The sequence below is a fragment of the Chryseobacterium sp. D764 genome, assembly GCF_019317325.1.
Taxonomy (GTDB): domain Bacteria; phylum Bacteroidota; class Bacteroidia; order Flavobacteriales; family Weeksellaceae; genus Chryseobacterium.
On sequence record NZ_CP079219.1, the window covers coordinates 4,825,415 to 4,921,682 of the forward strand.

The 96,268-nt window shown below is 36.2% G+C and carries 97 protein-coding genes and 1 riboswitch; of the genes, 48 read left to right on the forward strand and 49 right to left on the reverse strand.

What is annotated here, in order from left to right:
• Positions 1-66: 66 nt before the first annotated feature.
• The 3 genes from priA to KYG33_RS21925 all read left to right on the forward strand — a co-directional run bounded on the left by priA (position 67) and on the right by KYG33_RS21925 (position 6,157).
• Positions 67-2,514 carry a primosomal protein N' gene (gene priA / locus KYG33_RS21915; RefSeq protein WP_219072421.1) on the forward strand — a complete coding sequence of 816 codons (2,448 nt, stop codon included), beginning with the start codon at positions 67-69 and terminating at the stop codon, positions 2,512-2,514.
• A 161-nt stretch (positions 2,515-2,675) separates the two neighbouring features.
• Positions 2,676-4,145, forward strand: coding sequence for a D-alanyl-D-alanine carboxypeptidase/D-alanyl-D-alanine-endopeptidase (gene dacB, locus KYG33_RS21920; RefSeq protein WP_077415204.1), 1,470 nt, complete (start codon positions 2,676-2,678; stop codon positions 4,143-4,145).
• Positions 4,146-4,228: 83 nt separating this feature from the next.
• On the forward strand, positions 4,229-6,157 hold the full coding sequence (locus tag KYG33_RS21925; RefSeq protein WP_077415202.1) for a M1 family aminopeptidase: 1,929 nt from the start codon (positions 4,229-4,231) through the stop codon (positions 6,155-6,157).
• A 66-nt stretch (positions 6,158-6,223) separates the two neighbouring features.
• On the opposite strand, the gene KYG33_RS21930 is transcribed toward KYG33_RS21925, so the two are convergent.
• Positions 6,224-7,102 (reverse strand): cupin-like domain-containing protein, encoded by an 879-nt coding sequence (locus KYG33_RS21930; protein ID WP_077415200.1) that lies wholly within the window; start codon positions 7,100-7,102, stop codon positions 6,224-6,226.
• A 158-nt stretch (positions 7,103-7,260) separates the two neighbouring features.
• Here KYG33_RS21930 and kbl point away from each other — a divergent pair, with 158 nt between their 5' ends.
• The 4 genes from kbl (at position 7,261) to gldG (ending at position 11,643) form a co-directional block, all read left to right on the forward strand.
• On the forward strand, positions 7,261-8,457 hold the full coding sequence (kbl, locus tag KYG33_RS21935; protein ID WP_077415198.1) for a glycine C-acetyltransferase: 1,197 nt from the start codon (positions 7,261-7,263) through the stop codon (positions 8,455-8,457).
• A gap of 171 nt (positions 8,458-8,628) precedes the next feature.
• Entirely contained in the window at positions 8,629-9,180 is a 552-nt protein-coding gene (locus tag KYG33_RS21940) for a CopD family protein (RefSeq protein WP_077415194.1), read from the forward strand.
• A 59-nt stretch (positions 9,181-9,239) separates the two neighbouring features.
• A complete protein-coding gene (locus tag KYG33_RS21945; RefSeq protein ID WP_047376920.1) occupies positions 9,240-9,968 on the forward strand; it encodes an ABC transporter permease in 729 nt (242 codons plus the stop codon).
• 4 nt (positions 9,969-9,972) lie between these two features.
• The gene (gldG, locus tag KYG33_RS21950; protein ID WP_180565511.1) at positions 9,973-11,643 is read left to right on the forward strand and encodes a gliding motility-associated ABC transporter substrate-binding protein GldG; all 1,671 of its coding nucleotides are present in this window, start codon (positions 9,973-9,975) and stop codon (positions 11,641-11,643) included.
• A 131-nt stretch (positions 11,644-11,774) separates the two neighbouring features.
• On the opposite strand, the gene KYG33_RS21955 is transcribed toward gldG, so the two are convergent.
• The 3 genes from KYG33_RS21955 to KYG33_RS21965 form a co-directional block, all read right to left on the reverse strand.
• Positions 11,775-13,007, reverse strand: coding sequence for a serine hydrolase domain-containing protein (locus tag KYG33_RS21955; protein ID WP_219072422.1), 1,233 nt, complete (start codon positions 13,005-13,007; stop codon positions 11,775-11,777).
• Between the two features lie 250 nt (positions 13,008-13,257).
• Entirely contained in the window at positions 13,258-13,887 is a 630-nt protein-coding gene (locus KYG33_RS21960) for a hypothetical protein (protein WP_180565513.1), read from the reverse strand.
• A 120-nt stretch (positions 13,888-14,007) separates the two neighbouring features.
• Entirely contained in the window at positions 14,008-14,436 is a 429-nt protein-coding gene (locus tag KYG33_RS21965) for a DUF4268 domain-containing protein (RefSeq protein ID WP_077415186.1), read from the reverse strand.
• Positions 14,437-14,612: 176 nt separating this feature from the next.
• Here KYG33_RS21965 and KYG33_RS21970 point away from each other — a divergent pair, with 176 nt between their 5' ends.
• On the forward strand, positions 14,613-15,020 hold the full coding sequence (locus KYG33_RS21970; RefSeq protein WP_077415878.1) for an RrF2 family transcriptional regulator: 408 nt from the start codon (positions 14,613-14,615) through the stop codon (positions 15,018-15,020).
• A gap of 31 nt (positions 15,021-15,051) precedes the next feature.
• Here KYG33_RS21970 and KYG33_RS21975 read toward each other — a convergent pair whose 3' ends face one another.
• Positions 15,052-15,300, reverse strand: coding sequence for a hypothetical protein (locus tag KYG33_RS21975; RefSeq protein ID WP_219072423.1), 249 nt, complete (start codon positions 15,298-15,300; stop codon positions 15,052-15,054).
• Between KYG33_RS21975 and KYG33_RS21980 the strand changes: the two genes are divergently transcribed.
• Positions 15,288-16,175 carry a sulfite exporter TauE/SafE family protein gene (locus tag KYG33_RS21980; protein WP_219072424.1) on the forward strand — a complete coding sequence of 296 codons (888 nt, stop codon included), beginning with the start codon at positions 15,288-15,290 and terminating at the stop codon, positions 16,173-16,175. The two genes, KYG33_RS21975 and KYG33_RS21980, sit on opposite strands and share 13 nt — an antisense overlap.
• A gap of 88 nt (positions 16,176-16,263) precedes the next feature.
• A complete protein-coding gene (locus KYG33_RS21985) occupies positions 16,264-16,554 on the forward strand; it encodes a putative quinol monooxygenase (protein ID WP_047376912.1) in 291 nt (96 codons plus the stop codon).
• Between the two features lie 131 nt (positions 16,555-16,685).
• On the opposite strand, the gene KYG33_RS21990 is transcribed toward KYG33_RS21985, so the two are convergent.
• Together KYG33_RS21990 and KYG33_RS21995 are read right to left on the reverse strand one after the other, a co-directional pair.
• Entirely contained in the window at positions 16,686-17,978 is a 1,293-nt protein-coding gene (locus KYG33_RS21990) for a T9SS type A sorting domain-containing protein (RefSeq protein ID WP_077415182.1), read from the reverse strand.
• A gap of 194 nt (positions 17,979-18,172) precedes the next feature.
• Positions 18,173-18,979: a T9SS-dependent choice-of-anchor J family protein gene (locus KYG33_RS21995; protein WP_077415180.1), complete on the reverse strand. Its 807-nt coding sequence runs from the start codon at positions 18,977-18,979 to the stop codon at positions 18,173-18,175.
• 95 nt (positions 18,980-19,074) lie between these two features.
• On the opposite strand from KYG33_RS21995, the gene KYG33_RS22000 reads away from it, so the two are divergent.
• The 9 genes from KYG33_RS22000 (at position 19,075) to KYG33_RS22040 (ending at position 28,652) form a co-directional block, all read left to right on the forward strand.
• Complete coding sequence (locus tag KYG33_RS22000; RefSeq protein WP_077415179.1) at positions 19,075-21,180, forward strand: TonB-dependent receptor plug domain-containing protein; 2,106 nt, start codon at positions 19,075-19,077, stop codon at positions 21,178-21,180.
• Positions 21,181-21,196: 16 nt separating this feature from the next.
• Positions 21,197-22,312 (forward strand): HmuY family protein, encoded by a 1,116-nt coding sequence (locus tag KYG33_RS22005; RefSeq protein WP_077415177.1) that lies wholly within the window; start codon positions 21,197-21,199, stop codon positions 22,310-22,312.
• Between the two features lie 22 nt (positions 22,313-22,334).
• Positions 22,335-23,213, forward strand: a complete 879-nt coding sequence (locus KYG33_RS22010) for a hemin ABC transporter substrate-binding protein (RefSeq protein WP_077415175.1) — start codon at positions 22,335-22,337, stop codon at positions 23,211-23,213.
• Entirely contained in the window at positions 23,197-24,237 is a 1,041-nt protein-coding gene (locus KYG33_RS22015; RefSeq protein ID WP_077415173.1) for a FecCD family ABC transporter permease, read from the forward strand. The genes KYG33_RS22010 and KYG33_RS22015 overlap by 17 nt, the downstream gene beginning before the upstream one ends.
• Positions 24,237-25,010 carry a heme ABC transporter ATP-binding protein gene (locus tag KYG33_RS22020; RefSeq protein ID WP_180565515.1) on the forward strand — a complete coding sequence of 258 codons (774 nt, stop codon included), beginning with the start codon at positions 24,237-24,239 and terminating at the stop codon, positions 25,008-25,010. The genes KYG33_RS22015 and KYG33_RS22020 overlap by 1 nt, the downstream gene beginning before the upstream one ends.
• 2 nt (positions 25,011-25,012) lie before the next feature.
• Positions 25,013-25,663, forward strand: a complete 651-nt coding sequence (locus KYG33_RS22025) for a class I SAM-dependent methyltransferase (RefSeq protein ID WP_077415169.1) — start codon at positions 25,013-25,015, stop codon at positions 25,661-25,663.
• Between the two features lie 4 nt (positions 25,664-25,667).
• The gene (locus tag KYG33_RS22030; RefSeq protein WP_180565516.1) at positions 25,668-26,696 is read left to right on the forward strand and encodes a hemin-degrading factor; all 1,029 of its coding nucleotides are present in this window, start codon (positions 25,668-25,670) and stop codon (positions 26,694-26,696) included.
• Positions 26,697-26,864: 168 nt separating this feature from the next.
• A complete protein-coding gene (locus KYG33_RS22035; protein WP_219072425.1) occupies positions 26,865-27,737 on the forward strand; it encodes a ChaN family lipoprotein in 873 nt (290 codons plus the stop codon).
• Between the two features lie 279 nt (positions 27,738-28,016).
• Positions 28,017-28,652, forward strand: a complete 636-nt coding sequence (locus tag KYG33_RS22040; RefSeq protein WP_219072426.1) for a peptide deformylase — start codon at positions 28,017-28,019, stop codon at positions 28,650-28,652.
• A gap of 59 nt (positions 28,653-28,711) precedes the next feature.
• Here KYG33_RS22040 and KYG33_RS22045 read toward each other — a convergent pair whose 3' ends face one another.
• The 4 genes from KYG33_RS22045 to KYG33_RS22060 form a co-directional block, all read right to left on the reverse strand.
• Positions 28,712-29,146, reverse strand: coding sequence for a hypothetical protein (locus KYG33_RS22045; protein ID WP_219072427.1), 435 nt, complete (start codon positions 29,144-29,146; stop codon positions 28,712-28,714).
• A gap of 170 nt (positions 29,147-29,316) precedes the next feature.
• Positions 29,317-29,742, reverse strand: a complete 426-nt coding sequence (locus KYG33_RS22050; RefSeq protein ID WP_077415159.1) for an organic hydroperoxide resistance protein — start codon at positions 29,740-29,742, stop codon at positions 29,317-29,319.
• The gene (locus KYG33_RS22055; RefSeq protein ID WP_077415157.1) at positions 29,743-30,177 is read right to left on the reverse strand and encodes a MarR family winged helix-turn-helix transcriptional regulator; all 435 of its coding nucleotides are present in this window, start codon (positions 30,175-30,177) and stop codon (positions 29,743-29,745) included.
• A 31-nt stretch (positions 30,178-30,208) separates the two neighbouring features.
• Positions 30,209-30,841: an NAD(P)H-dependent oxidoreductase gene (locus KYG33_RS22060; protein WP_047383317.1), complete on the reverse strand. Its 633-nt coding sequence runs from the start codon at positions 30,839-30,841 to the stop codon at positions 30,209-30,211.
• 260 nt (positions 30,842-31,101) lie between these two features.
• Here KYG33_RS22060 and KYG33_RS22065 point away from each other — a divergent pair, with 260 nt between their 5' ends.
• Entirely contained in the window at positions 31,102-31,854 is a 753-nt protein-coding gene (locus KYG33_RS22065; protein ID WP_219072428.1) for an SDR family oxidoreductase, read from the forward strand.
• Between the two features lie 28 nt (positions 31,855-31,882).
• Here the strand turns inward: KYG33_RS22065 and KYG33_RS22070 are convergent, their stop codons facing one another.
• The 14 genes from KYG33_RS22070 to KYG33_RS22135 form a co-directional block, all read right to left on the reverse strand.
• Positions 31,883-32,158 (reverse strand): hypothetical protein, encoded by a 276-nt coding sequence (locus KYG33_RS22070; protein WP_219072429.1) that lies wholly within the window; start codon positions 32,156-32,158, stop codon positions 31,883-31,885.
• A gap of 105 nt (positions 32,159-32,263) precedes the next feature.
• Positions 32,264-33,223 carry a protein-glutamine glutaminase gene (locus KYG33_RS22075; RefSeq protein ID WP_139348487.1) on the reverse strand — a complete coding sequence of 320 codons (960 nt, stop codon included), beginning with the start codon at positions 33,221-33,223 and terminating at the stop codon, positions 32,264-32,266.
• Between the two features lie 373 nt (positions 33,224-33,596).
• Positions 33,597-34,325: a lipoyl(octanoyl) transferase LipB gene (lipB, locus tag KYG33_RS22080; protein WP_077415149.1), complete on the reverse strand. Its 729-nt coding sequence runs from the start codon at positions 34,323-34,325 to the stop codon at positions 33,597-33,599.
• A 31-nt stretch (positions 34,326-34,356) separates the two neighbouring features.
• Positions 34,357-35,091, reverse strand: a complete 735-nt coding sequence (trpA, locus tag KYG33_RS22085) for a tryptophan synthase subunit alpha (protein ID WP_180565520.1) — start codon at positions 35,089-35,091, stop codon at positions 34,357-34,359.
• A gap of 52 nt (positions 35,092-35,143) precedes the next feature.
• A complete protein-coding gene (trpB, locus tag KYG33_RS22090) occupies positions 35,144-36,322 on the reverse strand; it encodes a tryptophan synthase subunit beta (RefSeq protein ID WP_219072430.1) in 1,179 nt (392 codons plus the stop codon).
• Between the two features lie 4 nt (positions 36,323-36,326).
• Positions 36,327-36,872, reverse strand: coding sequence for a GNAT family N-acetyltransferase (locus tag KYG33_RS22095; RefSeq protein ID WP_077415143.1), 546 nt, complete (start codon positions 36,870-36,872; stop codon positions 36,327-36,329).
• Positions 36,869-37,381: a hypothetical protein gene (locus tag KYG33_RS22100; protein WP_077415141.1), complete on the reverse strand. Its 513-nt coding sequence runs from the start codon at positions 37,379-37,381 to the stop codon at positions 36,869-36,871. Before KYG33_RS22100 ends, KYG33_RS22095 begins: the two co-directional genes overlap by 4 nt.
• A gap of 25 nt (positions 37,382-37,406) precedes the next feature.
• Positions 37,407-38,087 carry a phosphoribosylanthranilate isomerase gene (locus KYG33_RS22105; RefSeq protein ID WP_219072431.1) on the reverse strand — a complete coding sequence of 227 codons (681 nt, stop codon included), beginning with the start codon at positions 38,085-38,087 and terminating at the stop codon, positions 37,407-37,409.
• 20 nt (positions 38,088-38,107) lie between these two features.
• Entirely contained in the window at positions 38,108-38,881 is a 774-nt protein-coding gene (trpC, locus tag KYG33_RS22110) for an indole-3-glycerol phosphate synthase TrpC (RefSeq protein WP_077415139.1), read from the reverse strand.
• A 183-nt stretch (positions 38,882-39,064) separates the two neighbouring features.
• A complete protein-coding gene (gene trpD / locus KYG33_RS22115) occupies positions 39,065-40,051 on the reverse strand; it encodes an anthranilate phosphoribosyltransferase (protein WP_077415137.1) in 987 nt (328 codons plus the stop codon).
• A gap of 41 nt (positions 40,052-40,092) precedes the next feature.
• A complete protein-coding gene (locus KYG33_RS22120; protein ID WP_077415135.1) occupies positions 40,093-40,695 on the reverse strand; it encodes an anthranilate synthase component II in 603 nt (200 codons plus the stop codon).
• Positions 40,696-40,782: 87 nt separating this feature from the next.
• A complete protein-coding gene (locus KYG33_RS22125) occupies positions 40,783-42,207 on the reverse strand; it encodes an anthranilate synthase component I family protein (RefSeq protein WP_180565522.1) in 1,425 nt (474 codons plus the stop codon).
• Positions 42,208-42,462: 255 nt separating this feature from the next.
• Positions 42,463-43,104 carry a hypothetical protein gene (locus tag KYG33_RS22130; protein WP_077415131.1) on the reverse strand — a complete coding sequence of 214 codons (642 nt, stop codon included), beginning with the start codon at positions 43,102-43,104 and terminating at the stop codon, positions 42,463-42,465.
• Between the two features lie 264 nt (positions 43,105-43,368).
• Positions 43,369-43,821 carry a cupin domain-containing protein gene (locus KYG33_RS22135; protein ID WP_219072432.1) on the reverse strand — a complete coding sequence of 151 codons (453 nt, stop codon included), beginning with the start codon at positions 43,819-43,821 and terminating at the stop codon, positions 43,369-43,371.
• 204 nt (positions 43,822-44,025) lie between these two features.
• Here KYG33_RS22135 and KYG33_RS22140 point away from each other — a divergent pair, with 204 nt between their 5' ends.
• From KYG33_RS22140 to lysS, 4 genes are all read left to right on the forward strand, one after another.
• Complete coding sequence (locus tag KYG33_RS22140; RefSeq protein ID WP_047383346.1) at positions 44,026-44,244, forward strand: hypothetical protein; 219 nt, start codon at positions 44,026-44,028, stop codon at positions 44,242-44,244.
• A complete protein-coding gene (locus tag KYG33_RS22145; protein ID WP_077415127.1) occupies positions 44,244-44,618 on the forward strand; it encodes a c-type cytochrome in 375 nt (124 codons plus the stop codon). Before KYG33_RS22140 ends, KYG33_RS22145 begins: the two co-directional genes overlap by 1 nt.
• 3 nt (positions 44,619-44,621) lie before the next feature.
• Positions 44,622-45,551 carry a 23S rRNA (adenine(1618)-N(6))-methyltransferase RlmF gene (rlmF, locus tag KYG33_RS22150; RefSeq protein WP_219072433.1) on the forward strand — a complete coding sequence of 310 codons (930 nt, stop codon included), beginning with the start codon at positions 44,622-44,624 and terminating at the stop codon, positions 45,549-45,551.
• A 231-nt stretch (positions 45,552-45,782) separates the two neighbouring features.
• On the forward strand, positions 45,783-47,480 hold the full coding sequence (lysS, locus tag KYG33_RS22155; protein WP_077415123.1) for a lysine--tRNA ligase: 1,698 nt from the start codon (positions 45,783-45,785) through the stop codon (positions 47,478-47,480).
• Positions 47,481-47,516: 36 nt separating this feature from the next.
• On the opposite strand, the gene KYG33_RS22160 is transcribed toward lysS, so the two are convergent.
• The 3 genes from KYG33_RS22160 to KYG33_RS22170 are packed head-to-tail and all read right to left on the reverse strand — an operon-like array spanning position 47,517 to position 50,384.
• Entirely contained in the window at positions 47,517-48,032 is a 516-nt protein-coding gene (locus KYG33_RS22160; RefSeq protein ID WP_219072434.1) for a ClbS/DfsB family four-helix bundle protein, read from the reverse strand.
• 7 nt (positions 48,033-48,039) lie between these two features.
• On the reverse strand, positions 48,040-49,044 hold the full coding sequence (locus KYG33_RS22165; protein ID WP_047383360.1) for a cytochrome d ubiquinol oxidase subunit II: 1,005 nt from the start codon (positions 49,042-49,044) through the stop codon (positions 48,040-48,042).
• Positions 49,041-50,384 carry a cytochrome ubiquinol oxidase subunit I gene (locus KYG33_RS22170; protein ID WP_077415116.1) on the reverse strand — a complete coding sequence of 448 codons (1,344 nt, stop codon included), beginning with the start codon at positions 50,382-50,384 and terminating at the stop codon, positions 49,041-49,043. The genes KYG33_RS22165 and KYG33_RS22170 overlap by 4 nt, the downstream gene beginning before the upstream one ends.
• A gap of 233 nt (positions 50,385-50,617) precedes the next feature.
• On the opposite strand from KYG33_RS22170, the gene gyrB reads away from it, so the two are divergent.
• The 6 genes from gyrB (at position 50,618) to KYG33_RS22200 (ending at position 59,083) form a co-directional block, all read left to right on the forward strand.
• Positions 50,618-52,552 carry a DNA topoisomerase (ATP-hydrolyzing) subunit B gene (gene gyrB, locus KYG33_RS22175; RefSeq protein WP_077415114.1) on the forward strand — a complete coding sequence of 645 codons (1,935 nt, stop codon included), beginning with the start codon at positions 50,618-50,620 and terminating at the stop codon, positions 52,550-52,552.
• Positions 52,553-52,634: 82 nt separating this feature from the next.
• Positions 52,635-53,057, forward strand: coding sequence for a DUF5684 domain-containing protein (locus tag KYG33_RS22180; RefSeq protein ID WP_077415112.1), 423 nt, complete (start codon positions 52,635-52,637; stop codon positions 53,055-53,057).
• A gap of 374 nt (positions 53,058-53,431) precedes the next feature.
• Positions 53,432-55,324, forward strand: coding sequence for a DUF3857 domain-containing protein (locus KYG33_RS22185; protein WP_219072435.1), 1,893 nt, complete (start codon positions 53,432-53,434; stop codon positions 55,322-55,324).
• Positions 55,325-55,326: 2 nt separating this feature from the next.
• A complete protein-coding gene (locus KYG33_RS22190; protein WP_077415108.1) occupies positions 55,327-57,261 on the forward strand; it encodes a DUF3857 domain-containing protein in 1,935 nt (644 codons plus the stop codon).
• A 102-nt stretch (positions 57,262-57,363) separates the two neighbouring features.
• A complete protein-coding gene (locus KYG33_RS22195) occupies positions 57,364-58,188 on the forward strand; it encodes an RsiV family protein (protein WP_077415106.1) in 825 nt (274 codons plus the stop codon).
• A 4-nt stretch (positions 58,189-58,192) separates the two neighbouring features.
• A complete protein-coding gene (locus KYG33_RS22200; protein WP_410493587.1) occupies positions 58,193-59,083 on the forward strand; it encodes a diacylglycerol/lipid kinase family protein in 891 nt (296 codons plus the stop codon).
• Positions 59,084-59,279: 196 nt separating this feature from the next.
• Here KYG33_RS22200 and KYG33_RS22205 read toward each other — a convergent pair whose 3' ends face one another.
• Entirely contained in the window at positions 59,280-60,560 is a 1,281-nt protein-coding gene (locus KYG33_RS22205) for a dicarboxylate/amino acid:cation symporter (protein ID WP_077415104.1), read from the reverse strand.
• A 180-nt stretch (positions 60,561-60,740) separates the two neighbouring features.
• Complete coding sequence (gene ggt, locus KYG33_RS22210; protein WP_219072436.1) at positions 60,741-62,429, reverse strand: gamma-glutamyltransferase; 1,689 nt, start codon at positions 62,427-62,429, stop codon at positions 60,741-60,743.
• A gap of 216 nt (positions 62,430-62,645) precedes the next feature.
• On the opposite strand from ggt, the gene KYG33_RS22215 reads away from it, so the two are divergent.
• Positions 62,646-63,611: an NAD-dependent epimerase/dehydratase family protein gene (locus tag KYG33_RS22215; protein ID WP_219072437.1), complete on the forward strand. Its 966-nt coding sequence runs from the start codon at positions 62,646-62,648 to the stop codon at positions 63,609-63,611.
• Between the two features lie 84 nt (positions 63,612-63,695).
• Positions 63,696-64,448 (forward strand): polysaccharide deacetylase, encoded by a 753-nt coding sequence (locus KYG33_RS22220; RefSeq protein WP_077415098.1) that lies wholly within the window; start codon positions 63,696-63,698, stop codon positions 64,446-64,448.
• 160 nt (positions 64,449-64,608) lie between these two features.
• Here KYG33_RS22220 and KYG33_RS22225 read toward each other — a convergent pair whose 3' ends face one another.
• A complete protein-coding gene (locus tag KYG33_RS22225; RefSeq protein WP_077415096.1) occupies positions 64,609-65,814 on the reverse strand; it encodes a metallophosphoesterase in 1,206 nt (401 codons plus the stop codon).
• Positions 65,815-65,883: 69 nt separating this feature from the next.
• Positions 65,884-66,951 (reverse strand): 3-oxoacyl-ACP synthase III family protein, encoded by a 1,068-nt coding sequence (locus KYG33_RS22230; RefSeq protein ID WP_219072438.1) that lies wholly within the window; start codon positions 66,949-66,951, stop codon positions 65,884-65,886.
• A gap of 101 nt (positions 66,952-67,052) precedes the next feature.
• On the opposite strand from KYG33_RS22230, the gene KYG33_RS22235 reads away from it, so the two are divergent.
• The 8 genes from KYG33_RS22235 (at position 67,053) to KYG33_RS22270 (ending at position 73,341) form a co-directional block, all read left to right on the forward strand.
• Complete coding sequence (locus KYG33_RS22235; RefSeq protein WP_077415092.1) at positions 67,053-67,622, forward strand: hypothetical protein; 570 nt, start codon at positions 67,053-67,055, stop codon at positions 67,620-67,622.
• A 72-nt stretch (positions 67,623-67,694) separates the two neighbouring features.
• On the forward strand, positions 67,695-68,357 hold the full coding sequence (gene ubiE, locus KYG33_RS22240; protein ID WP_129036908.1) for a bifunctional demethylmenaquinone methyltransferase/2-methoxy-6-polyprenyl-1,4-benzoquinol methylase UbiE: 663 nt from the start codon (positions 67,695-67,697) through the stop codon (positions 68,355-68,357).
• Between the two features lie 3 nt (positions 68,358-68,360).
• On the forward strand, positions 68,361-69,143 hold the full coding sequence (locus tag KYG33_RS22245) for a porin family protein (RefSeq protein ID WP_047423525.1): 783 nt from the start codon (positions 68,361-68,363) through the stop codon (positions 69,141-69,143).
• A 47-nt stretch (positions 69,144-69,190) separates the two neighbouring features.
• Positions 69,191-69,583 carry a hypothetical protein gene (locus KYG33_RS22250; protein WP_228408711.1) on the forward strand — a complete coding sequence of 131 codons (393 nt, stop codon included), beginning with the start codon at positions 69,191-69,193 and terminating at the stop codon, positions 69,581-69,583.
• Positions 69,583-69,870 (forward strand): cell division protein ZapA, encoded by a 288-nt coding sequence (locus tag KYG33_RS22255; RefSeq protein WP_077415090.1) that lies wholly within the window; start codon positions 69,583-69,585, stop codon positions 69,868-69,870. The genes KYG33_RS22250 and KYG33_RS22255 overlap by 1 nt, the downstream gene beginning before the upstream one ends.
• Positions 69,871-70,104: 234 nt before the next feature.
• Positions 70,105-71,670 (forward strand): ribonuclease Y, encoded by a 1,566-nt coding sequence (rny, locus tag KYG33_RS22260; protein ID WP_047376862.1) that lies wholly within the window; start codon positions 70,105-70,107, stop codon positions 71,668-71,670.
• A gap of 73 nt (positions 71,671-71,743) precedes the next feature.
• Positions 71,744-72,985 (forward strand): MFS transporter, encoded by a 1,242-nt coding sequence (locus KYG33_RS22265; protein WP_077415088.1) that lies wholly within the window; start codon positions 71,744-71,746, stop codon positions 72,983-72,985.
• Positions 72,986-73,161: 176 nt separating this feature from the next.
• Positions 73,162-73,341, forward strand: coding sequence for a hypothetical protein (locus KYG33_RS22270; RefSeq protein ID WP_228408709.1), 180 nt, complete (start codon positions 73,162-73,164; stop codon positions 73,339-73,341).
• Positions 73,342-73,421: 80 nt separating this feature from the next.
• Here the strand turns inward: KYG33_RS22270 and KYG33_RS22275 are convergent, their stop codons facing one another.
• From KYG33_RS22275 to KYG33_RS22300, 6 genes are all read right to left on the reverse strand, one after another.
• Positions 73,422-74,357 carry a YeiH family protein gene (locus KYG33_RS22275; RefSeq protein WP_077415086.1) on the reverse strand — a complete coding sequence of 312 codons (936 nt, stop codon included), beginning with the start codon at positions 74,355-74,357 and terminating at the stop codon, positions 73,422-73,424.
• A 334-nt stretch (positions 74,358-74,691) separates the two neighbouring features.
• On the reverse strand, positions 74,692-75,567 hold the full coding sequence (locus KYG33_RS22280; RefSeq protein WP_077415084.1) for a LysR family transcriptional regulator: 876 nt from the start codon (positions 75,565-75,567) through the stop codon (positions 74,692-74,694).
• A 132-nt stretch (positions 75,568-75,699) separates the two neighbouring features.
• Entirely contained in the window at positions 75,700-77,007 is a 1,308-nt protein-coding gene (locus tag KYG33_RS22285; protein ID WP_219072439.1) for a voltage-gated chloride channel family protein, read from the reverse strand.
• 31 nt (positions 77,008-77,038) lie between these two features.
• Positions 77,039-77,106, reverse strand: a riboswitch (Fluoride riboswitch).
• Positions 77,107-77,216: 110 nt separating this feature from the next.
• Positions 77,217-78,050 (reverse strand): GLPGLI family protein, encoded by an 834-nt coding sequence (locus tag KYG33_RS22290; protein WP_077415082.1) that lies wholly within the window; start codon positions 78,048-78,050, stop codon positions 77,217-77,219.
• An 18-nt stretch (positions 78,051-78,068) separates the two neighbouring features.
• Entirely contained in the window at positions 78,069-78,944 is an 876-nt protein-coding gene (locus KYG33_RS22295) for a sugar phosphate isomerase/epimerase family protein (RefSeq protein WP_219072440.1), read from the reverse strand.
• Positions 78,944-79,411 (reverse strand): acyl-CoA thioesterase, encoded by a 468-nt coding sequence (locus tag KYG33_RS22300; RefSeq protein ID WP_077415078.1) that lies wholly within the window; start codon positions 79,409-79,411, stop codon positions 78,944-78,946. The genes KYG33_RS22295 and KYG33_RS22300 overlap by 1 nt, the downstream gene beginning before the upstream one ends.
• Before the next feature lie 121 nt (positions 79,412-79,532).
• Here KYG33_RS22300 and KYG33_RS22305 point away from each other — a divergent pair, with 121 nt between their 5' ends.
• The 4 genes from KYG33_RS22305 (at position 79,533) to KYG33_RS22320 (ending at position 81,425) form a co-directional block, all read left to right on the forward strand.
• Complete coding sequence (locus tag KYG33_RS22305) at positions 79,533-79,886, forward strand: arsenate reductase family protein (protein ID WP_180565536.1); 354 nt, start codon at positions 79,533-79,535, stop codon at positions 79,884-79,886.
• Positions 79,887-80,052: 166 nt separating this feature from the next.
• Positions 80,053-80,241, forward strand: coding sequence for a hypothetical protein (locus KYG33_RS22310; RefSeq protein WP_180565537.1), 189 nt, complete (start codon positions 80,053-80,055; stop codon positions 80,239-80,241).
• Between the two features lie 84 nt (positions 80,242-80,325).
• A complete protein-coding gene (locus KYG33_RS22315; protein ID WP_077415070.1) occupies positions 80,326-80,892 on the forward strand; it encodes a Crp/Fnr family transcriptional regulator in 567 nt (188 codons plus the stop codon).
• Between the two features lie 53 nt (positions 80,893-80,945).
• A complete protein-coding gene (locus KYG33_RS22320; protein ID WP_180565538.1) occupies positions 80,946-81,425 on the forward strand; it encodes a hypothetical protein in 480 nt (159 codons plus the stop codon).
• Positions 81,426-81,492: 67 nt separating this feature from the next.
• Here KYG33_RS22320 and gcvT read toward each other — a convergent pair whose 3' ends face one another.
• Genes gcvT through idi form a run of 3 tightly spaced genes read right to left on the reverse strand, consistent with a single transcriptional unit; the run spans position 81,493 to position 83,560 of the window.
• Positions 81,493-82,569, reverse strand: a complete 1,077-nt coding sequence (gene gcvT / locus KYG33_RS22325) for a glycine cleavage system aminomethyltransferase GcvT (RefSeq protein WP_047383418.1) — start codon at positions 82,567-82,569, stop codon at positions 81,493-81,495.
• An 8-nt stretch (positions 82,570-82,577) separates the two neighbouring features.
• Positions 82,578-83,051 carry a hypothetical protein gene (locus KYG33_RS22330; RefSeq protein WP_219072441.1) on the reverse strand — a complete coding sequence of 158 codons (474 nt, stop codon included), beginning with the start codon at positions 83,049-83,051 and terminating at the stop codon, positions 82,578-82,580.
• Positions 83,051-83,560, reverse strand: coding sequence for an isopentenyl-diphosphate Delta-isomerase (gene idi / locus KYG33_RS22335; protein ID WP_077415064.1), 510 nt, complete (start codon positions 83,558-83,560; stop codon positions 83,051-83,053). The genes KYG33_RS22330 and idi overlap by 1 nt, the downstream gene beginning before the upstream one ends.
• Before the next feature lie 318 nt (positions 83,561-83,878).
• On the opposite strand from idi, the gene KYG33_RS22340 reads away from it, so the two are divergent.
• Complete coding sequence (locus KYG33_RS22340; RefSeq protein WP_077415062.1) at positions 83,879-84,289, forward strand: phosphoheptose isomerase; 411 nt, start codon at positions 83,879-83,881, stop codon at positions 84,287-84,289.
• An 86-nt stretch (positions 84,290-84,375) separates the two neighbouring features.
• On the forward strand, positions 84,376-85,335 hold the full coding sequence (locus KYG33_RS22345) for a D-2-hydroxyacid dehydrogenase (RefSeq protein ID WP_077415060.1): 960 nt from the start codon (positions 84,376-84,378) through the stop codon (positions 85,333-85,335).
• Between the two features lie 75 nt (positions 85,336-85,410).
• Here the strand turns inward: KYG33_RS22345 and mscL are convergent, their stop codons facing one another.
• Positions 85,411-85,788 carry a large conductance mechanosensitive channel protein MscL gene (gene mscL, locus KYG33_RS22350; RefSeq protein WP_077415058.1) on the reverse strand — a complete coding sequence of 126 codons (378 nt, stop codon included), beginning with the start codon at positions 85,786-85,788 and terminating at the stop codon, positions 85,411-85,413.
• Between the two features lie 245 nt (positions 85,789-86,033).
• Here mscL and KYG33_RS22355 point away from each other — a divergent pair, with 245 nt between their 5' ends.
• Positions 86,034-87,551 (forward strand): NAD(P)H-hydrate dehydratase, encoded by a 1,518-nt coding sequence (locus KYG33_RS22355; protein ID WP_219072442.1) that lies wholly within the window; start codon positions 86,034-86,036, stop codon positions 87,549-87,551.
• Between the two features lie 120 nt (positions 87,552-87,671).
• Here the strand turns inward: KYG33_RS22355 and lgt are convergent, their stop codons facing one another.
• Complete coding sequence (gene lgt, locus KYG33_RS22360; protein ID WP_257469013.1) at positions 87,672-88,475, reverse strand: prolipoprotein diacylglyceryl transferase; 804 nt, start codon at positions 88,473-88,475, stop codon at positions 87,672-87,674.
• Between the two features lie 503 nt (positions 88,476-88,978).
• On the reverse strand, positions 88,979-89,230 hold the full coding sequence (gene yidD, locus KYG33_RS22365) for a membrane protein insertion efficiency factor YidD (protein ID WP_047423501.1): 252 nt from the start codon (positions 89,228-89,230) through the stop codon (positions 88,979-88,981).
• A 101-nt stretch (positions 89,231-89,331) separates the two neighbouring features.
• On the opposite strand from yidD, the gene KYG33_RS22370 reads away from it, so the two are divergent.
• Positions 89,332-90,609, forward strand: coding sequence for a replication-associated recombination protein A (locus tag KYG33_RS22370; RefSeq protein ID WP_077415054.1), 1,278 nt, complete (start codon positions 89,332-89,334; stop codon positions 90,607-90,609).
• 48 nt (positions 90,610-90,657) lie between these two features.
• On the opposite strand, the gene KYG33_RS22375 is transcribed toward KYG33_RS22370, so the two are convergent.
• From KYG33_RS22375 to KYG33_RS22395, 5 genes are all read right to left on the reverse strand, one after another.
• Complete coding sequence (locus KYG33_RS22375; RefSeq protein ID WP_077415052.1) at positions 90,658-91,095, reverse strand: hypothetical protein; 438 nt, start codon at positions 91,093-91,095, stop codon at positions 90,658-90,660.
• A gap of 115 nt (positions 91,096-91,210) precedes the next feature.
• Positions 91,211-93,442, reverse strand: a complete 2,232-nt coding sequence (locus KYG33_RS22380; RefSeq protein WP_219072443.1) for a DUF2339 domain-containing protein — start codon at positions 93,440-93,442, stop codon at positions 91,211-91,213.
• Between the two features lie 111 nt (positions 93,443-93,553).
• Complete coding sequence (locus KYG33_RS22385) at positions 93,554-94,264, reverse strand: hypothetical protein (protein ID WP_077415048.1); 711 nt, start codon at positions 94,262-94,264, stop codon at positions 93,554-93,556.
• Positions 94,265-94,628: 364 nt separating this feature from the next.
• The gene (gene pheA, locus KYG33_RS22390) at positions 94,629-95,477 is read right to left on the reverse strand and encodes a prephenate dehydratase (RefSeq protein WP_180565543.1); all 849 of its coding nucleotides are present in this window, start codon (positions 95,475-95,477) and stop codon (positions 94,629-94,631) included.
• Positions 95,478-95,718: 241 nt separating this feature from the next.
• On the reverse strand, positions 95,719-96,132 hold the full coding sequence (locus KYG33_RS22395; protein WP_077415044.1) for an acyl-CoA thioesterase: 414 nt from the start codon (positions 96,130-96,132) through the stop codon (positions 95,719-95,721).
• Positions 96,133-96,268: the final 136 nt, after the last annotated feature.

Genomic DNA, 96,268 nt, shown 5'->3' on the forward strand with positions numbered 1-96,268 from the left:
CAAAGAATTTCTGCAAAGTTGCAGTTCTCTGAAGAAAAATCTAATTTTACACTTTAAATATTTCCCTTGCAATACGCTCAAATTGTTTTACCACTGAACCTCAAAGGATCTTTCACGTATAAAGTTCCCGAAGAAATGATGTCCGAAATTCAGTCCGGAATGCGTGTTCTGGTACCGTTTGGAGGAAAGAAAATCTATACAGGACTTGTATTTGAGCTTCATAATAACGCACCGGAAAACTTTGTAGCAAAGGAAGTCATCAGCATGCTGGATGATAAACCGATTATGCCTCAAGAGCAAATTGATTTCTGGAATTGGCTATCGGAATATTACATGTGCAGTCTGGGAGAAATCTACAGGTTTTCATTCCCTTCTTCATTAAAACTGGAGAGTGAAACCTATTTAAAATTAAAACCTGGAGTCGTTGTAGATTTTGAAAATCTTGATGTCAACGAAATGTACCTGATTCAGGCACTGGAAGTTCGGCAGCTGATCAATCTGACGGATATTGAGGCTTTTATTCCTAAAAAAGATATCATCAAGACTGTCAATTCATTGATTGATCTTCAGTATATTGAGATTGACGAGAAAATTGCTGAAAAATATAAAGCCAAAGAAGTAGCTTACGTAAGAATTAAGGATGAGGTTTTGGCCAATCAGAACCTTACGGATATACTTTTAAAACTAAACAGAGCCCAAAAGCAGAAAGATCTGTTCCTTCTTATTTTAGAAAAACAGACAGAAAATCCTGATGCTCCTATCAAAAAATCTGAGCTGTTTGAGGATGGTTATTTCGGAAGTTCACACTTTAAGCCTTTAGCAGATAAAGGTCTGGTGGAGGAATACTACATGCAGAAAGACAGAATTGAAAGCTATGAAGGAGAGATTGAAGAACTGGAAGAGCTTTCAGAACAGCAGAAAATTGCTAAATCTGAGATTGATGAAGCATTTGAAGAAGGGAAAAATGTCCTGCTTCATGGGGTAACTTCATCCGGGAAAACACATATTTATTTAGAAAAAATTGAAGAATGTATCAAAGAAGGAAAGAATGTTTTGTTTTTACTTCCTGAAATTTCCCTGACCAAACAAATTACCCAGAGATTAGAAAAAAAATACGGCCGGCAACTAGGATTTTATCACCAGAAACTGACCGATTTTGAAAGGGTTGAAGTCTGGAGAAGAATCAGGCAGAATGATATCCGTATTCTGATCGGAACCCGGAATGCTTTGTTTTTACCTTATCAGAACCTGGGACTTATTGTGGTAGATGAAGAGCATGATTCTGCCTACAGACCAAGAGAAGTGACCCCTTATTTTAACGCTAAAGATGCATCGTTGGTATTGGGTGGATTTTATAATGCGGGAGTGATCCTGGGATCTGCAACACCTTCTGTTGAAAGCTACTACAGAGCCAGAAAAGATAAAATGAAATATATTTTCCTGAATGAAAGATTCGGGAATGTAAATCTGCCGGAATATGAACTGATCAATTTCAAAGAAGCCCTGGAATCTAAAAAAGTTTCCGGAAATTTCTCTCTGAAACTCGTTGAAGAGATTAAGAAAACGGTGGATGAAAAAAAGCAGGCGATTGTTCTGCACAACCGTCGTGGCTATTCCAATGTAATAGAATGTGAGAGCTGTGGGTATGTCAACTACTGTTCCAATTGTGATGTGGTAATGACCTATCACAAGGCAGCGAATGAAATGAAATGCCATTACTGCGGACAAAGAGCTTCCAAGCCAAGAACCTGCCCGAAATGCAATTCCGAAAAGCTGAACGAAAGAGGAGTAGGGGTAGAGCAGATTCATGAAGAGGTTTCCAAACTGTTCCCTGAAAACGAAGTGGACAGAATGGATGTAGATTCTATGCGTAAGAAATTTGCCTACGAAAAGCTGTATGAAAAGATTGAAGACGGAGAAACAGATATCATCGTAGGAACTCAAATGATTTCTAAAGGACTTGATTTTGATCATATAGAACTCGTTACAATTCCAAAAGCGGATTCCTTATTATATGTACAGGATTTCAGAGCAGAAGAAAGAGCTTATCAATTGATCACACAGGTTTCAGGAAGAGCCGGAAGAGTTTCCGGAAAGGGAAGAATCCTTATTCAGACTTTCAATCCTGAACATTCTGTATTCCAGCTGATCAAGATGAACAATCCTGCAAAGATCTATAAATATATCCTTACTGAGCGCCAGAAATTCCATTATCCGCCGTTTACTAAGCTGATTATGATTGAAATGAAACACAGAAAGGAGGATAAAGTGGACCGAGCTTCTCAGTTTCTGGGTTCTATTCTCAGAAAATACCTTCCTGAAGATTGTGTTTTAGGCCCTGAAAGAGCTCAGATTGCAAGGCTTAATAATCTGTACCAGTTCCAGATTATGCTTAAGCTTCCCCGTGGGAAAAACTATGAGAAATTCAAAAGCCTGGTTTTGATAAGTTTAAAAGAATTTGATGAAATCACTGCATATCAAAGCATTAAAAAAGATGTTTTTGTAGATTTTTAACAATTTTTAACAAACTTTACACTCTTTTATAATGGGTCAGTGGTCCGTTATATAACAATAATTTCTACTTTTGGACGTTGATTAAGTGTTTGGCTCTTTTATTGAATGATTTAACCTTTCATTTTTTATAGAGTCAAAACTATAGAACAAAAAGAAGATAGATGGTAAATTTCAGAAAATATATTTCAAGTGCGGCGGTGTTGGCTTCTGGTCTTTTCCTGGCTCAATCTACCGTTTCTACCGTTCTTTATTCTCAGAATTATGACAGTCAGAAAAGCAGTCTAAACCTGCCTTCACCCGTTAGTACGATGGTGGAGAAAACTGTGTTGTCAGCAAAAGAACTTGTAGATATTAATGTGAACACAATGATGGCGGATCCTGTGCTGAAAAATGCAAGCTGGGGATTCGTAGTGTACGATCCGAAAACGAAGAAGGTAATTTCTTCGTACAATGAAAATACTCCTTTAGTACCTGCTTCTACTACAAAGCTGCTTACGACGGAAACAGCATTAAACCTGCTGGGTGAAAACTACCGTTGGATGACTCAGCTTGAATATTCAGGAACTATAGATGAAAATGGAGTTTTAAATGGAAATCTTTATGTGATAGGAAGCGGTGACCCTTCTTTGGGAACAAACAAAGCGGGTGCATCATCTTACAGAGATATTATTTCAGATTTCGTAGGCGGAGTTTCAAGAGAGGGAATCAAAAAGGTAAATGGTGATATTATCATTCAGACAGCGCTTTTCAAAGGTAATATTTCAATGCTTCCGGAAAATGTTGTATGGTTGGAAAACAATAATTATTATCTGCCTGCAGGAAGTACCCGTGATATCAACCCAGCTAACGAAAAACTGATCGTTAAAAAAGGAGGTTTCTCAACGGAAAAGAAATTTTTCTATGTTTCTCCTTACGCTCATCAGATGGTGTATGCTGATAAATATGAAGGAAATGGAGTTTTAACAACCAAACTTCCCGATGCTCCTGCATACCTTGCGAACTCTTTCAGAACAACATTGGTAAAAAGCGGAATTCCTGTTACCGGAAAAGTAAGTCCAAAAATGACAGATACAGCTCCGGAAGGAAGAAAAATGCTTTCAGCTTATAAATCCCCAACTTTAGGTGATATTATTTATTATACCAATCAACACAGTGATAATTCATTGGCTGAAGCGTTGCTAAGAACTGTTGGTTATCAGAAAATGGGTGACCAGACCTCAGAATCAGGAAGAATTGTGGTGACTAATCACCTGAAAGATGCCGGTTTTGATATGGTTGGTCTTAATTATATGGATGGAAGCGGACTTTCAAGAAGCAATAATGTAACTCCTATTTCCCAAGCGAAGTTTCTTACTTCTTTGATGGATCAGAAATATTACAGATCCTATCTTACTTCTTTACCGATCGGAGGACAATCCGGTACTTTAAAAAGAATGTTCATTGGAGAAGGTAACGGACAGGTTTTTGCGAAAACAGGAACGTTGAATAAAGTAAAAACATTAGCAGGTTATCTGAAGACGAATTCCGGGAAAACATTGGTGTTCTCTTTAATGGTGAATAACTATTCCGGATCGGTAGATATGGTGAAAAAGAGAATGGAGAAAATTCTTGAACCTGCACTGGATCTTTAAATATTTTTTATTTTATATATTATAACAGCCTTTTAATCATTGATTAAAAGGTTTTTTTTATATTTGATTAAATTTTTCTAAACATGACAAAATTGTACCTTTTGGTGTTGGGATTTTTAATTTCCCAGCAATTCTATAGCCAGAAGCATGAGCAAAACATCGATATGAAAGGATTGATCGAAAAAGAGAAAAAATCCTTTACGCAAAAAATGAATATCGGGAATACAAATCCCAATACTCTGAATTACGATTTACAGTATCAAAGAATGGATGTTACTCTTAATCCGGCTTCCAATACTATTTCCGGATCGGTAACTTCTCATTTTAAGCCTACTCAGAATATAGGCAGTATTTATTTTGATCTGACAACTTCTTTAACGGTTTCTCAGGTTAAATATCATGGGAACAACCTTACTTTTCAACAACTTCCTTCCAACGAAGTGAAAATTGATTTTCAAGCTCCGCTCACTGCCAATACACTGGATTCTCTGACGATTCACTATTCAGGTACGCCGCCTAGTGCCAATGGAGCCTTCACAACAGCTACTCAGGGCGGAGTTCCGGTACTTTCTACGTTAAACGAACCTTATGGTGCACAAGACTGGTTTCCAACAAAACAAAGTTTGAATGATAAAATTGAAAGATTTGATTTCAAAATTACAACGCCATCCAATTACAGCGTTGCTGCCAATGGAAAACTAATGTCCGAAACTTTTCCTACAGGATCTACGAAGCTTACTTTCTGGAGAACAATGTATCCTACACCCGCTTATCTGATTGCACTTTCCATTACTAATTTTGTCAAGCTTACTGATACCATCGGAAACCCTCCGTTTCCTTTTGTCAACTATATTTATCCTTCCACCAATTCAAATCAAACCAGTCTGAATAATATTGAATGGACGAAACAAGTGATGAATACTTTTGAAACCTATTTTGGTTCTTATCCTTTCCGAAATGAAAAATACGGACATATGGAATTTATGTATGGAGGAGGAATGGAGCATCAGACAATGTCTTCTATGGGAGGTTGGAGCAAGCAGCTTATTGCCCATGAGCTTACTCACCAATGGTTTGGAGATAAGGTAACTTGTGGTGCATGGAATGATATCTGGCTGAATGAAGGTTTTGCTACTTTTGGAGAACATCTTGCCAATGAAAAACTACTGATGACCAATACAGAGTTTCTGAATTATCTGCAAGGTCAATCCAGTTATATTACAGCAAGTACAACAGGAACGGTGTATGTACCGGATACCGGACTTTCAAGTATCAACAGAATATTTGACAGCAGACTGTCTTATTCCAAAGGAGGATATGTATTGAGAATGTTGAAGTGGATTTTAGGTGATGCTGTTTTTTATCAGGCGCTTAAAGATTATCACGCAAGACCGAATCTGGCTTACAGCTATGCGCGTACTGCAGATTTTAATGCTTCTTTGCTTCAGTCTACCGGGACAGATTTTACAGGATTTTTCAATGACTGGGTGTATGGGGAAGGATATCCTACGTATACTATAAAATGGATGCAGGGCGGTAATCAGGCTTTATTTAAAGTTTCTCAGACACAAAGCAGCTCTGCCGTAAGCTTTTTTGAAATGCCTTTACCTATAAAAGTAACCGGAACTTCAGGGCAGACTGCGTATCTGGTTCTTAACAATACTACAAATAACCAAAGTTTTTTAGAATCTGTAACATTCCCTATTGCTAGTGTTCAGTTCAATTATGAGTACCAGATTCTGGAGAAAAACTCTACTGTTACCCAGGATAATACTTTAAGTGTTTCTTCTGTTGAGAAGGAAGGTTTTGGTCTATATCCAAATCCTGCAAAAAATGAAATTAATCTGAAAGGAATAAACAGAGCTTCAGATTTTACGATTCATGCTGTAGATGGAAAACTGGTAGGAAAAGGAACGTATCAGCCAGGTAAAGCGATTGGAATTTCAGAACTGATTCCAGGAACTTACTTCATTACGATTGATGAAAAGAGCATCAAATTCATTAAACATTAAAATTAAAAACTGTAAAATATCAATAAGTATTTTACTTGTCATTAACGATAAAATAACAGGAAGCTTTCAGATTTGAAAGCTTCTTTGTTTTCTGGCCGCTTTAGCTCCTCTTTTTCGGGCTGTCTTTATTTTGTACTCAAACCATTTTTCTTTGAATAATTTACGCATGAAATTATCAAAATGTCTGGTGATGACTAAATTTTTAAATCCTCTCCATTTTTCGAGAGGGCTTGATGGAAGCGCTCTTACTGAGATAGAATATCCCTCCGTATCATACTGGATATAGTGCCACCATCCGGAAGGAATATAAAGTGTCTCTCCGGGATGAATGACTGCTTCATAACCACTTAAATAACGTAGAGCCGGATATTTTCTGTAATCTGGATTTTTAATCTGAGCCAGGCTGTGAAAATTGTAGGGGAGTTTATACATTAAATCGGACTGTTCCCACGGGAAGAGCCAGATTCTTTTGGTTCCCTGAAACTGGGTAATGAAGACATGTGACATATCAATATCAATGTGGTTTCTGGTTACAGAACCTTCACCTCCAAAAAACATAAAAGGCAGCCATTTCAGTATTTTACCACTCGTAACATCATTGTAGATAAGATCATTTTTAAGTTCGGGTTTTATTTTCAATAAATTAAATAAAAAAAGGCGGTGTTCAGTAGGAGCAGACTGTATAAGATTCAGATATTCTGAAAATGTGCTTTGGGCTATAGGATCACTTGCCACTCTATCAAGGGAATCAAGTTCACTACCGTAAATGTTTACCTTATGATCTCCTGCAATTTCTTTGAAATAGTCATAATTCCACTTTTTGAAGGCAGGGCTTTCCGGATGTATAAAATCTTCAATAATAATTGGAATTCTCGGCTTCATATGGTTATTAATAAAGGTTTCTGAATTGATTGTCTTTATTTTTTGTACCGGCTTTAATCTCATGCTCTCAAATTTTAAACAAATATAAATATTATCCTACTAAATTTATAGACTAATAATGTTAAAACTTAAACCTGAATTGATTTTTTAGAATTAAACATATAAAAGGTTTTATTTTACTGCCTTTTTAGTAAATTAGCACATCTAAAAAATTACCAAAAATGATCTCTGAAAAATACCTTCAACATTTACAGAACGAACTTCAGAATATTGAGAATGACGGACTTTACAAAAGAGAAAGAATAATCACCTCTCAGCAAAGTGCAGAAATAGAAGCTAACGGAAAAAAGCTTTTGAACTTCTGCGCGAATAATTATCTGGGATTATCCAACAACCCGGAAGTAATGAAAGCGTCTCAGGAAATGATTCAATCTCATGGATATGGGATGTCATCAGTGCGTTTTATCTGCGGAACACAGGATATTCACAAGGATTTGGAGAAAAAAATCGCTGACTTTTTAGGTCTTGAAGATACCATCCTTTATGCAGCAGCATTTGATGCAAACGGTGGTGTTTTTGAACCATTGTTTACGGAAGAAGATGCTATTATTTCAGATGAATTGAATCATGCCTCTATCATTGATGGTGTTCGTCTTTGTAAAGCAGCGAGATACAGATATAAAAACAATAATATGGCGGATCTTGAAGCTCAGTTAATTGCTGCTTCTGAAAAGAACCACCGTTTCAAAATTATCGTAACAGACGGAGTATTCTCAATGGACGGTATTGTTGCAGACCTAAAAGGAGTGTGCGACCTTGCTGATAAATATGATGCTTTGGTAATGGTAGATGACTCTCACGCAACAGGTTTCATCGGAAAAACAGGCCGTGGAACTCACGAAGCTAATGAAGTAATGGGTAGAGTAGATATCATCACTTCTACTTTAGGAAAAGCTTTAGGAGGTGCTTTAGGAGGTTTTACTTCCGGTAAAAAAGAAATCATTGATATGCTGAGACAGCGTTCAAGACCTTATTTATTCTCCAACTCTTTAGCGCCTGGAATCGTAGGAGCTGCTCTGAAAGTATTGGATATGATTTCTGATAACACTTCCCTTCGTGATCAGGTAATGGAAAATGCAGAATATTTCAGAACGGAAATGAAAGCGAAAGGTTTTGATATTCCGGACGGAGATGCTGCGATTGTTCCGGTAATGCTTTACGATGCACCTCTTTCTCAGAAAATGGCTGAAAAGCTTATGGATGAAGGTATTTACGTAATCGGATTCTTCTATCCGGTAGTACCGAAAGGAAAAGCGAGAATCAGAGTACAGTTATCTGCTGCTCATACTAAAGAACATTTAGATAAAGCGATTGCTGCTTTTGAAAAAGTTGGGAAAGAATTAGGCGTGATTTCTTAATCATTGAGTTGATTAAAACAATGAAAATATAATGTTCGGCTCGGGCAGCTTTGCTGCCCCGAGCCGAACTATTTTTTATAGAAACCCGTTTTACTTATATTTTCCTGATCAAAAGAAATTTATTTTTAACAATTATATAATAAGCTTATCTTTGCTGTTAATTTTTTCTGAATGCTTTATACAATAATCAAAGCGCTGCACATTATCTTCATGGTAAGCTACTTTGCGGGAATTTTTTATCTCGTGAGGATTTTCGTTTACTATAAGGATACTGATGAATTTCCTGAAGAGAAAAAGAAAATTCTGAGAGAGCAGTACACCTTTATGGCCAGAAGACTGTGGAATATTATTACCGTACCTGCGGGGGTAATCATGACAGTATGTGGATTGGTCATGATTTTTTTAAATACCGGTTTGATGAAAATGGGATGGTTTCACTTAAAACTGACCTTCCTGATCGGGCTTGCCATTTACCATTACTGGTGCTGGAAAAAAGTCCTTCATTTAAAGGAATTACATGGAAATACACTGCCAATTGCCAATATAAAACTGAGACAGGCCAATGAAATTGCTACCTTCATTCTGTTTCTAGTCGTATTTACGGTGATTTTAAAATCAATGGTGATCGAATACTGGTGGCAATTAATTGCAGGATTTTTCGTTCTTGTATTTCTGATCATGATGACAGTGAAACTGGTTAATAAAAATAAAAAAAACAAATAATTGTGGAGTAGGGCGCATGTCTGAGTACATTCATCCTTTTTACATCTTACAAAAAAACTATGATTGCAATTTTAAAGAAAGAACTTTGGAGTTACTTTGGAAACTGGAGTGCATGGGTGATCATTGCCGCTTTCAGTTTGATAGCAACTCTTTTCCTGTTCTTTTTCGACAACGATTCTAATATTTTTGAGATCGGAATGGCCTCGCTTCAGAGCTATTTCGTATTGGTTCCATGGCTGCTGATGTTTATCATTCCGGCCCTTTCTATGAAAACTTTTGCGGAAGAACAGCAAACAGGAACATTAAACTGGCTTTTTTCACAGCCGTTAAAAGTTTCTGAACTCGTAACCGGAAAATTCCTTTCCGTATGGATTGTTGGGATTCTATGCCTTATTCCTTCATTGATTTACCTTTATACAGTATATGTGCTGGGAGTTCCTGCAGGAAATATAGACCTTGGAATGACCTTTGGGAGTTACCTTGGATTGATTATTTTAATTGCGGCATTTGCTGCAGTGGGAATTTTGGCTTCTTCATTATCTCAGAATCAGATTATGGCTTATCTGTTGGGTGTTTTCATGTGCTTTATTATGTATTTCGGAATCGAGCAATTAGCAAGTTATAAACTTTTGGGAGGAGCAGACTTTATCCTTCAGAATATTGGTTTTTATCAGCATTTCTTAGGTTTTACAAGAGGGCTTATTGATTTTAAAGATATAGCGTATTTTGTTCTTGTTATTGGTGCTTCATTAGTATTGTCCAATCATTTTATAAACAAAAAGAAGTAGAGTTATGAAGAAGATCAATGCTAAATCTCCACTGGGAATTTTCTTATTTGCAATTGTTCCATTGGTAATTATCCTGACCTATTCGGGCATAAGATTAGACTTAACAAAAGAAAAAAGATATACCCTTTCTGATAGCACAATCAAAGTACTGGAGTCCGTAAAAAAAACTCTGACTGTTGAAGTGTATCTGGAAGGTGATTTTCCGGCAAGTTTCAAACAGCTGCAAAGTGAAACGAAATTCATGCTGGAAGAATTCAGAAAAATTAATCCGAAGATTGATTTTAAATTCATCGATCCGATTAAAACAAAAATGTCTCAGGACACTTTGATGGCGATGGGGATGCAGCCGTCTATTCTTCCGGATGTAAAAGACGGGAAGATTTCACAGATCACGCTTTTCCCATATGCTGTGATCAAGCATGGAAATGATGGCGTTTCTATACCATTGGTGGTACAACAGGCAGGAATTGATGCCGATCAGCAGTTGACAAGATCTATTGAAGGATTGGAATATAACCTTGTTTCCAACATTAAAAATATTGCAGCAGCAAAAAGAAAGAAAATTGGGATTTTGGTTAATCAGGATGAATTGAGTCCGGACGAATTCCAGGGATTTGTACAGCTGGCAATGGAAAACTATGATGCAGGGCCTATTATTCCTAAAAATCAAACTGAACTTTCGTTGGAAGATATCCCGTTATTGAAGCAGATGAGTGCTTTGGTGATTGCAAAACCGAGAAAAGCATTTACAGATAATGAAAAAGTAATTCTTGATCAGTACATTATGAACGGAGGGAAAACCCTTTGGATGATTGATGCCGTAAATGCTGAAATGGATACCTTAACAAGATCCAAAAAAGTAATGCCTTTCCCTGTAGATATCAACATGACAGACTTCTTTTTCAATTATGGGCTGAGAATTAATCCTGCTTTGGTAAAAGACGTTAAGAAGTTTGCCCTGTTAAGATTAGTGACAGGAGAAGTGAGTGGAAATCCTCAATATACAAGCTTACCCTGGCCATATTTTCCGCTTGGAATAGCCGAAAACAATAATCCGGTTACAAAAAATATTAACCCTGTAAAATTTGAATTTCCAACTTCTATTGATACTTTAGGAGGAAGAAAGAATATCAAAACAAAAGTTCTTTTCGAATCCAGTGAAAGGACATTATTGAAACAGGTTCCAAACTATGTGGATCTGAAAGAGGTTGCAAGCGTAGACAGCCTTGGACAAATGGAAAAACCAAGTACACCGAAAATCTTTGCGGTAGCATTGGAAGGGAAATTTAATTCTGCTTATGCATCAAGAATTGAAAGAAAATCCTATCCCGGATTCAAAGCATCCAGCCCGGAAAACAAAATGATCGTTATTGCAGACGGTGATGTAGGAAGAAATAAGGTGATCAAAGGAAAACCGCTTCCACTAGGGGTAGATTTGCTTACGAACGAGCAATTTGGAAACGAACAGTTCCTTAGAAACGCCTTGGATTATCTGTTGGATGACAGTAACCTGATGGAGCTTAGAAACAGAAATATCGAAGAAAGACTTCTTGACAGACAACGAATTACTGAAGAGAAATCCACATGGCAGTGGCTGAATTTACTGCTTCCACTGGCGATTATCGGCCTTATCGGAGGATTGTTCTTCTGGTTGAGGAAAAAGAAATTTGGATAAAATATAAAAGTCCGGGAGAAAAAATCTTCCGGACTTTTTATTGTAATATGATTCAATCCTGTTTAGAATCAATTCAGTTTAATGAATTGTTCGCAGAATTGTTATTAATAATCGATTGTAACTCGGCTGGCTTATAGTTTCAATTGGTACTTCTCCAGTACATTCCAGATTCCATAAAAAGCATCATTCCCTTTCTTATCCGAGAAATTTGTATTAAAAATCATAATCCTTCCCAGATTATTTTTCGGATCAAAAAACAGCATAGACATTACTCCCGGATCACCTCCGGTATGGCCAATATATCCTGTATAACCAAAACCCATAAATATTCCCACATTATAAGATTCGCTGTAGGGATTTTTATCATTTCGTTCCGTGAAGTTGGAAGTCGTAAGCTGCTGGGTAAAATATTCTTTATAGCTTTTCTGAGTCAGAATGGTTCCCTTTCCATTGTAGCCTTTGATAAGTTCGGTTAAATATTTACTCAGGTCGTTGATGCTTGTAATAAACCCACCATCAGGATATGTTGCAGATAGATAATAGGGAAGTGGAGTCTGGGGATTTTCATACAGCCTGGAGAATTTAGAAAACTTTACTTCTTCAAATGACCAGCCTGAACCTTTCATATGTAAAGGTTTCAGGATGTATTCTTTTGTGAAATTATTGAAGGCTTGTCCGGTAGCTTTTTCAATAATAAAGGCTGCCAAAGCAGTTCCTACATTGGAATATTCATAGATTGATCCCGGTTTGTTGGCAGAGAAACTGTTTGTATTCCATTTTCCGTTTTCTGCCAGTACATTTTCTAAAAAACCAGACATTGAAATTATTGAATCTGCAGGGTTGAATACCTGTTCATCATCAAAATTGAGCTTTACTCCATTCAGGTTCTGATCAGGTTTCAGAAAGTAATTTCTAGATAAATAAAATTCGTTGTCAAGAATAGAAGAGGTATGGGTTGCTAGCTGTCGAATGGTAATCGGAGTTTGTGGGAAATGAGGATTAACCACTTTAAAGGGTAAATATTTTTGAACAGGATCATCCAGATTCAATTTTCCGAGTTCCTGAGCTTTAAGAAGGGCAATTCCAACGAATGTTTTGGAAACAGATGCAATATTCTGTATCGTATTTTCAGTATACAATCTCTTTTCTTTCACATCTGAAAAGCCAAATCCCTTTTGGTATAAAGTCGATTTTTCATTTACAACAGAAACCGCAAACCCGTTGAATAAGCCTTGCTGGTATATTGCATTGACATCCGAATCCAGAGAATCTCTAACATCATAATTAGCATGACGAACCTCCTTCACCGAATGACATGATATCAACATCACTGAAATTACCATTGATAATAAAATCCTTCCCATATGTTTTTTAATAATAAGACACCTGGTGAAATAGTTTTGTTACAGATTGAGTAGGTTAAAAATAGAAAGACTGTCTCAAATCCTGAAACAGTCTCTATTTATTTTTCTAAAGATTAATCTTCAATGCAGGAAAATCTGTTTTAAATCCTGCAGTTTTGTAAGCTGGACTTCAGTTATTTTCCGGGCGGTAAAAAAGTTGAGGTCACATCTATATTCAATAATGTTTGAGATTGGTGATAAAAACTATAGATTATTGCTGATAGGTTTCTTTTGGAAGTAAAGCAGCAGTTCTGTAATAACTGATATCAGTAGAGATCTGTGCCTGAAGATCCTGGAAGGTATCATAATCATACTGGACCCAGTTTTCTTCATTGTCGGGATCAGGAGTCTTGTCTACAGCCAGTTCAAGCTTTCCGTCTTCCTGATAGCTGCATTCTATAGCAGCATATTTTTCACCGCTTTCGTCCTGTGTATACCAGCATTTTACGGTTCTTTCGAGCTGTGGTTCATAAGTTTCGTTATCGATGACCTGAGAACAGATAAAGTTTTCAGGGTCGTCCGCTTTGAAAACAGTTTTAGAAATTAAGGGCAGCTCGTCCACTGATAAGGAATACAATTTATTGGTAGAAATAATAAATCCGTCGCCTGTCTCTTTTTTTTCAATATCAAAAAAGTCAGATTTTTCCCTGAGATAATCTACTACCTTTGCTTCGTCTTCTTCGTCACTTAGAAAATAATTGATATTGTAAACACTGTCCTCGTTGATGAATTCGATTTCTTTTAGAAAATCAGAATCTTCCTCATAATAATACAGATGATATTCGTTTAGCTTCACAGCTTTACTTTTGGAGATAATTTCTCCAAAAATGTTTTTGTACACTTTTCTCATTTTTAATCATATTATTTAGTTTCATCTATTAGTTTAAGTGGGTATCACAAAGATAAGTTTTCTTTTTTATCTAAGCTTGAAGTGTGAAACAGTATTTATTTCGTAAGTATTTCATATATCCTTTATAAAATCCTCATATTCATAGTAAAACCTTTCGAAACCGTCCATTTTGTCCACAAAAAACTCAAAAATTTCTTGCCATGTATTTTTATTAAAAATGGAAACACCATGTTTTTCTATCCATATCCTGCTGATAATCTTACCGTTTTCAAGGGTGAAGTATTCTTCTTTTTGAAAATCTCCAATGAAATCTTTTAAAATATCTTCCAATGACCAGATCTTTTCGTAATAGGCGTTTCGGAAAATTTCGTCTTTCATTTCTATATCCAGAGAAACTTCTGCTTTTTTATTATCGGCAGAAAATTTAAATGCCATATCCTTGATTTTAGTATCATAAAGAATCCATTTTCTGGGAAATGATCTTCCAAAAGCTGTCCAAAATTCCTTTTTTAACTGCTGTGCTTCTTGTTTACTGAACATACAGCAAACATAATGATTTAATAGGAGAAAGGCAAAAATGTGGTACTGAAACCGTAAAATTACGGATAAGCCGGATACGCAAAAATACGTAATGGAATACCTCAAATTTACAAATTTACCTGTCCACCTTTATCTGCTCTTTTCAAATGTTAAACAATTTTCTTATTTTTGCTGTAATGCTTTCAAAAAAATCTCAATATGCGTTTAAGGCGCTTTCATATCTTGTAGAAAAAAGAAATGAAGGCCCGATTCTTATTTCCGAAATTGCGGAACACAAAAAAATTCCTTTAAAGTTTTTGGAAAATATTCTGCTTGAATTAAAAAAGGCGGAAATTCTTGACAGTAAAAAAGGAAAGGGTGGAGGATATTTTCTGAAGGAAAAACCTGAAAATGTGAAACTGGCCAAAATTATCCGTCTTGTAAACGGTCCTATTGCCATGCTTCCTTGTGTAAGTCTGAATTTTTATCAAAAATGTGACGACTGCAATGAAGATCACTGCGGACTTCATGATGTACTGATAGAAGTTCGGGATGCTTCACTGAATATTCTTGAGAAAAAAACTTTAATGGATCTGGTCGACTGACCTGATCCTTTTTTTTGAATTATTAGTCTACTTATTTTGTAGAATAAATATTTTTATCAGATATTTGCAATACTTCAAATGAATAAATTATGGTTTCAAAAGAAGAAACATACCCATTACAAACGTTTACCTCTTCCAGCGTGACAGTATCTTCAACTGTTGCATCTGCTTTATCCGGAAAACAAATCTTATGCAGGCAGATATCAGATGTTTTTGTTATCGAAGCTGCAGGTAATGAGGTAATATGTACTAAAACAACTCTGTGATATGGTGATTTCAAGAAAAATTCAGGTAAGGCTTAATGTCCTTCTTGTGACGGCTGTCATTGTATCTATTGCTGCTTTTTCAATGTATGAGCTGGGATATCTGGAAGAGCTGCAGACCATTCTGGCAAAAGATAACTACATTTTTTACTGGATGCTTCTGGTAGGCGTTTTTGCAGAAATTGTTGCAGGATCAATGGGAATGGGCTATGGAGTGATCTGTACCACCACACTTATGCTTCTGAATATTCCGCCTCATATTGTGAGTGCAAGTATCCATTCGGCAGAAAGTTTTACAACGGCAGCGGGAAGTCTCAGCCATATCAGATTGAAGAATGTCAGTAAGAGTTTAGTGAAGAAGCTTGCAGTGCCGGCAGTTATCGGGGCAGTTATTGGTGCGGTAAGCCTTACTTACCTTGGAGAATATTATGCGAAGATCACCAAAACACTGATTGCTTTTTATACTTTATATCTCGGAATTCAGATTTTATCGAATGCTTTTAAAGAAAAACAGAGCAAAGCATTGAAAAGAAAAACCAATCTTACCAGACTGGGAGTGATAGGAGGTTTTATAGATTCTTTTGCCGGTGGTGGGTGGGGACCTCTGGTAACCGGAACTTTGATTAAAAATGCTTTTACCCCAAGATTTGCAGTAGGAAGTTCTACCGTAGCCAAATTTATCCTTACCATAACGGCTGCTGTTACCTTTTTCTTTACTCTGGGAATCCAGCACTGGAATATCATTCTCGGCCTTTTGATTGGCGGAATTATTACGGCTCCTTTTTCAGCGATGCTTACTGCAAAGCTTCCTGTGAAGAAAATGTTTGTGATTATCGGAACATTGGTGATTGTGATGAGTTCTATAACTATTTATAAATCAGTTTTTAATTAAAAATTATGCATTGTATTGAAAAATAAAGAGCTTAAAAAGATATTCGGTTTTGAAAATATTTTACTTTTACATCACTAAATATTAGAACATGAATTTACATATCATTGCACTTTTTAAGTTTAATGAAAATTATCTGATGGATGCCGTAGAGCTGTTTCAGAACCTTGTGAAAGAAACAAGAAAAGAAGAAGGCTGCCTGCAGTATGACCTTATTGAAGATAAAGATAATAAAGGAACTTTCTTCCTGATTGAGCTTTGGGAAAGTGTAGAGCACCACAACAGACACAACGGTCAGGATCACCTTCTGGATTTCCGTAAAGATGCTTCCAAGATCATGGAGAGCTCAGCAGAAGTGTATAAAGGATTTAAGATATATTAATATCGAGGATTGAAAGATTTAAGAATAAAGACTTAAAGATTTTTTCGGTTTCCTTAAAAAATAAAAGGCGGTCTCAATAGCTTGAAACCGCCTTTTTATTAGAAAAAATAGAAAGTATTAAAATAAAATATTTATTTTACGATAAGCTTTTTCGTTTCCGAATGACCTCCGTAAGTAATTTTTACAAGGTAATTCCCTGATGTAAGTGTAGAAAGATTCAGATCCTGTTTGTAGAATCCTGCCTGATTCGTAAGTTCAGCAGAATATACCTTTTTACCGGTAAGATCATAGACTTCTACATTTCCTTTGTTGCTTGCTTTTTCTTTAACATCAAAAAGAACCGTTATTTTTTTATCAGCTGGTGCAGGGTTAGGATAAATACCAAAAGAAGCCTTTTTCCCAACTTCTGTAATACCTAATGTTTCAGTAATCTTCTTGTATTTAAAATACATATTTCCTGTACTTGCTCCACCGTTTGTAGTAAAGTACATTCTATAGTAATCATTTCCCTTTTTGACGTAGTAGACAACATCATTTTTAACGGTTCCTATCCCTTTCCAAGAATGTCCTACAGTAGTAATAGCTGATGAGAAACTTGCTGTGGCAGGAATTGTATAGGCTGTTGTGGCCTGAGTTTCCGGCTGTACCATTGCTACTTTAATGTTTGGGCTCTGGATTGCTCCGGAAAGTGGATACATCTGTACCCCCATATAGAATGTATAATATTTAGTAAATATGAAATCCCATGCAGTTCTTGATGGTTCCAGACTAGGAACTTTTGCTCCTGTATCAAATGAGAAATAATTAAAATAAGAATCATCCGTTCCATTAGCGATTGTTCTTGTTTCTGTAGCTCCCCATGCAGTACCGTTCCATTTTGAATATTTAAAAGTATATCCTGCAAAGGCATCTTCAATGGCAAATTTGATGTATGTTCCTGAAGGGTATTTTAACACAAAAATAGCTTTCCCCTGGATATGGTGATTTATCGGGTTGTAAACTCCCCATCCTGTTGAAGGGATATTGGGGTTTGGAGATGTCACAGGTCCCTGTTCAAAAGCTCCCTGGCTCCAGTCAGTGGTCTGATCCGGGTTATAAAGAGGGTCTCCCCATGAAGATTCATTGCTGATGCTGATGTTATCCCAGTCTGCTAGATTTGTTGAAGCAGTGAATACTTCGATATCTTTTGCATCATTTATTCTTGATCCAAATGCATAGTTTGAATTTCTATAAAAAGCAACATCCCAGGTATTGGCAGGTTGAGAAACCATATTACCATCTGCAAGGTTTACAAAAACTCTGTTTTGATATCCGCTTCCCATTGTCATATTTACCTGTGAGTATCCAAATGCATCAGTTTGTGCCAAAACAGTCTGCTGAACAGACATTGCCAATACTGAAGCCAATAATAGTTTTGTTTTCATAACTTATTTTTTAAATCCTTATTTAGAATGATTCTACAAAATTATATAATTATTTTTAATGAGTCTAAATAAAAACATGATTTTTATCGTGTTTTTATTTTAATCATACTTTTGATAAGTAAAAAATAAGAATAAAAAAGCCGGAAGGAATAGTCCCGCCGGCTTTGAAAAGGTAGATAATAGTCTAATAAACCTTATTTCTTGATAAATTTTGATTGGATAAGTTTTCCTTCTGCAGTTTCAATATTCATGTAATATACTCCTGTCTGAAGTGTACTGATATCAAATATTTGTCCGTTTGGTTTTCCTTCGGCTGCTTTCTGTCCTGCAGCAGAATAGATACTGATATTTTTAAGATCTTTTTTTGATTTAAATTCCAATGCTGTCTGATCAGAATTTAATGCAAATCGGAGATTTTCTGTCACTTTATTATTGTCATTTACTCCTAAAGAAGCTGTTGTGTTATAAACGACATTATCAACCTGGATCGCAACGTGTGTTGCTGTAGGAGTAAATTTAAATACAATATATGAACCTGTAGATGCCGGAATATTTACACTGATATTCTGAACTGTACCAATAACTGATACATTGATAGGGCTTCCGACAGGAACAAATGTTGACATATCCGCAGGATTGGATGCTACTCCAATCTGAATACTTCCCGGACCAGGAGATGGAGACACTAAAGTAGTATCAAAAGTCAATGTTTTATTTCCGGTTGGAGTTTCAATTTGTGGTGAAATCAGATATGAAGACCCTGTCGCATTATTTCCTGCGTAGGATTGAACGAACCTGTTTGAATCACCTGCTACAATCATTCTCGGAGGTACGGGAGGAAATTCTCCGGTTATTGGAGCAACAATGGCAGCCCATCCAAACTGAGGGAAAGTAGTATTACCTGCAGTAAAGTTATTGAAATTTTCATTGATGTTAGATACCTGAGCATTTGCTGTTAAGGCTGTAAACATCAGAGTTCCTAAAAGTAATTTTAATTTCATGAGATTATTTTTATTTAGAATTATTCCACAAAAATATATATTTATTTTTAATGAGTCTAAATAAAGTTTTATATTTGTCGAAAATTTGTACCCTTATGAAGAAGAAAGTGCTTTCCGTTCTATCATTATCTGTAGCCTTATGGATGAATGCACAAGAAAAGGATTCTCTTAATCAAAAGAAAATTGAAGAAGTTGTTATTACAGGACAGTATATGCAGCAGTCCATTAACAAATCAATATATAAGGTTGAGGTTATTGATGCAGAACAGATTAAAAACATGGCGGCGACTAATGTTGCCGAGGTTTTAAATCAAAGTCTTAACATACAGATCACTCCGGATACCCGTTCAGGAAATTCCACTGCCAATATCATGGGACTTAATGGTGATTATGTAAAAATCCTTATAGACAATATTCCGGTAGTAGGAGATACAGGATTGGGAAGTAATATTGATCTTACAAAAATTACCTTAAGCAATATCGAAAGAATTGAAATTGTAAAAGGAAGTATGGGCGTTGAATATGGAAATGGAGCTGTTGCCGGGGTAATCAACATTATCACCAAGAAAACCAGTACAAAAAAAGTAAGTGTAAGAGGTTCAGTACAGGAAGAAACCGTAAGAGATAATTACGATCTTAAGAAAAGAGGGAACGGAAGACATATTCAAAACCTGAATATAGATTATAACATCAGCAATGAATGGTTTGCAAGTATCAATTTCAACCATAACCAGTTTATGGGATATGAAGGAGAAAGCAAAGGTTACAAATATTTCGGACAGGACAATCAGAGAGGATATGAATGGAATCCGAAAGACCAGTATGATGCTTCTGCATTGCTAAGATATACGAAAAATAAAACAACATTCTTCTACAAGCTGTCCTATCTTAATGAGAAATTCAACTTCTACAACCCGGAAGTAAGCCGAAACCCGCTTAATGACGGTGTAGGTGGAGTTTCTTATGAAAGTAGAGACAGAAGGTACAATACAGACCGCTGGGTACACCAGTTTAACATTCAAACTAATCTGGGGCATATCCGGTACATGGGAGACTTCTCCTATCAGAATCAGGACAGAAAGTATTACGACTACAATTACGACATTCCAAACAGAGCGATAAAGAGCCGTCAGGACGAAAAATCCTATTATAAGACAGATGTCATCTACTCAAGAGGGATGTTCAGTAACTTCCTGGATAGCAAAGTTTTTGATTTTCAGTTAGGATATGAATTAGACTATACTAATGGTTATGCTGCACTGATTGCAGGAGATTTCTTTGGAGAAGCCGTAAAAAGAAAAATATTTACCTATTCCAACTTCCTTTCTGCAGAATGGAATGTTTCAGACAAACTTTCATTAAGACCGGGAGTAAGACTTTCCCTTAGTGAAAACTTTAACAATCAATACAACTATTCCTTATCAGCAAGATATAAAACTTCTGAGAATTCAAATCTTAGAGCGATCGTAGGATCAGCAAACCGTTTTCCTAAATATGACGAACTGTACACCTATTTTGTAAATCTTAACCATGATGTACAGGGAAATCCGGATTTAAATCCTGAAAAAGGATTCTCAGCAGGACTTTTCTGGAATCAGAATTTTTCAGTGAATAATGGCTGGAAAATAGCTTACGGAGTAGATGCATTATATCTGGATGTACGTGACAGGATTGAAATGGTGGTGGTAAAACAACCTTCTACCTACAAATACATGAATCTTAATACCTATAAAAATCTATTATTCTCAGCCAATGTAGATTTTAGAAAAGATCAGTTTGCTTTGTCTTTAAGAGGATCAGTAAACGGAACATCGGTATCAATGAATGAATTAACATCCTCTTCTCCTACAGACTTCCAGTATTTAGTACAGGCAGGAGCTTCGGCAACTTACAAACTGAAAAATACCGATACCAATTTTGCCCTTTATTACAAATTTACAGGTCCGGACAGAATCTATGTGTCTGACGGGGCAAGTGGTTTCCGCCTGGGAAAAGTAGACAGTTTTCATATGATGGATTTCATCGTAAGCCAGCCTTTCTGGAATAAGCATTTCGAAATTTCTGCGGGGGTGAAAAATATATTTGATGTGACGAGGTTAAACTCTACTGCAATTGCGGGTTCAGCCCATACAGCAGCGAACGGTTTTGTTAATTTATACTACGGCAGAAGCTATTTTGCCCGATTAATGTTTCAATTTTAAATAATAAGTTACTGTTATGAAGTATTTAAAAATATTTTCTATTCTTTCCGTCATGGTGGCCACTCAGTCTTGCCTTTCTGCAGATGAAGATCCGGTTCCGGTTCCACCTATGACTGGGTCAGAAGTTAACGTAAAAGTGGGTGGTCCTACAGAACCTAATCAGGTTTGGATTGATCTGAGTGATTACACCAATCCGGCTATCAACAGCAGAACAGATTGGGATCTTGGTTTTTATACAGGAGATGAATTTCGTGTGATTATGAACGGATCTCTTGCTATGACAGTTATTAAAATACCTGATGCTACAGATATCAGTAAAGTAAAAGATGCTGATGCAGCAAGCTTGAAAGAAATTGCTCAGGTAGGAACATTTGATGCTGCCAATATGAAATATATTGACAATCCGAATGGAGATTTCCTAAATCAGACTTCCGGAATTGATGCCATCAAAGAAAATGACGCTGATAATCCTGTTTATCTAATCAATATGGGAAGAGAAATACCTTCCGCAGCCAATATTGGGGCCGGTTCCGTTTCATTATCCGGTGATCCGAGAGGATGGAAAAAAATTCAGATTCTGAGAGCTCAAAATGGATACAAGATTCGGTATGCCGATTTGAATGCAACAGGAACAGATATTAAAGAATATATCATTACAAAAGATACTGAATACAATTTCACATTCTTTAACCTGAAAACGGGTACACCGGTAAAGATTCAGCCTAAGAAAAAAAGATGGGATTTAGCATTCACAACGTTTACCAATGAGGTATTCATGGGACCTACAACCAGTGCGGGAAGCTACTTCTATGCAGATTTTGTAACTACCAATACCTTAAATGGAGTAGGCGCTTATCAGGTAAGTGTTACAGGAAGTCTGGATCAGGCTTATACTGCATTTAAACTGAAAGATGTTGAGCCCGCCAAATTTGTATTTAATGATCACAGAGCCATTGGTGATAAGTGGAGAACAACCACGGGGACGGCATCGAATCCGGTTCCATTTGTATATTCAGACCGTTTCTTTGTATTGAAAGATGCTGAAGGGTTCTACTTTAAACTGAGGTTTAACAAAATGAAAGACGAAAACGGAAACCGGGGGTACACCAATTTTGAATTTGAACCTTTATAAAATAATCAAATAATAGTATATCATGAAAAAATTCATTCTTGCAGCTTCTGTACTTGTAGCAGTGTATTCTTGCAAAAAGGCAGAAGGATCACCAAAAGAAAGTACAACGGAAGCTACTTCTGAAGCACCAAAGACCAACAATAAAATAGTAACATTAAGTGGAGGAATTACTGAAATAGTATCTGCCCTGGGCCACGAAAAAGAAATCGTAGGAACGGATGTTACAAGTACTTATCCTGCATCTTTAAAAGCTACAGCTAAAGATTTAGGCCACATGAGATCAATGACTATTGAGCCGATCATGGCAGTCTCTCCAACATTAATTTTAGCTTCTGATAAAGATATCAACCCGGAATTGATGGGGAAAATAAAATCTTCAGGAATTAAAACTGAAGTATTCAAACAGGAATATACGGTAGAAGGAACTAAAAAGTTGATTGAATCTGTAGCAAAAGCTATCGGAAATACAGACTACCAGAAACTGAATGACAAGATTGATGCAGATCTTAAACAGGTACAGCCTATTGCTAAAAAGCCAAAAGTATTGTTCATCTATGCCAGAGGAAATATGCTGATGGTGAGTGGTAAAAATACACCAATGGCTTCATTAATTACCCTTGCAGGCGGTGAAAATGCCGTAACTGATTTTGAAGATTTCAAACCATTGACCCCGGAAGCTGTTGTAAAAGCCAATCCTGATGTACTGTTCTTCTTTGAAACAGGTTTACAGGGAGCTGGAGGAAATGAAGGCGCTCTTAAAATGCCGGGTGTTTCCCAAACGAATGCAGGGAAGAATAAAAAAATCATCGCAATGGACGGAGGTTTAGTATCAGGTTTCGGGCCGAGATTAGGAGAAGCAGCAGTAGGATTAAACAAACTTTTAATTGAAAACACAAAGTAAACTATACTTTTATCTTATTATAAGTGCAGTACTGCTTACTATTATAGCAGTACTGTCACTTAATACAGGAGTTTATGATTTTGGAGGAAACTCTCCGTTCATGGCACTGTGGCAATTTATAAAAGGAGATTCCAATTTATCATTGAGTGATAAATATGTAATCTGGGACGTAAGAGCAGCCAGAATTATCATGGCAATTTTAGTAGGAAGTATGTTGTCGGTTTCAGGAACAAGTCTTCAGGGACTTTTCAAGAATCCTTTGGCAACGGGAGATTTAATAGGACTTACATCGGGAGCAACTTTGCTGGCAGCAATTGCGATTGTTTTAGGAGGACATTTCAAAGAATATCTTCCTGAGGCTGTACAATTTTCACTGGTAGGAATCGCGGCGTTTATCGGTTCTTTTTTATCAATGATGTTGGTCTACAGAATTTCAACAAGCGGAGGAAAAACAAATGTGGTCATGATGCTGCTTACGGGAGTCGCAATAACGGCTATCGGTTTTTCAGTAACCGGATTTCTGATCTACATCTCAAAAGATGAGCAGCTTAGAGATCTTACCTTTTGGAATTTAGGAAGTTTGGCAGCAGCAACATGGACTAAGAATATCATTCTGGCCATTGTTATGATCATTGCCTATATCATTTTATTGCCGAAAGGTAAAGCTTTGAATGCAATGATGCTGGGAGAAAAAGATGCACACCATCTGGGAATCAATGTGGAAAGGCTGAAAAAACAGATTATTATTATTGTAGCTTTAATGGTAGGGAGCTGTGTGGCATTCTCAGGAACTATAGGTTTTGTAGGTCTTATTGTACCTTATATTTTAAGACTCTTATTCAAATCCAATTATGCTTTTATTTTGCCATTATCGGCAATGTGCGGAAGCATTTTAATGTTGACAGCAGATACCTTCAGCAGAAGTATTGTAGCACCGTCAGAACTGCCGATCGGTATTTTAACAGCCTTAATGGGAGGACCTATTTTTATCGCTATTTTGGTTAAATTTAAAAAGTCACTGTAATGATCAAGGCACACCAGATTAATTATAAACATAAAGATTTCCGAATTCTGGACGGGGTAGATGTCTCTCTGGAGTATGGTGAATTTTTGGCTATTGTAGGACCTAACGGAGCAGGAAAGTCAAGTCTTCTGAGCGTATTGGCAGATGAAGTGAAATCCGGAAATAATAAGGTTTTATTTAAGGATAAACCCATCAGAGAATGGAATATCAAAGAGCTTTCAAAACATAAAGCAAAGTTCTCACAGCACAACAGCAATGATATTCCGCTTGAGGTAAAAGATGTGATCATGATGGGAAGATATCCGTATTTTGATGCTCAGCCCGGAAAAGAAGATCTGGAAGCCATGAACAATATGATGTACGAAACTGATATTTTTCATCTTAAAGAAAGAGAATACAATACACTTTCAGGAGGAGAAAAGCAGCGTGTACATCTTTCAAGAGTAATGGCACAGCTTGAAAATGAAATTGCCCACAAACTGGTTTTTCTGGATGAACCTTTGAACAATTTGGATATAAAACATCAGTATAAGGCGTTGGAAATTATCAAAAATTTTACAAAAAAAGCCAATAGTGCCATTGTTGTTTTGCATGATCTCAACCTTGCGGCACAATTTGCAGACAAAATTTTATTAATGAAATCAGGACAGGTTTCCGCCTATGGAACTCCACAGGAAGTTTTTACAGCAGAAAATATCAGCAATGCCTATAATTTTCCCTGTACCATTTGCGAACACCCAATTACCAATAACCCTATGATCATTTTTGGATAACCATGGAAAAAGAAGAACTCAAAATCCTTGCACAGAATCTTGCCAATCCTCAGGGGGAAAAAGGCATCGAGATTGGTGAAATGATGAATGCCACTAACATCAGTATGACGTTAGAAAGTATCAAAACACTGGTGGTAGATGATGATCAGCAAATCCTCGAAATAGGACACGGGAATGCCGCACACCTGAAAAGTATAATAAGTCTTGCCAAAAATCTCAGATATACCGGGATTGATATTTCTGAAACCATGCATAATGAAGCCAAAAGGCTCAATAAAGAATTTGAAAGCCAGGCAGATTTTGTTTTGTATGAAGGCAGTAAACTCCCTTTCCAGGACAGAGCTTTTGATAAAATATTTACAGTCAATACAGTCTATTTCTGGGAAAATCCGGTAGAATTTTTAAATGAGATATACAGGGTTTTAAAAGATGACGGAACATTCGTTCTTACATTCGGACAAAGAGAATTCATGGAAAAACTGCCGTTTACGGAATATGACTTCATCCTGTACAACAACAGTGAAATGGAAGAACTGATCTCCAAAAGTCATTTTAAAAGAATGAAAACTTCTGAAAAAGAAGAAGAAATAAAAAGTAAAACAGGAAACGAAACAATACAAAGAATTTATACAATTTTAACCATAAAAAAGTAAAGTAATGAGCACATTAGTTAATGATTTAAAGGAAAAATGGGAAGCTCTGAAAGCAGAAAATCCACATATCAGAATAAGAAATGCAGCAGCACAATTAGAAGTAAGTGAAGCCGAATTATTGGCAACAAGCATTGGAGAAGGAGTTACTGTCCTGAACCCGGATTTCCAGGGAATCCTTACAGAAGCTGAGCAGTTAGGAAAAGTAATGGCTCTTACCCGTAACGATGAGTGTGTTCATGAAAGAAAAGGAACGTATCTAAACGGAGATTTCAGCAGCCCTCATGCACAGCTTTTTGTAGGTGAAGATATCGACCTTAGAATTTTCCTTAACCACTGGAAATTTGCTTTTGCAGTACTGGAAGGAGATAAGAAAAGCTTTCAGTTTTTCGGGAAAGACGGCTTGGCACTTCACAAGATTTATTTGACTAAAAATAGCAATGAAGCTGGTTTCGATGCGATTGTAGAAAAATTCAAAGCAGAAGATCAGAATCAGGTATTGGCTTTTGAAGCTGTAGCTCCAAAACAGCCAGAAAAAGCAGATTCTGAAATTGATGTAGAAGGATTCAAAAAAGCTTGGACAGAATTGAAAGACACACATGATTTTTTCATGATGACAAGAAAATATGGAGTAAGCAGAACACAGGCATTAAGATTAGCTCCGGAAGGATTTGCTAAGAAAATCGATAACGCAAAAGTGGTAAACATCCTTGAAGATGCTTCTGAAAAAAATACACCGATCATGGTTTTCGTTGGAAACAGAGGAATTATTCAGATTCACACAGGAAATGTGAAGAAAACACTTTGGCACCAGCAATGGTTCAACGTAATGGATCCTGATTTCAATTTACACCTTGATGTAACGAAAATTGCAGAAGCTTGGATCGTTAAAAAACCAACGGAGGACGGAGAAGTAACAGCTATCGAAGTATTCAACAATGAAGGAGACTTTATTGTTCAGTTCTTTGGAAAAAGGAAACCTGGAATTCCTGAGCTTCAGGAGTGGAAGGACCTTGTAGCAGCATTAGAAAAGTAATAATTAGATGATTTGAATGAGACCGTTTTGTTTTTGAAATTCAAAGCGGTCTTTTTTATTTCAGGTTTTGGCGAAAAATAATTTTAAGATTTAAATAAAGAAGATGTGCTGTTACAGTGCAATAACTGCCAAAATATTTGTGTAATTTGTGGTTAAATATAAAATAAAATGAAAAATATTTTCATAGCGATATTGCTTGCCGGTTTCTGTTCATTGAAGGCCCAGGACTTTAAAGCTTACCAGTTTTATGATAAGAAAGGAAAGGAAATAAAGACTGACAAACTGGTGAAAGAACTGGCGGATTATGATGTGGTCTTTTTTGGAGAAAATCATAACAGTTCTATCAATCATTGGCTTCAGCTTAAAATTACAGAAGCCTTGTTTGCAAAAAAGAACGGTCAGCTTATTTTAGGCGCAGAAATGTTTGAACGAGATAATCAGGCACAGCTGAATCAGTATTTAAACGGGAAATTTGATGCTAAGACATTGAAAGACTCTGCCCGTTTATGGAACAATTATGCAACAGATTATAAACCTCTGGTTGATTTTGCTAAAGATAAAAAACTGAATTTTATTGCTACCAATATCCCAAGGAAATATGCCTCTCAAACCGCGAAGGAAGGTCTTGAATCCCTGAATAAATTAAGCGGAAAAGAGAAAACATACATTGCTCAGCTGCCTATCAAAGTTACGCTGGACACCCCAGGATATCCAGAAATGAAAAAGATGATGGGAGATCATGCAGAAGGAACAAAAGTGATGAATTTTATTTCAGCCCAGGCAACGAAAGATGCTACAATGGCAGAATCTATTCTGAAAAATTATCAGGCCGGAAAAACATTTATCCATTACAACGGAAACTATCACAGCAAAGAATTTGGCGGAATCTATTGGTATATCAAACAGAAAAATCCTAATTTGAAAATGGCAGTAATCTCTGTTTTTGAATCAGGAGATCCTGAACTGAAAGTGCCGGCCAAAGACTATATCCCGACAGATTTCAATCTGATTATTCCGGGAGATATGACTAAGACTTTTTAATTATGCTCTCGCAAAAGTGTCATTCTGACGAAGAGTCTTATAGCTAATTAAATATATTAGATTATTCACTACATTTCTGAATTGTATTCGCAGACCTTCAGTCTGTGCTCAGAAAGACAAAAATAAAATCTTAAATTACAGATATTCAATAGGAACGGGCTTTAGCCCGTTTATTTTTTATAACAAAACTTCCATTGGCTTTAGCCAAAACGTAAAATTAATTATTGAATAATCATTTTTATTCCACAATTTTTACCTTTGTACAACATTCCAAAAAACATGAAAAAAATATCCATTCTGCTGATCTTTTTTATCGGACTGATCAATGCCCAAAAACTCACTTCCAATGAAATTTCGTTAATTAATCAAGGTGATACAAATACTGCATTGCCCATCTATCAGACTACCGATACCAATCAACATAAAACACTATTGAGTATTTCTTCAGAGATTGATCCCCTTGATCCGAATACAGCTATTCTGGTAAAAAGAATGAAAGAATCTCTTCTTTCTACGGATGGCGGAGTAGGAATTGCAGCGCCTCAGGTGGGAATCAACAGAAAAGTTATCTGGGTACAACGTTTTGACAAAGAAGGAACTCCTTTGGAATATTTTATTAATCCTGTCATTGTTTGGCATTCCGATCTGCAGAATCTTGGGCCTGAAGGAGATTTGTCTATTCCCGATTTCAGAGATCAGTTCTACAGAAGTAAAGTGATTCAGCTGGAATATATTGATTTGAAAGGACAGAAATATTCAGAAATTGTAGAAGGTTTTACAGCGGTAATTTTCCAACATGAGATCGACCATCTTTTCGGAATTCTGATTTCCGATAAAAAAGAAAAAGAAAAAAATGATTCTTATAAAAAGGTAGATGCCTATCAGAAAAGTGATGTAAATAAAGACAGGAGGTGATGATGAGTTATGAGTTATGAGTTATGAATTATGAATTATGTCAGTGCGCTATAATTTGTTTATCTATATTTCAAAATAAAATCTTCTCCATCTTCATAATCTGAGGGATCAACGTGTGAAATCACTCCAATATCAGATTGTAAAATACTTTTGAGCTGGTCGAAATACATTTTTTCAGTTTCCTTGGTACCATTTAAGGTCAGGCTCATAATAAGTTTGTCGTCATCAGTAATATCTGCACCTACCATGATTTTGTTGGGATTATCATGATATTTATTCCAATAAAAAGTCTGGGTGATGGAAGGCGTTTCAATGAAATAACCAATCATTTCATCTTCCGTTTTAAAAATATAATTCCTGTCGTGTCTTGGATAAGTATAATCAAGATTTAATTTTTCGTAGCCGGGAAGAAATGTATTCAATACCAAATTGATTGTCTTTCTTGATTTTTGTCCTGCATACACCTGACAAACGATATCTATAATAATGTCCATGATACAAAATTAATCTATTTTTAAGAGAGTAATAGCCGAATCAGTCTTTTAAAATAAACGCAATCATCTGTGTCCATCTGAGAAATCTGGGGTTAAAAATATAAAATAGAAATGAGCTGTTTCCATGGAAACAGCTCATTTCGTTATAACTATGCTTAAAAAAAATTGGATTAATCGTTGTTGGTTACTGATAGTTTCACCTCCATATTATTTCTGGTTGCATTAGAATAAGGGCAGATCTGGTGTGCCTTTTCTGTCAGAGCCTGTGCTTCCTCAATAGAAACTCCGGGAATGTTGACGTCAAGCTCTGCTGCCAGACCGAAACCTCCGTTCTCAAGTTGGCCAATGCTCACTTGTGCAGTAACAGTTGTTTCTCCGGTTTTCACTTTAGAAAGGCTGATTACTCTGTTCAGAGCGCTGTCGAAACATGCAGAATATCCAGCTGCAAAAAGCATTTCAGGATTGGCAAAATCATCATTGGCTCCTCCCAGATTTTTTGGCATTCTTACTTCAAGATCCAAAACTCCGTTTTCACTTTTTACATGTCCGTTTCTGCCTCCTTGAGCAGTTACCTGAGTTGTATATAATGTTTTCATTTATTTTTCTATTTTGTTTAATATTTTTAGGACTGTGTCTTTAAGATGCAGCAGTTCTTCCGGCTGTATACCCAGTTTTTCCTGAATTTTTCCCGGAATTTCACATGCCTTTTTCTGAAGCTGTTTGCCAGCCTCATCTAAAAATACTTCAACCACTCTTTCGTCCTCTTTTTTTCTTTTTCTGCTGATAAATCCTTTAGACTCCAGTCTTTTAAGAAGAGGTGTTAAAGTTCCACTATCCAGATACAGTTTTTCTCCGATATGCGTTACCGTAAGTCCGTCACCTTCCCATAATACCATCATTACAAGGTATTGCGGATACGTCATGTCAAGCTCATCGAGGAAAGGACGGTAAAGTCCTGTAATCTCCTTGGCAATAACATACAGCGGGAAGCAAATCTGGTTTTCTAGTTTAGGTGTTTTCGGATTTTCCATAAGTTTTGGTACGAAAGATTCGATGAAGGTATTACTTTTTTATGATAAATTCATCCATTGGAATTCTGACTTTTTTCATAGAAGAAAGCCAGTCATTAGCTTCATCACGGTATCCAAGATATAAAAGAGTTACACTTTTTAATCCCAGTTCTTTTAATCCCAGTACTTCATCCACTACAGCATTGTTGAATCCTTCTGCCGGAGTACTGTCGATTTTAAGTTCTGCCGCCTGTGCAAGAGCAATTCCTAAGGCAATATAAGTCTGGCGGGCAGTATGTGCAAAATGCTCTTCAGGAGTCTGTGCTCCGTACATTTTCTTGATTGTATCAGTATAGCTTCCGAAACGTCCTCTCGGAAGATCTCTTACATCCGTATGATAATCGTAAACTTTGTCAATTTTTTCATTAGAATAGCTGTCCCATGCTGCAAATACCAAAACGTGAGAAGAATCTCTCATTACTTCAGGGTTTAAAGCTCCGGCTACCATTTTCTCTTTCAACTCCTGGTTTTCTACTACAATAATTCGGAAGGGCTGCAATCCGGATGAAGTAGGAGCCAGTCTTGCTGATTCTAAAATAGTAGTAAGGTCTTCCTGTGAAATTTTTTTGTTCGGGTCATAAGCTTTTACAGCATGTCTCCAGTTTAGGTTTTCTATTAATGACATTTTTTCTTTGTTTTAAATTAAACTACTTGGCGATTATTAAACTTCCTGATTTTTTTATATTGAAGTAAAACAACACTGCAAATATACAAGCAATTAAATTGTATGCAATTTAATTTTGAAAGATTTTATTGATGACAATTATTGATGAACTAAAATAAGCAGAAAATAAGCGATTTGCTTTTAATCCATTTCCGCATGATTCGGATTTTTTCAAAGCCTTTGTATTCCAATCTTTGCAATAGAAATTTAAACTAAAAACAATGCAGAGATTTAAAAACAAAACCGCTTTGATTACAGGTGGAACCAATGGGATGGGTTTGGCTACTGCTCAAAAATTCATCGAAGAAGGAGGAACAGTCATTATCACAGGGAGAAGTGAAGAGACCGTCAATATCGCTTTAGAAAAACTGGGGGAAAAGGCTTTTGGAATCGTATCCAACGCAGGAAATATAAAAGACCTGATGAACCTTCGGCAGGAAGTCAGAAAATATACAGAACATATTGATCTGGTCTTTGCCAATGCAGGATATGGAAAATTTGCGCCTGTAGAATATGTGGATGAAAATCAGTTTGATGAACTTTTTAATCTCCTGGTAAAAGGTCCTTTTTTTACAGTGCAGCAGCTATTGCCATTGATGAATAGCGGAAGCTCCGTTATTTTTAATACTTCTGTGGCGACAGATATTGCGATGCATAATTTTTCCGTGTATTCTTCGGCCAAATCAGCAGTGCAGTCTTTCATTAAGACATTTGCGGTAGAGCTTACTGAACGGGGTATCCGTGTCAACGGGGTGAGTCCCGGACATATTAAAACAAACATTTTTAATAATACAGGCTTAACCGGAGAACAGATTGAAAGTGCCATTGAAGATATTATTCCTACCATACCTTTTAAAAGACAGGGCGAACCGTCAGAAATAGCTAATGTGGTTCTGTTTCTTGCTTCAGAGGAAGCCTCCTATATTCATGGAGCTGAAGTAAAAGTGGATGCCGGAATTTCTGTGATCAGATAATGGCATACAATTTCAGAGAGCGTAAAGATTATTTAACCTCTTTAATTTCTTTGATAATATTGGTCTTATTTTCAATACCAATATTATAGGTCTTACTTTCTTTAAAGCTCAGTGTAGCTTTTTCTATAAGACTCCTGTAATCCGGTGACTTCTTTGATATATAAAAAACCTGCGCACTGATTCCAATGGCAACGCGTACCACTTCATTAGGTTTGTCCGGATCTTCAGTAATATTTGTGATGGCGGAATTGTTATACCATGTTAATTTTTGTGAACTGGAATTACCGGAACAGGATGTAATCATAATAAAAAGTAATAGTAAATAGGACCAGGCTTTCATAGCAAAAAGTATTAAGTAAAAAGCTCCTGCAATGTATCAAAATAAATGCAGGAGCCCTATATAAATTAGTTAAAATCCACAGCTTCCTACGCTAGGTGCAGGAGAAGGAGAACATCCTGAAAGGGATGAGAAGATATTCAATACACAATTGGTATTTACATAATTGTTATCATACAGTAAAGATCCTGCCGGGCTTCTGTAGTATACATTTCCTGCTGTATTGGCATATGAAGATACAGAAGCAGATCCACAGCTTGTATTGGTACATGCAGCTCTCCATGCAGCATCAGTTACAGGTCCGCTGGAGAATAATGATGGATCAATGATTCTTTTTTCAACAATTCCGGAAGCATTTTTAAAGCTTACCAATATCGCTACGTGATATACCCATGATACGCAGCATGTTCCTGTAGAAGCTCTAAGGTTACCATATACAAACTGTTTTTCACAGTCATATCCTGCATTCAATAGTATTTGTCTCATTTTGTGAGCTCTTGCGTAGCATCCGTCAACAGGATATCTGAAGGTGATGCACGGAGAAGAAGCTGTAGAAGTTCCGCAAGCCTGGTTTTTAATCTGAGCAAACAGACTGTTTAAAGTGGCAAGGTTAGGAATGACACTTACAGCCTTTCTGCTTTCTTCTTTTACATCTTTAGTAAAGATAGATTTGAAATAACGGATATCTTCATCTGTTGCTTTGTCTACTTTTGCGATTTCGCTGGTATTGGTTTTAAGGAAAATCTGAACAGGAGTTTCATTTTCAACTGCCTGTCTGATCATGGAAATATAACCTGCATTTTCTTTACTGTCCTTTATGTAGTAGGGCTGGGCAGTAATCATAAATGAGATTTTAAATTTCCCATCTTCTTTTTCAATCCCTACCGGAACAGTTTTGCCGAAATCTTTCATTGCAATTTCGTTTGACTCTTTGGCAACAAGATTCGGGTCCTGGTTGGCATTTGAATCTGAACAGGCGTTGAATGACAGCATCGTTACGAAAACCATCATGGATAACAGAAATTTTTTCATAGTTTTTATATTTTGGTGGTTAATTTTCTGTGAACTTTCTAATGATAATAGTTCACTATTTTGTGATATTAAAAATAATAAAATTTAAAATATATACAAGATTTTTTTTCAAAAAAACGCATTATCCTGTTATATTTTTGATTTTATGATATTGAAAATGGCAAAAAACTAATGATTATGGTGGTAATTGAGGGAAATAGTTCTTTTTGATTAAGTCTGGATTTCTACAGAATGACACAATTGAAATGGAGTTTTATCCACAGTTTGTCATTCTGTAGGAATCTAAATGTTCTGATAATATGATATTATTTAAACTAAAAAACCAGTTTCAACATTTGAAACTGGTTTTTTATTATATCTTAAGCTGTCTTGATTATTTGTAGATCAATTCTGCTTGGAAAACGTCTGCAAAATGTTTTCTGATTTTTGCTTTCAGTTCTTCCACTTCTTCGGATGTCAGCTCTCTTTCAAGTTCTCTTTTCAGAGAAGTCACCTGCTTATCTTTGATTCCACACGGAATGATATATTCAAAATAACGCATATCCGTATTTACATTTAAGGCAAAACCATGAAGGGTAACCCATCGGGAAGCTTTCACCCCCATAGCACACATCTTTCTGGCGTAAGGTTTCCCTACATCCAGCCATACTCCTGTTTCTCCCGGAGAACGTTCACCCTTAATGCCATATTCGGCAATAGTTCTGATGATCACTTCTTCCAGATTTCTCATATATAAATGAATGTCTGTGAAAAAGTTTTCAAGATCCAGGATAGGATAGCCTACAACCTGTCCATAGCCGTGATACGTAATATCTCCACCGCGGTTTACCTTTACGAAAGTAGCATCAATCTCTTTCAGTTTATCAATGCCGGCAAGCATATTTTCTTCATGTCCGCTTTTTCCCAAAGTATAAACATGAGGATGCTCTACAAAAAGAAGATGATTGGAAGTAGTACTATGTTGTTCTGCAGGAAGATCCCTGTTTTTTATTTTGGTATCAATAATATTTTTCATCAGCTGTTCCTGATAATCCCAGGCTGGCTGATATTCTTTGACCCCTAAATCTTCAAATTCTACTGATTTATTTTGATTTGTATTCATTTCAATTTTTGATATACAAATTTAGTGAATTTTACCCTTTGATTGAATGGATAAAATCTATGGCACTTTTCTTCCAGTCTTTATCCTGAAGCAAAATATTCACAAAGGCTGTTCCTATGATACCGCCATCTGCTTTTTCCGTTACATTTTCAAAATCCTCTTTCGTTTTGATTCCGAATCCAATCATCACAGGATTTTTAAGCGGGAGGGATGCTACTCTGGAAAGGTAGTTCTCATTTTTTAAAACGGCATTTTCATTTCCTGTTGTGGAGGAAGAGCTTACTGCATACAGAAAACCTGAACTTAAAGAATCCAGATAGATCATCCTTTCATCAGAAGTCTCCGGCGTTACCAGAAAGGTAAAATTAAGGTTATATTGTTGTAAAATCTGCTGATAATTTTTCTCAAACTCGATTGGAGGAAGATCCGGAAGAATCAATCCTGAAACACCACTTTCGGAGCATGCCGCACAGAATCTCTCAAATCCGAAACTCAATACAGGGTTGATATAACCCATCAGAATAATCGGAATTCTGATTTTGTTTTTGATCGCTTTTAATTGAGACAACAGTTTTTCAATCGTCATTCCGTTTTGTAAAGCCAGTTCATGAGCCTTCTGAATCACCGGTCCGTCTGCTACAGGATCAGAATATGGCATTCCGATTTCGATCATATCTGCTCCGGAATCCTGAATCAGTTTTATAATATCAGCGGTATCTTCCAATTGTGGAATTCCTGCGGTGAAGTATATATTTAGTTTTTTCATTTTTTATGGTATTAAAGTATAATGTAATGAATGTCAGCCGGGGAAATACATTCTACAGGTTTTTCAGATACGTTTCCATGTCCTTATCTCCACGGCCGCTCAGACAAATAACGACAACATCATTTTCATTAAATTTCTTCTTGTCCAGAACAGCAAGCGCATGGGAGCTTTCCAATGCCGGAATAATTCCTTCCAGTCTGGTCAGTTCAAAAGCACATTTTAAAGCTTCATCATCATTAATGCTAAAGAATTCAGCACGTTTTTCTTTAAATAAATGGGCATGAAAAGGCCCTATTCCCGGATAATCCAGTCCTGCAGAGATAGAGTGGGGTTCTATCACCTGGCCGTCTTCCGTCTGCATCACAAGGCTTTTGCTTCCATGAAGTACACCAAGAGTTCCTAAAAATGTAGTAGCTGCAGATTTTCCTGAATCTACTCCCAATCCTCCCGCTTCTGCAGCAATGATTTTTACTTCTTTTTCTTCTGCAAAATGATAGAAAGTTCCTGCAGCATTGCTTCCTCCACCTACACAGGCAATCACATAATCAGGATTTTCTCTACCGATTTTTTCTTTAAGTTGTTCTTTAATCTCTTTTGAAATAATGCTTTGGAATCTTGCCACAAGGTCGGGGAAAGGATGAGGACCTACCACGCTTCCGATTACATAATGAGTTGTCTGAGGATTGTTGATCCAGTCTCTTAATGCTTCATTCACGGCATCTTTAAGGGTTTTTGATCCTGAAGTAGCTGGCACAACTTCCGCACCCAGCATTTTCATTCTTGCAACATTCGGGGCCTGTCTCTGGATGTCAATTTCTCCCATATAAACGATGCATTCCAAACCAAGTAAAGCACACGCTGTAGCAGTGGCAACACCATGCTGCCCGGCTCCGGTTTCAGCAATAATCCTGGTTTTTCCAAGACGTTTTGCCAATAGAACCTGTCCCAGAGCGTTATTGATCTTGTGAGCTCCGGTATGGTTGAGGTCTTCACGTTTTAAATAAATCTGAGTCTGGTATTTCTGACTTAGATTTTTAGCAAAATATAATGGTGTTGCACGGCCTACATAGTTTTTCAGCAAATCCTGATACTCAGTCTGAAAATCTTCAGATTCTATAATTTCAAGATAGTTTTTTTGTAATTCTTCTACATTAGGATAAAGCATTTCGGGGATAAAAGCACCTCCAAACTCTCCATAATATCCGTTTTTATCGGGGTTTTTATAATTCATTTTTTTATTCTTTACTAATTAAATAAGCATTATTCTGTGAGCTCAGCTGATTGAGCAGTTCTTTTGTTTCCTTTGAAACATTAAAAATCAAAATATCATCATCTTCAGAGTTTATCCATTCCGAACCGATACTTTCTTTGATCATTTTGGCTTTATCATGAAGAATTTCAATCGAACACTTTTCATAAAAAGGACGAAGATCCGAATGACAGAAACCAATAGTATCCAAATTTCTCTGAATGACATTTTCTTCGAAATGATGGACTAAAGCTGCTCCATATCCTTTCTTTTTATGTGCAGAAACGAGACCTACAGCTTCTCCAAAAGAATAGTCAATGCCCGTTATTTTTAAGGTGAAATCAAAATTTACACGCATCAATGCCAGTATATTCTCATCGCTATTCAGCATAAAATGAAATTCTGAATCTTTGAAAAAAGTCCGGAAATAGGCAGGTTTCATAGTATTCCAGGCAGAAATATCCCAAAGCTGCAAGATATGTTCTATCTCGCTTTCCGTTAAATCCTTAGTTTCTTTTATCTGATATTTCATGAATTCAAACTATTAATAAATGTAAGATGGTAATCGTGTTGTTGTTTGGTAATCAGTTTTTTATAATGTAATAATTCTATTTTATGCATCAAATCAATCAAAGTTGCTTTATCTATTTGTGACTGATACATGGTAATTGCAATTTCCAGATTGTCAATCAGATAATAAGAATCAGCATCTTCATACAGCAGAAATATTTTAGCATAAATCAATCCTAAGTCATATTTTATAACTGATCTTACATGGTTTTCCAGAAACTTATCTGAAATAATAACAAGATAATAGCTGTTCCATAAACTGATTCTTTCAAAAAAATACTGGATATCGGTTTCCTGAAAATCTTTAATAATATCAATGAACTCAGACAATAATCCACCAACTTCCCAATGCTCGATATTACTGTCATTCTCAGCAACAAAATGGTACAGAGACTGTATTTTTTCATTCCCGAACTTAGGAGGAAATAAGGTTTTATAAAATGTCTTTTTTAGCAAGTGTATGTTCATCATTGTGTTTTTTTAGTTGTTATATCTTTTACTGATATAGGTCTTTAAACTTTTTTATGCGGTCAATATCTTTATATCCTGGTTCAGTTTCAAATTTTGAATTGATATCTAAAGCATATGGTTTTTGTTGTAATGCTTCGATATTTCCAATGTTTTCCTCTGAAATACCTCCACTTAAAAAATAGGGCAGAGGAATAGTAAGGTCTTTCAATAAAGACCAGTCAAACTGTTTTCCCGTTCCGCCGAATGTTTTTCCATCTGTATCGAAAAGGTAATAGGAGATAGGTTGTAGAGTCGAGGTTGCTGGTTGCAGGTTAAAAGTTTGCAATATTTTATTTTTGGTATCTGAATCATTTTCTCCTATTCTTATCACTTTAATGATCTTAACTTCGGGATCCAGTTTTTGTCTTAATTCAGCAATGAAACGATCACTTTCGTCACCATGAAGCTGAACAAAATGTAATCCTGCTTTTTGAACAATTTTGAGAATGGTATCCGTGGCTTCATTCACAAAAACACCTGTTTTCCCGTGATGATCAATAGTAGAGATCTCTTCCAGGCTCAGATGATTCAACACATATCTTGGTGATTTTGCATAGAAGATAAAGCCAAGGAAATCTACGTTCATAGTGATCAGCTCCTGAATCTGGTTTAATTGTGTTAAACCACATACTTTGAGTTTTGGAGTGCTGGAAGGTTGCAGATTCATGATCAGGTATGGTTTATATATTAAATTTGTACTGAGAAATTTTCAAATGCTTTGGCAGGATTCGTATTTTTCATAAAATATTCTCCCATCAGGAAGCCGTCAAATCCTTTTTCTTTTAAAAACTGAAAATCTTCAAGATTGTAAATGCCGCTTTCCGCTACAGATAAAACTTCTTTGGGAAGCTGATTTTTCAACTGAACAGAATGTTGAAGATCCACTTTGAAATCCTTAAGGTTTCTGTTGTTGATCCCCACAAGATCAATTTTTGAATTAAAATGTTTCAGTTCATCTTCGGTATGAATTTCCAATAAAACTTCCATTTCCAGTTCGTGGGCAAGTGCTGTGAATTCATCTACCTGAGCAGGTGAAAGGCAAGACGCAATCAGTAAAATAACATCTGCTCCTATACTTTTGGCTTCATAGAACTGGTATTCATCAATCATAAAATCTTTTCGCAGGATCGGAATTTTAATATCATTTCTTACACTTAGAATATCATTTAAATTTCCTCCAAAAAAATCATGATCGGTCAGGATAGAAATTCCGCTGGCTCCAAAGCTTTCGTAAGCTGAAACCACTTCTAAAGGCTCTACACTATTGTTGATAATCCCTTTTGAAGGAGATTGTCTTTTAAATTCAGCGATAATCCCGTTTTTATTTTTGATGGATTCTTTCAGAGAATAGGTTTTTCTTCCAAAAAAGCCTGTATTTTTTAATCGATCAAGAGATATACGTGATTTTGCTCCCGCAATCTCCAATTTTTTTTGTTCAATAATTTTATCCAGTATAGTCATTTGATACAGAATTTAATAAGATGATAAAAATGATAAACCATTAAGGGATATTAAGATGATAAGATAAATTAAGTTCCATCAAAGATGGAGAATGAAGGATGTCGCTGAATAAATAGCTTTAGCTATGATCTTAACTATTCTTCATCACTTAAAAATTCTTAACGGTTAAAAAAAATAATAAGACTAATTAATTAAAAGATTAAAACTGTTCAGTGCTTTTCCGCTTTGCAGACTTTCCTGGGCTAAAAGAAGACAGTTGTCATACGTTCCAAACCTGTGCGTGTTGTAAAGAGCTACCGAAGCATTCGCCAGAATCACAGAATTTTGTTGTTCTGTACCTTTTCCCTCCAGGATATTCATAAATATTTTTGCTGTTTCCTGAATAGAACTTCCAGCCTTAATATCTTCCAGCGTTACCGGATTGAAACCTAAATCTTCTGCAGAATATATTTCCTCCCCGTTTTTTGTGATGATTTTACTGTCATCGGTAAGACTTATTTCATCATATCCGTCAAGGCCGTGTACCAGAATAAACTCACGTTCCTCTTTTTGAAGGAGATACTGATAAATTCTCGCTATTTCCAGGTTGTACACTCCAATCATTGAATATTTGGGTTTTGCAGGATTCACTAATGGTCCCAAAAGATTAAAGAATGTTCTTAATCCTAAAGATTTTCTCAATAATCCAACCGATTGCAGCGCGGGATGAAAATAAGGAGCATGTAAAAAGCAGATGTTGGCTCTTTCAAGGTCTTCATTCAATTGTTCCGAGTTGTTTTTGAACTGATATCCCAGTTCTTCCAGTACATTGGATGAACCTGTGGTAGTGGAAGCACCATAATTTCCATGTTTGGTTACCTTCTGTCCGGCTCCGGCCACCACAAAGCTGGCCAATGTTGATATATTGATGGTATCTTTTCCGTCACCTCCCGTTCCCACAATATCAATGGCATTACTTGCCTCTATGTCTGCAGGAGCAGCCATCTGAAGCAGAGCCTCTCTGAAACCTTCCACTTCTTTCAGGGTAATATTTCTCATCAGGAAAACACTGATAAAGGCGGTAACTTCTGCGGCATTGAACTTATTCTGGGCAATCTCAATCATAGTAGCTTTAGCTTCTGATTTTGAAAGCGTATTATGGTTGAACAGGTATTGCAGTATTTCTTTCATTTGTGGTGTTTTTATTGTTGTTGATGGAATTTCTAATGTTTTCACGGTAAAAGAAAGTTTTTAATGATGACTTCTCCTTCGGGTGTTAAAATACTCTCAGGGTGAAACTGTACTCCGTGTACATCATAGGTTTTGTGCTGTAAAGCCATGATCATTCCGTCTTTGTCTACGGCTGTGATCTCCAGCTCTTCCGGAAACCCTTCGGGATTTACTGCCCAGCTGTGGTATCTGCCCACTTCCAGTCCTGAACTTAAATTTTTGAAAAGTTTTGTATTCTCTTTTACCAGTTCAGTAGTCGTTGCCACCCCGTGGAAAATTTCAGTCAGGTTAATAAGATTTCCTCCGAAAGCTTCAGCGATAGCCTGTTGTCCGAGACATACTCCAAGAATACTTTTCGTAGGGGCATATTCCTTAATAAGGTCTAATAAAATACCTGCTTCTTCAGGAATTCCAGGTCCCGGTGAGAGGATGATCTTGTCATATTTTCCAATTTCTTCAAGGGTAATTTTATCATTTCTTACCACATCTACTTTTTGATTCAGAATTCTTTCAATAATCTGGACCAGGTTATAAGTGAAGCTGTCATAGTTGTCAAAAACGAGAACTTTAAGCAGAGTCTGCTGAGTGTTTATATTGTTGTTCATTTCTTTTTTGTTAGGTTGTTTTTTTGCTAGTTGCTAGTTGCTAGTTGCTAGTTGCTAGTTGCTAGTTGCTAGTTGATTGGAACTATTTTATTTTTCAACTATTTTTTCTGCTTTTTCAACTGCTTTTTTAAGGGCATTCAGCTTGTTATTGACTTCCTGCAGTTCATTTTCCGGAACTGATTTTGCTACAATACCGGCACCAGCCTGGTAAAAGAGTGTATTATTTTTACTTAAGAAAGTTCTGATCATAATGGCCTGATTGCAGGTACCGTTCAATCCGATAATTCCTATACAGCCGCCATAATATCCGCGGGAATCTTTTTCGTATTGATTAATAAGTTGAAGAGCTTTATGCTTCGGTGCACCACTCAGTGTTCCCTGAGGGAAAGTAGCGGAAACCATTTCAAGAGGATTGATATCATCAGCCACATCAGCAGTCACTTCACTTACCATATGAATAACGTGAGAGAACAGCTGAATTTCTTTAAGTTTGCTTACCGTTACATTTTTTCCGAGTTTTCCAAGGTCATTTCTTGCCAGGTCAACCAGCATGGTATGTTCTGCATTTTCTTTAGGATCAGCTTTTAAAACCTCGATAGCTTCAAGATCCGTTTCCAGATTTCCTGTTCTTTTAGATGTTCCGGCAATTGGGTGGATAATTGCTTTATTGTTTTTGATGATTAATTGACTTTCAGGGCTTGATCCGAATAATTTATAATTTCCGTAATCAAAATAGAAAAGGTATGGAGAAGGGTTGATGTTTCTTAAAGAACGGTATACATTGAATTCATCACCTTTGAATTTCTGTTCAAATCTTCTGCTCAGAACCAGCTGGAAGACATCTCCGCGCATGCAGTGCTTTTGGGCTGTTTTTACCAGTTCGATATAGTCTTCATCAGTAATATTGGAAGTTTCCTTATCTGTTTTTTCGAAAGGATACACCGGAGTATTCTGGTTTTTAATAAGATTTTCCAACAGATGAAATTCAGATTTTACCCCATCAATAGAGTTTTCAATAATATACATTTCATCATTGAAATGGTTGATAGCGATCACGTATTGATATAATCTGTATCTCAGCACAGGAATTTCAACTTCCTTACTTTGTGCTTTAAGATTGATGTTTTCGAAAAACTGTACCGCCTCAAAACTTGTATAGCCAAAAAGGCTCTGAGCGGTCTGTTCTATAGGGTCGTTGGTTTCTTCACATTTAAAAATTTTCCTGAATTCTTCAAATATATCGGTGATATTGCGTTCCATCATGAATTGCTTTACAGGAGCAGAAGCAGGAAGCTTGATTTCATATTCGTTGAGGTTTTTCACTTCAATTCCTGCAATGGCATTCACTGCGATGAAGGAAAAATTATTATCAATACTTTTTGAATCCGAGCTTTCGAGAAGAATCGTATCACGGAATTTATCCCTGATCTTAAGGTAAATATTCATGGGAGTATGAAGATCTCCCAGTGTTTTTTTCGAAACAGTTTTTATTTTAATTGTGTCAGTGAACATCTTGTTGTTTTTTTATTTTTTATAAAGTTGAGGAATAAAAAAAGGCTTCAACGGTATCCGTCAAAGCCTATATATTGTTTTTTGATTATTCTGCTGTATGATTAGCAACATGACAATACCTTCAGACCCGACGAAGAGTTTGAAAGCCACCACCAAATATTGTTGCTCATTTTAAACATGGGACAAATGTAGAAATTTTTTTAATACAAAAACTAAAAAATAGTAAAAATTAAAAAAACTTAATATAATAACCTCCTATTTAAGGTGCTTACGCTCAAGTTGCAATTCTTTGATTTTCTCTTTGTAGGTTTCATCATCATAGTATTTTACATACTCTTCCAATGCTGCGATATATTCTTCAATGAATTCTTTATTCGTTTTGTCTGCCTCATACTTGGTTTTTGCAGAATTGACGGGAGCTAACTTTTCGTATTGGATTAAAATTTTTCCTTCTCTGGACTGATCATAAAGGATGACTATGTTCTTTTCATATCCCGGAATGTATTTTACAGGAATATCCTTGTCACCCGGTATTCTGATTGAATTTCTGATAGGATAGATTGCTGCAGAAGTGGTAGAGAAAAAAGTAGTGGTGTATTTCCCGTCCTGTTTCTTTACAATAGCTTCATAATCGTGGATATACATGTCGTTCAGGGTAGAATTGGTTTCTACATCAGACGTGATGATAGCGGTACTTTCCACTCCGTATTTGTTTAAAAACCATGCATTTAAAAACTGACCTCCAAACCCATTTAATATAGCCAGAGGAAGGATCGGGATCAGGAACCGTGCTTTTTTTGTCAGATAGGAGAGAAGTCCAAAGAACACAAACAACAGAATCACAGTATAAAAACCGTGATGGCTGGTGAAAAACAGAATTTTTGAAATTAAAACCATGCATTAAATATAATTATTTTATTTAAACGTTGAGATCGTAAAGATGTTATTAAATTATTATAATATGTTTGCAAAGGCTTTTTATTCAGTAAGATGTACAGTCATCAGATAATTTAAATTGTTGTTAATTTAAAGAATTTAAACGCTGAGATCGCAAGGATGCTATTAGATTATTATTAATATGCTCGCAACGGCGTTTCACTTAGCAAGGTCTGCTGTTATTAGCTAAACGAAGTGCCCTTGCGAACATAGCGTTTAAAACAACTATTTTACCGGTTCAGACAAAAGGATATCAGGAGTCCCGCTGTAGAAAACAATCAGGGTTGCTCCTTTATCTCCGGTTTTTCCTCTGTGGGCAATGTTGACCATTTCAGGAAGAACCTGACCTTTTCTTATCCATTGTGTTTTGCCGTCTTCTTTTCTCTCGATCTGTATTTCTCCTTTTTCTACATAAGCTGCATTAATGACAGGGTGTTTATGCCAGTCCAGAGCTCTGTTGGGAGGAACTGCAATCTTCAGAACCGATATTTCGGGCTGTGTTGTGGGATAGGCCGGATATACAGTTCCATCCCAAGACTTTGTCGTTTTTAAAAGTGTTACTGATTCAATTTTATCAGTATATTCTGATTGCGGCTCGTTCGATGAATTATCACAGGAAATAAGCAGGGAAGAGAGTACAGCAAAGAAAGCGGCACCCATTAAATTTTTTTTAGTCATAAACTTTTCAATTAATAGATTGATTTTTGGTTCGGATTATCCGTAATACAAAAATAACAAGCCGACTTAAAATTCCCTAGTGTTTGAGTTATTTTTTTATTGATCTGATTATAATTAAACCTTTAAAAAATATTTATCAAAGAAAACATTTGTCATAAGTTTAAAACTTTATTTTTTATATTTTTGCTTCCAAATTAGAAAAAAATGAAAAAAGTATTAGCAATCGCATTTATCGGAGGTTTATTAGTAGCAAGCTGCAAAAAAAAGCCAGATCACTCTTTACAGGATAGCAACACGATGATGGAAGAGCCAGAAGCAACAACTGTTGTAGATTCTACAGCTAAAACTGCTGCTCCTGCTGCTGCAACTCCGGCTACCACTGCTCCTGAAGCTGCTAAAACAGATTCTACAGCGAAGAAATAATGAAAAAAATACTTTTGGCAGGAATATTGGGTCTTATGATCGTTTCCTGTTCTAAAAAAGAAAATACAGCAGAAGTGGCAGCTTCTTCTGAGACAGCTGCTGTTTCAGAACCGGTACCAGCTAATCTTTCAGGTGATCAGATCATGGAAACATTGGATTGCTCAGGATGCCACTCTGTGAATGAGAGAATGATAGGACCTTCTTATAAGGAAATTGCAGGAAAGTACTCTGAAAAGGATACAGAACTGCTGGCTTCCAAAATTATAGAAGGCGGAAGTGGAGTATGGGGAAGTGTGCCTATGGCTGCCCATCCACAGGTATCTAAAGAAGATGCCAAAAAAATGGTGGAATATATTTTAAGTCAGAAGAAATAAAATATGTCCGCTGAAAAATCCAGTCTGCATACAAGAAATCTACATCGTAATCCCTATGATTTTGATGCGCTTATTTCTTGTGTGCCAGAACTGAAACACTTTGTTTTCGTTAATGCTTATCAGACGGTAACTATTAATTTCAGCATTCCAAAAGCGGTGAAACTGCTCAACAAAGCCTTACTCTTACATTTTTACCATATTAAAGGCTGGGATATTCCGGACACTAATCTTTGTCCTCCCATTCCCGGACGTGCAGATTATGTACATTATATTGCCGATCTTTTAACTGAACAATTGGATAAAATTCCTACAGGAAGTTCTGTAAAAGGGCTTGATATAGGAACAGGAGCCAATCTTGTGTATCCTTTAATCAGTCATCAATCTTATGGCTGGGCCATGCTGGGAACAGATATCAATCAGGATTCTTTGATCAATGCCCGGCATATTTTAGATCAAAATCCGGAACTTTCATCTGCCATTCAGTTGAAAAGTCAGCCCGATGCTGATCATATCTTTAAAAATATTATTGGTCCTGAAGACAGGTTTACTTTTACCATGTGCAATCCTCCTTTTCATGATTCGGAAGAAGCTGCAATGAAAGGGAATATCAGGAAAACAAAGAATCTTAATAAATCAAAGAAAGTAAAACCTTTGCTAAACTTTGGTGGTCAGCAATCTGAGCTATGGTGTGAAGGAGGTGAATTGGCTTTTATCACGAAGATGATTCATGAAAGTGCATTGTTTTCATCACAGGTTCTTTGGTTCACGTGTCTGGTTTCCAAAAAAGACAATCTTAATAAACTCACCAACCTTTTAAAGAAAGTAAACGCTGTAGAGGTGAAAACCATTGATATGGCTCAAGGACAGAAAGTAAGCAGAATGCTTGCCTGGACGTTTATTCCTCAGAAGGAGAGGAGAACGTGGTTTGTATAAAAGTTTAAGGTTTCTGTTTTCATTGGTTATCATTGTCTTGATTTTCCATCAAAACTCACCATTCACTTGCGAAGCAAAATTCACTATTGACAGCATCCCGAATCTTATATCCCAATATCCCGAATCTCGTATCTCAACACCATTCCTCTTCACTTTTTAAAATTTCTTAAAAAAGCCATTGACGGTCAGGTCAAAAATGCCTAAATTTGTACGCTTTTAGAAAAATAAGAAATGCAATTATCAGAACAAGAAATCATTAGAAGAGAAAAGCTGAATAAGCTTACTGAAATGGGGATTAATGCGTTCCCTGCGGATGAGTATACCATTACAGATACTACAGAATCTATAAAACAGGACTTTTCTGAAAGTAAACAGGTAAAGATCGCTGGTAGATTGATGTCCCGCAGAATTCAGGGGAAGGCTTCTTTCGCAGAATTGCAGGATTCTAAAGGAAAAATCCAGGTTTACTTCAACAGAGACGAGATCTGTCCGGGTGAAGATAAAGAACTATATAATGAAGTATACAAGCACCTTTTGGATATCGGTGATATTATCGGTATCGAAGGAGAGTTGTTTACTACGCAGGTAGGAGAAATGACGGTTTTAGTAAAGAACTTTACACTTCTTACAAAGGCTTTGCGTCCTCTTCCTCAGGCTAAAACAGACGAAAATGGTGTTGTACACGACGGTTTTACAGATCCTGAATTAAGATACAGACAACGTTATGTAGATTTAACGGTAAATCCACAGGTTAAAGAAATTTTTGTGAAGAGAACAAAATTGTTCAATTCAATGAGAACATTCTTCAACGATGCAGGATACTTTGAAGTAGAAACCCCTATTTTACAGTCAATTCCTGGTGGAGCTGCAGCAAAACCGTTTATCACGCATCATAATGCATTAGATATTCCATTATATTTAAGAATTGCCAACGAATTGTATCTGAAAAGATTGATCGTAGGTGGTTTTGACGGAGTATATGAGTTCTCTAAAAACTTCAGAAATGAAGGGATGGACAGAACACATAACCCTGAGTTTACTGCTATGGAGATCTATGTAGCATACAAAGATTATAACTGGATGATGGATTTCACTGAGAAGTTATTGGAATTCTGCGCCACTCAGGTTAATGGAAATTCAGAATCTACTTTTGGTGAACACACCATCAATTGGAAAGCTCCTTATCCAAGAGTTTCCATGACAGAAGCGATTCTGAAATACACAGGATTTGATATTACAGGAAAAACAGAGAAGGAACTATACGATTTTGCCAAGTCTATCGGTATTGAAGTAAACGAGACGATGGGGAAAGGAAAATTAATTGATGAGATTTTCGGTGAGAAATGTGAAGGAAACTTCATTCAGCCGACTTTCATTACAGATTATCCGATCGAAATGTCTCCACTGACAAAGAAACACAGAAGCAAAGAAGGTTTAACAGAACGTTTTGAATTGATGGTATGTGGTAAAGAAATTGCCAATGCGTATTCAGAGCTTAATGATCCTATTGATCAGAGAGAGCGTTTTGAAGCACAGATGACTTTATCCGAAAGAGGAGATGATGAAGCAATGTTCATCGATCAGGACTTCTTAAGAGCATTGGAATATGGTATGCCACCAACTTCAGGGTTAGGAATCGGTATGGACAGATTAATCATGTTCTTAACAAATAACGCATCCATTCAGGAAGTATTATTCTTCCCTCAGATGAGACCTGAAAAAGCGGTTCCACAGATTGAGTTGGGAGAAGATGAAAAGGTAATCCTTGAAATCCTTAATTCTCAGGAAGAAGCAATGTCTTTAACTGAAGTAAAACAAAGAAGTCAGTTATCAGGTAAAAAATGGGATAAAGCTTCCAAAACTTTGACAAAGAACAATATTGTGAAAGTAGAGAAGATTGACGAAAATATTTTGATGAAATTGGCTTAAGATTTTTCAGGAAATATAAATATAAAAGGTACAGAGTTATTCTGTACCTTTTTCTTTTTTCCATTTCCGAAGCTGTGTCCTGAAATTTTTAAACGGAGCTACAGTATTGATATGAATCCACTTCCAGACGGGCCACTGAGCGGGTGTAGTTGCCCATTTTCTCTGTCCGGGGGTGAATAAGGTGTCATTGTCAAGATTTTCTATCCAATTAATAATTTTATTAACCTGATCTTGCAGAAGTTCTCTTTGTTTTTGTAAACTATGAGAACTATATTCATTATAAAAAGATTGATATAGTCCTCCTAGATTATTCCATTTATATTCAGGAGTAGGGGTTTTTACGTCTAATCCTTTTTGTTCATCAGCTTCCCATTGCAAAAGCAGGTGAGTCCAGCCCAATTGATAGGAAATATTTTGTGATGGAGTTTTGTCAACTCCGGGTTGCAGAAGGTCTTTTTCGTATTCTTTTATATCGTTAAATTCTTGATCATAGAGCAAATATCTTTTTTTGAGTTCCTCAATGAGTTCTGCTTTATCCTTATAAGTCTGCATATTTCAACTATTTTCTCAGCTTACTGAAAGAAGCCATCAGATAAAATAAAAACGGAAGAATAAATAAAGAGCCGAGCATCAAAGCCCATCCCAGTGCGGCAATGGTTTTTTCGGGAGCCATATGTTCCAATAATGAAAGATGCTGTCCGTTTCCTAATAAAATAATATTCGGATTATGCTGATACGTTGCAGCTACTAAAATCATGACCATTTGAAATCCTGCCAAAGCACGTACCGGAAGCAGTTTTTGTCGGTTCAGCGCTCTTAAAATAAGCAATAGGGCAATGGTAGCAAAAGCGATCGCCATAATTCCCAAAGGCTTGGAAAATACCCACATTAAAAGGGGAATATCTGAAATATACGCGGTCACAAATACCAATATTCCCGTAATCACCACAAAGATCATGGTCTGCTTGGACTTTCTTATCATCAGTAAAAGGTCCACTTTATCACGGGTTTCTCTTAATGAAAAGATAGAAGCAAGATAGGCACACAATGCAACAGTGAACAGGCCTACAGAAACTCCAAACCAGTTCAGCCAGCTGAAAATATATAAATCCACAAAAGTTACCGCATCAGGATTGATAGAGTGGGAAACCGTTGCAGCGGCAATTAAGCCTAAAAAGAAAGGCGTTAAAAGACTCGCATAGTAGAAAATCTGGGTATATAAAACCTGCCAGTTATCTTTCACGGCATCATAATGTCTGAAGGTGAATGCTGTCCCTCTTGCAATAATACCTACAAGCATCAATACCAAAGGAATATGAAGATAGGTAGACATCGTGGTATAGATTTCGGGGAATCCTACAAAAAGAATTACAATCGCGATGATCAGCCACATATGATTGGCTTCCCATACAGGAGCAATAGACTCATACATGATTTCATGGGTCTTATGTCTGGCTTTTTTATTGGTGAAAAGTTCTACAATACCAGCTCCGAAATCTGCCCCTCCCAGAATAATATAAAGACAGATGGAAAGCCAGAGAAAACCTATAACAACGTAGATCATGATTTTTTGTTTTTATCGTTAAACTGAGGGTCGGTAGGATCGTAAAGTTTCGGTACCATTTGAATCTGTCTTCTTAAAAGAAAGATAAGAATCATTGATAATGATATGAAAATTGCCGTAAAGAAATAGAATGAATACTGTATTCCAGGCATTGGGGTTACCGCATCTATTGTTTTCATGACCCCATAAATGATCCATGGCTGTCTTCCCACTTCTGTTACTGTCCATCCCGCTTCCAGCGCAATATATCCAAAAGGTGTTGCTATTAAGAAGGTCTTTAACAGCCAGTTTTTACTCAGCCATTCTTTTCTGAAGAAAAAAGAATATAAATAAATAACTCCAATACCAATCATGACCACTCCGAAAAAGATCATGATCTGAAAAGCATAATGAACAACTGCAATCGGAGGCCATTCATCTCTCGGAAAATCTTTAAGACCCTTTACTTCAGCATTGAAATCATTACTCACCAGGAAACTTAAAACCTTCGGGATTTTCACAGCGTATTTTACTTCTTCTTTTTCTTCATCAGGAATTCCCCCGATGATAAATGAAGCTCCTTTTTCAGTTTCAAAATGAGCTTCCATAGCAGCCAGTTTTATCGGTTGCCTTTCCGCTACTGATTTTGCCGCAACATCACCGCTTAAAGGTGCTCCGAATGCTCCGATAAGGGCGAAACCTACTGCAATTCTAAATGCTTTGGTATGAAATTCAATATTTCTTTTTCGCATGATCATAAAGGCATGAACTCCGGCTACGGCAAACCCTGTGGCACAAAATGCAGCAACAGTCATGTGAAGAGCCTGCGGAAACCATGCATCATTGAACATCGCTTTGATAGGATCTATATTAAGATACTGTCCATTAATATAATCAAAACCTGTTGGAGAATTCATCCATGAGTTGGCTGCCACTACCAGAATTCCGGAAGCAAGTCCGCTTACTCCTACAAGAAATCCGCAGAACCAGTGAAACCATTTGTTGAATTTTTCCCAGCCATATAAAAAGAACCCGATGGCGATAGCTTCTATGAAAAAGGCGGTTCCCTCAAGTGAAAAAGGCATTCCGAAAATAGGGCCGGCATGTTTCATAAAACCAGGCCATAAAAGCCCCAGCTCAAAAGAAAGCATTGTTCCTGAAACAGCTCCGGTAGCAAAAAGGATGGCTACTCCTTTACTCCATGCCTTTGTAAGACCTTTATAAACTTCATTATTGGTTTTTAGGTATTTCCAATGGGCAAAAGCCATAAGAAAAGGCATCACCATACCCACACAGGAGAATATGATATGAAAGCCCAGAGAAAGTGCCATCTGGGCACGGGCAGCAATAAAATCATCCATAATATCAACTTTTCAGTAAATAAATTTACGCATAAATTATTGATGTTGAGTATGATTTACAACAGTTGATATTTCAGGAATACCAATTAATTTTGATTCTTTTATGAATTGCTGTTCCTTATGTTTTCAATAAGAAAACTCTACATTTTTTTGACACTTTTTAACTTTCATACCTCGAAAAAAATCACGATATTTGTAAGTCTTTGCATAGAGCAAGATTTTTAATATTTAATATGAGTCAAAAACAATATACAGCTAGTAGTATTCAGGCATTGGAAGGAATGGAGCACGTTCGTATGCGTCCTTCAATGTACATTGGTGATGTAGGAACAAGAGGTCTTCACCATTTGGTTTATGAAGTAGTAGATAACTCTATTGACGAGGCATTGGCAGGATACTGCGACACAATCTTCGTTAGCATCAAGGAAGGAAACGGAATTGAAGTAAGTGATAACGGTAGAGGTATCCCGGTTGATTTCCACGAAAAAGAGCAGAAATCAGCCCTTGAAGTTGTAATGACAAAAATTGGAGCCGGAGGTAAGTTTGATAAAGACTCTTACAAAGTTTCAGGAGGTCTTCACGGAGTTGGGGTATCATGTGTGAATGCACTTTCCAATGAAATGGTTACTACTGTTTACAGAGACGGGAATGTTTATCAACAAATCTATTCTAAAGGAAAAGCACAGACTCAGGTTGAGGAGATCGGACATAGTGATAAAAGAGGAACAAAGCAGTTTTTCCAGCCGGATGATACCATTTTTACGGAACTGATTTACAACTATGATACATTAGCAAGCCGTTTAAGAGAACTTTCTTACCTTAATAAAGGAATTACAATTACACTTACTGATGAAAGAGAAAAACTGGAAGATGGTTCTTTCCGTTCAGAAATTTTTCATTCTCAGGGAGGATTGAAAGAATTTGTTGCTTATATCGATGGTAGCCGTGAATCTATTATGGAACATGTGATTTTCATGGAAGGCGAAAGAGATGATATTCCTGTTGAGGTGGCGATGCGTTATAATACGTCATTCAACGAAAATCTTCACTCTTATGTTAATAATATTAATACCCACGAAGGAGGTACTCACCTTGCAGGTTTCAGAAGAGCTTTAACAAGAACTTTAAAGAAATACGCAGATGAATTGGGACTTCCTGCAAAAGAAAAAGTAGAAATTACGGGTGATGACTTCCGTGAAGGATTAACAGCTGTAATTTCTGTAAAAGTAATGGAGCCTCAGTTTGAAGGGCAGACCAAAACAAAATTAGGAAACTCTGAAGTTTCTGGTGCTGTTGATAAGATTGTAGGGGAAATGCTTACAAACTTCCTGGAAGAAAATCCTAATGAAGCGAAGATAATCGTTCAAAAAGTTGTTTTAGCTGCCAAAGCAAGACAAGCTGCGAAAAAAGCCCGTGAAATGGTTCAGAGAAAATCTCCGATGGGAGGTTCTGGTCTTCCCGGAAAACTTTCTGACTGTTCATCCAAAGACCCGGCTGAATCTGAACTTTTCCTTGTAGAGGGAGATTCCGCAGGTGGAACAGCTAAACAGGGAAGAGACAGACACTTCCAGGCTATTCTTCCTTTAAGAGGTAAAATTTTGAACGTAGAGAAATCTATGCTTCATAAAGTATATGACAACGAGGAAATCAGAAATATCTATACCGCTCTTGGAGTATCTGTAGGTACTGAAGAAGATAGCAAAGCTTTGAATATGGCGAAGCTTAGATATCATAAAGTTGTGATTATGACCGATGCTGATATCGATGGTTCTCACATCTCTACTCTGATTCTTACTTTCTTCTTCAGATATATGAAGGAACTTATTGAGAACGGATATATTTATATTGCTCAACCGCCTTTATACCTGTTAAAGAGAGGTAATAAAAAAGTGTATGCATACAATGAAAAAGAACGTGAAGAGTTTACTTTAGAAATGTCTCCAGACGGAAAAGGGGTAGAAGTACAACGTTACAAAGGTCTTGGGGAAATGAACCCTGAACAGCTTTGGGAAACAACCCTGAATCCTGAACACAGAATTCTGAAACAGGTAACTATTGATAATGCAGTGGAAGCAGACAGTGTTTTCTCAATGTTAATGGGAGATGAGGTTCCGCCGAGAAGAGAGTTTATCGAGAAAAATGCGAAATATGCAAAAATTGATGCATAAACGTTTTTAAAAATATAATAAAAAAAGCTTCTAATTATTTAGAAGCTTTTTTTATATTTGGACAAACCAAAAAAACAATAATATGTTAACTCTTTTACAAACAGACCCTTATAATGGGGCAGATGCAGTGTCTGGTGCAGCCGCTGCAGGATTAGGACTCGGAACAATGTTCTTCGGTCTATTATGCTATATATTCTATGGATATTGCATGTACAAAATCTTTCAGAAGGCAGGAAGACAAGATGCCTGGGCCGCTTTTATCCCGATTTATAATTCAATAGTATTGCTGGAAATAGTGAAAAAACCAATATGGTGGATCATTCTTTTCTTTATTCCGTTGGTAAATATCTATGCATTTTGGGTTGTATATGACAGACTTGCTAAAGGTTTTGCCAAAGAAACTCCTCTGTACACTATTCTGATTCTCCTTTTCGGATTTATCTTTATTCCTGTACTGGGACTTGGAAGTGATCAGTATGATAGTAAACTGGTTCCAAATGATTAAAAAGAAAATGTAAAAACATAAAGACTTCAGAAATGAGGTCTTTTTTTTTATTGTAGAATTAATTGTACTTCTGTTTATTATTAATTCTACAGATTTTGAATTATATGAATCATAATTTATTTTAAATTTGAAACGCAGACAATATGGAGTTTACCACTTCATGGCACAGAATAAATATCTAGAATAAGTATAAATATTCTGTTTTAACTTTTCAGAATATAATAATGAAAAGTTGATAATGTGTTCATATCCTTATAAGTACATTTAAAAAAGTACTTTTTAAGTATTAGGTTAAGGCTTCACAATGTTGAAGCCTTTTATATTTTTTTTAACAGTTATTAAGATTTTCTTATTTTTGCTTAATTTTAATAACTATGATGAAAATATTAGTTCTTGGGGCGTTCTCTGTTGCCTCATTATATTTTGCACAAAGCTATCCTGCTTCTGCTATTCCTGAGAATTTAAAGAAAAATGCTAATGCTGTTATACGAAAAGATTTTACAACGGTTCAGATCAATAAAGTTGATCAGATAAAATATCAGCATAATACAGTTACTACGGTTTTAAACAAAGACGGTAATGATCAGGCTACAGCCTATATTCCTTATGATAAGCAAAGACGTATTTCAAATATAAAAGTAACCATTTATGATGAAGCCGGAAAAAAGATTAAAAGTGTTTCAAAGTCTGATTTTCAGGATATAGCAAACAATCCTCAGGGGATCTTTTATTCTGATAACAGAGTCTTGGTATATTCGTATACACCGGCTCAGTATCCTTATACCGTTGACTTTTCTTATGAAACTGATGACGAAAACACAGTTTTCATCCCTGATTTTGTGCCATTTACTTCTATCAAAACATCACTGGAAGAAGCACAGTTTAAAATCATTAATACTTCAGGAATTGAACTTCGCTCTAAGGTCTACCCATCAAAATACAATTATGCTTCTGTTATAGAAAGCGGCAGTGCAAATGATAAAACCTATTCATATAAAAACGTACCTGCTATAGACGATGCTTTTATGATACCGCAGCCTGTTAAAATCTTGCCTGCAGTAAACTTTGCATTGGCAAAATTCAGTTTGGCAGGAAAACAGGGGACTTTAAATAACTGGACAGATTTCGGAACCTGGATTTATAATGATCTTCTGATACCCGTTTCAGCTTCTACTCCTTCAATCAAGGCTGAAGTGGCATCTTTACAACTCCAGGGATCTGTGGAAGATAAGGTGAAGAAAATTTATCAGTACATGCAGAACAAAAGCAGATATATTGCTGTGGCTTTAGGAATAGGGGGCTGGCAGCCTATGATGCCGGATGAGGTTCAGAAAAAAGGTTATGGAGACTGTAAGGGACTTACGAATTATATGAAAGTTCTTCTGAATGAAGCAGGGATTCCTTCCAATTATTGTATCATTACTTCCGGCCGTTCTCAGGTTTCCTTTGATCCTGAATTTCCTTCTATGGGTGGTAACCACGTTATCCTGATGGTTCCGACTGAAAAAGGAAATATCTGGCTTGAAAACACTTCACAACAGATGGCTTTTAACCATTTGAGCTACAGTACAACGGATAGAAATGTACTGGCAGTAACCCCAAAAGGAATTGAATTGATCAATACGCCTGTGTATAAAGCCGAACAAAATAAGGAAAAACAGGTGTTGAAAATTAACCTTAACGAGGATAACAGTATTACTGGGGCAGGCAATTTTTTCTACACGGGAAATCAATATGATTATAATTTAAGGTTCGTAAATCTCAATCCAAAAGAGAAAAATGACGCGGTAAAAGCAAACTTTGACATTTTAAACTTTGAAAAAGTGGAAATGAAAAACTTTACCAATGACAGAGACAAGGCTGTTATTACATATGACCTTGATTTTAAGACCAATAATTTTTCTAAAAAAGCAGGAAACAGCCTTTTATTCAGATCTGTACCCATTTTTTCTGATGTTGTTTATAAGACAGATGAGAACCGTGAACTTCCTTTTGAAGTCAATATGTCCTTTGAAGATGAATATGAAATTGCTTTTATTCTTCCTATGGGCTATAAAATTGATGAAACTCCGGATAATTCAAACATCACTTCTGAATTTGGTTCCTATAAGCTAAGCTTTGTAAAAAATGATAATCAGATAAAAGTAACAAGAAAAATGCAGATCAATAAAGGTCTGTACCCAAAAGAAAAATACAATGACTACATCAATTTCAGAAAAAAAATTCTGAACATGGATAATTCAAAAATTTTAATAACAAAAATATAACCATGAAAAAACTAATAGTATTGGTCCTTTGCTCTGCCAATGCAATAATGATTAATGCTCAGAAGAAATACGAATTTCTGAATCCTCCGAAATTTAACGATGCAGATTTGTCTAAAGCTAAATCTTTATTAGATGAAAATGCTCCTGCTGAAATTTTGTATAAATCTGCTTATTTTATGGTGGATGCAAACACAGGAAATCTGCATAAAAGATATTATTATAGAGTTAAGATTTATGATAAAGATAAGGCTGAAGACTGGCTGAATCTTGAAATCCCTATTTATAATGTTGGAACCAACAGAGAATCATTGGGTAAGTTCAAGGCTTTTACATACAATCTTGAAAACGGAAACACAGTTCCGGTGAAAGTGGAAAAAAGTTCACAATATAGAAGTAAGGAGAATAAATATGTTACCCTGACAAAATTTGCTTTTCCGAGTGTAAAAAATGGATCAGTCTTAGAATATCAGTATGAAATTGTATCTCCGTTCCGATTTATGATTCCAGAGGTATTGATAGAATCTGATACTCCTTCACTGAATACAGAATATGTTTTTGATACTCCTATCAATATGTCTTACAATGTAAACTATACTGGAGGGCTTTCACCTAAATACAGGGAAATGGAGGAAAGGAATCTGTACGGTGCCCAATACAAAACCTTTAGATTTGCTTATGAAAACCTGAAAGGCTTTAAAACTGAAAAATTTGTAAGAAATGACAGGAACTTCAGAACGAAAATCAGTGCAGAGCTCAACTCTACTAATTTCGGTGAGCTTAAACTCTATTCATCATCATGGGATCAGATTGGGAAAAGACTTTATGAAAGTGACGATTTTGGAGGAGAACTGAAAAGAACAAAACTGGCAAAAGAAAACATGCCGGCAGGAGTTTCAGAAATGAAAACCGATCTTGAAAAGGCAAATGCTATTTTTTCATATGTTCAGAAAACTTTTACCTGGAATAAAGATAAAGGAATTTATACAGAAGATGGTATCAAAAAATTGTTGGAAACTAAAGTTGGAAATGCAGCAGAAATCAACCTTTTTCTGGTAATGATGCTTCGCGAAGCCGGGCTTAAGGCTGATCCGCTGGTAATTTCTACCGTGGAAAACGGATTGATTAATCTGGTGTCTCCCAATATTTCCAATATGAATTTTGTATTGGCTGCGATCAATATTGATAAGCAACTGCATATTTATGATGCTACCTCAAAGCAATCCTCTCTGGATGAAATTCCTCTTAAAAACTGGAATCAATATGGGATTTTGGTAACTAAAGAAAAGGCTCTGCAGATTCAAATGTCCAATGTGAAATCAAGCAATACTTTCCTTACAGTCAATGGTAAGATTAATGATGACGGAAGTATTTCCGGAACCTATTCAGACAGAGATACAGGTGCCTATGCCATGTATGTGAAAGACAGCTATGATGATAATGCAGAAAAATATAAAAAGCAGTATAAAGAAAACTTTTCTATGGACTTTACGGATATTAATTCAAAAGTGTTGGAAAATGGAGATTTTGAAAGCAGCATGAAATTCTCTTCAATGAACCTTATTGACAGAGTAGGAAAGAAAATGATCATCAATCCGATGCTATTTTTAAACAAAAGTTCCAATGAGTTTGACCAAACGGAAGTCAGACAGTATCCCATCGATTTTGGATCGCCTATCACCAAAGTGAAAAAAATCACTCTTGAAATTCCTGAAGGTTATGTAATTGAGGAAATGCCTAAAGAAAAAAGGATCGTTACCGAAGATAAAGAAATAGCCTATACCTATTCTGTAGAACAAAAAGGAAATAAGCTGGAAGTGACTACCACAACGAAAGTTAGCAGTTCAGATTATCCGAAAGAATATTATCCTGCATTTAAACAAATCTGGGGAGTAGCATCTAAGTTTGAAAATCAGGTAATAAGCCTTGTTAAAAAGTAATATTTAAGAAAACTTAAGCAAGATTTATAAAAAAAATAAAGTTTTTTCAAAAACCATTCATCTTTTGAATGGTTTTTGTATTTGATATCAAAAATTAGAATTATGAAAAATACGATTGCTGTTATAGCATTATCTTCTTTCTTAGCAGTGACTGCCTGTAAAAAAAATGAAAAGGCAGGGCCAGTAGAAAAAACTGAAAATAAAACCACTGAAGGATTTGTGGTAGACTCTGTGAAAGTGAATGATTCTACAAAGATTACAGACTCTTTAAAAGTGAGCTACACTTCAAAACTGTTGGTTTTTCCATCATTGAAAGATAAAAAGCTATTAGACAGTATCTATTTCCAGAATGAAAAAATCAAAGACTTTTCCAAAGCAGGCCTTCAGGCTTATCTTGATAAAGAAAAGAATGATTATTTCAGTTCTATGAAAAATGATAATAAAGATTGGGTTTCAGATGTTACCTATGCTCAGAATTGGTATTCAAGCTCACATATGAATCTGATTTCCAATGCAAACAATTATATGCATATTCAGTATGTAGGAAGCGGATATGAAGGGGGGGCACATGATAATTATGGTTTTTCAGAAAGAGTTTTTGATCTTAAAAACAGTAAAAAATTAGAACTGAAAGATATTACTTCAATGCCTAAGAATAAAATTGAAGCAATTCTGATGAAAAATATCGACAAAATCAACAGTGGAACAATGGATGGTGACGGAGAAGTGAAAAACTCGGAAATGCTGCTAGTTGAGAAAATTCCAGCATCCGATAACTTCTATTTTGATGATAAAAATCTGTATTTCCATTACAGCCCTTACGAAATTGCCGCTTTTGCAGCAGGAGATATCACCATTCCTGTTTCATGGGAAGACCTTAAAGGAACCTTAAATGCAGAATTTAAAGAAAGAATGAAAATTAAGTAAATTAATGCTTCCAGATCAGGAAGCATTTTTTAATTTTGCGGTAATGGAAAAAGTAGCTTTTATTATCAACCCTTTTTCGGCCAAAAAAAACTATCAGCCGTTTTTGAACGAACTTAAAACAAAGGTTAACAACCCGTTGTATTATGTATCAGAATCTATTCCTGGAACAGATGAGTTTATTCAGTCTCATTTTGAAGAAGTAGATATTTTTGTGGCAATAGGAGGGGATGGTACAATTTCTACCGTAGCCAAAAATCTGATTAATACAGAAAAAATTCTGGCTATTTTTCCGGCTGGTTCAGGAAACGGATTTTCCAATGAAACCCAGTTCAGTAAAAATCTGGATGAACTTTTAGAAAAAATAAGAACCAAAAACTCCAGGAAGATTGATACTTTTACGGTGAATGACAGGCTCTCCATCAATGTTTCAGGAACAGGATTTGACGGTAAAGTTGTCAAGGAATTTGAAAAAACAACCCGTGGATTCAAAAATTATATCAAAGTTTCCTTAAAAACCTTCTTCAACTACAAACCCATCAAGGTGAAGTTTTTTGACGAAGAATATCAGCAGTATAACGGAAGGTATCTGATGATGAATATTGCCAATACCCGCCAGTTTGGAAACAACGCTTACATTGCTCCAAAAGCAAGCAAAAGTGATGGTTTGGTGGATATGGTTTTGGTGAAAAAGTTTCCTCTGACCTATTCTGCGCTGTTTGCTTTCAGAATGTTCACCAAAAGACTGAAAGATGATGAATATGTCACTTATCTCCCGGTTTCCGAAATATCATTTAAAGTCAATACCAAAAACTGGCATCTGGACGGTGAATTCAATAAAATTAAATCACCAGTTCATGTTAAAGTACAGCCAGCGAGTCTGAGTATTTTGATTTAGAATTGCTGGCAGCTGGTTTTTTATTGTTGCTTCTTGATTGGAAGTTATTTCCGTTTTTTGCCTGAATATCTTTAGTCTTGGTTCCTGGTTCTGCCATCTTAACTGTCTATTAAAATTCACCATTCACTTGCGCAGCAACATTCACTATTGACGTCATCCAATTCCTGCAACCTGAAGTCTGCCATCTGCTACCTATCTACACTTCCAGCTTTTTCTCAACTTCAGCCGGATGGTCCAGACAATATTGAAGCTGTTTTTTATCAAGCTGTTTTTCCCAGTTGGCGACCACTACAGTAGCTACAGAATTCCCGATTACATTCGTCAGCGCTCTGCACTCACTCATGAATTTATCGATCCCAAGGATTAATGTCATTCCGGCAATTGGAATTTCAGGAACTACAGCCAGGGTTGCTGCCAGTGTTACAAATCCGGCACCGGTAACGCCAGCTGCTCCTTTTGAGCTTAACATGGCTACCAGAAGAAGCATCAGCTGTTTTTCAATAGGAAGATGGATGTTTAATGCCTGTGCGATAAACAGAGAGGCAAGTGTCATATAAATATTGGTTCCATCAAGATTGAAAGAATATCCTGTAGGCACTACAAGACCTACAATAGCTCTCGAACAGCCCGCTTTTTCAAGTTTTTCCATGATTCCCGGAAGAGCAGACTCTGAAGAGCTGGTTCCCAAAACAAGAAGAAGTTCTTCTTTAAGGTAAAAAAGAAACTTGAAAATGTTAAATCCGTTATACCATGCTACCGCTCCTAACACCAACACCACAAAAAGAGCAGAAGTGATGTAAAATGTGCCGACCAAAAAAATAAGATTTATAACCGAGTGAAGTCCGTACTTTCCGATAGTAAACGCCATAGCCCCGAATGCTCCGATGGGTGCCAGTTTCATAAGCATATGAACGATTTTAAATACCGGAGTTGATAGATCCTGTAAAAAATCGGTTACTTTCTGGCTTTTTTCTTTTGTTAAAACCAAAGCCACTCCCATTAAAATAGCAACCAAAAGAACCTGAAGAATATTATCACCCACCAAAGGACTGAATAAAGTCTCCGGAATAATATTCATAATGAATCCTGTAAGCGTTGATTCATGAGCTTTTGCCTGGTATTGTGAAACATCACCTGAGAGAGTAGCAGGATCAATGTTTAAACCATGGCCCGGCTGTAAGATATTTCCTACCAATAATCCGATGATAAGCGCAAGAGTTGAAAATGTAAAGAAATAGATCATTGCTTTTATGGCAATCCGGCCTACTTTTTTCAAATCGGTCATATGGGCGATTCCCAAAGTAAGCGTAATGAAAATTACCGGGGCAATAATCATTTTCACCAATTTGATGAATCCATCTCCAAGAGGTTTCATTTTTTCTCCCAATTCGGGATGAAATTTTCCAAGAAGAATACCGGCAACTATCGCTATAATCACCTGGAAATAAAGCTGATTGTATATTTTTTTTGCTTTCAAAGAACAGTCGTTTTGTTTTTTTAAGGGCGAAAATTAAGAAAATTTATCTGAAAACATGACAAAAGTCATTGAAAAGATCTGCAGCAGTAGATTGATCAGTAAAAAGCTCCGGCTTCATTCTAAAAGGCAAAGCCTTTTAGAATGAAGCCGGAGCTGTATTATAATATTGACAGATGATATTTATTCCACTGCAACAGAGTCATCTCCGCGGCCGTCTGCCACTGCATGGATGCTTCCGTTTTCATCAATAACAATCATTTCTGTTTTTCCGATGTATTTGATCTTTTCAATGACATAATTTTTGCTTTTCAGCTCCGAAATTGTGCTTTCAGGAAAATTATTTTCTACCGTAATAGTTTCCGGAAGCCACTGGTGATGGAATTTTGGTGTATTCACTGACATATTTGCGTTCAGTTTAAAATCCACAACATTCACAATAGACTGATATACCGAGGTTGGGATCGTTGTTCCTCCGGGAGTTCCCACTACCATATAAGGTTTTCCATTCTTAAGGAGTATAGTTGGGGTCATGGAAGAAAGCATTCTCTTGTTAGGCTGGATCGAATTGGCTTCTCCGCCTACTGCTCCGAACATGTTTGGTACACCCGGTTTGATAGAGAAATCATCCATTTCATTATTTAAAAAGAATCCTGCTCCTGAAACCAATACTTTACTTCCATAATAACCGTTAAGAGTTGTGGTTACAGAAGCAGCATTTCCATCCTTATCCAATACGGAAATATGAGTAGTCTGCATAGATTCTTTAGGCTGTTCTATGATTTTGCCAACCTCTGCACTTGGAGTTGCTTTATCAAAACTGAAGCTTTTCCATCTTCCTTTCAGATAGTCATCAGAGATCAGGTAAGAAGTTTTATCCTGAATAAAATCCGGATCTCCCATATATTCTGCTCTGTCTGCAAAAGCTCTTCGCTCTGCCTCAGTCATGATCTGAACTGCTTTTGTAGAGTTTTGCTGGTATTTTTCAAGGTTTTCAAAACTTGCCATTCTCAGCATTTGAGCCAGAAGAACTCCGCCGCTTGAAGGTAAAGGCATGGTTACCACATTACTTCCTTTGTATTCAAATTCAAGAGCTTTTCTCTCTGCAACCTTATAATTCTTAAGATCTTCCAATGTGATGATTCCGTTACCTCTTTTCATTTCAGCAACCAGAAGATCAGCTGTTTTCCCCTCATAAAAGCCTTTTGCCCCCGATTTTTGAATCAATTTCAAAGTTTCGGCCAGGTCTTTCTGGATCAATAAATCTCCCGCTTTCCATGGAACATCTTTTACGAAAATGATAGAAGATTTATTATGTTTCTGGAATTTTTCCCTTTGGTTATTCAGCATTTCTGCTTCCTTGTCGGTAATAGCAAATCCTTTTTCCGCAAGATCAATGGCAGGCTGGATAATCTTTTCCATAGGCAGTTTGCAGTATTTCAGGGTAGCAAAAAACCCCGCTACACTTCCGGGAATACCCACTGCCAGTCTTCCGTTTTGGGAAAGATCTGTATCTGCTTTCCCTTTTTTATCAATGTACATATCTCTGAAGGCCTTTTTCGGAGCAGTTTCCCTGTAGTCCAATGTGAATTTTTCCCCATTATTTTTTACGCCTACTAAAAACCCGCCACCACCAATGTTTCCGGCCTGAGGATACACTACAGCAAGGGCATATTGTGTTGCTGTAACGGCATCATAGGCATTTCCGCCCATCTTTAAGATTTTGGCTCCAGCTTCACTGGCTAACGGATGTGCAGATACTACAACACCTTTATTTTTTACCTGTGCTTCCTTGATGATATTGAAATTGGTAAACTGAGCCCAGCTAAATGGGCTGGCCAGTAAAATCAAAGCAATTAAAATCTTCTTCATATGATTGTTTTCTTTGAAACAAAATTATTGAATTTTAAGTTAATCATAGACTGTGATCACTGCATTTGATTTTTTCTATTGTTTAAAAGAGAATTTTACCTGTTTAAATTGAATATATCCGTATTCATTATTGGGGGAGTGTTTTTTAAATACACCTTTTTTATTATGGTTGGCATGTTTTTTTTACTTTTGTACAATTCTAAAAAAATCTGAAAAATGGAATCCTATACGGAAAGAATACTGATTACAGGTGCCTTGGGACAAATTGGTACCGAACTTACGAACAGACTTGTTGAAATCCACGGAGCGGAGAACGTTGTTGCTTCAGGATTGGACAGATGGCAGGAAGGAATTACTTCTGCCGGACACTATGAAAGAATGGATGTTACCAATACACAATTGGTAAGACAGGTGATTAAAGATTACGATATCACTACAGTGTATCACCTGGCTTCGCTTTTATCCGGAACTTCGGAAAAGCAGCCTGTTTTTGCCTGGAAACTGAATCTTGAGCCATTGCTTCATTTTTGTGAAATGGCGAAAGAAGGGCTTCTGAAAAAGATCTTCTGGCCAAGTTCTATCGCTGTATTTGGAAAAGGAATTCCAAAACATGATGTGGGACAAGATGTAGTGTTGAATCCTACAACGGTTTATGGGATCTCCAAAATGGCAGGGGAGAAGTGGTGTGAATACTATTTCGATAAATATGGTGTAGATGTAAGAAGTATCAGATATCCTGGATTGATCTCATGGAAAACTCCGGCAGGGGGTGGAACTACTGACTATGCTGTTGAGATTTTCTATAAAGCAATTGAAGATGGAAAGTATACAAGTTTCATTTCCGAAGATACAGGAATGCCGATGTTGTATATGGACGATGCCATCAATGCAACCTTGAAATTAATGGATGCTCCGAAAGAAAGTTTATCTGTTCGCTCTTCTTATAATTTAGGTGGAATGTCATTTACTCCAAAAGAATTGGCAGCAGAAATCAAGAAAGAAATTCCTGATTTTGCTATTGATTATAACCCGGATTTCAGACAGGCAATTGCAGATTCATGGCCGGCTTCTATTGATGATTCAGTCGCCAAAAAAGACTGGGGTCTTACTTATGATTTCGGAATTTCTGAAATGACTAAGGATATGATCAAGAATCTGAAGATAAAATTAAGCAAGAATTAATAATATAAAGTAATACTTTAATTAACAATTGTTTTAACATCTGATTTATAATATTTTATATAATTTATATAAATTTTAATTTAAATGGTATTATTGACTTTTAACATCACCTGTATTGAAGCTGAAGTAAAAAACGGCTCCCAAATAACTGATGATGAGCGATTGAAAATTATAGAAAATAATACCAGAGCAATTCTTAGAATTTTAGATATTCATGATATCAAATCAAGTTTTTTCGTAGAGGTTTCTCTTATCGGAAAACTTCAGAATTTAATAAAAGCAATTTCATCCAAAGGGCATGAAATTGCTTTTTATAATAAAGACTCAAATCCTGAAGAAATTGAAAATGCTAAAAAGAATATTCAGAATCTGCTGGAAAAACAGATCAGAGGAATTCGTCAAAAAGATGTAAAGGTTTCACAGGAAATTTTGAAGCTGATGGAATTTAATTATGTTTCCAATATCGACAATGCCAATATTCTTTTTCCTTTCAAAAGACTCAAAAGAGATACGGAAATTACAGAAGAGGACGGACTAAGTATTGTTCCTGAAAGTATCTCTCCTTACAGTCAGCTTCCCTATAATGATTTCGTGTTTCAGATTCTGCCGATGAAGTATTACCAGAATATGGTCCTGGAAACATTGCAGAATGAAGAATTTGTACTGATTTACCTGAACACATGGCAGTTTACAGATTTCAAGAAATACCGTTTTGATATCCCTTTTTACCGGAGCTTATTTTCGGGTAAAAAAATGGAGGACAAACTAGATGCCCTCCTTACTTTTCTCAATGACAGGGAAATGGCTACCTCCCGTATGAAAGATTATATTTTTTAGGGAGTAGATGATAGGCTGCAGGTAATAGGTATTAGGTGGCGGGGAGTGAGGAGACTGTTTCTCATGATAACAGAGATATTAAATTTCTAAACCTCTAACTTTAAACCTTAAACCTTAAACCTTAAACCTTAAACCTTAAACCTTAAACCTTGAACTTTAACTAGCTTAGCTCAAAAAGTGTAATCTCCGGCAATACACCCACTCTTCCCGGATATCCCAGTACTCCGAATCCTCTGTTTACATACAGTAGCTTTCCTTCGCTTTCATATAAATCGGCCCATTTTGGGTATCGGTACTGAACAGGTGACCATTTTATATTTTTAAGATCCAGCCCAAACTGCATCCCATGCGTATGTCCTGAAAGGGTCAGGTGGATGTTTGTAGGGTGCTTTTTCACCACATAATCAAAGTGGGTAGGGTCATGGCTCATTAATATCTTTGTAGCTGATTCCGGTACGTTTTTTAAAGCGTCATCTATTTTTCCGAATTGAGGAAATGGTTTTAATCCCCAGTTTTCAACGCCCAGAATGTATATTTTTTCTCCATTTTTTTCGATGACTCTGTGTTCATTTCTCAGCATATCAAAACCTGCCTGCTTTTCATAACTAATCAAAGTGTCAAGGTTTTCTTTTTTAGCTGTGGGTGACTCCCAGGATACATAATCTCCATAGTCGTGATTTCCTAATACGGCAAACTTGCCGTCTTTAGCCTGGATTTTTGAAAACAGCGGAATAAATGGTTTGAACTCATCCGCAACGTTATTCACCATGTCTCCGGTGAATAATACCAGGTCAGGTTTTTGTTCATTAATAAGATCAATGGCGTGCTGTAATTTGCCGGGATCGGAGAAGCTTCCACTGTGAACGTCAGAAATCTGGATAATTTTATATCCTTTGAAACTTTTCGGAAGATTATTGAATTTTACCCTTACTCTTCTTACGGTATGGCGGTATTTACCAAAAGTAATTCCGTCTATGAAAAGAGCAGAAAGAACGCCTCCCATTCCCAGGCCTACGATGCTCAGGAATTTCCTTCTTTCCGGAAAGAAATTTTCTGAAGGTTTTGTAAAACCGATCAGGTATCCTCCGGTTCTGAAAATATCATCAATTAATAAAAACAGAACTACAAAAATTTTAGGAAGGATGAAAATTAAGAACAAAGAGATCATAATCTGAGCTCTTACCGTACTTCTGTCTGATCTTTGGAAGTGGGTAACTTCGTAAGCGAAAATTCCATATACGGCTAAAGAGAGTACCCAATATCCGATTCTTATCCATGAATTATCAGTGAGTGTTCTGATAGCCTGATAAATATAAACTTCCAAAAACAGGAAGATTCCAGCGATAATTAAAAAATTCTTTTGCATGTTCTGATTAAAAAAAGCACAAAGAATAACTTCCCTGTGCTTTTATATTTTTTTTGTTTATTAAATATTTTAAGGAAATCTGTAAACGAGAGCATTGATGTTCATTCCGGCACCTACCGAAGTCATCACAATGTTCCCATTCTCTTTAAACGATTGACCTTCCATTTTTCCTTTAATTATTAAATCATACATGGTAGGAATTGTTGCTACAGAAGTGTTTCCAAGATCCTGAATCGTCATAGGAGAGATCGCATGATCGTATTCTTTGATGTCATACAACCTGTGAAGTCTTTCAATCATAGCGTAATCCATTTTAGCGTTTGCCTGGTGAATTAAGATTTTATCTATATCTTCAATAGAAAGACCTGCATCTGTAATGGTGTCTTTGATAGCATCCGGTACATTTTTAAGAGCGTATTCGTAAATCTTTCTTCCCAGCATTCTTACATAAAGGCGCTTCTGATCTGCTTCTTTATTGATAGAAGGTTGATTTTCAAGGTAGTTTAATTCCGGGCCGTTGTCACAGATTGTGTTGTGGGCAATAATTCCTACATTCTCTTCGTCAGTTGCTTTTACCACTACGGCTCCGGCACCATCAGCAAAGATCATTCTGTTTCTGTCATATGGATCTGTTACTCTGCTTAAAGTTTCAGCGCCGATGACAAGAATTGTTTTGGCAACTTTAGCTTTAATTAAATTATCAGACAAAATCATAGCTTCTACCCATCCAGGACATCCGAAAATCATATCATACGTTACGCATTTTCTGTTTTTAATGCCCAGTTTATTCTTTACTCTTGCTGCCATTGTTGGCATAAAATCAGCATATCCGTTTTCAGTAACTTCCCCGAAATTGCTTGCATAAATGATATAATCCAATTCTTCACCATCCACTTTTGCATCCTCAAGGGCAATTTTTGCAGCTTCATAACCGATTTGTGAGTTGGAAAGATCATCTTCAATGAATCTCCTGTTTTCGATTTCTGTAATCTCTACAAATTTCGCAATGGTCTCTTCCACAGGCTTTTCAATCTTTACTCCGTCTTCTGTGTAGAACTCGGAATTCATGAAGTAATCTCTACCAATAACTCTGTTCGGAATATAAGATCCAGAGCCAATAATGATCGTATTCGGCATTCGTTTATATGATTTTTTTAAAGATGCAAAGTTAATAATTAATATTAATAACGGAGAATTAAAAATATTATTAAATTTGCAAAAATTGTACTTTACAATCTATGAAAAACAACTCGTCCTTAAAAGGCTTACTTATTGCAGCTGTGGTGTTTATCATTGCCTTTGGGATCTACTTCCTTTTTTTAGCCAAGAAGAATTATTATGTTGTAGATAATCCTACCCCGAATACGTATTACTTTAAGATCAATAACGGATCTGAAGGAGTTATCTCTGCCGGGCAGTATGTGCATGTGGATTTGAATAAAGGGAAAAACTCTATTCAGGTTTTTGATCAGAACAAAAAAATGCTTTACGATTCAGCATTTGAAGTGAATAAGCTTCGTGGTCTGATTAATATTACACACCAGGATTACTACGTAAATGACCAGTATTACGGATACAATCTTAAAAAAGATTCGTTGCTGGCAAACCTTGATAAAACGGTCATTGATGGAAAGGATTATTACGGAGGAGCCAGACGCTTCAATAAGCTTTACACAGAAGATTTTTATTACAATGTAGATGAAGATTATGATAAAGTGATCAAGAATATCCAGAAAGTGGAATCCCGATCTAAAATCTTCAGAAAGCAGGATTACCTAAATTATTATAAAGAATATTACAAGTTTTAAGTTTTGACAAAAGATATTACCAAAGTTACTCCCTACAATTCAGAGGCTACAAAAAAAAGCCAGGTAGAGGATATGTTCGACAATATTGCACCGAAGTATGACCTTCTGAACCGTGTTTTATCCATGAAAATTGATATTTTGTGGAGAAATAAACTGGTAAAATGGATGAAAAATGATAATCCGCAGGAAGTGCTGGATGTGGCTACAGGAACGGGAGATCTGGCAATTACCATTGAAAAAGGAACCGGTTCTAAAGTAGTTGGATTAGATTTATCACAACAAATGCTGAATGTTGGCGTTATTAAAATAAAAAAACTTAAATTAGACGGCAAAATTTCCATGCAAAAAGGGGATGCAGAAAATTTACCTTTCGAGGACAATAGATTTGATGCTGTTTCCGTTGCATTTGGAGTAAGGAATTTTGAGAATCTTACCAAAGGTTTAGCAGAGTTAAGAAGAGTAGTTAAAGATAACAAAAGTGTTTATATACTGGAGTTTTCAAAGGTTGAGGGTTTCATGGGACCATTTTATATGTTTTATTTCAAAAATATATTGCCTGCCATTGGCAGATTGGTTTCTAAGGATAATAGGGCGTATACATACCTTCCGGATTCTGTAAATGCTTTTCCTTTCGGGGAGAAGATGAAGCAAATTCTTTTAGATACGGGATTTAAGAAAGTAGAATATAAAAAATTAAGTTTAGGTATAGCCACAATTTATAAAGCAACAAAGTAACCTATGAATAAATTTCTATTAAAAGCACTGGTTTTAACCTCAGTAAATGTTGCCGTTTTTGCAAACGCGCAATTCAGAACCCGAAACAGAATGGATAAGTTGGAAGATTTCGACGAGCAGAAATTCAGTTGGGGTTTTTATTTGAACGGGAACAGACTGGATTACCGCATTGTTTTGCATCCGAAATACGGGATGAATGATAATGAAAACCTTGTTACATCCAAGGAAAGCTATAGTTTCGGTGCCGGGCTTATTGCAAAATGGAGACTGAATGATTATCTTGATGTAAGGATAGAACCAGGTTTACAGTTTGCTCAAAGACAGTTGACTTTTAATACTCAATCCAATGACATTTATGCAGGTGGTTCTTTAACCAATCCTCCTTTTATGCCATTCCCTTTACAGGAAAAGGATAAAGTAAGAGAAATTAAATCCACATTAATTGACGTTCCTGTAATGTTGGAACTTCATGGACAAAGATGGTACAATTCAAGACCTTATATTGCCGCAGGGGTGAACTATGTTGTAAACCTTCAGTCTAACTCAACTTCCACAGATGATAACATGCAGGGGATCTACAGATCAACTACCCACAACTTTGCATGGTCTGCAGAAATGGGAATTCAGTTTTATTTCAACAAATTTAAACTGACTCCAGCTGTAAGAGGAACATTCTTCATGAACAACGAGAAAGTGGCTGATAATGCTACTACACCTCCTTACTGGGCTTCTGCAATTTCAACATTACAGACAAGAGCCGTAATGTTTGTTCTGAAATTTGAATAAAAATATTCCATTGAAAATACATAGGAGGTGCATTAGCACCTCCTTTTTTGTTTGTATTTCAAAATATAGAGCGTTTTATTTTTGTTAGTGTTATTATTTTTTTATTTTTGCTTTTAGTTAGAATATACAAACCTGAAATGCTTCAAGATTTAGAAAACAATTTTTCAGAATTAGAGAGAAAGATTTCGACTCTGCAAAAGAACTATAAAAATCTTACGGAAAATTTAAAAGAATTAAATATTGAGCATGAAGAGTTGAAGAAGAAGTATGATGAGGAAAGAAGAAAGAATCAGGTATTAGCAGAAGAACAAAAAAATATAAAGCTTTATTCAGCAATATCAGGAAATCCTGAACACAATAGATTAATGAAAAACCATATCAACAGATTGGTGAAAGAAATTGATTTCTGTATTGCTCAGCTTCAAAACAGTGGATTATAATGGAGATAAGGAGAATAACCGTCAACATTGCAGGAAGAGTGTATCCGCTGAACGTACCGGCAGCAGAGGAGGAAACTTTGCGTAAAGTAGGGAAGCAGATCGAGAATATGATTAAAGATTTTGAACAGAACTTCGATGTAAGAGATAAACAGGATGCTTTGGCAATGTGTGCCCTGAAACTGGGAACCAATGCAGAAGTAGTTTCTCTGAACTACGAAAAAAATATTAATTCTACCAACGAAAGGTTAACGCAGATTAATCAGTCGTTGAATGAAATCGGGAAATAGATTTTTTTTCCTGAAAAATTACTGCCTACAATAATTCTAACACATTAAAGGTAAACTCAACGCTAAACAATTACCGAACAAATGTCCATCGAATGGCGTGCCGGATTTCCGGATTACAGACAGTGGAAATCAGTTCAAATCGTGTTGATTAGGAGTTTACTCTCAATCTCTGGATTATTGTGGGCTTTTTTTATTTAACAAGGATATGAATACAATTAAAACTCAATATAAATTATGATAGAAGTTATAGTCGGTGTTGTTTGTTTAGTAATCGGGGCTGTAGTGGGAATGTTTTTCTCAAAAAGCTCTCTGAATACTAAGGCAAAATTCATCATAGATGATGCTAAGAAAAACGCCGAAAACCTTATAGAAAAAGCTAATGTACAAGCTGAATCCATAAAGAAAGAAAAGAACCTTCAGGCAAAAGAAAAATTCCTGGAACTGAAATCTCAGCATGATGCAGACATTCAGTCCCGTGAAAAGAAAATGCAGGAAGTTGAAAAGAGAACGAAAGACAAGGAGCATAAGCTGAATGATGAACTTAGCAAGACAGGAAAGCTTGAAAAAGATCTGGATAAGCAAATTGCAGATTATGCTAAGAAGACCGAAATCCTTGAAAGAAAACAGCAGGAATTAGATACAGCTAACGCTAAGAAAGTAGAAATACTTGAAAAAATCTCTAATTATACCGCTGATGAAGCTAAAGCAGAATTGGTAGAAACCATGAGAGCGGAAGCAAAAACAAGAGCACAGGCACATGTTCAGAGCATTATGGAAGAAGCTCAGATGAATGCTAAAAATGAAGCGAGAAAAATCGTTATCCAAACGATTCAGAGAATCGGAACTGAGCAGGCTATTGAAAACTCAGTATCCGTTTTCAATATTGAATCCGATGAAGTAAAGGGTAGAATTATCGGTAGAGAAGGTAGAAATATCCGTGCTTTAGAAGCCGTAACAGGAGTTGAAATCATCGTTGATGATACCCCGGAAGCTATCCTTCTTTCATGCTTTGACCCTGTAAGAAGGGAAATTGCAAGACTATCACTTCACAGATTGGTAACCGATGGTAGAATTCACCCGGCAAGAATCGAAGAAGTAGTTGAAAAAACTAGAAAACAGATCGAAGAGGAAATCATTGAAGTAGGTAAGAGAACCATCATTGATTTAGGAATCCACGGATTACACCCTGAATTGATCAAAATCGTAGGTAGAATGAAATACCGTTCTTCTTACGGACAAAACTTACTGCAGCACTCAAGAGAAGTAGCAAACATTGCTGCAACTATGGCTGCTGAGTTAGGATTAAACGTAAAATTAGCAAAAAGAGCAGGTCTTTTACACGATATCGGTAAAGTTCCTGAGCAGGAATCAGAATTACCACACGCTTTGTTAGGAATGCAGTGGGCTGAGAAATATGGTGAAAACCCTGAAGTAGTAAACGCTATTGGAGCTCACCACGACGAAATTGAAATGAAGTCTTTATTATCTCCAATCATTCAGGTTGCAGATGCAATCTCAGGAGCAAGACCGGGGGCAAGAAGACAGGTGCTGGAATCTTATATCCAGAGATTAAAAGACCTTGAATCTGCAGCATTAAGCTTTGACGGAGTTTCCAGTGCTTATGCAATCCAGGCGGGTAGAGAACTAAGAGTAATGGTAGAGAGCGGAAAAGTGAACGATGAAGTAGCTTCTCAACTTTCTTACGATATCTCTGAGAAAATTCAGAATGAACTGACTTATCCTGGACAGGTAAAAGTAACAGTAATCAGAGAAACGAGAGCTGTGAATATTGCCAGATAATAATCAGAAAAAGATATTTGATAAAAACCTTTCAAGAAATTGAAAGGTTTTTTATTTTTATCAAAACTTAAAAATGCAAGAACTGTCCATGTCTTCAAAACTGAAGTACATTTTCTCAATTCCCGTTATTATTTCTGCCTTAGGCTATTTTGTAGATATTTATGATCTCCTTTTATTCGGAATCGTTAGAATACCAAGTTTAAAAGCTCTGGGACTTAATCCGGATGCTGACGGAACTTTTATTCTGAACTGTCAGATGGTAGGTCTTCTCATGGGAGGCGTTTTCTGGGGTATTTTCGGAGATAAAAAAGGAAGGCTTTCCGTACTCTTCGGATCTATTTTAGTGTATTCCTTAGCTAATATTGCCTGCGGTTTTCTTCCTTATTTTCCAAAAGAACATTTGTTGTACCAATATGCCGGTTTGAGGTTTATTGCAGGTATTGGGCTTGCCGGAGAGCTTGGAGCGGGAATTACGCTGGTTTCTGAAAGCCTGCCGAAGAGTTTGAGAGCAATCGGGACCTCGGTTGTTGCCGGTTTTGGATTAATGGGAGCTGTAGTGGCTCAGCTTACGGTAGAACTGGCCGGTGGCTGGAATATCTCTTATATTATCGGTGGTATCATGGGAATTATGTTATTGATACTGAGAATAAGTGTGTCCGAATCCGGAATTTATAAGAATATTGAACATAAAAATGTCTCAAAAGGAAATTTTCTGTCCTTTTTTACCAATAAAGAAAGATTGACAAGATACTTAAAATGTATTGCTGTAGGATTGCCTACATGGTATTGTATAGGGATTCTGGCTGTTTTAGCCAATCAGTTTGCCCCTGAATTAGGAATTAAAGAGATCAACCCAGGAAAAGCAATTATGTGGGCATATGTAGGGATTTCTGTGGGTGACCTATTGAGCGGATTTATTTCCCATGCTTTAAAATCCCGGAAAATGGCCATCTTCTATATGCTGATCTTTACTCTGATTGGGGTAGCAGTGATGTTATTCGGTAATACCAATACAGAAACAAAATACTATCTGTTTTGTGTATGGCTTGGTTTCGGAACAGGATATTGGGCCATGTTTGTGACACTGGCTGCAGAACAGTTCGGGACTAATATCAGAAATACCGCAACAACAACGGTACCTAATATGGTAAGAGGATTGGTGCCGGTTATGATTTTTGCTTTTGATTCTCTTAAAGGTCATTTTCCGGTTGTGGAGAGCGCGGCGATAGTGGGAGTCGTGGTATTTGGACTTGCATTTTATTCTTCACTTACTATTTCTGAAACCCACGACCGCGATCTTGAATTTACAGAATAATTTAAACTGTTTAAAAAAATAAAAAGGTTATTTCTTATTTTTAATATAATAATAACGTTATAATCAATAAATTATTAATTTTTATAGTGATTTTTGTTGCGTGTAATTAATATTTGTTTAACTTTGGAAGGTAACTAAAACTATATTGTTTAATCAAACTAAATCACATGAACATTATGAAAAACGCTAAAAAATTAAGAAAGCAAGATCTAAAAAATATCACAGGAGGAATAAGCGGTAACCCTGATTTATCTCTTTGTGGATGCAGCTGCTCAGGATCAGTAACAGGACCATGGTATTGCGTACAGTATATCGGTTGTCCACAGGTCTATACTTGTGGTGACGCCGCAATCTAAAGAAATTATTTCAATACGAAATAAACATTTCCACATTTAATATGCAGAACCCTTTTGATATCAAAAGGGTTCTGCTCATTTTAATGGATAATATAAAGAAGACTGCCAACACTTATAGTAATCCAAAGGAGTACAGCGGTTAGTAAAGGCTTTAATCCTATTGATTTCAGGGTTTGAAGAGAAAGAGTAGAACCTATGAAAAACAAGGTTAGATTCAGTCCGGATTTTGCTAAAACAGTTATAGAAGTACTGAAACGGTCAAGAAACGGGAAATACGTATTCAGAAGAATGGCCGCAATAAAATAACCGATGAACCACGGAATTTTTATCTTTGAATCTTTACTTTTAAAAATGAACATCGTGATCAATGAAACCGGAATGATCCAAAGGGCACGTGCCAATTTTACAGTCGTTGCTATTTTCAATGCTTCATCCCCATATTTGCTGGCGGCACCCACAACAGAACTTGTGTCATGAATTCCAACTGCACACCAAAGCCCAAACTGTTCCTGTGAAAGATTCAGCAAATGTCCTATGGCAGGATAAACAAACAATGCAATAGAATTTAATGTAAAAACAATAGCTAAAGCAAGTGAAATTTGTTTCGTGCTCGGTTTGATAATAGGAGATATTGCAGCAATTGCACTCCCTCCACAAATAGCGGTTCCTGCAGAAATAAGATAAGATAAAGGTCTTTCCAGTTTAAATACTTTTCCCAGGAAATATCCCAATACCATTACTGTAACAATACTTATAACCGTTAACATCAATCCTGTTTTTCCAGCATGAAGAGCTTCATCCAGTTTCAATCCGAATCCCAGACCGACAATCGAAATCTGCAGGAGCAAATGGATGTAGTGATGAAGGTGTTTCTCAAACGGATTTCCTATAAAAACAGCCAGAGCAAATCCCAAAACCAGAGCAATTGGCGAAGATATAAGCGGAGTAAGACATAGAACTGCCAATACAATAAAAAATACTTTTCGGATCATTTCATTTTGGATGAAATCTTTCATAATGCGAACTTTTAAAATCTGCACCAAAATTCTGGAAAATAGTATTACAAAGTAAATCGTATTTTGTTATATTGGATAACTAAAAGTTATAATTAATAAAGATAAAAGATGAAAGATGAAAGATGAAAGATGAAAGATGAAAGATGAAAGATCTTGTCGTTAAATTTACTATTTGCTTGACTACATCAATAAGGTTGAGCTTTAGCCCAGCCAAATAAATTTTAAAAATTGCATTGGCTTTAGCCAAAACTTAAAAGCTTTGTATATTTTTAATAACCATGCTAAAAAATAATAGGATTTTCTATTATTAATAGATTTTTACATCATAAGAGGATTACTCTGCAAATCTCAGGAAAAGCTTAATCAGCTCAGATTGTTGTCCTTTAGGCAGAATAAAATGAAAATCTCTTTCAATACTGAAGTTTTTGATGTCAATGACAGCCAGTACATTATTCTTAAGTTCGTTGAGGATCGTGCTGATCGATAGAAATGCCATACATTCCGAGTGAAGAAGATAGTTTTTGATACTCTCACTGCTTCCCAGCTGCATAACGGTATTCAGTTCATGGATATTGATGTCTTTCTCTTTAAGCCTGTTTTGTATAAACTCAAGTGTTCCGGAACCCTGTTCTCTGAAGATCAGATCCAGATGATAGAGATCTTTTAAGTTTAAAGTTTTATGGGCAAGAGGATGGTCTGATTTTGCTGCCAGAACAATTTCATCAGGCTTAAAAGTCCTGTATTCAAAATAAGAAGACTGTGATTCTCCTTCAATAATACCCAGATCTATTTTTTCTTCTTTTAAAAGTGTTGAGATCGTTTCTGTATTTCCCGTAAGAAGCTCAATCTTAATATCTTTATAATAAGAATTGAATTTGGCTAAAATTTCAGGTAAAATATACTGTGCAACGGTTGTACTGGCCCCGATAATCAGTTTTCCTTTATGCTGCTGACTGATCTGGCTGATTTCAAATTCCATGTCACGGTAGATACTTCTGATCTTTTCTGCATGTTCATACAGAATCTTTCCGCTCTGAGTAAGCTGAATAGAAGTTCCTTTACGGTCAAATAGCTTGGCACCTATCTGAGTTTCAATTTCTTTAATGTGTTTGGTAACAGCAGGTTGTGAAATATGAAGCTCTTCTGAAGCTTTAGTGAAACTTAATCGGGAAGCTACCGTATGGAAAACTTTTAATCTGTAATCGAACATGGGGTAAAATTACGAATTATAGTTGGAAATGGAGAAAGAGGTGTTGGAGAGTGGGAGGGTTTAAGGTTTAGAGTTTAAGGTTGTAGGTAACCAGCAACAAAAACAACTAGCAACAAGCAACAAGAAAACGGCTCATAAAAAATCCGAAACAGACTTATCCTGCTGACTTTCAAATCTTCTGTTTTTCGCGTCTCCGATTTTCTGTTGGGTATAAATACTATTGTGCCCTGAAAGAAGATAAGATACAACACAGGCAATGGCTATGTATACACCACATTCTGCTCCAAATAATTCGATTCCCATCAGCATACAGGCCAAAGGAGTATTGGTTGCTCCGGCAAATACTGCCACAAATCCCATCCCTGCCAGTAATCCGAACGGCAATGGAATAAAGACAGATAAAGCACTGCCTAAAGTTGCCCCGATAAAGAACAACGGGGTAACTTCTCCACCTTTGAATCCAGCTGAAAGTGTAACAATAGTAAAAATCATTTTTAAAGCAAAATCATACAAAGGAAGCTGCTTTTCAAAAGATTCTACAATCACAGGAATTCCTAATCCGATATATCGGGTGGTACCCATTGCAAAAACTGCCAGGGCAATGATAACTCCGCCTGCTACAGGACGAAAGGGTGGATATGTAATTTTTGATTTGAAAACAGAACCCATCCAGTGAATGATTTTACTGAAAGCAGCGGCACATATTCCAAAGATTATTCCTGCCAGAATACTGTATAGAATCGGTAAAAACTCAAGTTTTGGGATAAAATCAATATGATAATGGGTATGTTTTACATTCCAGAGATTAGTAGCCCAGTCTGCCAGAATTGCAGAAGCGAATGCCGGAAAGATGGCATTATAACGGATTCTTCCGATCAGAAAAACCTCAAGACCAAACACTGCTCCCGCCAGTGGAGTTCCGAAAACAGAACCAAACCCGGCCGCAATAGCCGCAATAATTAATATTTTTCTTTCATTTCTGTCAAGTTTAAAAGGTTTCGCAAGCTGATCAGCAATAGCACCTGCCATTTGAAGAGCTGTTCCTTCACGGCCTGTAGAACCTCCGAAAAAATGGGTTGCCATTGTTCCGAGATACACAAAAGGTGCCATCTTGAACGGAATAATTTCTTTGGGCTCATGAATAGTATCAATCAGCAGGTTGTTTCCCGCTTCCACATCTTTTCCGAAGTAATAATAGAGAAGTCCTATCAGAAATCCTGCCACAGGAAGCAAAGCAATCAGCCAGAGATGATTTTCCCTGAAATTCGTTGCCCATTCCAATGATTGAAGAAATCCTGCAGAAGCTGTTCCTACCAATGCGCCAATAATGGTACTAATACACAGCCATTTTAAAATATAAGGCAGCGACGGAAATTTTCTGAAGAAAAAATGAGTGTGGAATACTGCTTTTTTACCAAGTGTTCTTTGACTTTTTGACATAATAATCCTGATTAGTTATTTGTTAATAATCTTTTAATCAGGCGTCATCAGCTTTTGTAAAGCGGTTGGGTAAGGAAGAACACCATTTCCTTTTGTTCATGCAAATATATGAATAAAGATAAAAGATAAAAGATAAAAGATAAAAGATAAAAGATAAAAGATAAAAGATAAAAGATAAAAGATAAAGTCGCTAAACAACTTCTATGTTTTTAATAATGTATGGCCTTATCAATCTCAAGCGGATTGTTGTACTTTCTTATCACTTCCTGCATGCTTTTGGTCTGAGTGTTCAGCTCATCCACATTGCGGATCTCTTTTCCGTTGATATTTATTTTCAGGTCGTTGTTGGATTTGCTGAAATTGTTTCTTTCAAAAGCAAAAGGATCATTGTAAAACTCCATGATCAGTTTATATTTCTGTTTTTCATTGATGGGAATAGCTTTATTTCCGAAATTGGATTCAAGAAAGTTATCGGTAGCATATGTCTCTGTCAGCTCCTGACTTTTGATAAGATGATAAATGAAATTTTTCTTTGTATCAGAGATTTCAAATACCAAACCTGGAAGTCCTGAAAATTTAAAAGGACCTTCATTAAATGGGATCTCTTTATTGAACCAGGCAATCCAGCTTCTTCCACCAAACTCAGCCGTTGCTTTTTGTAATGTATATTGCTGAACATGTCTGGTTTCGCTGGAAATATTCCACTTTATTTTATCATTGGTTTTAAAGGAGTAATATCCAAATTTTATATTGATAAAATTTTCATTTTCATTAGTGTTTATCTTTCTTTTTACCACTTGTCCGGTCATATCAACGTGTTTATTGTCCATGTTTCCGAATTTTTTATTCAAAGAATCTGCGATAAGAAGATTTCTTCCGTAAAATTTTACCTCTTTCGGATTAATATCTAAAATCATGTTGAATTTCTGATATTCAGATTCCGTAGAATCCATTTTTAATTGAAGCTCATAAATAAATCGATGGGTTTGTGAGTTCAAAGAAATAATAATCAGTAAGCAAAAGAGTTGTAAAATATTTTTCATGATTAAATATCTTTAGATTCAAGTTTCATTAAAATAAGAATGTTCAAGAATATACTTTTTACTCATCTTTATGCTGTCAAAAATATCTTTATCACTGGAATCCTGTTCCAAAAACCAATGTTTCAATCCTGCTTTTTCTCTGGCTTCGAAAATTTTTTTAAAATCAAGGGTTCCGTTTCCGATTTCTGCAAAATCTTTTGTTCCTGCTTTCATATCTTTCACATGCCACAATGGAAATCTTTTCGGATATTTTTCAAAATAAAGTAACGGATCTAAACCTGCTTTTGAAATCCAATATAAATCCAGCTCCATCTTAACTGCATCTGATGAAGTATTTTCTAAAATGTAATCATAAAAATTATTCCTTTCATCCATCTTTAGAAATTCAAAATCGTGATTATGATAAGCCAGCTGAATTCCGTTTCGTTTGGAGAGATTTCCTGCATTTTCAAGAATGTCAGGAAGTTTTTTATAATTTTCAAGTGTTCTTTCCGCTTCGGGAAGGTAGGAGCAAACTGCATATGTAGAACCAATAATGCTGAGATCATCCAACGTTGTATTCCAGTTTTTCAAAAGAGTTCCATCTTTAAGGTCTGTAATTCCGGTTTGATGATGTGAACTGATCACCTTTAAACCATGAGCAGACAAAATATGTTTAAATTCTTTTGCTGTTTTTCCGAAAAACTTTCCGTCATAACCATAGATTTCAAATGCTGTAAAACCAAGTTCTGCCAGTTTTTCAAAAGTCTTCTCGAGATTATTAGCAATGGAATCACGAACAGTGTACAGTTGAATGGCTAATGGTTTTTTATTCATATTTAAATTTGAAACTCCACAAGAATACAAACCCAAAAATCCCAATGAAGAAAGTCTGATGAAATCTTTTCTTTCCATTATAAAAAAGGTTTCATCTCATCCTCAATCTGTGTTCTTAATTCCATCAGACGTTTTGCATATATTTCCTGCTGTTTTTCTCCCTCTGTTTCCGGTATCCATTTGGGTACAGGCAGTTTTTTCCCATTTTCATCTACAGCAACAAAAACAATGATACAGTGGGTTTTTTTCTCAAAATTTGGCTGTTTCAGGTTTCTTGAAAAAACATTGATGGCGATATGCATACTTGAAGTTCCCGTATAGATTACCTGGGCATCTACTTTTACCACTTCACCAATTTTAATAGGGTCATAAAAACGGATTCCGCCTACATATACTGTGACGGAATAATTACCACTCCAGGTTGTCGCACATGCATAACCGGCCTGGTCAATCCATTTCATAACACTTCCTCCATGTACATTTCCTCCGTAATTAACATCTGAAGGCTCCGAAATAAACTGAAAAGTAATAGGCTTGTTCTGCATCTTTATAAAATTTTAATAAAGTTATTTAATAATTTCCAAAGTTTTAGATTAAATCCTACTTTTGAAAGACGAAACTTTCGATGAAAGAGAATTTTAACCCATAACAGATTTAGAAACCGTAATGAAGAAAGTATTTTATCTCAACACATGTGATACCTGCAGAAAAATTTTAGCCCAATTTGATCTTACAGGCTGGGAACTTCGAGAAATCAAAAAAGAACCAATCTCGAAAGAAGAATTGGCGGAAATGCATAAAAAAACAAAATCATATGAAGCGTTGTTCAGTAAAAAATCTACTCAGATCAAATTAAGAGGATTAGATGTAAAATCCTTAACAGAAAAAGATTTTAAAGAACTTTTATTAGACCATTATACTTTTCTGAAAAGACCAGTTTTTATTACAGATAAGGAGATTTTCGTAGGAAATGATAAGAAAAATGTTGAAGAATTACAGAAATTCTTTGGGGTAAATTAACTTATAAGACTTTAAATAGCTAATCTGTCCTGCTCAGTAATGATAACTTTCATTATTGAGCAGGACATTTTTATATCCTAATTAAAATGCTCTAATTTTATAAGTGTTTGATTATTATCGGTTTTGTGTTTGAATGTTTATATTTGTAATCACCAAAATTTACAATATGAAAACAAACTTTTCAAAAACAAAGAATCTTAACAGAGCTGCATTAAAGAACATTAATGGAGGATTGAGACCTCTTATTGTTAACTGCTTTACTTTATGTGGGCCCGCAGGCGGAGTAATTTCCAATACACCGGGAGTAGGCGATGCCTGTAGTCCGGACAGAAAAGTCTGCTGTATCTGTAATTAAATGTAAAAAGAGGCTGTTATGGTCTCTTTTTTTTGTTTTTAAAGGTTAAATCCTAATTTTACTCTTCTTAATTTTAATATTTAAATGGAACAGATCCGGACTTATTTTGAAAAATCAGTTACAATGTCTGATCAGGATTGGGAGTTATTTTCATCAAAACTTGAAAGACAGAAGTTTTCCCGGAAACAACATCTGATCACTGCCGGAAAAACGGAAAATTATCTTGCTTTTATAGAAAAGGGAAGTGTAAGGTTTTATATTCCTAGGGAAGAAGATGATTTTACATTTTCATTTTCGTTTGCCGGAGAGTTTGTGAGTGCTTACGACTCTTTTCTTACGCGGAAACCCTGCAGTTATCATATTCAGGCCCTTGAAGAAACTGTGCTTTGGCGTATTTCACATCAGGATCTCAATACAGTCTATGAGAAAACAGAAATAGGAAATAAGATTGGGAGATTTGCCAGTGAAGGGCTTTATCTGGATAATTTTAAAAGAGAAATATCATTGCTGACCCAAACCGCCGAAGAACGGTATCTCGCCTTATTTTCAGAACAGCCGGATATTTTAAAGTATATTCCCTTGAAATATATTGCATCTTATATTGGGATCACTCCACAAGCCCTCAGTAGAATCAGGCGTAGAATTTCTTAACCTGGGTTCATTGTTTTGCCTGAATGGATGGCAGAACTTTGCAAAAAAAAGAAATGCCTGAAGCTATTTTACCTATCGTTCTGATCATCTCCCTGATCATTTTTAAACTGACCCGTAAAGAGTATGAATTTGCTCTTTCAGCCAGAATCGCTATGGCGGTGATGCTTTTAACTGCCGGAATTGCCCACTTTGTATATACACAGGGAATGGCATTGATGATTCCTCAAATCATACCTTATAAAACAGAAATGGTGTATGCAACCGGTTTTTTGGAAATTATCGGAGCGGCAGCATTGTTGATTCCGGGATTTCAGAAAACCATTGGCTGGTTGCTCATTGTGTTTTTTGTTCTCATCCTTCCTGCCAATATATATGCTGCATGGGAACATGTGAATATGAAGGCGGGGGACTTTTCAGGAAGTGGAGTGTCTTATTTATGGTACAGAATTCCACTTCAGCTGGTTTTTATAGGCTGGGTTTATTTTTCCTGTATCGGAATTCCAGTAAAGCTGAAACCTGAATTTGATGTATAATAATGAATAAAAAAAGGATGTCTCAAAGTAGAGAACATCCTTTTTTTGTCAATATCTTCTTGAACAATTATACAAAAGGAGCTTTTACCACTTTTGCAGGAATGTTCTTGTTTCTTACCTGAATAAAGATTTCAGATCCTAATTTGAAAAGAGGCTTGTCTACATACGCAAGACCCAAACCGATTTTCTTCATTGGAGACTGTGTTCCTGAAGTTACTTTTCCAATTACATTTCCTTCAGCATCTACTACAGGATAATCATGTCTTGGAACTCCTTTGTCTGTAAGTTCGAAAGCTACTAATTTTCTTGTAACACCTTCCTCTTTCTGTTTTGCGAAAGTATCTTTAGAAACGAAGTCTTTATCAAACTTAGTGATCCATCCTAAACCAGCTTCAATAGGAGAAGTAGTATCATCAATGTCATTTCCGTAAAGACAGAACCCTTTTTCTAATCTTAAAGTATCTCTGGCAGCCAATCCACAAGGAATAATTCCTTCTTCTTTACCTGCTTCCATTACCGCATCCCAAAGTTTTTCAGCACTTTCGTTATTGAAATAAATCTCAAAACCACCGCTTCCTGTATATCCGGTGTTTGAAATAATCACATTATTTTCTCCTGCAACACTTCCCACTGTGAAATGGTAGTAAGGAATTTCTGAAAGATTTACCTCTGTAAGCTTTTGAAGGATTTCCGTTGCTTTAGGCCCCTGAACTGCCAATAATGACATTTCATCAGAAGCATTAGTCATTTTAGCCCCGAAAGTATTGTATTTTGAAATATGATTCCAGTCTTTGTCAATGTTAGATGCATTTACAACCACGAAATATTTGTCATCTTCCATTTTGTAAACGATAAGGTCATCTACAATTCCTCCGTTTTCGTTTGGAAGACAAGAATACTGAGCTTTTCCATTTTCCAGAGCATCTACATTATTGGTCGTTACAAACTGTAAAAGATCTTTTGAACCCGGCCCTTCGATGAAAAACTGTCCCATGTGGGAAACATCAAATAATCCTGCTTTTTCTCTTACTGCAAAGTGCTCTTCTGTAACCCCTGAATATTGAACAGGCATTTCAAAACCCGCGAAAGGTACGATCTTAGCTCCCAAAGAAACATGTTTGTCGTACAAGGCTGTTTTCTTCATATTTAATTTTATTTCTTTATTTTAAAACTGTTAAAAGTCTCATTGAATTGGGTCATGTAGTTTCCGTTCCAGAATTTCTGGCCACAGTTGATGGAAACTAAATATAAGTTTTTGTCTTTTTGAAAAACTTTGGTTATCCAGAACAGCTTCTCTTTTTCATCAAAGTGTTCATATAGATATTCTGTATATCCTTTTTGGCTCCTTTTATCTTTTACTTTGTTTACTTGATCTTGTGACGGATAAAGTGCCAGGATGAATTTTTTAACTTCTTCTTTTGAAAGTGCTAAATCATGATATTCCGAAATCGTAATAGCCCCAATCTGGCTGGTAGGAAAAATATTGATGATCTCACTGTCATTCGTAGATTTCCACCCGTCAGGAACGTTAATAGAGTAGTTGGAATTTTCGTATACTTTTGCTTTTTGGGCAAAAAACAGACTTCCCGTTACAATTGCAGAAAAAAGCAATATTTTTTTCATCATTAAAAATGGTGTTTATATTCTTCGAGGATGATTTTGAACCATTCTGTAAAGTTTTCAGGATGTTCAGAGATTTCTCTGTCCAGATTTTCCGGGGAAATAAACCTTACATCTTCCACTTCTTCTTTATTCAGATTGAAATCAGCTTCATGGTTTCCCACAAATACATGATCCAGCTCGTGCTCCCAAAGGCCGCTACCTACATCTGCTTTATAAATAAAATTGAATTTTTCCGAAAGTTCTGCCTCAATTCCGAGTTCTTCCTTTAATCTGCGTATTGCTCCTTCCTTATAGGTTTCCCCATGTCTTGGATGTGAACACACAGCATTGGTCCATTGATTGGGAGAATGGTATTTGCCTGAAGCCCTTTTCTGAAGAAGCATTTCTCCTTTACTGTTGAACAGAAATACAGAAAAAGCACGGTGTAACAGGCCATTGATGTGAGCCTGCTGTTTTTCCATCAGCCCTAAAACTTCATCTTCAGGATTTACTAAAACGACAAATTCTTCCATTCCTACAAATGTAAGAGTAATAAATGTATTTTGGAAATTTTTAGATAAACATCATGCTTTTTGTAATAATGTTGAGAAGGCAGAGAATGTTTACAGGCAAATCTGCAAATTCACTTTTGCCCCTTTTATCTGTCTTTATATATTACTCATAAAAAGAAATATCAAAACGAAAAATTTTAACTATTTGTAATGAAATGACTAATAAAATATTGATATAATTCTTTAAATAATAGTTTTTTTAGTATATTTTTAACATAAACTAAGTTTAACGTGCCTGATAGTTGTAAAAACGCTAACTTTGTTACTTAATATTTAGTAATGGAATTAGAATACATTGAACACATTAGTCCTATTCTAAAGGATGACATAAAAAATTACTTAATAGATATCGACGGAACCATTACAGATGACGTTCCCAACGAAGAACCGGAAAGAATGGTGACCTGCGAACCTTATCCTGATGCGTTGGAAACTATCAACAGATGGTATGATGAAGGGCATCAGATCTGCTTTTTTACTTCAAGAACCGAAAATCTGAAACAAATCACCATAGACTGGCTGGATAAGCATGGCTTCAAATACCACAGCGTACTTTGCGGAAAACCAAGAGGAGGAAATTATCACTGGATAGATAATCACCTGGTAAGAGCTACAAGATACAAAGGAAGATTTACAGATTTGGTAGAAAAGCAAGTGACCATTGAAGTATTCAAAGAAGACGGCGAATAAAAATATAATTCAAAGATTTAAAGATTAAATGTGAATCAGTTCCTTTAATTTTTAAATCTTTCATTTTTTAATATACTCGATATTTTATGAAAGTTTTAGCAAACGACGGCCTGGATCAATCTGGAATAGATGCATTGACAGAAAAAGGCTTTGAGGTGATCACTACAAAAGTTTCACAGGAATTTTTAGTAGATTATATTAACGAGCACAAAATCCGAACTCTATTGGTGAGAAGTGCTACGCAGGTAAGAAAAGATATTATTGACGGATGCCCATCTATAGACATTATTGGCAGAGGTGGAGTAGGTATGGATAATATTGATGTAGACTATGCAAGAGAAAAAGGAATCCACGTGATCAATACTCCTTCAGCTTCTTCGGAATCAGTGGCTGAACTTGTTTTTGCCCATTTATTTTCCGGCGCAAGATTTCTTCAGGATTCCAACAGAAAAATGCCTTTGGTAGGAGATACTGAATTTGGAAGTCTTAAAAAAGCATATGCTGCCGGTATCGAACTGAGAGGAAAGACAATTGGTATTGTTGGGATGGGAAGAATTGGCCAGGAAGTAGCCAGGATTGCTTTAGGACTAGGGATGAGAGTGGTTGCAGCTGATAATAATGTAGGAAAAGCCAGCATTAAAGTAAAGTTTTATAACAACCAGTTTATCAATGTTGATATAGAAACAGAACCATTACAGGAGGTTTTGAAACATTCAGATTTTATTACGCTGCATGTTCCGGCTCAGAAAGAAGGCTATATGATTGGCAAGAATGAATTTGAAATAATGAAAGACGGAGTAGCTGTTGTCAACTGTTCCAGAGGAGGAGTTATTGATGAAGCAGCGTTGATTCAGGCATTGGATTCCGGTAAAGTAAGATTTGCAGGATTAGATGTTTTCATTAATGAACCAACACCTTCTAAAGAAATCCTTAGTCACTCTAAAATCTCTCTTACCCCTCACACAGGAGCTTCTACTCTTGAAGCACAGGACAGGATAGGACTTTCCCTGGCTGAGCAGATTTCAAGTATTTTACAGATTCAATAATTAATTTGAAATGATATAATAAAAGCACCTCTATGGAGGTGCTTTTTTATTTTTAAACTGTTGTGAGATTACAGATTATATATTCTTGCTTTTCAATAAATCTCTGATCTCTGTCAGTAATTTTTGATCTTCAGTAGGTCCTGCAGGAGCTGGAGCTTCTTTTTTGTTCACTTTATTCGCAAATTTAATAATCCAGAAAAGAACCATAGCAATACAAAGGAAACTGATTACAGCAGAAACGAAGTTTCCGTATGCAACACCATTCCATGAAAGTTTTGCAATGTTTTCTGCACCTGCTGCTTTCAATGCCGGGTTTAGTATCAGAGGAGTGATTACATCTTCCACTAAAGACGAAACAATTTTACCAAAAGCTGCACCAATGATCACACCGACAGCCAGATCGAGAACATTCCCCTTAAAGGCAAATTCTTTAAATTCTTTAACAAATCCCATAATTTATATTTTTTTAATTAGTATATACACAAAAATATAATTTAAAAATGTAAAAAACACTAATTTTTATAGTTTTTTATTCCCAAAACATTGAGTTTTATGATGAATTCATAGAATTAGGTTTAATGAATATTTTAGCATTATACAGATCCTTTATTTCATTCATGAGGTCTCCCTATTTTTATTATTGAGGTGGCATCATAATGAAAAATCTTTTGTAATTTGCTTAAAAGTTTGTTTTACTTATGAAGATTTTTACCGCAGAACAGATACGCAGCTGGGATCATTTTACAATTTCCCATGAGCCGGTTTCATCCATCCAATTGATGGAAAGAGCTTCGATGGCTGCAGCCCACTGGATTTCGGAACACTGTAAAAATCATAAAAAACTGGCCGTATTTTGTGGTAACGGAAACAATGGAGGAGATGGATTGGCGGTAGCGAGAATACTGTACCTGAAAGGCTTTGATGTAGATGTATTTATAGGTGATTCCAAACGGAAATTTTCGGAAGATGCTTTGGTTAATTTGAAAAGACTCCGTGATTTGTCAGGAATTTCGGTCAGAAAATATGATCAGAGTGAACACTATAATTTTGATGATAAAACAATCATTATTGATGCTCTTTTCGGAACAGGTTTATCCAGACCATTGGTAGGTGAGTACAAAGAACTTGTTGAGCAGCTGAACGCCCGAAAGAATATTAAAATATCCATTGATGTTCCTTCCGGGTTGTCTGCAGATGAAATATTTGACAATGATCCAGTTATTCTGAAGTCTGATTATACCCTGACTTTTCAATGCTGGAAAAGAACATTCCTGCATCCCGAAACCGGAAAATATACCGGAAAAGTGGAAGTACTGGATATTGACTTAAGCAAAACCTATGCTGATACAACTGATGCGGAATACTTTATCATTGATGATCAGCTGATAGAATCTGTATTCAAGCCAAGACAGGAGTTTTCTCATAAAGGAAGCTATGGCAAGGCTGCAATCATAGGAGGAAGTTACGGGAAAATAGGTGCTGCTGTTCTGGCTACACAATCGGCCTTAAAAACCGGAGCTGGCCTAACCTTTACGCTGGCACCGGAATGTGGATATGAGATACTGCAGACCTCATGTCCGGAAGCTATGTTTATAGCAGGAGGAAAGCAGTTTGTAACCAGCTTAGAGGTAGATAAAGATTTTATCTGCGGCATAGGACCTGGATTGGGAACTCATTCAGAAACTGAAAAAAGTTTTCTGAGCTTTCTGAAAAACTATACAAGCCCGTTGGTTCTGGATGCTGATGCATTGAATATTATTTCTAAAAAATCAGAAAATTTAAAATTAATCCCAAAAAAATCAATCATTACTCCTCATCCGAAAGAGTTTGAAAGGCTTTTCGGAAGTACGGAAAATTCTTTTAAGAGACTAGACCTGGCCAGAGAAAAAGCAAAAGAACATCGTATTTATATTGTATTGAAAGATCATCATACACAAGTTATTACTCCGGAGGGAAATGTATTTTACAATATAACCGGGAATGCAGGTCTTGCGAAAGGAGGCAGTGGAGATATCCTTACCGGAATTCTGACCTCACTTTTAGCGCAGGGTTATTCTGAAGAAGAAACCTGTATTTTAGGGGTGTGGTTTCACGGGAGATCGGCTGATCTTGCTTCAGAAAAATATTCAAAAGAATCTATGCTTCCTACAGATGTTATTGGTGAATTCGGAAATGTTTTTGAGGAGCTGAACACGAAAGTTGCGAAGAGCTTGTAACAGAATAAATGAGCTGAATGGCTTTTTAAAATAGACTTAAAAAGAAAAAGGCAAATTTGTAGCGCTACAAATTTGCCTTTTTTATCTTAAAACCGGAGTTTTTCAGTTTCCAGTGTGTGCTTATGCTTTTTCAATATATTCCGGTTTCTCATTTTCTTCCGGAGTGATCTTAAATTTCTTGGAAATGATCATAATAACAACTCCTGCAATCATAAACGGAATAGAAAGTACCTGGCCTGTATTCAGACCTCCAATCTGGATGAATTCGTCACCTTGCGGCTCTTTAAGAAACTCAACAAAGAATCTGATGGCCCAAAGAATAATAAAGAACAAACCGAATAACCATCCCTGCTGATATTTTTTATCTGTTTTTCTGTAAAGTATCCATAATAAAATGAAAAGAAGAACGTACCCTACAGCTTCGAATAGCTGGCTTGGATAGCGGGGTACGGTAAGACCATATTCACTGCTTTGCTGTGGGAAAAGCAAGGCAAAAGGAGAGTTTGGATCTGCAGGTTTACCAACGATTTCAGAATTGAAAAAGTTTCCCATCCTTACAAAAGCACCTCCTAAAGCTACTACAATACCTAATCTGTCGTATACCCAGAATGGATTTTTTTTGATGATTTTAAATGAATAATAAAGAGTGGTGAAAATCAAAGCAATAGTCGCTCCATGGCTTGCCAGTCCTGAAAATCCAGTGAATTTAAAACCATTTTTTGTGCTTATGGGTAAAAATACACTCCAGAAATCCTCTTTAAATAATTCCGGCTGATAAAAAATAACATGTCCTAGTCTTGCTCCAAGGATTGTTCCAATTAAAGTCCATGTGAAAAGAGGTTCCAGGTATCTTTGGTTAATATTGTCAATCTTAAAGATTCTGGTCATTAAAACATATCCGAAACCAAATGCAAATACAAACATCAAACTATAAAAGTGAAGCGTGAATGAGCCGATATGAAGACCTTTTGAAGGATCCCATATTTTAAATGAAGTTTCAAGTTCTACTTTATCAGAATCTGTGATAGGTTTTGCAGATTTTACCGCATATTTGAATGTTGTAACATTTTCCTGGGTAGCAGGAGCGTCTATCAGCTTGAAATTTTTATCAAAAAACTGATATTTGGAATCCTTGAATCTTGCCAATGCTGAAGCCGCATAATTATAATAAGCAGGTTCAAGGCTGGATCCGTTAAGGATAACTACAACATTATTGTTAATGGCTCTGTCCGGAAAAGCGGTCAGGTCTCCCATTTCTGTGGTAGAATAGATTTTTACCGGAACATTGTTTCCGTTGATATCTAAAGTTCCGTCAGATAACCCCCCAGGGTATTCCTGTGCAAAAAGAAGCTGCGTTGTGAACGCAAACAGCACAAGATAAATTCTGAAAAAAATAGTATTCATTTTCTATTGATTTAATAGTTTGATTATTGACATTTATGTTTGGGTGGAACGGGATCATAACCGCTGCCTCCCCACGGATGGCATCTTAAAATTCTTTTAAATCCCAGCCAGAATCCTTTAAAGATCCCATGAACCCGAAGAGACTCAATCATGTAATGAGAACAGGTGGGCTCGTACCGGCAGTTTTTGGGAAGTAAGGGCGAGATGAACCATTGGTAAAATTTTATCAAAATTACCAGCGGAAATGTAATGATTTTATTGAATGTAAGTTTCAAAACAATGCAAAAATAGGGTAAAAAAATGAAAATTAGTTTAATTTTGTTATAAGTTTCGGGGATCAAAAGTCCGGAACATTGATCTTAAAAAAAGAATTACTTTGAATCAAAATATTCCATTAGCTGAAAAATTAAGACCCAAAATCCTGAACGATGTATTGGGGCAGGAACACCTTACCGGCGATAAAGGAACAATCAGAAAAATGATTGAAAATGACACCCTGAATTCGCTGATTCTCTGGGGACCTCCCGGAACCGGGAAAACTACATTGGCTGAAATTATTTCAGAGCAGTCGGGAAGAAAATTCTATAAACTTTCTGCCGTTTCTTCCGGAGTAAAAGATGTTCGGGATGTAATTGATGATGCCAGAAAACAAAATCTGTTTTCAGGGAAATCTCCCATCCTGTTTATTGATGAGATTCACCGTTTCAATAAATCCCAGCAGGATTCGCTGCTGCATGCAGTAGAAAAAGGCTGGATTGTTCTGATAGGAGCGACTACGGAAAACCCAAGCTTTGAAGTGGTTTCAGCATTGCTTTCAAGAAGTCAGGTTTATATTTTAAAAGCCTTGAGCTATGAAAAACTGGAGGAGTTGATTGATATTGCTTCTGAAAGATATAATAAAGATGAAGAGACTGATTTTAAAATCCTTGAAAAAGAAGCTTTCATTCAATATTCGGGCGGTGATGCCAGAAAGTTAATCAATTCTATAGAATTGGTTTTGAATCAATATAAAAATTCAAACACCAAAGAAATCATCAATACTGATGTTCTTGAAGTTCTTCAGGAAACAATGGCGCTGTACGATAAAAACGGAGAGCAGCATTATGATATTATTTCAGCCTTTATCAAGTCAATGCGTGGGGGTGATCCTAATGGTGCTGTTTATTGGCTGGCAAGGATGATTGCCGGCGGAGAAGATATTAAGTTTATTGCCCGTAGAATGCTTATTCTGGCTGCTGAGGATGTGGGATTGGCTAATCCGAATGCGCTGGTGGTTGCCAACAATTGTTTTCAGGCGATCAATGTGATCGGGAATCCTGAAGCGAGAATTATATTAAGTGAAACAGCTGTATATCTTGCAGTTTCTCCTAAAAGTAATTCTGCTTATATGGCCATTAATGAAGCGTTGGCTTTGGTGAAGCAAACCGGAAATCTGCCGGTACCGCTTCATTTGAGAAATGCTCCTACAAAACTGATGAAAGATCTGGATTACGGAAAAGAATATAAATATGCCCATTCTTATGAAGGAAACTTTGTAGAACAGGACTTTCTTCCTGAGGAAATCAGGGATGTGAAATTATATGAGCCCGGTAATAACTCTACGGAAAAGAAGATTTATGAGGAGCTTAAGAAAAAATGGAACAATAAATATTAAAAATAAAAAAGGATGCTGAAAAACGGCATCCTTTTTATATTATTCAAGTTATTCGGTAGTATAGATAAACAATGTTTTCTTACCGTTGTAATCTTTTGTTTCTGCTCTTTTCTTGATCTCAGGATAGATCATTGTGCTGGTATCTGTAAATTCATAACCTTCAATAAATACAGGATTGTCTGCCGGAAGATTATATTGAGCATTCATATTGGATAATGCCATTCTGTCGAGTATATTTTCTCCGTTTTTGAATTTGTATTCAGTCACCCCTTTTGTAAAAACAGAACTGTATTTTTTTAAACTTTGGGGAAGACTTGCCGGAGTATTGTATACTTTAGAAACCTGCAATACGTTCTTTTTCGCATTGAACAATTCTACTGTTCCGACGGCGTTGTCAGCGACTGCAAACTTCACAGCAGGATTTTTTTGCTGTGCAAATAAAGTAGCAGAAGAGAGTATTAAAAAAGAGTAGAGTAATTTTTTCATAATCAGAATATGTAACTGTTAAAAACGTGATAAATATAGTTATTTTTTATAAAATGTGAATGAAATCTTAGATTGTTTTACATTTTATTTATAATAAAAACTTTTATCTTGAGTATCAGTCTGTAGTTTCCTCGCTTTTGTCTTTTTTATCAACCATGTTTCTGATGATATTTTTCAGTCGTTGGAAAGCGAAAGAACTTAATAATAAGATAATTCCGAGCGCAATAAAGGCGCTGATTCTTGAAATATTATCCATTTGCCATACATCATAACCGTAGAGTTTTAAAACCATGAGCCCTATCAATGCGAAACCAACCTTGTTATATTCCTGGATATCCTTTTTCAGGCCCATATAAATAAAAATACTGGCAAGAATAGTCCATATAATAGGAAGGTAGAGAATATTGAAGTGTGCGCTTGCTTCATAAGAATGAGGAATGTCATTGGAAACCATTAAAACATAAGAATGATGAAGCTCACAGCTTACGGAAATGATAAGTGCCAAAGACAGGATCCAGTAAGAAATTCTGACTTTATGAAATTCAGATGACGGAATGATTCGTGAAATTACATATATAAAAGGAATCCACTGAAGCAGATGTAGTAGGTAAAAGCTTAAATGAAGTTTTTTCGTTAAAACAGCCGTGACAACGGGTAGTGTAGAAATTGAAGTATTAAGAGTTATCAGAAAGAAAAACAGATAAATCAGAACGGTTTGAACATCACTTCTGATATTCAGCGGTTTTCTGAAAAGGAGTAATGTAAATAGATAATAAATACTGAATAGCAGTCCTATGCTGACAATTGCTGACCAGGGCATCTCTGAAACGTGGTAGGTAAGCTCAAAAAGAAGACTTAAATAAATAACTCCATAGCTCACCACGGTAACCAGGTCTTCAAAAAAGGTATTAACTTTTTCCTGTGACTCTTTTCCTGTATTTCTTAACAAGTATAAATTGATCATTATAGAAATGATGGTAAACGAACTGGTGATAAATGGAGGATTGAATATGATATTAAAATTTGTTGTTCCCAGATATTCTGTCCAGGTAACAATCTGAGCGATCATAACCAATGGAAAAAGAATGTAAAAGAAAATCTTGAAAATTTTATGACCTGTTTTTTTCCAGATAAAAAGAAGCAGGGTAGTTTCTATGGCCCAGATACTGGTGATAAGATGGGTTTTAAACTGAATAGCGATGGCAATGGTGATAAGGCTGGTAACGAGTCCTGCAAATACAGAATAAGCAATTCCGAAGTTTTTGCGCCCATATTCTCTGAAGAGCAGAATAGAATTGACTGCAGCAAAGACAAGCGGAAAAATAATTGGAGGTTCATAGGCTAAAGTATCGAAAATATAGAACAGTCCCAGAACACTCGAAAAATTAGCAAAAGCAAGTATTAAGATATCAGATGTTGAAAGTATACCTTTCCTGATGTAATCATGCAGAGCAAAAAGGTAGAAAATCACATAACTGATCATGTAGAAAGTGATACTTAAAAGTTCAGGGCTCACATTCGTCCAATAAAATAGATAAGCGGTAGTAAAAATATAGGCAGTCCATCCCACGCTTTTCCAGTGTTGAAGAAAAGAGACAACCAGCATTCCAATATTTAAAAGAGTCAGGTAAATAAAAAGGAAAGGGTAGTTACTTTGCCCGGTACTGATCATCAAAGGAGCACTAAAGCCTCCTATTAAAGAGAAAATAATTAAGACTTCACTTTTATAGTAATAGGATAAGATAATGGATGCTGCTGTAATCAGTGCGGTGATAACAAAAGCTGTATTTTGTGTAAAAAGATGATATTCCCGGAAAGCAATGGTTGCCGTGAAATATAACACAGCAATTCCGCCTCCGGTTATAATAGAGGCAAATGCTGTATAATTCTTTCTGAGGAAATGTCCTGTAATAATAATTCCTGCTCCGGTACAAAAACCAATACCTGCTCTTGCTGTTTCTCCAATCCAGTTTTTATCAATAGCATACTTCACAAAATAACCGATTCCGAGAACAAGAGTAAAAATACCAATGATGGTAAGTGCATTTTGTTTTAAAAAATCAAAAACAGGAGCCAGCCAGTCTTTTTGAGCTGGTGTTGGGACTTCTTCATTTTCTTCCCCATGTTTTGTTTCTTCAGGAACAATATGATGAGATTGTACTTGCTGAGGAACAATAGTTTCTTCCGGTGAGTTTTTTTGATGAATCACTTCAGATTGAGCCGGAGCCTTATTTATTTTATGATTAAGGTCCGAGATTTCCTTTTCAAGTCTTCTGATTTTAGTATTCAGATTGTTGAAAATGATGAAGATTACTATAAGTATGATGACAGCAACAAGTTCATTCATTTCATTAGTTTTATCAAATATAGAGAAATGTTTGAAAAGCTATTTAAAAAATTAACCCATCACTTATACTGTGATGGGTTAAATGGTATAGATAACTAACAATATGTTTTACTAGTTGGATACTTTGTAAATGTAGAATGATGCAATACTGGATCCTAGAAGGCCTGCATTAATAACACCAGAATCTACAAGTCCAAAAGAGACTTTATCTCCTGCCTGGAATGAATATAAAGAGTTGATGCTGGAGTCAGAAAGTGTTAGGTTGATTGCTAGCGCAAGATTAATACCACTGAAAGGGCGAGTGTCTATTATTGTTGACACTGCTGCTCTGGTTCTTGCGATTCCAATTCCCGGCCCTCCTGATAATAATGATGCCTGTAGCCCTGTACCATATCTGAATGCAAATCCAATAGCATATACTCCTGTAGATGGGATGGTGTAAGAACCGTCAGTATCTGTAAATAAAGCTGCGCTACCTATATTTCGGTCAGCTGCTACAAAGTTGACAGGCTGGAAGGATGCAGGGAAAACTCCCACACTCAAAAGGTTGATACCGGTTGTTTTTTTTGCTGCATATACCGTAGTGTTGGTTCCTGATGCGGCTATTAACAGCGCAGGATCTACAGAGTAAACCTGAGTACTTCCCTGGTTAATTGCTAAAACCTGATAGCCAGGTAATGCTGTAGCTGCGGGTGTATCTCTAACTTTCAGTGTTCCATTAACGTCTAGGGTTGCGGATGGAGTAGCTGTATTAATACCAACTTGCGAAAATAAAGGTAGGGTTGCGCATGCTAACATTAAGCTGTAAAGTTTGGTTTTCATGATCAAGATTTTTAATTAGTTGCTTAGCAAATATACAATAAAAATTATACCCATCATTGTGAAATTTATAATTTTAACATTAATATGATGTAATATATTTAAACATATGTTTGTATTTTGGGTAATGTTATTACATAATTTAATTACGAGTTATTATATTTGACTATTGATTAATCGTCTGTTTATAAGGTGTTTAAAGATGAAATTTTCTCTCCGTTGTGTGGGTTATTTTTGTGATAAAAGAAAGATGTTGGACACCTGATTTTTCTCTATATAAATTGTTTTTTTTTCTCGTTTTTAATAGGTTTAAAAGCAAAAACACTGCTTTAATGGCAGTGTTTTTAGTGTATTTATCTACTTTTTTCTAGCTCTCCAGGAGGAATTCTTTATAGTTTCCAAGAAAATCAACATTAGCATGGATAGATTCCAGTTCTTTGAGGGCGTTTCCATGTAAGACTTCTTTCCAGGGTCCTTCTACATTAATAAAGAAGAAATAATTGCCCAGTCCTGTCTTTAATGTTCTGGATTCAATTTTGCTGAGGTTCATCTTTCGCCATGCAAAAACCGATAAAACCTGATGTAGCCCACCTGGATGATCTTCAGGAAGCGTGATCAGCATTCCTGCTTTTTCTCCTAAAGTTTCCAGCTTGTTATTTTGGTATGTACTCTGTTGTTTAGAGATAATGATAAATCTGGTGTGGTTCTGTTCAAAATCCTGAATATTACGGTTGATGATTTTCAGTCCATATAAATTGGCGGCAAACTGGTTGGCAACTGCTGCAATAGCAGTCTCCCTATTCTCTGAAACAAATTTCGCAGCAGCAGCTGTAGAAGAAAAATCCTGCTTCGGAATTTCCTTATAATGTGTATCCAGAAAATGGAAGCTCTGTGCCAGGGCCTGTGGATGTGAATATATTCTTTCAATATTCTCAATAGAATTTTCCGGATGAATCATCAGGTGATGCGCAATAGGCATTACCGCTTCTGCTTCAATTTTAATAGACGGGGTTTTATATAAATAATCCAGCGTCATAGAAACCGTTCCCTCAATAGAGTTTTCCAAAGGTACAACAGCCTTTACTGCTTCTCCGTTTTCAACAGCCTTAAAACAATCCAGAATACTGGCTTGTGGTAATAACTCTTCATCAGGAAACAACTGGGCTGCGGCAAGCTGGGTGAAACTGGCATGAGGTCCCAAAAATGCAATCTTCATAATATAATATATAAGGGATGATTAAAATAAAGGTACAAAGGTGCGAATTAATTCATAAATAGAGTTCAAAATTCAAGGTTTTGGGTTTAATGTTACTGATTGCTCTTTTTTGTTCCCGGTTGAACGGTTTTGTTATTATCCGAATATCTTAAATCTTGGCTCTTGTTTCTTATACCTTAAAAAATCTTTATTACTATTTCACAGAAAATTTCCCTGGTTCCTGCAACCTAATTCCTATCATCTAAGCTCCTTTCCAGTTCTTCTCTATCATTTCCATCAGAAAATCGGGGCACTTAATAATCTTGTTGGTTTTTGCATCCAGAAAGAATAGAGTAGTGGAAGCTTCTGTTATTTTAATATGCTCTTCATTGTAAATTTCATATTCAAATTCGATTCTTACTCCTGGAATTTTTTTAACATAAGTATGGATTTCTAATTTTTGATCATACAAAGCTGGTCTGATATACTTAATTTTATAGTCCGAAACAGGAAGCCAAATTCCTTGGTTTTCAATTTCATCGTATGAAATTCCTATGCTTCTGAAGAGCTCAACTCTCCCCACTTCGAAGTATGTTGCATAGTTGCCGTAGTATACGTATTTCATAGGATCTGTTTCTGCGTAACGTACTCGTATTGAGTGTGTTGTGTGTATCATTTTAGGTGCTAAATTATACATACAAATATATTTTTAAATAATCAATACCTGCAATATTTTTTTTTGAAAAGAAAAAATTGGACCTTTGTCTTCCTTCTAAACACAGTACAAACAAAGAATAATCGGGGCATAAAAA

Bases quoted from the DNA above. Each gene is read 5' to 3' on its own strand.
- dacB (WP_077415204.1), top strand. From the start codon at position 2,676: ATGGTAAATTTCAGAAAATATATTTCAAGTGCGGCGGTGTTGGCTTCT.
- KYG33_RS21925 (WP_077415202.1), top strand. From the start codon at position 4,229: ATGACAAAATTGTACCTTTTGGTGTTGGGATTTTTAATTTCCCAGCAA.
- KYG33_RS21930 (WP_077415200.1), bottom strand. From the start codon at position 7,102: ATGAGATTAAAGCCGGTACAAAAAATAAAGACAATCAATTCAGAAACC.
- kbl (WP_077415198.1), top strand. From the start codon at position 7,261: ATGATCTCTGAAAAATACCTTCAACATTTACAGAACGAACTTCAGAAT.
- KYG33_RS21940 (WP_077415194.1), top strand. From the start codon at position 8,629: ATGCTTTATACAATAATCAAAGCGCTGCACATTATCTTCATGGTAAGC.
- KYG33_RS21945 (WP_047376920.1), top strand. From the start codon at position 9,240: ATGATTGCAATTTTAAAGAAAGAACTTTGGAGTTACTTTGGAAACTGG.
- gldG (WP_180565511.1), top strand. From the start codon at position 9,973: ATGAAGAAGATCAATGCTAAATCTCCACTGGGAATTTTCTTATTTGCA.
- KYG33_RS21955 (WP_219072422.1), bottom strand. From the start codon at position 13,007: ATGGGAAGGATTTTATTATCAATGGTAATTTCAGTGATGTTGATATCA.
- KYG33_RS21965 (WP_077415186.1), bottom strand. From the start codon at position 14,436: ATGTTCAGTAAACAAGAAGCACAGCAGTTAAAAAAGGAATTTTGGACA.
- KYG33_RS21970 (WP_077415878.1), top strand. From the start codon at position 14,613: ATGCTTTCAAAAAAATCTCAATATGCGTTTAAGGCGCTTTCATATCTT.
- KYG33_RS21980 (WP_219072424.1), top strand. From the start codon at position 15,288: ATGGTGATTTCAAGAAAAATTCAGGTAAGGCTTAATGTCCTTCTTGTG.
- KYG33_RS21985 (WP_047376912.1), top strand. From the start codon at position 16,264: ATGAATTTACATATCATTGCACTTTTTAAGTTTAATGAAAATTATCTG.
- KYG33_RS21990 (WP_077415182.1), bottom strand. From the start codon at position 17,978: ATGAAAACAAAACTATTATTGGCTTCAGTATTGGCAATGTCTGTTCAG.
- KYG33_RS21995 (WP_077415180.1), bottom strand. From the start codon at position 18,979: ATGAAATTAAAATTACTTTTAGGAACTCTGATGTTTACAGCCTTAACA.
- KYG33_RS22000 (WP_077415179.1), top strand. From the start codon at position 19,075: ATGAAGAAGAAAGTGCTTTCCGTTCTATCATTATCTGTAGCCTTATGG.
- KYG33_RS22005 (WP_077415177.1), top strand. From the start codon at position 21,197: ATGAAGTATTTAAAAATATTTTCTATTCTTTCCGTCATGGTGGCCACT.
- KYG33_RS22010 (WP_077415175.1), top strand. From the start codon at position 22,335: ATGAAAAAATTCATTCTTGCAGCTTCTGTACTTGTAGCAGTGTATTCT.
- KYG33_RS22020 (WP_180565515.1), top strand. From the start codon at position 24,237: ATGATCAAGGCACACCAGATTAATTATAAACATAAAGATTTCCGAATT.
- KYG33_RS22025 (WP_077415169.1), top strand. From the start codon at position 25,013: ATGGAAAAAGAAGAACTCAAAATCCTTGCACAGAATCTTGCCAATCCT.
- KYG33_RS22030 (WP_180565516.1), top strand. From the start codon at position 25,668: ATGAGCACATTAGTTAATGATTTAAAGGAAAAATGGGAAGCTCTGAAA.
- KYG33_RS22035 (WP_219072425.1), top strand. From the start codon at position 26,865: ATGAAAAATATTTTCATAGCGATATTGCTTGCCGGTTTCTGTTCATTG.
- KYG33_RS22040 (WP_219072426.1), top strand. From the start codon at position 28,017: ATGAAAAAAATATCCATTCTGCTGATCTTTTTTATCGGACTGATCAAT.
- KYG33_RS22045 (WP_219072427.1), bottom strand. From the start codon at position 29,146: ATGGACATTATTATAGATATCGTTTGTCAGGTGTATGCAGGACAAAAA.
- KYG33_RS22050 (WP_077415159.1), bottom strand. From the start codon at position 29,742: ATGAAAACATTATATACAACTCAGGTAACTGCTCAAGGAGGCAGAAAC.
- KYG33_RS22055 (WP_077415157.1), bottom strand. From the start codon at position 30,177: ATGGAAAATCCGAAAACACCTAAACTAGAAAACCAGATTTGCTTCCCG.
- KYG33_RS22060 (WP_047383317.1), bottom strand. From the start codon at position 30,841: ATGTCATTAATAGAAAACCTAAACTGGAGACATGCTGTAAAAGCTTAT.
- KYG33_RS22065 (WP_219072428.1), top strand. From the start codon at position 31,102: ATGCAGAGATTTAAAAACAAAACCGCTTTGATTACAGGTGGAACCAAT.
- KYG33_RS22070 (WP_219072429.1), bottom strand. From the start codon at position 32,158: ATGATTACATCCTGTTCCGGTAATTCCAGTTCACAAAAATTAACATGG.
- KYG33_RS22075 (WP_139348487.1), bottom strand. From the start codon at position 33,223: ATGAAAAAATTTCTGTTATCCATGATGGTTTTCGTAACGATGCTGTCA.
- lipB (WP_077415149.1), bottom strand. From the start codon at position 34,325: ATGAATACAAATCAAAATAAATCAGTAGAATTTGAAGATTTAGGGGTC.
- trpA (WP_180565520.1), bottom strand. From the start codon at position 35,091: ATGAAAAAACTAAATATATACTTCACCGCAGGAATTCCACAATTGGAA.
- trpB (WP_219072430.1), bottom strand. From the start codon at position 36,322: ATGAATTATAAAAACCCCGATAAAAACGGATATTATGGAGAGTTTGGA.
- KYG33_RS22095 (WP_077415143.1), bottom strand. From the start codon at position 36,872: ATGAAATATCAGATAAAAGAAACTAAGGATTTAACGGAAAGCGAGATA.
- KYG33_RS22100 (WP_077415141.1), bottom strand. From the start codon at position 37,381: ATGATGAACATACACTTGCTAAAAAAGACATTTTATAAAACCTTATTT.
- KYG33_RS22105 (WP_219072431.1), bottom strand. From the start codon at position 38,087: ATGAATCTGCAACCTTCCAGCACTCCAAAACTCAAAGTATGTGGTTTA.
- trpC (WP_077415139.1), bottom strand. From the start codon at position 38,881: ATGACTATACTGGATAAAATTATTGAACAAAAAAAATTGGAGATTGCG.
- trpD (WP_077415137.1), bottom strand. From the start codon at position 40,051: ATGAAAGAAATACTGCAATACCTGTTCAACCATAATACGCTTTCAAAA.
- KYG33_RS22120 (WP_077415135.1), bottom strand. From the start codon at position 40,695: ATGAACAACAATATAAACACTCAGCAGACTCTGCTTAAAGTTCTCGTT.
- KYG33_RS22125 (WP_180565522.1), bottom strand. From the start codon at position 42,207: ATGTTCACTGACACAATTAAAATAAAAACTGTTTCGAAAAAAACACTG.
- KYG33_RS22130 (WP_077415131.1), bottom strand. From the start codon at position 43,104: ATGGTTTTAATTTCAAAAATTCTGTTTTTCACCAGCCATCACGGTTTT.
- KYG33_RS22135 (WP_219072432.1), bottom strand. From the start codon at position 43,821: ATGACTAAAAAAAATTTAATGGGTGCCGCTTTCTTTGCTGTACTCTCT.
- KYG33_RS22140 (WP_047383346.1), top strand. From the start codon at position 44,026: ATGAAAAAAGTATTAGCAATCGCATTTATCGGAGGTTTATTAGTAGCA.
- KYG33_RS22145 (WP_077415127.1), top strand. From the start codon at position 44,244: ATGAAAAAAATACTTTTGGCAGGAATATTGGGTCTTATGATCGTTTCC.
- rlmF (WP_219072433.1), top strand. From the start codon at position 44,622: ATGTCCGCTGAAAAATCCAGTCTGCATACAAGAAATCTACATCGTAAT.
- lysS (WP_077415123.1), top strand. From the start codon at position 45,783: ATGCAATTATCAGAACAAGAAATCATTAGAAGAGAAAAGCTGAATAAG.
- KYG33_RS22160 (WP_219072434.1), bottom strand. From the start codon at position 48,032: ATGCAGACTTATAAGGATAAAGCAGAACTCATTGAGGAACTCAAAAAA.
- KYG33_RS22165 (WP_047383360.1), bottom strand. From the start codon at position 49,044: ATGATCTACGTTGTTATAGGTTTTCTCTGGCTTTCCATCTGTCTTTAT.
- KYG33_RS22170 (WP_077415116.1), bottom strand. From the start codon at position 50,384: ATGGATGATTTTATTGCTGCCCGTGCCCAGATGGCACTTTCTCTGGGC.
- gyrB (WP_077415114.1), top strand. From the start codon at position 50,618: ATGAGTCAAAAACAATATACAGCTAGTAGTATTCAGGCATTGGAAGGA.
- KYG33_RS22180 (WP_077415112.1), top strand. From the start codon at position 52,635: ATGTTAACTCTTTTACAAACAGACCCTTATAATGGGGCAGATGCAGTG.
- KYG33_RS22185 (WP_219072435.1), top strand. From the start codon at position 53,432: ATGATGAAAATATTAGTTCTTGGGGCGTTCTCTGTTGCCTCATTATAT.
- KYG33_RS22190 (WP_077415108.1), top strand. From the start codon at position 55,327: ATGAAAAAACTAATAGTATTGGTCCTTTGCTCTGCCAATGCAATAATG.
- KYG33_RS22195 (WP_077415106.1), top strand. From the start codon at position 57,364: ATGAAAAATACGATTGCTGTTATAGCATTATCTTCTTTCTTAGCAGTG.
- KYG33_RS22200 (WP_410493587.1), top strand. From the start codon at position 58,193: ATGCTTCCAGATCAGGAAGCATTTTTTAATTTTGCGGTAATGGAAAAA.
- ggt (WP_219072436.1), bottom strand. From the start codon at position 62,429: ATGAAGAAGATTTTAATTGCTTTGATTTTACTGGCCAGCCCATTTAGC.
- KYG33_RS22215 (WP_219072437.1), top strand. From the start codon at position 62,646: ATGGAATCCTATACGGAAAGAATACTGATTACAGGTGCCTTGGGACAA.
- KYG33_RS22220 (WP_077415098.1), top strand. From the start codon at position 63,696: ATGGTATTATTGACTTTTAACATCACCTGTATTGAAGCTGAAGTAAAA.
- KYG33_RS22225 (WP_077415096.1), bottom strand. From the start codon at position 65,814: ATGCAAAAGAATTTTTTAATTATCGCTGGAATCTTCCTGTTTTTGGAA.
- KYG33_RS22230 (WP_219072438.1), bottom strand. From the start codon at position 66,951: ATGCCGAATACGATCATTATTGGCTCTGGATCTTATATTCCGAACAGA.
- KYG33_RS22235 (WP_077415092.1), top strand. From the start codon at position 67,053: ATGAAAAACAACTCGTCCTTAAAAGGCTTACTTATTGCAGCTGTGGTG.
- ubiE (WP_129036908.1), top strand. From the start codon at position 67,695: ATGTTCGACAATATTGCACCGAAGTATGACCTTCTGAACCGTGTTTTA.
- KYG33_RS22245 (WP_047423525.1), top strand. From the start codon at position 68,361: ATGAATAAATTTCTATTAAAAGCACTGGTTTTAACCTCAGTAAATGTT.
- KYG33_RS22255 (WP_077415090.1), top strand. From the start codon at position 69,583: ATGGAGATAAGGAGAATAACCGTCAACATTGCAGGAAGAGTGTATCCG.
- rny (WP_047376862.1), top strand. From the start codon at position 70,105: ATGATAGAAGTTATAGTCGGTGTTGTTTGTTTAGTAATCGGGGCTGTA.
- KYG33_RS22265 (WP_077415088.1), top strand. From the start codon at position 71,744: ATGCAAGAACTGTCCATGTCTTCAAAACTGAAGTACATTTTCTCAATT.
- KYG33_RS22270 (WP_228408709.1), top strand. From the start codon at position 73,162: ATGAAAAACGCTAAAAAATTAAGAAAGCAAGATCTAAAAAATATCACA.
- KYG33_RS22275 (WP_077415086.1), bottom strand. From the start codon at position 74,357: ATGAAAGATTTCATCCAAAATGAAATGATCCGAAAAGTATTTTTTATT.
- KYG33_RS22280 (WP_077415084.1), bottom strand. From the start codon at position 75,567: ATGTTCGATTACAGATTAAAAGTTTTCCATACGGTAGCTTCCCGATTA.
- KYG33_RS22285 (WP_219072439.1), bottom strand. From the start codon at position 77,007: ATGTCAAAAAGTCAAAGAACACTTGGTAAAAAAGCAGTATTCCACACT.
- KYG33_RS22290 (WP_077415082.1), bottom strand. From the start codon at position 78,050: ATGAAAAATATTTTACAACTCTTTTGCTTACTGATTATTATTTCTTTG.
- KYG33_RS22295 (WP_219072440.1), bottom strand. From the start codon at position 78,944: ATGGAAAGAAAAGATTTCATCAGACTTTCTTCATTGGGATTTTTGGGT.
- KYG33_RS22300 (WP_077415078.1), bottom strand. From the start codon at position 79,411: ATGCAGAACAAGCCTATTACTTTTCAGTTTATTTCGGAGCCTTCAGAT.
- KYG33_RS22305 (WP_180565536.1), top strand. From the start codon at position 79,533: ATGAAGAAAGTATTTTATCTCAACACATGTGATACCTGCAGAAAAATT.
- KYG33_RS22310 (WP_180565537.1), top strand. From the start codon at position 80,053: ATGAAAACAAACTTTTCAAAAACAAAGAATCTTAACAGAGCTGCATTA.
- KYG33_RS22315 (WP_077415070.1), top strand. From the start codon at position 80,326: ATGGAACAGATCCGGACTTATTTTGAAAAATCAGTTACAATGTCTGAT.
- KYG33_RS22320 (WP_180565538.1), top strand. From the start codon at position 80,946: ATGCCTGAAGCTATTTTACCTATCGTTCTGATCATCTCCCTGATCATT.
- gcvT (WP_047383418.1), bottom strand. From the start codon at position 82,569: ATGAAGAAAACAGCCTTGTACGACAAACATGTTTCTTTGGGAGCTAAG.
- KYG33_RS22330 (WP_219072441.1), bottom strand. From the start codon at position 83,051: ATGATGAAAAAAATATTGCTTTTTTCTGCAATTGTAACGGGAAGTCTG.
- idi (WP_077415064.1), bottom strand. From the start codon at position 83,560: ATGGAAGAATTTGTCGTTTTAGTAAATCCTGAAGATGAAGTTTTAGGG.
- KYG33_RS22340 (WP_077415062.1), top strand. From the start codon at position 83,879: ATGGAATTAGAATACATTGAACACATTAGTCCTATTCTAAAGGATGAC.
- KYG33_RS22345 (WP_077415060.1), top strand. From the start codon at position 84,376: ATGAAAGTTTTAGCAAACGACGGCCTGGATCAATCTGGAATAGATGCA.
- mscL (WP_077415058.1), bottom strand. From the start codon at position 85,788: ATGGGATTTGTTAAAGAATTTAAAGAATTTGCCTTTAAGGGGAATGTT.
- KYG33_RS22355 (WP_219072442.1), top strand. From the start codon at position 86,034: ATGAAGATTTTTACCGCAGAACAGATACGCAGCTGGGATCATTTTACA.
- lgt (WP_257469013.1), bottom strand. From the start codon at position 88,475: ATGTTTGTATTTGCATTTGGTTTCGGATATGTTTTAATGACCAGAATC.
- KYG33_RS22375 (WP_077415052.1), bottom strand. From the start codon at position 91,095: ATGAAAAAATTACTCTACTCTTTTTTAATACTCTCTTCTGCTACTTTA.
- KYG33_RS22380 (WP_219072443.1), bottom strand. From the start codon at position 93,442: ATGAATGAACTTGTTGCTGTCATCATACTTATAGTAATCTTCATCATT.
- KYG33_RS22385 (WP_077415048.1), bottom strand. From the start codon at position 94,264: ATGAAAACCAAACTTTACAGCTTAATGTTAGCATGCGCAACCCTACCT.
- pheA (WP_180565543.1), bottom strand. From the start codon at position 95,477: ATGAAGATTGCATTTTTGGGACCTCATGCCAGTTTCACCCAGCTTGCC.
- KYG33_RS22395 (WP_077415044.1), bottom strand. From the start codon at position 96,132: ATGATACACACAACACACTCAATACGAGTACGTTACGCAGAAACAGAT.